Here is a 115,343-nt window from a genome sequence, read left to right on the forward strand (position 1 = left end):
CTGGCTTCCATGAGCGCTTTTTCTAAGGCAATTTTTTGAGTCACATCTTTTGAAGTGACTAAAACTCTTTGCTGGTCACTCATCAATACCAAAGACATATTCACAATGATATGTTGCTGATCTTTGACTACACAGGTTTTGGTAAAGTCTTTAAAGTAGCCTTTACTGACAACCGCCTCTAAAACCATTTCACTTTTTTCAATATCTTCTGGCAAGGTTAAGGCTAAACAGCTGGTTCTGAGTAATTCTTGGCGCGTCATTCCCGTCATTTCTAGGTAAGCAGGATTGGCTTCTAAAAACGCTGTGGTATGAACATCTAAAATCGCAATACCATCTTTTGAAGCATTATAAATGGCTTCAAAGTTTTCTTTTTCTATTCTGAGTTCTTGGGTTTTTAAAGTGATATTTTCTTGTAAAGTGCGCTTTTCAAGCTCCCAGGCCTGGTAAAAAATAATGTTATTGACGGCATAAGACAGCTTAGAAATTAGATGGCGCAAGGCGGTATGATTGGTAAAATTTTGGTTTTCGGTTGTTTCAGAATTACCTACCACGATCAAACCATAGGGAACCTCTATATCACCGGCAAACAATTCCAGCGAGGCTTCTTTAAGTGATAAGGTTTTGAGAAATTTTTCGACCAAAATTTCTGGCGTTTGTTCGGTGTGATCTAAATGACTTTTTTCGATTCTCAGGGTTTCAATGATTTCGCCAGATAACAGCAAATTAATCATCGGGAGTATTTTCTTTTCTGAGTCGTTATAACCGGAATGACTATGCACTTTAAATAAACCCGTGGCATCATCATGTAAAAAAATGACGCACTTTTGAAAACCCAAAACCTCAAGAACAAACTTTTCTGTGAGTTTGAATAAATCCATCAAGGGCGTTTTTTCATTCACTTTACGCCATTCTTGATGTAACTGTTCGTAAAAACCTAACTCAATATTCATCTGACATCCAGATTATTCATGATTACAAGAAAACTTCTACTTCTAAATAGTCATCTCCACAAGAAATGCCTTTGGTCATTTTGGTTTTGTACTTGGCTTTAGAACGACGCATTTGTCTAAAACCTTCTTCGGTATCTATGCGTTTGCCATCGACAATATCGGTATTGTAAATAAGCTGCATTAAGCCGGTAAATCCACCACTATTTGCCCAATGTACCGGGTAATTATTTTGACCATACATACGCAAATAACTCATATCTTCAAAATCATTATAGTTTCTAAAGACTGCACGGTCTTGCGACAGTTCTACCGCTGTGTGATAACCCCAACCCATGGTATTGACTAAGGCAGCGAGTCCTTTAATCCAATCTTCTTTGGTTTTTAAATAGGGTTTAACCGCTTGGTTCCATTCATTAGAATTCATTATCCCGCCGTAGGTAAAAAACCCACAAGCATGGCCCGCTTCTAACAATAATTCGGTGGCAAGTGTTTCACCATATTCACCTGCCACTTCACTCATAGATTTAACAAACTCAAACTGTAAACGATTAACCCAATCACTTTGACAACGAATCAAATAAACCCCAAAAGCCGGAATAAACCCTTCTTCATTGCCCACAAAATGCGCATGCGCACCTAAAAATGCGGAAGTCACCACCTCTTCAAATTCCCAGTCTAAAGAAACTTTAGGTACTTCTTTAAATTGGGTAGGCTGTTTGGGTGGATAAATGGCAAAATTAACCAGGCCTGGCTTAATCACATGGGTATTAAATGCATCACCACAGGCCATGCAAGTGGTTTGGATGGCTTGAACTTCAGCGAGGGGTTTGTCATAAATTACGGCATAGGCTGAGGCTAAAAATCCGCTGGTATAGTAATCAACCGGATTTTTAGACAGACCAAATTTTTGAACCCATGTTTTTGAAAAGAAGGATTTGTAAGTGGTTAATTCAATACCCGCTTCAGTCATGGACGATAAATCAATTAACCCATAACCAAACGATTTATAAATATCTTGCGCCATTTTTTTAGCATCATCTTCAGCCAACCCCTGACATAAATTGCTGAGTTGATAATACACAGAATCTGCCGCTGAACCCACCAAAAATAAACGACTGTCTATATAATCAGCATCCAAAATTGAGCGTTGTAAATAATTGATATAGTGATGGCAATGAAAAATCATGGCTTCACCGGCTATTTCAATTGCATTATGTTGCTCATCAAATTTATATTGTTGAATATCAAACATAACGACTCCCAATTACTTTTCTGGATAAGGCAGTGAAACTAAGTTTTCGGCTGTTTCTTTAGCCAATAGATATAGTTTTTCGGGGACGACTATTTCGTCAGAATTTTCGATCATTTCGGGTGTAATTTTTTGATTAACCGCTAAAAATTCTGGCAATAATTTAACCAAAATACGATCTACAATCTTAGATTCGCCATTTTGAATTGCCCAATTCAGTAAGGGTTTAATGTCTTTCATAAAAATTCCTTGGTTCATGACGCGGCCAAAAACTGACTGAATACTTCCTGTAATACTTCAATTTTAATGGGTTTTGTAATGTATTCATCCATCCCTGAATTGATAAAAAATTCCCGATCACCTTCCATGGCATTTGCGGTTAAAGCAATGATGGGAATCGGTTTTAAATGTGCTGCTTGTTCTTTTTTACGAATTTCAACGCAAGCTTCGGTACCTGACATATTAGGCATGTTTTGATCCATTAAAATTAAATCAAAATGACCTTTTTCAAAAGATTTTACCCCTTCAAGTCCGTCGCTGGCAATTTCATAAGTTAAGCCAAATCTTTTCAATAGTGCAGACACCACTTTTTGGTTAACCAAATTGTCTTCAACCACCAAAATATGGCCGTTAAACTGTTGTAAAGCCTTACTGTGATGGACTTTTTTAGGCAGTATTGCGTTGTTAATCGGCGCAATAATACTAAAGGTAAACTCACTGCCCTTGCCAACTTCTGAAGTCACTGAAATTTTGCCACCCATTAACTCAACCAGTCGGCTACTGATGGATAAACCCAATCCTGTGCCACCGTATTCACGGGTGACAGAACCATCGGCTTGAATAAAGGGTCTAAAAATGTCATCCAATTTATCTTGAGCGATACCAATGCCGTGATCTTTAACGCTGATTTTAAGGAGTTGTTCAATTTTATCGTAATGCGCAGTGAGTTCTATTTGAGTCGCGTTGGGTGAAAACTTAATCGCATTGGCCAAAATATTATTGAGTATTTGATGAAATCTTAAGGGGTCAAACCTTAAATATTCTGGTAAATCTTCTAAGCCACAAGTGATTATTTTTTGGTCTTTTTGACTCATTTTTTCTTCGTTTAACGCAATACACTGCTCAATTTCAAAACGCACTCGGTTATTGGCATCTTGAATAACAAACTGATTACTTTCAATTTTGCTGAAATCTAAAATGTCATTGATGATGTTCATCAAATCTTCACTGGAATTCTTAACAATATTTAAATATCTGAGTTTTTGAGGGTCTTTTTCGAGTTCTTTTAAGATATCAATAAACCCCAAAATGCCATTCATTGGGGTTCTGATTTCGTGAGACATATTGGCCAAAAACTGGCCTTTTAAGCGATTGGCGTTATTGGCTTTGTCTGTTTGAACTTTGAGATTTTCAATTAATTCGCTGTTTTTTAAGTTCAACTCAAAATTTTGTAACAGATGTTCATTAAAAACACGGCCGTTTTTAACCACAAAAGCGCCAAAAATAAAAATAACCAAAGCAAACAGGGATTTTTCTAATTCTCCATATTGCAAAAAGGCAAGCATTAAGGGCAAAAGGGTAATCACCACAAAGGTATAAAAATAATGTTTTATAGGGGTGAGTGAAGTGATGCTACCGGCAACCATGCCCGCTAAGGTAATGGTGATATAGGCATTTACAAATTCATTGCCATAACCAAACATCAACATGGGCAAAGAGGCCCAACCCAATGCGGTTAAAACCACCATACTATAAAGCTGATGATCAAAGTGTTGCGAAAACTCGTGATTGGCTATTTTACTTTGAATCGACTTACCTAAGAAAAAGCGAAAACTAGACACCAAAAACATATAACCAGCCCAAATATACAAAGCCATAGGTTGGTTAAATATAGAAATAACACCGGCTAAGAATAAAGCAATCATCAGATTACCTAAACTGCTTACGGTATTATTTTTAAGTATTAAATCCAATTGCACAGATCTAATATTCAGTTGGTTAGTATTCATGCTTGAGTCACTGAAAAGTTATTCAAAATTAAAATCATCCAGTTTGGGTTGCGGTGCTTTCCCATCGTAAATGAGGTTGGTGCGATATTGCAAATAAGACTCTCTCATAAAAATATAAGGGTCGGGTTGTTGTTTCATTTCTGCCGTTAAATTTACGACTTTGGTGTAACTGATAAATTTATCACCCACAAAAAACGCAGCACGACCTGTTTGGTCAGTTTTAATAACATAGGGGTAGGTAGGGTCGTAACCACTGTCAATCAATCCACCAACCAGCTCTCTTGTTGTATAAGGCCCTATAAATGGAATCATCACAAAGGACGCTTCATTCCAAACACCCCAACGATATAAAGTTTGACCCAAATCTTCTTTCTGATGCACTAATCTGGCTGGGGTCGCAATATCTAATAATCCGCCTAATCCAAAAACCGTATTGATTGAAAAACGCATTAAACTGGTAAAACCCGCCTCACCTTTGCCTTGCAAAAAACTGTTGAGCATATTGATGGGTTCTTTCAAATTTGAAAAAAAGTTATCAAGCCCCGTTTTAGCAGGATCTGGCACATAATTGATATAAGCTTTGGCAACCGGTTCGCCAATTAAATCATTAAACCCCACATTAAAATCATAGATCGTTCGATTATAGCTTTCGAAAGGATCCTGAGAATTCATGGGTTTAGATTCTGCCGCAAAGTTTGGCAAACTGACCAAACTGCTAAATATCATTAAATTAATTTGTAAAAATTTCATTTTAGGTTCTTTTTATCTAAAAGTTAAATTGTCGTCTGAATTAAGGTTCAAGTACAGCACAATGAAAATTTATTTTTTGAATTGATTGTTTTAACGATTCAATTAATTCTTTTCTAGGGAAGGTTTTGCGCCAAGCCATAATGACTGTGCGATTAGGGACTGGGTCGGTTAAGGGTTTAAAAGTGAGCAGATCATTTTGTTGATTTTGCACAGATGAACAGGGAAGTACGGTTATGCCAGCACCTGATGCTACCATATAACGAATGGTTTCTAGTGAGCTGCCTTCTAAAGTCTTTTGCCAATTATCGCTGTGATAATTCATGTGAATTAAATTAGGGTAAGCCTCGGTTACCTGATCTCTAAAACAATGACCAGAGCCTAAGAGCAAAAAAGTTTCATTGGTGATTTTTTCTAAAGACACTCGGTCATGTTTGGCTAAGGGATGTTGATTGGGTAAAGCTGCCACAAAGTCTTCGGTATAAAGTTCTAAGGTTTCGATATTGGGCTCATGAAAGGGTAAGGAAATAAACATGACATCTATCTCACCCTGTTGTAATTTTTGCGCTAAAACATGGGTATAGTTCTCTTCAACTATTAAATGGGTTTTGGGAGAAATCTCATGAAATATGGGAATCAGTTTTGGCAGTAAATAAGGGCCTACGGTATAAATGGCGCCTATTTTGAGTTCTGTTTGGCTTTTATTTTCATTACTGGCTAAGAGTTTAATTTGTTTGCTGGTATTTAAAATTTCATTGGCTAAGAAAACAATTTTTTCACCGATTGGGGTCACCAACACTTCGTTTTTTTTTCTTTCAAACAGGGTGACTTCTAATTCATCTTCAATTTTTTTAATCGCAACGCTTAAAGTGGGTTGGCTGATAAAACAAACTTCAGCAGCTTTTTTAAATTGTTTTTCTTTAGCTAAGGCACAAATATATTTCAATTCATTGAGCGTCATTTTTTAAACAAGCCTTTTTTTGAAGGAGAAAAGTTATCCCTATAGTATTATTTATTTTATATAGATTCTTTTGTTTTTATTGTTATTACTGAAGCTTTTTTGCGTTGATAAGTCATTTTTTAGTTTATTTATTAAACAGTTAGCTTGTTATTAAAAGCAGAATAACCCCACAAATAACCCCTTGTTTTGCATGTGGGTAGTTTGTGCATAAAATTGGCTTGCCGAAAATACTCACATTTTATGCACATTTCTTCACAGGTTTTCATTAGACTTATACGCGATTAAAAAAGAAGTTAGAGGTCTTATGTCTATCGCAGCTGTCATTAAAAATCGTCGCACCACCTATCAATTTACTAACGAAAAAGTGCCGCAAGAAATCCTTAATCAATGCCTTGAAGCAGCCATTTGGGCACCCAACCACAAAATGCGACAACCTTGGTTGTTTTGGCAATTAGGTGAGGTCAGTCAAGCTTGGCTGGCGCAAATTTATGCCGAACATCGCGCCTCTAAAAAGGTTAGCCAACAAGACCCAGAATGGACTTGTTTATATGACAAAGCTGTTCAAAAATTTCAACGCATTCCCCAAGTGATATTGGTGGGGCAAAAATTGGTTGAGCATCCTGTGGATGTGATGGAAGACTATGCGGCTTGTGCCTGTGCCATTCAAAATTTTCAATTGATGGCAACTGAATGTCAACTGGGCGTGCAATGGAGCACTGGCCCAGTGATTGGTGATGATCGTGTTTATCAGTATTTAAACCTCGATAAAACGCAAACCAAGCTGATTGCAGCGCTTTATATGGGTTTTCCAGACTGTGAGGTGACTTCGGTAAGAAAGTCTGTTGAAGCCTCTTTAATTCAGCTAGATTAAGCAATCAAATATGATGGATTTTGCGGGCGTATTCCAAGAACTGTTGTGGCTCTAAGGGTTTAGAAAATAAAAATCCTTGGCACATTTGGCAATCGTGCGCCAATAAAAAGGTTTTTTGTTCTTGGGTTTCAACCCCTTCTGCTATAACGCTCATCGACAAGTTATGGGTTAAATTGATAATGGTTTTGGCAATGGCGGCGGGTTTTTCATTGTCTGGTAAACCATCCACAAAACTTTTATCAATTTTAAGCTGGTCAATCGGTAGGTTTTTTAAATAACTCAGTGATGAAAAACCGGTGCCAAAATCATCCAACGAAATTTTAAAACCAATCATTTTGAGTTGATTTAAGATTTTGGTGGTTTCTTCTAGATCATTTAAAAAGATACCTTCGGTAATTTCGAATTTAATTTGGTAAGGCACAATTTCATATTTTTTAATGGCCTCTTTCAAAAACGCCACCAGGTTTTTTTCAAAAAAGTGAATTGGACTGAGGTTAATTGAAATCACCAGATGGTTGATGTGATTTTTTTGAATAAACTCAAACACACTGGCAATCAACCAATTCGAAATCGGAATAATGGTTTGGTTGTCTTCTGCAATGGGTATAAATACCGCAGGACTGACCAGTTCGCCTTTTTTATACCAGCGCAATAAAACCTCACCACCGGTGGTTTTACCCGTTTCCATATGCACTTGAGGTTGGATTACCCAATGCAACTCATCTTTAATCAGGGCATTTTTTAAGGCATCATCTAACAAACTTTTGTATTTAATTTCGACTTCCATATTTTCTTCAAAAAATTGAATTTGGTTTTTACCCAATTCTTTAGATTTGAATAAAGCGATGTCCGCCTGTTTTAAAAGCTCATTAGCGCTGTAATTTTCACCATCAAATACCGTCACCCCAATTGAAAAATAGCTGTTGTAAATTAAGTTTTTCAATACATAGGGTTCGTTTAAATTTAATAATAAATTAGCGGTCATATTGGATAACAGCGAAAAGTTATTTTGATTACTTAAATTATTAAAAATAATTAAAAATTCATCACCCCCAAATCTAAAACTCACATCAGTTGGTTTTAAAAAATGCTGAATGCGTTTGGCAATTTCAACCAACAACAAATCCCCTTGATCGTGACCATAGGTATCGTTTAAATGTTTAAAGCGGCTGATATCTATAAAAACCAGTCCAGCGCTTTGGTAGTTTTTGGCGTTATTGGCCTGTGTTTTATGAATTTCTTTTTCAAAGTTAGAACGGTTATATAAGCCTGTTAGCGCATCTTTGTGGGCAATATCTTCAATTTGCGCAAATTGCTGCTGGATTTTGGATTCCATTTGATTGAAGTTGTTCATCAAATCCCCAATCTCATCATTTTTAATATTATTGAAAATGGCATTGGTTTGTTGTGGATTGGATTTTTTAGTGGCTTGAATAATGTGATTAATGCGTAAGGTTAAACTGTTACCCAATAACCAGGCAATCAATGAACCAATCAAAATGGCCAAAAATGCATAAATAAATCCTTCGCGGGTAATTACTTGTAAGTTTTGATGTAAATCTTGGTTGTTGATAGCCACCCTAGCCCAAGCCAGATTATTGTTTTTAATACTGATTTGAGAAGCCACATCAATAATTTGTTCGTTATTTAATACAATGGTTTGGGGTTGGGTAGACCCTAAAAAATCAATGCTGGTTTGGTCAGATAAATAAAGCCCTACTTTTGTTTTATCGGTATGCGCCAAGATTTTACCTTGAATATTTACAATCATGGCATAGGCTAAATTGGGATGATTTTTTTGGGTTTGTAAAATCCCCTCTAACCCAGCTAGGTTGCTGGATAAGGTCCATTCTAAACTATTGTAGGCCAGGGTTTTAGATAGGGTAAGCGCGTGTTCAGTGGCTTGTTTTAATAAGAACTTGCGTTCCTTTGACACCATATCAAATATAAAAACACTCATCAGCAAAGCGTTTACCAAGGCAATGCTTAATATAAGTTTGTATTTAATAGAGTTGGGCCAAAGCCACTGAAAAATAGTCAAAAGGTTAATCTCTGCTGGTTTTATCTAAAAGCGAATTATCGCCCAGGGTTTTTCTAAACTTTTCTATAAAATCTGCCACAGGTGCATAGGTTTCATTATTGGCTTGGTAAATTTTTTGCAGATTCATTCTTTCTAAAAGAGCCTCACCTTCTGGTGTTTGGTCTAGGTTGGCTAATAAGTGTTGTACCCTTAAAGCCAATTCGGCTGGCACTGTAACCGTGTGGTACATAAAACTATTATTAGGCAAAGTATCGGTTTCTGCAAAAATTTCTAATTGATTGGCTATCTCTGGCTGCTGTTTTTCAAGTTCTAACCAAGGCACTGGCCAGGTGGCTGAAGCAATGGTTTGTCCGGTATAAACATTTAAAATACTAGACTCCTGTGAGCCTACATAGAGTGTTTTGGTGTCATTTTGAATATCTAATCCATGAGTGACTAGGTAGTATTGCGGCATCATGGTTGCAGCCAAAGCCGTGGGTGCAGGGTAGGCAATCGATTTGCCTTTTAGCTGATTAATATCGGTAATATTTTGGTCTTTTCTGACCAAAATAATGCCTTTAAATAAATCATTTGACCCCATTTGATTAATCACTTTGTAGCGTTTTTTAATGGCATTTAAAGTTTGATAGGGATTTGGCAGTAAAAAATCTAAGGATTCCTTGGCAATTTTTTGGTCATAACTGGGGTAATCTTTAGAGGCTTGAATACGGAATTGGGCGTTACTAATGTGTTGTGTTAAATAATCGGCTAAAGGATTAAACACTTCATAAAGTTTGCTGGGATTATGAAGCGGATGAACGCCAATAATATAAGTTTTGGTGATTTGATTGATGGGGGTTTGGCTGTATTGTGGCTGATAAGGTGGCAATTCATCGCCACAGCCCACTAAACCGAGCAGCAGGATAAATGGGAACAGCCATTTTAAGTAAAGCACCCTACTGACCATCCATGTCTCCAAAGTTTAAAAATTTAAGGTTTCTTCTTCGCTGATAAAATTAGCGTTAAACCCTAAAGATTGTCTCACCGAGCGTTTAAATAACAGTTTGTTTTGTACGGGTAAAGGTAAATCAGTAAATCGAATGAGGTTTTTCGCCATCATTAAATCCAACATATCTTCGATCACCCGCACCATATCCAAATCGAGTTTTTCTAAAATCTTTTTAACCAAGGCATCATTTTGAGCATTGTCTAAAAACATTTTTAATTCAGGATCAAACAAATTCACTTCTTCTAACCCATCAGCGGGACTGAAATAAATATTGGCAATCGACCCTTCAGCAGAACGCTTGATATAAATCATACTGAATTTCTCTTATTTTTATATGCAATTCTACATAAAAAATAACCAGGCCTGGTTAAAAAAACCGCTAAAAATTGATTTTTAGGCGGTTTTTAAAGGATTTTTAAATAGGTTTAAAAAATTAAAGCTTAAATGCTTTAACCACCTGTTCCAAATTTTGAGCCGATTCTGATACCGCATTGATTTGTTGTACGGTGCGCTGAATCATTTGCGTGTTGTGTTGACTGATATTTTCAGCCTGAGAGACCGCTTGGGTAATGTTTTGCGCCGATTGACTTTGTTCAATACTGGCTTGGTTAATGGAATTGACCGATTGCTGGAGCGTTTCGACTTTTTGTTTAACCTGTTCTAAAGAGTGATTGACATGGTTAACCAACTCTACCCCATTATTGACCTTTTCATTAGAGTTAGAAATAAGCGTTGATATTTCTTTCGCCGCATCTGCCGACTTACCAGCCAGATTTCTCACCTCGCCGGCAACCACGGCAAACCCTCTGCCCTGTTCGCCCGCTCTAGCCGCTTCTACCGCAGCGTTAAGCGCCAAAAGATTGGTTTGGAAAGCAATGCTGTCAATCAGATTAATAATATCGACAATTTTGCCTGATGATTCTTTTATGTCATCCATTGCTGACACCATGCGTTGCATCACCGCCATCCCTTCATTTAAAGCGGTGACCTGCTCATCGGTAATTTGGGTGGCTTTGCTGGTGTTTTGGGTGTTAGAGCGAATTTTGTCGGTGGTGTCTTCCACGGCTTGTAAAGTGCTGTGCAGGGTTTGAGATTGTTGATTGGAGCTTTGTTCTACCGATTCAGAATCTTCACGCACCTGAACAATTTGTTGCTGAATATGGGTTGAAGCCTGAGAGACTTCGCTGATTAATCTGGCTAAATTATCCAAGGAACCATTTAAAGAGGTTTTAACTTGGTTGAGTTCACCCTCATAGTGACCTTTAATTTTTACCGACAAGTTTCCTTGCGCCAAGTTGTCAGACACTGTGCCCATTTCTTTCATATAAGCTTGTAGTCTATCTAAAGTGGCATGCACACTGTCTTTAAGTTTGCTTAGGTCACCTTCAAAACCTTCAATGGGTAAGCGTTCGCCAAAATTCCCTTTGGCCACTTGCGCCATTAAAGAGCTCACAGCCATAACCGCTACATTGAGTTTTTGGCTGGTTTCTTCGGTCACTTTTTGTTGTTTAGCCACTTGCGCTTGGGCGGCTTCTGCTTCAATGACTTTGCTGTCGGCAATGGCTTTTTGTTGGTCCAGTTCATTGAGTTTGATTTCTAAATCGACACTGGCTGCATGCGCTTTGCGCGAGGCTTGGCGAATTTGCAGCATCAAAATGGCCACCAACACCAACATGGCAATCACCAAAACAATCAGCGTGTTAGACAGAGTTTCGATGAAACGGTTAACTTTAAAATATTCACCACTGTAAAACTCACGCGAGTCTTTGATGGCTTTTTCAATATTGGAAGAGCTGATGTTGTCTAAAATTTTATGGACTTTGGGTTGATACTCCATAATCAGACTGATGTGGGTTTTAAGAATGGTGTAATCAGATTCTGAAATGTTTTGCTTATAGCGTTTAATGCTGTTGAGTGTTACAAAAATATCTTGGGTTTTGACCGCTTCGTTACCCGACATATATTGAAACATTTGCGCCTCTAAATAGGCTAACAATTGTTTCATCAGCATGTTTTGTTCGGAAACTTTATGAATTCGAATCAACTCGGGTAAATAAGCTCTTGAGTTGCTCAGTAAAGAGTTGGCACGCATAAACTCCAAAACATAAGTATCGAGTTGGTTAGCGTCTTTAATGACTTCATTATTTTTTTCTAATAAAACTTGTTTTGCACGCGCATCCAAAAACTCGGGAACATAAACTAAAGCATTAGAATAACGCTTAAGTTTTACTAAGTTGGCTTGTAAGAAATCATAGTGCCCTACGCCACCGCGCCCAGATTTGAAAGCATTTTCAGAGGTTCTTAAAAAGTAGTTTTCCAACTTAGAATAACCATTCATATAGGCTTCATGGTGGGTTTCATTGATGTTGGGTTTTATGGCAATAATGCTGATGACCCCAATAATAATGGCGACAATTAAAGTCATTAACAGAGTGTTTGCAGTGTTTTTCATAGGAAGACCTTAAGCGCGTTATTCTTTAGGAGGCAGCATGGCTTGAGTTTCAAGCTTGCCTGTCAGAGAGGTTAAGAAATCTGCAATTAATGCACGATCTTTATCCGGAATTTTACGACCCAATTGATTAAGTCCCATAATTTTGATGGCGTCATCCAAAGTTTTAGCACCGGCATTGTGAAAGTAAGGTCCAGTAACTTCAATATTGCGCAGCGAGGGCACTTTAAATACATTTTTATCGGTTTCTTTTTTCGTTAAGTTAAACAGACCTTTGTCGACTTGTCTTTCGTTCTTTTCAGAGAAGTAAGCTTCTAGAGCGCCAAATTTTTGCATCATATTGCCGCCAAAATTCACGCCCTGGTGGCAAGCCACACAGCCATAACTTTGAAACAATTGATAACCTTTGGCTTGATTAGCGCTCAGGGCATTGTCATTCCCTTTTAAATAAGCGTCAATCGGTGCGGGTGTAATCAGGCTTCGTTCAAATTCGGCAATGGCATCTGTGATGGTATAAACCGAAATGCCTTGTTCTGGATAGAGATTGCCAAATAGGTTTTGATAGGTTTTAACCGCTTGAATATTCTTAACCACCTGTGGCCATTCTGCGCCCATTTCGCCAGGGTTGGCAACAGGGCCTTCGGCTTGGTTTCTGAGGTTGGCAGCACGACCATCCCAAAATTGTTTAAAGTTAAAACCAGAATTCAAAACGGTTGGGGTATTAATTGGGCCCAGTTGACCATTTATACCTAAGGCGACCGGCATATTATCGTCACCGCCTATGGCCAGTCCGTGACAGCTTGCACAGGTTAGTTTGCCATTACCCGATAAACGGGTATCGTGATACAGCATATTGCCCAGAGCAACTTTTTCGGAATTTAAGTTAAGGTCTTTTAAATCAGGAAGGGGTTGGTTGTATTTGGTTCTGGCGGTATTGACCGCATAGGTCATTAAATAGGGTTCTTCGGCAGTTTTTTGGTAATCAACAAATGCGGATTCTGTTTTTTGACAACTGATGAGTCCTTGCATGGCTAAAAGAACCACACCAACTCTGAATAGCGGGTATTTCATGCTGAATTTCCTTGTTTTATACACGACTATTCATTATAGCTAAGCTATTCATGATTTAGTAATCCTCTTCATTAATCTTCTTTATCAAACAACTCAATAAAGTTTAAGGTTGATAGATTATAAAAAGGCAGAAAAAAAGGAAAACAGCCAACAACTAGGGCATTGGCTGGATAAAACGATTCATTAAAATAAGGGAATAATGATATTGATTGCGTTAATCTTCAATTTCAGACAGTACATTGCCAAGCAATTTAGTGAGCTGATCATTCTCTGAATAATCCACTGGGCAATCAATCACGGTGACGGTATTGGCCTTAAGTGCTTTTTGCAATTCAGGTAACAGTTGCTTAGCTTCGGTGATGCGCACACCGATGGCACCAAACGATTGTGCGTAGGTTACAAAGTCGGGATTTTTAAAATCTATAAAAGCGGAGCGACCAAAACGGCGTTTTTGTTTCCATTCAATCAGCCCATATTGGCTGTCATTCCAAATCAAAATCACTATCGGTGTTTGGCAACGCAAGGCGGTTTCAATTTCTTGTGAGTTCATCATAAACCCTGCGTCACCGGTGACTGCGACCACGCCTTTGTCAGGGTAAGCCAGTTTGGCAGCCACCGCACCTGGCACAGCGATGCCCATGCCGGCAAAACCGTTGGAAATAATGCAGGTATTGGGTTCATCACATCTAAAAAGGCGCGCCATCCACATTTTATGCGCCCCAACATCGCTGATGGCAATGTCGGCTTTTTTCATGGCAGTGCGCAAATCCCAAATAATTTTTTGCGGTAACATCGGCCATGCATCACTGTTAGCGCAACGATTCATTTCTGCAATCATGGCATCCCGCAACGGGAACTCTGTAAAAGAGGGCGCAATGGGCTCTTCAATCATCTCGCCTAAGGCAACCAAATTGCGTCCAATATTGCCGATCAATTCCACCGCGGGAATATAGCTGTTGTCCACCTCGGATTTTTTGGTGTCTATGTGAATAATGGTGTGCGAGCGACTCGGGTTCCATAAATGTGGGTGATATTCCACCATATCAAAGCCCACGCAAATCACCACATCAGCTTGTTTAAAACCGCCATTTTCATAGTCGCCCTTTTGCAAACCTGCGGTGCCCATGGCCATCGAGTTTTTAAAGAAAGGGATAATGCCCTTGGCCATAAAAGTATTCACCACCGGAATCGCATGGCGTTGGGTAAAGGCCAAAATATCTTCACGGGCATGAGCGCGCACGGCGCCATTACCCGCCAATATCAATGGATATTTGGCATTTTTAATCAGGTCGGCGGCTTGTTTAAGGAGGTCAGCGTCTGCCATGGTGAGTCGATTAGCACTGGTGGGTAACGGCAGTTCATCCGAATCCATTTCCGCAATATTTTCGGGGAAGTCGATAAAGGTAGCACCGGGTTTTTCGGCTTCGGCGAGTTTAAAGGCTTTACGCACCACTTCAGGAATGGTTTCGGGTTCGAGAATTTGGGTGGCGTATTTGGTGATGGGTTTGAACATACTCACCAAATCGACCACCTGATGCGACTCTTTGTGCAAGCGCGTGGTGGCCGCTTGTCCGGCAATGGCCACCAAAGGGGCATTGTCCATATTGGCATCAGCCACACCGGTGACCAAATTGGTGGCACCTGGGCCTAGGGTTGACATACACACGCCCGCTTTACCAGTTAAACGCCCGTAAACATCCGCCATAAAGGCCGCGCCCTGTTCGTGACGGGTGGTGATGAATTGAATGTTAGAGTCTAAGAGGGCATCCATAATGTCGAGATTTTCCTCACCAGGAATCCCAAAAATATATTCGACCCCTTCATTTTCTAAACATTTCACAAACAATTTGGCAGCTTTCATAGCAGACTCTCAATCAGCCCCAAAAGGCTTTAAATTTAAACAAAAAATGACCAGGCCTGGTCATTTTTGGGAGGTTTTTGAACAAAATTTAGGTTTATTGTTCGGTTAAATGATTCACTAAAGTCCACAATTTATCACGACTACCTGCCGTGCCAACATCGGTGCGATATTTACCATTCACAACCACCGCTGGCACCCCATCTATTCCAGAACGGGCAGTAATGTCTTGGGCACGGCGCAGATATTGTTCCACTTTAAAGCTGTCAAAAGTATCTTTAAAATCTTGTTCTTTAACGCCAAATTGGGTAAAAAACTTGGCAATGCTGTCAACATCAAACAGTTTTTTGTGGTCACGATGTAAGGCATCAAAATAAGCACGATGGGATTTTTCTAACACGCCTAAAACTTTGGCAGTGTAAAACACCTTGGCCATAAAAATCCAGTTAGGGCTGTTAAACACCGCAGGCACCTGTTCAAAATTGACATCGGCAGGTTTGGTTTTTACCCAAGCTTCTAGGCTGTCTTCTAGATGATAGCAGTGCGGACAATGGTAGCCAAAAATCTCAATCACCGACTTTTTGGCGGGGGCAATATCAATGGGCATATCGGTTTTACGATATTCTGTGCCTTCTTGATAACCCAAATTATCCGCTGCTTGAGCAAAGCCCGCAAAGAAAACCGATAAAAATACAATCGAGAGTAACTTTTTCATGATCAAAGTGTTCCGTAAGAATGTAAACCGGATAAGAACATATTTACCCCTAAGAACGCAAAGGTGGTAATGAGTAGACCCACAAATGCCCACCAAGCCATAGGCGTGCCACGCCAGCCTTTAGACATTCTAATGTGTAACCAAGCCGCATAGTTTAACCAAACAATCAACGCCCAAGTTTCTTTAGGGTCCCAAGACCAGTAACCGCCCCAAGCTTCGGCTGCCCACATAGCGCCTAACACGGTCGCAATGGTGAAGAAGGCAAAACCCAGCGCAATGGATTTGTACATCAAGTCATCCATTTTTTCCAAAGTAGGCATTTTGGTTAGGAAAGCGCTATTGGGGTTGGTGCGTTTTACCTTGTCGGTAATTAAGTAAGCAACCCCCACCATGGCAGCGATTGAGAAGGTGCCATAACCCACAAAGTTAGCAGGCACATGTATTTTCATCCAATAGCTTTTCAATGCAGGCACTAAAGGTTGAATCACATGAGCGCCCTTATCAAAGGTGTACCAAAGAATAAAAGCCACGGCCGCACTGATTACCAGTAACACAAATCCACCCATGGCACGGGTGTTCATTTTTTGTTCGTAGTACAAGTATAGTAGGGCGGTGATGACCACAAACAACACAAACACTTCATACAAGCTGCTCACCGGAATATGGCCATAATCAAAGTTGATTAAATAAGACTCTCTCCAACGCACCAGCATGCCAACTAAGCCAAATACAGAAGCCGCCCAGGTGAGGGTGGTAGCGACTTTCCCTGTGTATTCAGAACCTTGATATAGGGCCAAGAAATAGGTCGCTGTGGCCAATACAAAAAGGGCATTCATCCACATAATTGCCGATTGGCTAGACACTAAAAACTTTAAGAAAAAAGCGGTTTCATTGGCAGTAATTTGATTGTTATGACTACTGTAAGTCCAAAGGGCTAACAAAGTCAGGCCGGCTACCCAATACATCAGCGGTTGAATACTGGTCCACATTCTACCTAAAGCGATTAAGCCAATGCCTGTACCAATCAAAATACCCACTTCATAAATATCCATATACTGACGATAGTCAATCCAAGCCACAAATGTGGCGATGGCTACCAGAAGAATCCACAGCCCATCCTTGATTGAGATGGGTAGTGGCTTTTTGCTCACTCCCTGAGCGTCTAGCGTTGGATTAGTTGAACTCATGATGCACTCCCTGAGTGGTTAGTTTTGGGTGAAAATTGGGTTTGATATAACTCGACCAAGTTTTGAAATTCCACAGCGGTTTCAGGTAAATCTTTGGTGTCTTTGGCGGCCAGCGTTACTTCTTTGGTGATGCTTGAAAAGGCTATCCAAACCCGCTTTTGACGCACATAGAACAAGAAGAACACCCCAATAATAAGTAGGGTGCTACCAAAATACACCACATCTTTCCCTGGTGACTTAGTGATTTGTAAACCCGTGGACTGAATTTGCTTAAAGGATTTCATTTCAACATACATCGGTGGGCCATAATTAGGCAAACCACTGATGGCGGTAATGGCATCTTCAAACCATTTTTGGTCAAACTCATTCACCTCAACAGTCTCTTCGGTTTTGTTATATTCTTTGGCCAAAATATCCACATACAAAGTCTGCAACGCCATACTGGCTTGCGCAAAATAAAACTCAGATACTTTTTGCTGTTCTTCTTTAGGGACGGTTTTTTCAATAAAATCATTGATACCGTTAAAGCCTCTTTGGCGGAACAGGGTGGTGAGCTGTTGCATTAAACGCAGTTGTAGCTCATAAGTTTTATCATCAACGCCAGCTTCTTGTGGCAGGGCTTGTTTAAAAACAGACACCATTTCATTGCTGTTGTTCATTAAAGCCAAAAACTTAAAGAAACGCGCTTTGGTTTTTTTGACATCCGCCGGAATAAATAAATAACGGAAAGGTTCAGCTGGGGTATTACGCATACCCGTCATAAAAAACCATCGGCCATCTTGTAGGTTGGGCGACATATAGTTTTCATATTCCCAGGCCTTACCTTTTTCATCGCGCACTTTAAAAATGATGGTCGGCCCATTGTTATGCACTTTTTTACCGGTTTCAGCCTGTTCTTCTTCAGTGGTGGGGACGATGTTAAACATTTTAAAATCGTTTAATTCCAACTTAAATTTGCCCACTGGCGTATTTAAAGGCTCAATACGATCGACCGCTGTGTCTAGGGTTAAAGGGTTTTCGGTGGGTGACATGAGCGGATGCACTTGCAAATTAAGCAAAGAACCACCGTCGCCAAACGAAGACTGGTAAATGGCATAGTTTTTATAATACAGAGGGTGGTTGACCGCTATGGTGGTTTCAATGGGTGCTTCTAAGTCGGGTGCTTTTAAAATAATGTCCGATTCGAAAGACTTAGGCATACCCGTGTCGTAATGTTCAATACGGAAGTCTTTTACGGTGATTTCGAAAGGCAGTTTTTGCACTAAAAATCCGCGTTCATAAGGCAAAAATAACACATCGGACTTACGACCCTCAGGGATATTAACCGAACCACGGAAAGAGAAGTTTTCTGGGCCTAACCAAGATTGTTGGGGAATTTTATCTAAGCCGACCACACGGGTTTCTGGCGCTAAATCACCGGTTAATTCACGATATTTCAACAGTAGATTACTGTCTAGCAAACCGCCTAAACAAATAATAATAATAGAAATATGGGTAAAAAAGTAACCTAAGCGATTCCAACGACCCTTCATCCCCGCAACGGTAATGCCGTCTTCTCGGGTGTGAATTTTGGTTTTATAACCTTGTGACTCTAAAAGCGATTTTACACCCTGCGCATCAAAAGATTCGCCAGGCAAACTGGTGTGATGAGGCTGATGTTTGTAGGCGTTGATGGATAGGGTTTCGCCAAACTTTTTAATGTCTTGCCAAAAAGTAGGGGTGTTGCGGGTTACACAAGTGGCGGTAGACACCAACAAAAACAACAAAACCAACACAAACCAAGCTGCGCCATAAACATGAAATAACCCCAAGCTATCAAAAACTTGAGTCCAAAAGGGGCCAAATTTGATGATGTAGTCTTGAAAATTCTCATTTTGTTTAAGAATGGTGCCAATAATGGATGCAATCGCCAACATCATTAACAGCGTCACCGCCAAGTTCATAGAGCCTAAAAACTGCACAAAAGGGCTGTTGCTTTTGGGCGCCTTAGCAGGCGTTTCGGGCATTTGAGAAGTGGGCGTGTTTTGGTTGGTTGCCATAGCTTTAGTTTCTACTGTGTTGATATTTAAGCGCATCCATTGCGCAGAAAATTTAGGGCCGAAAAAAGATTGTAAAGTATAACCTCAAAGCAAAGATTGATAAAGGATGAAACCCAATACCTGAGTCAATTAATAGGTTATTAGTGTAACAAAGTTTTAGACAGGGTGTGTGTGGTATAATTTGCGCCATTATTTTTACAGTCACAACAATACGTTAGCTCAAGTTAACAATGGATTCCGTCATGCAACACCCGCTATTTCAACAAGCCACCTATTTAAAATCTGCCCCAAACCTGGGTTCTTGCCCAGAAGATGTGGGTTACGAAGTGGCCTTTGCTGGGCGTTCTAATGCCGGAAAATCCAGCGCTTTAAATGTGATTACCTCACAAAAATCCCTAGCCAGAACCAGTAAAACGCCTGGTCGCACCCAGTTGATTAACTTTTTTACCTGCGATGAAGAGCGCAGCTTGGTGGATTTACCGGGTTATGGTTTTGCCAAAGTGAACATTAATGTTAAAAAAGCTTGGGAAGCGGGCTTGGCAGAATACATTGAAAAACGCACCGCGTTGAAAGGATTAATCTTATTGATGGATTGTCGACTGCCGCCGACTGACATAGATATAGTGATGTTAGATTGGACTAAAGCGCTCGATTTACCGGTGCATGTGTTACTGACCAAAGCCGATAAACTCAGTAAAAATCAAGCACAAGCCAGCCTATTTAAATTGCAAGCGATGCTTAAAGAACAATATCCACATGCCACTGCCCAGCTGTTTTCATCGTTAAAACGCCAAGGATTAGACCAGGCCTGGGCAAAATTAGAGGGCTGGATGAATTATGAACGCCCTGTTAAAGTCAAAGCAGACTAAATAGTACCCCAAGGTTTTTAATTTAACAGGGTAAGGATTGCGACGGAAAGGGGCGAAGGCTTTAGCCTTCTTCTTTAAAAGTTGCGCGCTTATCAGCAGGCTAAAGCCTGCGCCCCAGGTTTTGCGACTTAAACGGGCGAAGGCTTCAGCCTTCTTCTTTAAAAGTTGCACAAATTTCAGCAGACTAAAGTCTGCGCCCCAGGTTTTGCGACTTAAAGGGGCGAAGGCTTCAGCCTTCTTCTTTAAAACTTGCACAAATCTTGGCAGGCTAAAGCCTGCGCCCCAAGTATTGCGACTTAAAGGGGCGAAGGCTTCAGCCTTCCTCTTTAAAACTTGCACAAATCTTGGCAGGCTAAAGCCTGCGCCCCAGGTTTTACGACTCAAAGGGGCAAAGGCTTTAGCCTTCTTTTTTCAAAGTTGCACAAATTTCAGCAGGCTAAAGCCTGCGCCCCAGGTTTTACGACTCAAAGAGGCAAAGGCTTCAGCCTTCTTTTTTCAAACTAGCACAATTCTTGGCAGGCTAAAGCCTGCGCCCCAGGTTTTGCGACTTAAAGGGGCGAAGGCTTCAGCCTTCTTTTTTCAAACTTGCACAAATTTCAGCAGACTAAAGTCTGCGCTCAGGTTTTAACTTAAAGGGGCGAAGGCTTTAGCCTTCAATCTTTAAGCTTTAAATAACACCACTCGATTACGGCCTGATGTTTTGGCTTGATATAAAGCAACATCGGCTTGCTCTAGCCAGTCTTCTAAACTTTGTGCGGCTTGAAGTTGTGCCACCCCAAAACTGGCGGTGCGATGGCCAACGGTTTCAAAGGTGTGATGTTCGATGCGTTTGCGAATTTTTTCCGCCAGTTGAAAAGCGCCTTCGGCATCGGTTTCTGGGCAAACAATTAAAAACTCTTCTCCGCCCCAGCGCGCTAAAAAGTCTGACTTGCTGATATTTTGGTCTAACAACTGCGCAAATTCTTTTAAAACGCTGTCGCCGGTTAAATGACCATAGTCATCATTCACGCGTTTAAAATGATCTATGTCGCCAAAAATCAAACTGATTTCTGGGTTTTCAGAGTTGGATTGTTGACGATTTTTAAAGATTTTTTCCAGTAGTTGATTGAGCTTTTTGCGGTTATACAAGCCCGTTAATTCATCGGTTTCTGCACTTTTTATCAAACTATTTCTGTCGTCAATGTTTTCAAAAAACACCAAATAAGCCAACAACTCTTTATTGGCGCTGAAATCGGGCACAAAATTCAATTCAAAATCATGCAGTCTGCCTTGGGTAAATAAAGACACTTCGTGTTTAAATTCTTGATGTTCAATACTTTGCCAAAACAATGCAATCTGCTCACGAGAAAACCCATTGGCTAACAATAAAATTTCGATTGGGTTGTTTGAAAAATCAGGGTCAGTGTTGTCGCACAGCAGATTAAAAGTTGAACTGGCATGCAGCAGGGTTTTGCTTTGGGCATCAATTTTGATGTAAGCGGCATACTCATCAATAATTTCTAATAGGTGGGCATTTTTCTCCAACTCAAATTGCAGTTGCTTTTGCAGTTGATAAGTTTTGAGGTGATTGGAAACTCGTAAATTCAGCTCTTCATTTTGAAATGGTTTATTAATAAAGTCCACAGCGCCCATCGAAAGTGCTTTAAAAATGGTTGCTTGAGAATGGTCTGAGGTCAAGAAAATCAGGGGTATTTTTGACCAGGCCTGGTTGTTTTTAAGCACTTTTGCCACTTCAAAACCATCCATTTCTGGCATATAAATATCCAGCAGAATTAAATCGATGGTTTGTTTTTCTAACAGTTTGAGGGCGGCGTTTCCGCCATTGGCCACACGAATATTGTATTGATACTGCAAAGCCTCGGCCACCAAACTCAAGTTAATGGGGTCATCATCCACAATCAATATTGTTAACTGCTTGGTAAACATCAGTGGTCGTCCATTAAACTTTGTAGGGCTTCAATGACTGTATCATATTCAAAAGTTTCAATCATGTGTTGAATATTATCAGCCGCTTCTTCGCCATATTGATTTTTTAGTACCGCAATTAACCCATCAATGGTTTCGGCATCTAAATATTCGCCATTATTTAAATGGTCAATAAACCCTTTAATGGTGGAACGCTCATGTGGGCTAAGTGCATGATGATTGCTTTGCGCAGGCTCTGCCTCTGCCTGTTGTTTGGTTGGTAAATAAGCTTTAACCGCCTCAACCATGGACTGTAACTGTTTTAACAACTCAGGCAGGTGTTGTTCTTTAAAACCTGGATCGGTTGTTTCATAAACTTGTTTGGTCAGCTCATGCAACTCATCCATACATAAATTGCCGGTAACCCCTTTGAGTAAATGCAGTTGTTTTTGAGAGTCTTCTGAACCAATGGGCAGTTTTTTAAGTTCTTCAGGCAAATGCTGATGTTGTTCAATAAACAGTTTTAAGAATTTTTCGACCAAAGTCATGGTTTGTACTTTGCTCAACAGAGCCTCTAGGTTTAACCCAGCGATTTTAGGGGTATTATCGTCCAAAGCTTGCTTAGATGCTGAATCGGGCGTAGCACTGGCTAGCGGTTGAATAGCGGGTTTTTGAAGGGTTGAAACTTGGCAATAACGCTTAAGTACCTCAATCAACTCATTTAAATCAATGGGTTTGGCCAAATGGCCATTCATGCCCACTTGAGTGGTGAGTTCTTTGTCTTGCACCATCACTGCAGCACTGAGGGCAATGATGGGTAGGTCTTGGTTAAAACGGCGGATTTGGCGAGTGGCTTCAATCCCATCCATCACCGGCATTTGTAAATCCATTAACACCAAATCATAAGTGTTGTCTGTAACCATTTGCACGGCTTCTGCGCCGTTTTCTGCTAAATCGGCAATTAATCCCAGATTTTTTAAATGGTGTTGCGCCACCAATTGATTGATTTCATTGTCTTCCACCAACAAAACCTTGCCAAGCAGTTGTAGGCCAGTGTTTGAGGTTGTTGGATGGTCTGATAGGGTTGGGTCTTGATGACTGGGCATCATGGCATTATAAAAATCGCTGGGACAAAACGGACGACTTAAAAACGAATGCGCTTTTAAGGTGTTAAATGTTGGCAGTTGTGAACCTTGGGTTAACACCACCAATTTAGGCATAGGGTTGAGTTGACTAAATACCCGCTCAAAATTGGCGATGCCGTAGTTATTGAGTAACTTGCCATCTAAAATCCAAAAATCGGCAGGCGCTTCTTGTAAAGCACTGTCGATATTATTGGGCACCAATACTTTGGCTTTCCAAGACTCTAATAACTTAATCAAGATGGCTTTTTCAGTGGCATTGTTATCAATTAAGGCAATTAATTGCTCAGTGGTAAAGGCTTTTTGATGACTGGCTAAGGTGTCTTGCCCTTGGTAAGGTAAGCTGAAATAGAAGTTAAAAACACTGCCTTGATGCAGCGCACTGTGAACCTGAATTTCGCCGCCCATCTGCTCAATTAGTTTTTTAGAAATCATCAGACCTAAGCCTGTTCCGCCATATTTGCGGGTGCTAGAACTGTCTGCTTGCGAGAAGGGTGCAAATAATTTTTGCATTTGCCCTGTGGACATGCCGATGCCAGAGTCGGCAACGCTAAAACTCAGCGTAGCGTGGGTAGCGGTCTGTTGGGTTTGTTTGACGCGTAAGGTCACATTACCCTGTTCGGTAAACTTGATGGCATTGCCCACTAAGTTATTCAATACTTGGCTAATTCTTAAGGGGTCGCCTATGAGGGTGCGCGGAATATTGGGCTCTATTTCAAAAATAAGTTGAATATTTTTTTGTTCGGCTTTAAAGCCAAACAGGTCTTTCACATTTTTAAACAGCTCTTCAGGGTTAAAGGGAAGGGCTTCAAAGTCAATTTTGCCTGCTTCGACTTTAGAGTAATCCAAAATGTCGTTAATGACATTAAGCAGGGCGTGAGAAGAGCGTTTGGCTTTGTTTAGGTATTCAGCTTGTTGGCTGTCTAGATCGGTTTGTAGGGCTAAATCGGTTAAGCCAATAATGCCGTTTAAGGGCGTGCGAATTTCGTGCGACATATTGGCCAAAAACTCACTTTTTGAGCGGTTAGCTTGGTCGGCGATTTCTTTGGCTTTAATCAGGTCGGCTTCATATTGTTTTTGGGCCGTAATGTCGATCCCTATGGTGGCGACATAATTCATTGAGCCATCTAGATTTTTAACCAGAGTGTTAGACCATTCAAAAACGCGCTCTTCGCCTTCTTTAGATACCCAGCTATTTTGATAACGGCGCACAATATTACCGAGTTTGGCATTTTCTATAACCCCAACCACCTTGTCTTGAATGGATTCGGGTAAAAATCTTGCCCAAAAATAGGGTTCACTGGCAACTTCGGTTTCCGAATAGCCCACAAAGTCTTGAGCAAATTTATTCATCTTAATCATAGTGCCGGTGTGGTCTATGACCGCAATAATGGAGTGAGCATTATCAATAATGTTAGAGAAGAAATTTCTTTGTTCCGTAATCGCTTCTTCTAATAAATGCTGTTCGGTGACATCGGTATGGGTGCCAATTAAGCGTTTGGGTTGCCCGTCATCAGTGCGTTCCACAATAATACCGCGGTCTAAAATCCATTTATAGCTGCCGTCTTTACAAAGAACACGATGAATATTGCTGTAACTTTCAGCGTCACCTTGTAAATAGGAGGTTAGGTCGACATAAACCTGGGCTAAATCATCTGGGTGAACGCGTTTTTCCCATTCTTCTAAAGAGCCTTGAATTTCGTGCTCTTCAAAGCCCAACATACGCTTCCATTGCGGCGAAAAGTAAACTTCATTGGTGATGGCATCCCAATCCCACAGACCATCGCCACTGCCTTCTACGGCAAATTTAAACAAAAGTTCACTTTGTTGGAGTGCCTGCTGTTGTTGTTTTTGCTCAGTGATATCACTGTAAACAATGGCAACCCCTAAATCGGGTTGGTTTAGATAAGCAGCACTCACAGAGAGCCAATGCACGCCATCGGGTCTGTCTATGCCTTGAATTTCGTTAAAGTAGCTGGCTTTATTTTTAAGCGCCTTAACACTGGTGAAGGTTTCAACAGGCATCACATGATGGTTTTCATCTAAAATATGCCATTCTTTGCCCGCATAATTGCGCGCCAGATGTTCGGCTTTGGTAATGCCCAAAATGCTTTCACTGGCGGGGTTACAGTCAATAATATTGCCCTGCGGATCGGTGATAGAAACCCCCACGGGCATGAGTTTAAAAACGGTTTCTAATAGGCTTTGCTGTTTAATGAGGCTTTTGCGCAGTCCATCCACATCGGTTAAATCGGTGTGTGAACCTACCATGCGACAGGGTTTGCCATGGTTATCAAAAAAGGCTTTACCACGGGTTAAAATCGGTTTGTAAATGCCATCGGCACAACGCAATCTCACTTCAAAACTATAAATTTCTTTGGCATGAGATTTAAGATGTTTGTTTAAACCGGTTTCTAAATTGGCTTTATCATCGGGATGCACTATGTCAAAAAACGCTGGGATTTCATCTGGAAAATCAGCGGGTTGGTAGCCCAACATGGTTTTCCAGTGATCCGAAAAATAGACTTCGTTGGTGATTAAATCCCAATCCCACAAACCATCATTAATGGCCTCAAAGGCCAGCTCATAGCGCAGTTGGTATTCTTTAGCCGTTTGTTGGTGCTTGAATTCGGTGGTGACATCAATTAAATAGCCTAAAAAATGCGTGACTTGATGCTTGTCATCCCGAATCAGCTGGGTGGTATCTCTGACCCAACGATATTCGCCGGCGGCATTGCGTAAACGATAGGGTTGGTGTTCAAAGCCTGTGCATTTAGGGTTAGCAAGGGCTTTAGCAACTTCGGCACCCACTCTGGGCAAGTCATCAAGGTGAATTTGTTCAATATAAGGTATGTTTTGAAGGGTAAAGGCTTCAGGGTCGTAACCCAAGATGCGTTTGATGTTTTTAGAAACCTGCACAACGGGCCAGTTAGGTTTGTTTTCCCAAACAAATAACACCATTGGACCTTGTTCAAATAATTCAACATTTAAAAATTTATTCACGCCTTAAAGCCTTGTAATGAGTAAAAACGACAGACAATTATTTCCCATTCTAATGGGTTTAAGTCAGGTTTACACACAAAAAAACTTTATCAAGATTAATTTGGCTTATAAAAGCGTTTGTTAATGGTGTTAATACTTTCTTAAGAGAGCCAAAAATTCAAACCCAAAGCGCGCCAACTTGCTTTCGCCAACGCCGCTGATTTGTAAAAACTGCCCATCGGTTTGTGGTTTTTTCTTGACCATATCCACCAAGCTGGCATCGCCAAACACCTGATAGGCGGGAATATCTTCGCTGTCGGCAATTTCTTTTCGTAGTGTTCGCAAGGCTTCAAACAGCGCTTGTTCTTCGGCTAATAAAGTGTCTTTGGCCGCAAGGCGTTGCCCCACTTTGCCCGACTTAGAGTTACTCGAGAGGCTGCTGGTTTTGAGTTCTTTTTTGGCAAATGCCAATTGCAACTCTATTTTGCCTTTCAGTAAATCGCCCGAAAGGGCGGTGAACTTAAGCTTTTGGTAATCTTGAATGTCTTGTTGCAAAAAGCCTAAATGAATCAGTTGGCGCACAATGCTTTGCCATTCGTGTGCCGAATATTCTTTGCCTATGCCATAGGTGCTGAGGGTTTGATGATTGAGTTGACGAATACGGTCAGTATCTGCGCCACGCAACACTTCAATCACATGTTTTAAGCCAAACCCTTGGTTGAGTCGATACACACAAGACAATACTTTTTGTGCGGCTATTTTGCCATCAAATAACTGCGGCGGATTGAGACACACATCGCAATTGCCACAGGCCTTATGGCTGGGTTCGCCAAAGTAATTGAGCAAAACATTACGCCGACAAGTGAGCGCCTCGGCAAAATTAATCATGCTAGAAAGCTTAAAGTTCTCCAGCATTTTTTGCTGTTCGTTGCTGATTTGTTCAATAAAATATTTGGCGGTCGACACGTCTTGCATGCCAAACAACAACAAAGCCTCTGACGGCAGCCCATCGCGGCCGGCACGACCTGTTTCTTGATAATAGCCTTCAATGTTTTTGGGCAAATCATAATGCACCACAAAACGCACATTGGGTTTGTCTATGCCCATGCCAAAAGCGACGGTGGCGACCACGATATCAATTTCGTCACGAATAAATTGCTGATGTACAATTTGGCGGATTTCGGCGGGCAAACCGGCGTGATACGCCTTGGCTTTAAACCCTTTGGCTTTCAGTTGCTCAGCCACTTCTTCAACGCGTTTGCGACTGAGCGCATAAATCACACCGCTTTGGTTGGGATGTTTCACGAGAAACTTTTCTAACTGCTGGGCGGGCTGGTTTTTTTCTAATACCGTGTATTGAATATTAGGTCGATCAAAACTGCTGATATGCACTTTGGGCTCGTTCAAATGCAGTTTATCTAAAATGTCTTGGCGTGTGGCAAAGTCTGCGGTGGCGGTGAGCGCAATAAAAGGCACCTGTGCAAACCACTGGCGCAAACTGCCCATTTGATGGTATTCAGGGCGAAAATCATGCCCCCATTGCGAAATACAATGCGCCTCATCAATCGCAAATAAACTGATTGGCAAGGTTTGCAGTTGTTGTAAAAAAGATTGATTAAGCAGGCGTTCTGGCGACACATAAAGCATATCCAATTCGCCATTATGCAGCCTTATCAACACCTGTTCGGCGGCTTGAAAATCTAAGCTAGAGTTATAGTAATCGGCATTAACCCCATTGGCCTTTAAAGCCGACACCTGGTCTTGCATCAACGCAATCAAAGGCGAAACCACTATGGCCGTGCCAGGGCGCACCAGTGCCGGAATTTGATAACACAAAGACTTACCGCCACCCGTAGGCATCAACACAAAACAATCTTGGCCGTTTAGCACATCATTAATAATGTCAGCCTGCTGCCCGCGAAAACTGTCATAACCATAAACGGTTTTCAGTAGGTGAGATGCCGTGACAAAATGAGGGTGTTGAGTGGTGTCTAAAGACATAAGGATTCAATCAATTCGCAAAGCGCATACCTTAGGGCAAAGCCCCACGGAATTCAAGCGAAGTTTAAAAAGCAGGCTAAAGCCTGCGCCCCAAAAAGTACAATGAAAAAAGGGGCGAAGGCTTTAGCCTTCCATAATCAACTGGGGCGCTTTGCAGCAGTCAAGGCAGGGTATAAAGTTATGCTGTAAAGTTAGTAAATTTTTTATGAGTAATCTTGAATCCAGTCTTCATGCTGATGTCTTACCCGAACAATCACTATGTCGCCATGCTTGTCGACTGTGTAAATAATGATGTGGGAACTGAAGGGGTGAATTCTACAAGGAGGACTTAATTCTATGCGTTCTCTGCTGATTTCAGGAAATTGAGCAATCAGCTCGAACATCTGAAATAATCTTTGATGGTAGTTTATTGCCAATTCAATACCAAAGTTTAGCATTCCGTGAAACAATAAAGACTCGATATCTTGTGCGGCTTCGTGAGTGAGTTTGTAACTCATAAGTTTTCTTGGTTTTTAAAACGATTAAGCGCCTTTTCTTGAAGTGTTTGCATCGTTTCGTGACTGATTCCACTGGCCAAACCTTCATCAACTAAAGCCTGCAGTTTAGCAATTTTTACTTGTTTGGGCGCTTCATCCATCATTAATACAACCCGGACAGCTTGAGATTTAAATTCAGCGAAATCTGCTGGAATCTTGATGAGCCCATCCTGAATAACTGTTTCAAACTCAACAGCATACATAGCGAATACTCCTTTTTATTAAACGATTTCATTATAGGTTATAAAACCCTAAAGTTACAAAAATGGTCAGCGTTCTTCAGCAGGCTAAAGCCTGCGCCCCAAAAAGTGCACTGAAAAAAGGGGCGAAGGCTTTAGCCTTCCATAATCAACCTGAGTGCTTTGCACCAGTCAAGGCATGGTAAAAAATGGCAAAAACTCATAGGCCAATATCAAGCCCAGTGTTTTGCAAAACTATGCAGGCTAAAACCTGCGCCCCAAAAGTGAAATGAAAAAAAAGGGGCGAAGGCTTTAGCCTTCCATAATCAACCTGAGCGCTTTGCACTGCTTAAGGCTTGGTAAAAAATAGCAAAAACTCATTGGCCAATAACAAGCTCAGTGTTTTGCAAAACTATGCAGGCTAAAGCCTGCGCCCCAAAAGGTGCAATGAAAAAAGGGGCGAAGGCTTTAGCCTTCCATAATCAACCTGAGCACTTTGCAGCAGTCAAGGCAGGGGAATAAATGGCAAAACTCATTGGTCAATTTCAAGACCAGTGTTTAGCAAAACTATGCCGGCTAAAGCCTGCGCCCCAAAAAGTGCAATAAAAAAAGGGGCGAAGGCTTTAGCCTTCCATAATCAACCTGAGCGCTTTGCAGCAGTCAAGTCAGGGTAAAAAATCTTAAAAACACTTTGGCTTTTTAATAGAGTTTTAATCTGGGTTTGAGGCGTTTTTCTATAATATTGGCCAATATTAAGCCCAGTGTTTTCCAAAAACCGTGCAAGGTAAACTGATGTTGGCGATACAAGCTGGCATAAGCCCAATGCGCTAATTTGCCTTCGACCATTAAATTCTTTTTGAAAAGAGAGTCGATTAAACTGCCCAGCGTTTGGAAACGACTGAGCGACACCAACGAACCATGGTCGTTATACACAAAGGGCGTTACGGGTTGATTGTTGATTTTGGCCGCCAAATTCATCGCCAACACTTCTGCCATTTGATGCGCCGCTTGGGCGGTGGGTGGCACAGGTCTGGGGTTTTCTAGGGTGCCATCGGGGTTGTTTAACAAAAAGGCACAGTCACCTATCGCAAAAATGGCATCTTCCCCTTTAACAGTTAAGGTCGGGGTGATTTCAATTTGATGGATTCGATTGGTGGGTAAGCCCAAAGTGCTTAAAAACGGCGGTGCTTGCACGCCGGCTGCCCACACCAAAAAGTCGGCATTTAGGGTAGAGGCCTGGTCATTTTTAACCATGGAAAGCTGGTTTTCGGCGACTTTTTTAACGGTGACTTGGGTTTGAATATCGACCCCCAAGTCAGTTAAAGTCTGCTGTGCTTTCTCAGACAGGCTTTCGGGTAGCACGGGTAGAATTCGGGGAGCCGCTTCAATTAAGGTCACTTTTAAACTGCTGTGATGAACTTTTTTAACCCCAAATTGTTCTAAGCGATCGACCGCATTATACAGCTCGGCAGACAACTCCACGCCCGTTGCACCCGCACCGACTATGGCAATATGCACCGCATCGGTTTCATTACCGGTTTCTGAAAATTGCAAAAACTTATTGAGAAAAGAGAGGTGAAAGTCTTCTGCTTCATGGGCATTGTCTAGGGTAAAACAATGGTCGCGCACGCCCTCAATGCCAAAGTCATTAGAACGCGCACCCACCGCAATCACCAAATAATCGTAATCCAGTTGGCGCTCGCCTAACACCTGCTTGCCGTGGTGATCTAGCAAAGGGGCAAGAGTGATTTTTTTAGCATCTTTGTCTAACCCAATCAATGAACCCATGCGAAAGTAATAGTGGTTGTCAGCCGAGTGCGCCCGATAACTCAGCGCCTCCATGCCGGTGTCTAAAGAACCCGCCACCACTTCATGCAACAGCGGTTTCCAAAGATGCACACGATATTGGTCAATGAGGGTAATTTCTGCGAGTTGGCGTTTGCCTAAAGAATTGCCTAAACGGGTCGCCAGTTCCAGTCCACCCGCGCCGCCGCCAACGATGAGAATTTTGGGTTTTAAAACAGAAACTTCCGACATAACCACCTCCAGCACAACAATTTGAGCGAGGTTTCATTGTACTGATTTTTTATGACAAGGAATCGGTGTTTTCTAAGGAGTTTAAAAATTGTTCTGCGTCGATGAGTTCTTGTTGTAAAACTGGGTAAAGATTGTGAATATGCGTTTGGGCGGTGGTGCTGGCGCCGTTGGTAATCATGCGCTCAATGGTTTCGATGTGTTTGCCTTTGGAGTTGATGCCCAGTGCATAACACATCCCTTTTAGGGTATGCAGGCGTTGGCTGATGGTTTCGCCTTTGGTAGGGTTTTTGACCATCATGTTTAGTTTGATGGAAAACTGTTGTCTAATTTTTTTGACTTCTGATAGCCCTACTAAATTAACAAGTTCGGAAACTCTGGTTTGATCGGTCAGGTTCATGTTTTAAACTCTTTTGTAAAACAACACATGCAAAAATGAAATTCAGCGCTAAGTTTGCTGATTTTTTAGCTAAAAATCAAGCAAGCGATTTTTATGGCGAGCTGCATAGATGGTTTCACATGAAACCATTTTGAATCATCGAGTCTAAAAATTAGGGGTTTGTTTGGAGCAGTTGCGCCAAATCTTCTTCTGAGGGTGCAAACCAGTAACCGCCTCTAATGGCTTTTGAATAGTTCATCAGCTGGTCGATTTGCCCGTCAGCTAGGCCATACATGCTGTCTAGCTGGGTGGTGAAGCGTTTAAGGTCGCAGGCAAATGCCAAAAACATTAAACCATTTTGGTGCAGATTGCCAAAGGGTGTCGAGCGACGATAGATTTTCATGCCAACGCCATCCACTTTTAAATCGGTGCGGCTTACATGGGAATTGCTGGGCATGGCATCGCCTTCGAGTTCTTCATTGGTGTCTTTGGTACGCCCCACAATTTTTTCTTGGCATGAAACAGGTACTTGGTTCCAAGCGCTTAAATTATGTAGCCATTGTTGGCACAAGACCAAGCTGCCGCCCGCACCCGGTTGCCCCATGGGGATAATGGCGGCTGCGGTTTTAAGCTCAGTGGTTTTGGGGTTGGCGGTGCCGTCTTCAAAACCGATTAAATCCATCGAATTAAAATAATCAAATCCGCGTTCATCAAACACCAACTCAGCCACTGGGCGCAATGCATTTTCGATGGCCATGGCGCTTTGGAAAACTTGCGCCAGCGAGTCGCCTTGTAGCCAAATAAATAGATCGGTTTGGGTGCCAAGGGCCGTGTGACCCTCAAGCCCGTTGATGGTGGTAAAGTCAACTAAGCTTTCTGGCAGACTCAAATTAGGCAAGTTTTGGGTTAAATTTAACCAGGCCTGGCGTCCAAAACTGACCATTCTTTCTGACGGCTTAAGGCCTGCTAAAGCGGTTTTGAGGTGTTGGCTAAAGCCCTCAAATTGGGTAATTTGAAACTCTAGGTAATGATAGTGTTTGGCTGTTTCATTAAAAATAGCGGGTTGTGGGGTGTGCATAATTTATCTTCCTATGAAAACCAATTTTCTAATCGAATGCCGGGTATTCTTTGAAAGTCTTGGGTATTGCGAGTGACTAAAGTTAAACCATTGGCAATTGCAATAGCGGCAATTTGCCCATCTACAAAGGGCAGGGTCATTCCTTGGGTCTGCAAATGAGCGCGAATTTCAGCATGGATACGCGCAGATTTTTCATCGTAATTTAATACGGGCAATAGACTGACAACGCCTTTTAAATACTCAGCGATCGCATTTTTGCGTTGTCCTTCCGGCATTTTTAGGTAGCCGTATTGCATTTCATGGATGACCAATGAAGGAACGCCCATCATACGCTCATTGAGATTAAGCTTTTGAATGACATTTAGACAAGGTTTTGGCTTGGTGGGTTCTGAGATAAGGTTGGAGTCGAGCAGATATTGTAGATTTGTAAAGTTGCTTACCATGAAAAGTCTCGCCCAGATGAGGTGTCGCGAGTCGTTTCAAAAGGGTTGTCTTGAGATAATGAAGTTTGGTTTTGTGCTAACCAATGATTCAACTTTTCGCCAAAACTTTGTTGGGGAATAAATTGATCAACCGGCAAAATAATGGCACAGAGTTCACCTTGTTTGGTGACGCCAACGGCTTCGCGATCTGTTTCTAAAGTTTGAATGACTTGACTAAAATGGTGACTGATTTCATTAATAGATTGTTGAATCATGGTTATCTCCTACTTGAGTCCAGCTTGTTATTATCGTTATTGTAACGCAACTAACCTTTATTAAGGGATTGAAAATGCTTTAAATTCTAACCAGGCCTGGTTAAATTTAGGCCTGATTTTGATGGTTTTTGTTGTTTTCAAGTTGTTGTTCTAGCGCGTGAGTTCGGGCCAAAGGCGAACCGCTGTGGCGTGTTAATAGGCTGTAAATGGTTGGGATAATCCACAGCGTGAGCAGGGTTGAAAAGGCCACGCCCCAAAACAATACAATGCCCAAAATATAGCGGGTTTCAGCGCCAGCGCCGCTGGATAAAATGAGCGGAATGGTACCCACCACAGTGGTGACGCTGGTCATGAGGATGGGTCGTAAACGCAATTGCGTGGCGGCAATCAGCGCGCGTTTGTGCGACAGGCCGCGGTCGCGCAATTGGTTGGCAAACTCCACAATCAAGATACCGTTCTTGGTTGCCAAACCGATGAGTAACACCAAGGCAATTTGACTGTAAATATTGAGTGTCATGCCATAACTGTAAAGCGCAAAGAGTCCGCCGGCTAAGGCTAAAGGCACAGTCATTAAAATCACAAACGGATGCAAGAAACTTTCAAATTGTGCGGAGAGCACCAAAAAGATAACCGCTATCCCAAACAAGAACACAAAATAAAACGCATTGCTTGAGGTAAGGAAATCTTTGGAATCGCCCTTGTAGGCAATCACGGCTTCTTCTGGCAAGGTTTTACGCGAGAGTTGGTTGAGGTAAGTCAGTGCATCGCCCAACGAATAGCCTTCGTCTAATTTGGCGGTCAGTGTCATGGAACGCACCCGATTGTAACGATTAAGGCTAGAGGCAACGCCTTCCGTGGTTAAGGTCGCAAAGGCGGCTAGGGGAATCATTTGCTGGCTGGTTGCTGAGCGAATATAAAGGGCTTCTAAATCTTTGGGCGATTGAAACAGCTCATGTTCGGCTTTGAGATAAATGTCGTATTCTTCGCCCTCATAAGGGAAGGTGGTGACTTTTTTACCGCCTAATAATACTTGCAGGGTTTCACTAAGGGCTTGGTAAGAAATGCCCAGTGAGGCGGCTTTGTTATAGTCAATGCTGAGGCGCACTTGAGGTTTGTTGGGTTCATAATCCCAGTCAATGGAGTTAAGGCCTGGGTTGTTGTCACGAATTGCCTTGTCCATTAAGGCTTTCCAGTCCTCGAGTTGCGCATAACTATTGCCACCGATCACAAATTGCACCGGCGGTTGCACACGCCCGCCAATGGGGGAGCGCATCACAGGCACGGCTTTAACACCGCTTAGGTCGCCGAGTTTTTTACGGACTTCTTTCATAATATCGGCCGCAGGGCGACGCACCGACCAGTCGTTTAACACGACAATGACAAAACCGCTGTTAAAGATTTCGCTGTTGCTAAAGGAGCGTGGCGCACGAATCAATAGGCGCTTGGCCTCACCGTTTTCGGTGAGATACATCAGCCGATTTTCGATTTCGGTCATGTAGCTGGTCATGTATTCAAAGGTAGCGCCTTCGGGGCCTTTGACCTGCACATAGAAAACCCCACGGTCTTCAGAGGGCACATATTCTTGGGCAATTTGTTGTCCGTAATAAAAACCAGCGCCCATAATGGTCACAAAAAAAGCCAAGCCAATCAGCGGATAACGCAGGCTTTTAACCAGCCATTTTTTAAACAGGGAAGGTTTAAAACGGCGCTTGTTTGCAGTGGGGATCAGTTTGGGCTTTTTGGCTTTTAAAATAAACGATGCCAAGGCAGGCGACAGGGTTAAGGCTACCCAACTCGAGAAAATAACCGCCACAGAGAGCGTGATGGCAAACTCTGAAAACAAGCGGCCGATTTGGCCTTCTAAAAAGCCAATGGGTAAGAAAACCGCGACCAATACCAAGGTGGTGGCGACCACGGCAAAACCAACTTGGCGCGTGCCCAAAAAGGCGGCGGCAAGCGGGGTGTAGCCTTTTTCGATGTGGCGTTGGGTGTTTTCCAACACGACGATGGCATCATCCACCACCAAACCAATTGCCAAGACTAAGGCTAACAAAGTGAGCAGATTGATGGAGAAACCGAGCATCCACAAGATCCAAAAGGTGGCAATGAGCGACACGGGTAAGGTGACGATGGGTACCAAAGCGGCACGCCAACTTTTTAAGAAAAGTAACATCACCAAAGCCACCAGGCCAAGGGCGATGAACAGGGTTTTAAACACTTCGTTAATGGCTTGGTCTACAAACACCGAGGCATCAAAACTTTCGGCCAAGTGCAGCCCTTCGGGGAGGGTTTTATTGATTTCGATGCGGCGTTCACGCGCCAGTTTGGCAACCGTAAGCGTATTGGCGGTGGATTGTTTGATAATCCCGATACCGACCATCGGCTGACCATTGCCTTTAAAAAGTCGGCGATTTTCAATCGATCCAAGGGTGACTTTGGCAATGTCTTTCAGCAGGATTTGACCCAAAGGTTGGGCTTGTTTAATGACTAAGTTTTGGAAGTCTTCAACGGTTTTTAAGGGTTTGTCTGACTGCACACTGAATTGTACATGTTGGCCTTGAATTGAGCCGATAGGCAATTCAATATTAGCGGCACGCAGTTGGGTTTCGATGTCTTGGGTGCTGAGGTTATAGGTGGCCATTTTGGCGGGGTCGAGCCAAATGCGTAATGCCAGTGATTGGCCGCCACCGATGCGCACATTGGCAACGCCATCGAGTACCGAAAACCGGTCGAGCAAATAGCGTTCGGCATAGTCGGTTAGCTGTGGCACGCTCATCCGATCACTGTTGAGGTTAAGCCACAAAATAACGCTTTCATCGCCATCCACTTTTTGCACTTCTGGTGGATCGGCTTGTTCGGGCAGGTTGTCCATAATGCGAGCAATACGATCGCGAATATCGTTAGCGGCATTGTCTATGTCGTTGTTAATGCCAAACTCCACCTTAATGCTGGAGCGTCCATCGCTGGAGGTGGATTCAATGGATTGAATGCCCGCCACCCCCGAAATACGGTTTTCGATGATTTTGGTAATGCGACTTTCGACCACGCTGGCGGAGGCACCGAGATAGTTGGTGGTGATATTGACAATCGGTGGGTCCACATTGGGATATTCACGCAGGCTCATGCGGTCAAACGCCATTAACCCAAAGGCGAGCAATAACAAAGAAACCACCGTGGCCAGCACGGGGCGTTTAACAGCGGTATCAGATAGCCACATTTATAAAGCCTCAGGAGCGGGTTGTGCGGTTTTAGAAGGGGCGGCATCAGATTTTTTAGCCTTGGGTTTGAGCAAGTCTTCTTGCGATTGACCTGTTTCGATGGCTTTGATAGTGACCGGTTTATTAGGTTTTAAACTTAATACGCCTTGGCTAACCACCAAGCTGTCGGCTTTTAAACCTTCGACCACTTCACTGCTAGAAACCCCCATTTCACCGAGTTTAATCAGTGTTTTTTTGGTTTTATAGGTGTTGTTTTGGTCCGCCAATAGTTGATAAACAAAGGTTTGGTCGCCCAACATGATTAAGGCGGTATTGGGCACGCGCAGTTGGGTTTGTGGGCTAAGTTGCAAACGGGCTTGCACCGACATATTGGTTTTAAGCTGTTGTTGCGGGTTGGCAATCAGCGCTCTGACTTTGATCAAACGCAGATCGGCTTCGAGGCGTGGTGAGATGGCAATGATTTTGCCGCTAAAGGTTTGCTTGGGAAACGCCGGTGCGGTTAGGGTGATGGGCAGTCCGATGTTTAATTGGGATAAATAGCGGGTCGCCACAAATAAATCCAGATACATTTCGCTGGTGTCGTCTAGGCTCACAATTTTATTGCCGGGGGTGACCAGCGCCCCCACCGAAAATTGGCTAAAACCCAATTGCCCATCAAACGGGGCGATAATGCGGCGGTCGGCCAAGCGCGCTTCAATCACTTTAATTTGTGCCTGAGCGGTTTGCCACTGACGATATTTTTCGTCAATCATTGATTGCGTCACCGACCCTTTATTTTCGATGTCTTTAACGCGTTGATATTGGCGTTGCGCTTCGGCAGCCAGTGCCTTGGCTTCTTCCAATTGGGCATTTTCTTCTTGGGCATCCAGTTCAATCAAAAGCTGACCTTTTTTAACACTTTGGCCTTCACTGAAAGACATACTTTGGATTCTTTCGGTCACGGTGGCGGCTAGGTCAACCGATTGTTTGGCTTGTAATCGACCGAGTGCATTGAGCGTGGCTGTTTGGGTAATGGGCGTGACTTGATAGGCAATCACTGCAACAGGCGGTTTTTCAGCCCATACAAAAGTAGGAAAGCTCAGAAGGCTGAGTAAGCTCACCCCAACAAAAACAGACAACTTTGGCGTTTTGACAGATAAAAATCCCAGTTTGGGCAGCATGATGATTCAACCTTTACAGTAGGGCAGTGTGTTTAAAAGTATTGCTCGATTGTATGTTTTTAAAGCAGTCTTTGCAAAGAGATTCACCCGCTACAAAATTAAGCAAAGCTTAACCTTGCTAAAACCACATAATTTTTGATTAGGTTTCGTGGGGTTGCTTTATAATCGATTCATTGTTTTTTGTCTGGGAATTTTTTTATGGCGCTTTTTCATTCTCTGCGCAGTCGTTTGTTACTGCTTTTGTTGAGTGCGGTTTTTGTGGTTACCCTCATCATCACTTGGATTTCGGTGAAACAAGGTCAAACGATGATTGAAGCCAATCGTGCCGAATTATTGCATCAATTAGCCAGTGGTATGGCGTTTCAGCTGAATAAAGACATGCAGAGTCGCGGTAATGAAATTCAAATGCTGACCGCCTTGTCCGATATTCAAAACCCGCAAGTTTCTATGACTCAAAAACGCGCCATCTTTGAAAAAATGCGTAAGGCTTATCCTTATTATGCTTGGATCGGCATGACCGATGACCAGGGTAATATTTTGGCCGGCACAGACAACTTATTGGTGGGCAAAAGTGTCGCTAAACGCAGTTGGTTTTTAGAAGGTTCAAAAGGCCTGCATTTAGGCAGTGTGCATGACGCTTTTTTACTGGCCAAAATCATGCCTAAGCCAAAATGGGATGATTTACCCTTGCGTTTGGTGGATGTATCAGCGCCGATAAAAGATGAAAACGGCAAACTGTTAGGCGTGATTTGTGGGCATTTAGGTTGGGACTGGGCGTTTGAAATGCGCCATAAGTTATTGTCATCCTCCAACTTACAGCATGTCAATTTGATGGTTGCCAAGGCTGATGGCTCTTTGTTGATGGGTACAGAAAAACTGCCTTCTGGGGCATTTAACCTCAGTGGTTTAGCCGCATTTGATCAGGCCTTATTAAGCGAACACCAAGGCTTTGCCATAGAAAATTGGCCAGACAATCACACCTATATGACCTCGGTGGTTTATGAGCAGTCACCGGAAAATGCCATGTTGCAATGGGTTGTGGTGGCTCAAGAAAAAATGCAAGATGTCACTGCCGTGGTGAATGATTTAAAAGTGAAAATCATCCTGCTGTTACTGGTGATGATGTTGGTATTGTGGGCTGTGGTTTGGCGCGTGGTGTCTGGCTCAACACGCCATTTAGAAAAGCTGACCGCGGCTGCCGATGGTATTCAAAAAGGCGATATGGATATTCGCATTCCCACCGTTAAACAACAAGATGAAGTTGGCATTTTGGCCAACTCCTTATCAACACTGGTTCATACTTTGCAAGACGAAATTCGCGAAAAAACCCAAGTGGCGCAAGCCTTACAGTTGATGGCTCGAGTGCATGATGACAGTCCGCAAGGCATCATGATTACCGATGCTAATCAACACATTTTAAGTATTAACCAAGCCTTTATTGATGTTACCGGTTATACCGAAGCCGATGTGCTGGGTAAAACACCGATCATCTTGCGTTCTGGTCGCCAAGATAAAGTTTTTTATGAAAAATTATGGCACACCCTCAATCGCGAAGGTCGTTGGCAAGGTGAAATTTGGAATCGCTCAAAATCTGGTGAAGTGTTTCCTGAGTGGTTGCTAATCAGCACCTTAAAGAACGAGCAAAATGAAGTCACCCATTACATTGCCATTTTTTCAGACATTACCGATAAAAAACAGGCCGAACAACAGCTGGTGTTTTTAGCCAATCACGATGTTTTAACGCAATTACCCAACCGCCGTTTATTGCAAGACACCATCAATCGTTTTATTCAATTTCACCCCAAAGATGAAGTTTCTCAGATCACCCCTCAAGTCGGGGTCATCTTTTTGGATTTGGACTTTTTTAAATCCATTAATGACTCTCTAGGACATTTGGTGGGTGACCAACTCTTAAAAGTGATTGCAGATACCCTAAATGCACAATTTAAATCTCCCAATCTGGTGGCGCGCTTTGGGGGTGATGAGTTTGTGATTTTTATGGCAGGCATACTGGATGATCAGCAATTGATTTACGCGGCTGAAAGTGTGGTGAGTTGTTTTGAGAAGCCCTTTAAAGTGGGCGATTATTCGCTGCAAATTGGTTTAACCATGGGCATGAGTGTTTACCCACGAGATGGCAGCACGGCAGAAAGTTTGATTTCTGCCGCCGACACAGCCATGTACGACATTAAACGCAATCACCGCAGAAGTTATCAATTTTACAGTTTGATGATGCGCGAAGCGGCCTATGAAAAACTGAGCATGGAAAATGATTTAAAACTCGCCCTAGCCAATCATGAGTTTTACTTGGTGTATCAACCTCAGGTATCTATGCAAGGTTATCAACTGAGCGGTTTAGAGGCTTTAATTCGTTGGCAACATCCAAGCCGAGGCTTGGTTTCACCTAAGCATTTTATTCCCGTCTTAGAAGAGATGGGCTTGATTGAAGAAGTGGGGCTTTGGGTGGTTCGTGAGGCCTTAAAGCAATACCAAATTTGGTTAGCGGCTTACCCCATTCAACATGTGTCCATTTCGATTAACTTATCTGCCGTACAATTACGCAATCCTAAACTCACTGACATGTTGCAAAAAGAAGTTAAAGCGTCAAATGTCTTGTGTAAGCAGGTGATTTTTGAAGTAACCGAATCGGTGATGGTCGATGAGGATGTGCGTATTCGTAAAGAGTTAAATACGCTACAAGAAAATGGCTGTCATTTTGCCTTAGATGATTATGGGACTGGTTATTCTAATTTGGCTTATATTGACCAATTTAACTTGTCTGAATTGAAAATCGATCAGGCCTTTATTCAAAAAATGCAAAACCATGCGACCGACCGTTTGATTATTCATCACACCATAGAAATGGCCAAAGCCTTAGGCATGAAAGTGGTTGCTGAAGGGGTAGAAATGGCCTCACAAATGGCGTTGCTCAGCGCTTATCCTGAGATTTTCATTCAGGGTTATTACTTTGACCGTCCATTGAGTGCAGAACAAATGACTCAGCGCCTAGAAACTCGTGCTGATTTGGTGTGGGAACCAGCGCTAAAAACGCTGAATTAAGTTGAATTAAACAGAAGGCTAAAGCCTTCGCCCCAGATAGGACAGAATTTAGTATGGGGCGCCGGCTTTAGCCTGCTGGACAATCTAGAGATTGGGTTTTTTATGAGTTTTCAGTTAAAGCTTCAACCTGTGCCATATTGTTTTTTAATTGGATCACTTTGACCAAATCACCGGCTTTAAAGGTTTGGTTGGGGGCTTTTTGAATTGCCCAGCTGGTGCCTTTGTAATTGACCCTAAGTTGCCCTTGATGTTCAATAAGCTCACCCGTTTCACCGGTTTGCAAGGTTTCTAGAGTTAAGCTCTCACGATTGAGGGTTTTTAAAAAGAAGCCTCTTAATGCAAAAGTCAGCGCTAAACCAATCAACATAGCACTGAGCAATTGCACCTCACCGGAGGTGTGCCAGCCGAAACTGGCTAAACCCACCAAAATAAACCCTAACCCAAAAAACAACAGCACAAACAGCGTTAAAAACAATTCAGCACCCATCAGCACCAAGCCTATGCCAATCATCCACCAGGCGGGGATTTCGTTTAATAAAGGTTCCATGTGGGTTTATCCTTTAGGGCTTTGATTATTCAATAAGCTGGTCAGCAGCGACAAAGACCCCACTAATTCAGTCGCTTCCATGGGCACCACCACCTTGTTGGCAGAGTCGCTTGCGGCTAGGCCAGCAAAGGCTTTAATGCGGTCTTTGGCCAATAAAAATTCCGCAGCATTGGCATTGTTTGCCATGGCTTCGTTAATCAACTCCATGGCTTTTTGTTCACCGCTGGCATGTTGTTCTTTTTCGTAACGCACCGCATCCGCCATACGCTCAACGGCTTCGGCCTGTTTAAAGGCTTTTTGGCGCTCTCCTTCGGCTTGCATAATGGTGGCGTTCTTTTCCCCTTCGGCTTCGGTTTCGGTGGCGCGACGGCGACGCTCGGCTTCCATTTGTAACTCCATTGCCGTTTGCACGGCTTGAGGCACAGAAATATCCGCCACTTCTACACGCGTCACTTTTGCCCCCCAAGTGGCACTGGCTTGGTCAAGTGCACTGAGCAGTGCGGCATTTAAATCACCACGCGAGCTGAGGGTTTCATCGAGTTCTAAGCGGCCGATTTCAGAACGCAGAGTGGTCTGTGCTAATTGCGATACTGCGTGTTTTAAATCTAGAATTTCATAGGTGGCTTGTGCGCCATTGTTGATTCGGATAAACACCACCGCATCAATGTTAATGCTGACATTGTCTTTGGTAATGACGATTTGACGCGGAATATCGACAATTTGTTCTTGGGTGGTGTAGGTGGCGCGTATGGTATCGATAAACGGAATGATAAAACTCAAACCACCTTCTAGGGTGCGGTGGTATTTACCAAGGCGTTCAATGACCCATTGGTCTGATTGTGGCACAACCTTGACGGCCATGAGTAGGTAGATAAATGCCAGCACAGAACTGGCGATGACAAATGCAAAAAAGTCCATGGTTTTCTCCCGTTAGAAAATGGCTCACGAGTCATTTTAGACAATTGTGCCGTTCAAGTTGTAGTTATTGCATGAAACTCGCTATATTAAGCAGGCGGTCAATCAATTGAGGATTTTATAATGAAAAAGGTATGGATTTTAGGATTGGGTTTATTGGGAGCCACCAGTTCGGTATTGGCTAATAATAAAGTTGAAATAGAATCCTATTCGCATCAACAGCGCATAGAGATTTTACAAAAGGCAGATGCGTGTATTAAAGCTGCCAAAACTAAAGAAGAATACAGGGCTTGTGAGGTCGCAGAAAAACAGTCTAGAGAAATCTTAAAAAGCGATGTTTTTGAGCAACGCAAACAGGGTATGCTGCAAAATTTGGACACTCGCCGCAACTGCATTGCCAAAGCACAAACTAATGAAGACTTGAAAGCTTGTCGAGTTGAAAAAAAGTAATCGGTTTTTTGAAATACTTAAATAACAAGCTTTAATGGCTAAGCGCTTGATTGGCAAGGTTGCTCATTTAAGCGCGAATTTTAAAAACCGCTTTGCGTACCGGTCTTGCGGGTACGCCAATACAGGGCATATGCGCGTCGGTGGGGAAGAAGATGGCAAACATGCCTTCTGTGACGGTAATCATAAAACCATTGGGTTCATCACGCGAAAACAATTGAAAATCTTTTTCGGGGTTGTAGGCTTTGCTGGGGATTTGCCCATTAAGCGGTAAAATGCCCATGTCTTCTTGGCCTTTTAAAACCACTTGTAAGTCTATGTAGGTTTTGTGGGATTCGTATTCGGTGGTTTCTACCGCAACGGTTTCGTATTCGTCAATAATCACAAATAGGTTTTCCCCATCTATGACATGTTTCCCCACTTCATAACCTGACAAGTCTTTGTGTTCTAAATAGCTAATGGCTTTGGCAATGCCTGGGTGAATGGCTAAATAGCGGTCGGCGTGCTCAAGGCGGTCCAAAATCATGAGATTCTCCAAAAGGGCTGGCAAAAAAGGTTTTAAAGAACTCCATTATAAAATGCTCGCCGCAATTTTGCGCAGACTATTTTGAATGATTATCCTAATCGTTGAACACAATCGTGATAATCCATAGGCACTTCAATAAGATGCACGCCAGGGATGTGAAAACATTTTTCAATCAATCCTTGCAGTTCTTCGGTGCGAGTGAGCAAATGACCAATCGCGCCATAGCTTTCAGCATAGGCTTTAAAGTCTGGATTGTTGAGTTCAAGCCCAAAAGGCGCAAAGCCCATGGATTGTTGTTTCCATTCAATCATGCCGTAAGCATTGTCGTTGAGCACCAAAATAATTAAATCCAGTTTTAAGCGCACAGCGGTCGCCAATTCTTGTGAATTCATCATAAATCCACCATCTCCACAAATGGCCATGACTTTACGCTGCGGATAGACCAGTTTGGTGGCGATGGCAGAGGGCAAGCCTGCGCCCATGGTTGCCAGCGCATTGTCTAACAAAAGGGTGTTGTGGTGATAAGCCAAATAATTGCGGGCAAACCAAATTTTGTATAGACCATTATCTAGGGTGAGAATGCCATCTTCAGGCATGACTTGGCGGATGTCGTGCACCAAGCGTTGGGGAATGAGCGGAAATTGTAGGTTGTTAGCGTTTTCGGCGAGATGCGATTTTAAAGAGGCCAGATAGCTATGAAACGCATTGGGGTTTCCCGTGAAACAATTTTTTAAGGCTTCACTGATTTGATAAATACTGTTGGCAATGTCGCCCACGACATCGACTTGCGGAAAATAAACTGGGTCAATCGCTGCCGAAAGATAGTTAATGTGGATGACTTTAAAACCATCGGCCTGCATAAAAAAGGGCGGTTTTTCGATAACATCATGCCCGATATTGATAATCAAATCGGCTTGTTTAATGGCTTGATGAACCCAATCATTATCCGACAAGGCCGCTGTTCCTAAGTAAAGGGGGTGGCGTTCGTCTACCACGCCTTTGCCCATTTGCGTGCTTAAAAAGGGGATGCCGGTTTGGTCAATCAATTGGCGTAACATTTTGCCGGTGCTTTTACGATTAGCGCCAGCGCCGACTAAAATAATGGGGCGTAGGGCTTTTTGAATGAGCTCAACCGCATTGGCAATGGCTTTGGTTTCGGCCAAAGGGCGCCGAGTTTGGGTTGGGGGAATGAGGGGTGCATCGGTGGTGTCACGCGCGATGTCTTCTGGTAATTCTAAATGTACGGCACCAGGTCGTTCGGTTTCGGCCAAGCGAAAGGCTTCACGAATGCGGGCGGGGATATTATGGGCGCTGCTGATTTGTTGGGTGTATTTGGTGATGGGTCGCATCATGTCCACCACATTGATGATTTGAAACTGCCCTTGTTTTGAAGTTTTAATGGGCTTTTGTCCCGTGATCATCACCATGGGCATGCCGCCTAATTGCGCATAGGCTGCGGCAGTGACTAGGTTGGTGGCGCCAGGTCCTAGTGTGGCTAAACAAACGCCTGCCTTGCCGGTTAAGCGACCATAGGTGGCAGCCATAAACCCGGCTGCTTGCTCGTGACGCGTGACCACTAATTTGATTGAAGAGGCTTGTAATGCATTCAGTAAATCGAGGTTTTCTTCGCCCGGAATACCAAAAATATACTCAACACCTTCGGCTTCTAGGCACTTTACAAATCGCTCTGCGGCTTTCATTTTGACCCCCTAAGGAAGTTCGTTTTTAAGTCGATTTTAGCGTAAATTTAACCAGGCCTGGTCATTTTTGGGCAATTTTTGAATGAAATAAGAATATAAAAATATCATAATAATCTGATGCTTATGAAATTTTTGCGCAAAGGCGTACAATCAAAACTATGCCAAATAATAGGCTTTCTCATTTAGGAGGTCTGCCATGAAAACTTATTATGATTTGAAAGGATTATTAAACTATTTTGTCTATCGCTGGGTCTTAAGACCCTTGATATTCTTATGGCCACCTGAAGTTGCTCATAACAAACTCAAAGCCTTTGGTTTATGGATGGGTTCTGGCGGTTTTGGTCGTTGGGTGTTACGCAAGCTGTTTTATTTTGAAGACCTCAGTTTAAACACGCTTGTGGATGGTATTCATTATCGCAACCCTTTGGGGTTGTCAGCGGGGTTTGATAAAGATGGTGAACTCACCGATGTTTATCCCGAACTGGGGTTTGGGTTTGCGGAGTTGGGCTCTTTTACCGGCGAGATTTGTCCGGGGAATCCTGGCGTGGGGCGTCGCTTGTTTCGGATGCCGAAATCCAAATCCATTTTGGTTTGGTATGGGTTGAACAATCAAGGTTCAGAAAAAATTTCCAGCCGTTTGGCGGGCAAAAATTTTGCCATTCCGATTGGCATCAATGCCGCAAAATCTAATTTAAACCCTGAGTTTGATTTACAGGAATCCATGGCGGATTATCTAAAAACCTTAAAAGCCTTCGAAAATATCGGCGATTACTTCACCATTAATATTTCATGCCCCAATACGCAAGACGGCGAACCTTTTGTAAACCCAGAAAACTTAGATGCTTTGTTGGCTGCCATTAGCGCCATTCGTCCGGCGGATAAACCCATTTATGTAAAGTTGGCGGCGGATTTAACGCTGGATGAAATCAATATTATTGTGGATGCCTGTGTGAAACATGGCATGAATGGCGTGGTGTTAACCAATTTAGCCAAGCCGGAATTTAATCAAGAATATGTGAAAGACGAACTGATTTTTCATAAAGGTGCCATGAGCGGTTTGCCCTTACAACGCATCTGCACCCAAGTAATTCGCCATGTCTATCGGCGCACGCGGGGCAAGCTCACCATTATTGGGGTGGGTGGCATTTTCACCGCAGAAGATGCTTACGAAAAAATTACTTCGGGGGCAAACTTGCTAGAAATGATTACCGGCATGATTTACGAAGGTCCACAGGTGATGGGTGAAATTAATCGTGGGTTGGTGGAATTGCTGAAAAAGGATGGCTTTGAATCCATAAGCGATGCGGTTGGCAGTCGCAATCCTTTGCCACCGCTAGACACTTGATCACTTAAACCAACCTGGTCTAACTGGCTAAACTGGGAAACAAACCTTTGAGGCCATTAGCAATAAATTCAATCGAAATGGCCGCTAAGAGTAAGCCCATAATGCGAGTGATGATGCTAATTCCCATCATGCTTAAGTGTCTTGATAGCCAAGGGGTGAGTTGGAATAGCGCCCAAATAATCATCCCCAAGATTAAAATGATGAATCCCAAAAAGGCATAATGCATCACCGTGTCATGCCGATGGGCTTCAATAATCACGGCACTGATGGCGCCTGGCCCAGCCAATAGGGGCATTGCCAAAGGCACGACTGCAATGGATCCATTATGGTCTTTAAACTCGCTGGGTTTGCCTTTTCTGGCGGCATCGTCTTTACTTTGCATCATGTTAATGGCCATGAGCAACAGCAAAATCCCGCCGCCCACGCGGAAGGAATTAATCGAAATACCAAAAAACTCCAGCAAGATTTCGCCAAAAAGTAGCGCCACAAACAGGATGCTCACCACGGCGATGATAATCATCTGAATAATTTTGCGTCTTTCTTCTAACGCATAATTCACCGTCATGGCTAAAAAAATCGGGATAACCCCGATGGGGTCGACGATGGCCAATAATCCAATCAAAAAGCGCGTGTATTCTGTAAACTCTAACATCAGCAAAACTCCTAAGATTGTCATGCAGGTAACCGACTTTTCAATCAGCTAACCGCCTAAATGCTGCCGCTGGGGCGCAGGCTTTAGTCTGCTGACGGTTTTTTAGATAACTAAAAAGATTAGTTTAGCGATTAATTTTGACCAGGCCTGGTTATTTTTTAGAGTTTTAAGTGAATAAAATCAAGGCGGCATGGCGATCATCTTTAAGCGTTGGTTTATAAAAGAAGGCTAAAGCCTTCGCCCCAGTGTTTGTAATAACTTGTGGGGCGCAGGCTTTAGTCTGCTGACGGTTTTTTAGTTATCTAAAAAGATTAGTTTAGCGATTAATTTTGACCAGGCCTGGTTATTTTTTAGCGTTTTAAATGCTTAAAATCAAGGCGGCATGGCGATCATCTTTAAGCGTTGGTTTACAAAAGAAGGCTAAAGCCTGCGCCCCAGTGTTGGTAATAACTTGTGGGGCGCAGGCTTCAGCCTGCTTTTAAATCACTTAAAGCATAAATTTACCCTTGATTGGGCAAGGTGCATCATTTGCTAGAGACAGCCACTGTTAAGAAAAACTTGCCCAAAGTAATAACGCTAAAACCACGAGCAAAATGGCAACTGCATTTTTCTTGAGCGCGGTTATCCACTGAAACAAAGGTGCTTTTTGCAATTGTTGCTGCTGATAGCGATTAATTAAAGCCTGCAATTGTGTGGAGTCGGCAGCGGACACTTGTAAATTCAGGGGTTCGGTTTGGGTGGGGGTTTCGAGGGCGATTGCCAGCGCAAACAACATATCGATGGCTTTAAAAGTGAGCTGGGTTAACAACTGTGCCAGTTCATCCACAATCGGCTTTAGGTCTGGGTCCAAAACCTGTGCCGATTTTAGTTGTGCAATTTGGTGGATGGCATTTAGCAAAAAGCCTTCTAGGTTATCTAAATTAACGGCGCTGGGGCTTTTCACAATTTTCAATAACAACTGCCCATAAGTGGGCGACCAATTATCCAGCAAAGCAACCCAGGGTTTTATGGCTTCTAGTTGTGTCAAAATTTGCTCAGAGCTTTCTTGCGGTTTTAAATTGAGTAAAGTGGCTTGAATTTGCGGCAATCTGTCCAATAACCAAGTGCGCAGAATTGTCTGTTGTTGGCTATTAATATCTTCAAAAGTTGAAAACGGGGTTGAATCACTCATAAATGCCGCCTTGTTTACTGGGTGGGTTGTATTAAATTTGTTAATTGATGGGGTCTAATGTGCCAGATTTAGTCAGCAGGAGCAAGGTAAATGCTGATGGTCGCATAATGGGGTTTTAAATAATTTAACCGAACCTTAAGGTCTGCATTTTGGCGCAACCAACTCAATAACTCACCTTTATTGTCTTGTGGCACATAACCCAGCTTTAAATCCTCTGGGGTTAAAACGGCGATGGCATTGGCATCATAAGGATTATCGGTTTCAATTTGCAGTTTTAAAGCCTGATATTGCGTTAAATTTGACCAGGCCTGGTTAAAATCATGGTGCATTAAGCCTGCAATGGGCGTTTTGTGCAGCAAATATCCCCAAGGCGGATTGAGGTTGGCAAGTTGTTGTTTTAAATACGCCCAATCTTGCGGTTCAATCGATTTATTTTTAAACCCCAAGGCTTCATACAAAAACCACTGCGAACTTTTAGGCACAGGTTTAAGCTGCAAAGTGAGCTCTAAAGGCAAGGTGGCATCGCCCGCCTAATGATAAAAATAACTCTGACCTTTCACCACCTCAGAGCCATAACCCCCCACACAATGCTGCATGGCTTTGCCTTCGTTTTTTAAATCCTTGCCGCTGGTGATGGGCTTTAAAACCTCTGAACCTGCCAAAGGTGGTTTGGGGAAATCGGCATTTTGTGCCAACTGATTGACCAACTGCCACAAGCAATCTTCCAACTCGTGCCAGTCTGACACCTGCGCTAAGGCTTTTTGAATTTGTTTTTGTTGAGTCGGTTTGGCCTCTAAAATGATAGGTGGAAAAATGCGATTAATCTCGATTTGCTTAAGCCAGCTTAGGGCTTGCCACACTTTACCCATCCACAAAAATTCGGGGAGTTTGCGCAATTCGCTCAAGGCACCTAGGCGCACAAACTCGGCATCCGCTAAGACTTGATTAAACAGTGGGTTCGCCAACAATTTTAAAAACTGAATCACCTCATTTCGAGAGGTCTGCAAACTATCCAACATCACTTTGCGGGTTTTTAACGCCTGGGTTTTGCTTAAAGTCACACCGCTTAAACGACTTAAAAATTCTGCTCTGGGTTGCCCAGGTAAACTCAATAAAAAGGCCTCTTGCACGGGTAATGGATGGTTTTGTACATCGGCTAGGGTCCATACCAGTTTTAAATAACCACCGTCTTGAGTTTGTGCCAGTTGACCAACCCATTCGTAAAAATCACGATGATGATGCATTAACCGAATCATCATTAACTGTGGCATAGCGGTTTGCCAGCCATTAAGCTGCGCAATGGGTTGGCGATAAACCGTTGAAATCTCATTGACCCAATCCAACCAAATCATCGGCAAAACCGCTTTCAATTCATCACGCAACTCACCCTTGCCCACAAAAAAACTACGGTGATAAAAGGTTTCATGTGAAACCCCATACTGATCCTCAAACACTCGCAAATCGTTTGACCAAGCATCAATCAAATAAGACTTGCCTGTTCCCTCATCATACAAGGGCAAAGGATAGGGAGATTGGGGTCTTATAGTATTAAGCAATTGACTTTACTCTTTAGGGTCACTGGGACGCTTAATTTGCTGTTGATAGGTTTCATAGGCTGGGTTGATGTTTTCTAAACAGCGTTCTCGTTCACTGGGGCTAGCGATTTTATAACACTCATTTTTTTGCCATTCCTGTCCAGATTGATAAGCCATTTGTGGGGTGCAAGCGTGGGTTACGGTTAGCAAAAAGACCAAAAAAATTAACTTCAAGACTGGCTCCAAGATTTAAATGTTGTGCGCTTAAGGGCTAAATGATTATACAAAAATAACCCAAAGCTTTGCGCGGTGGTTAATAAAAGAAGGCTAAAGCCTTAGCCCCTGTGTTTTTAAAAATATTGGGGCGCAGGCTTTAGCCTGCTTAGGTTTTTTGGCAATTAAAAAGTTATTTTAGCGTTTAATTTTGATCAGGCCTGGTTAATTTTAGGTGTTTTGAATGCTTAAAAATGTAAACGGCATGGCGGTAATTTTGAGCGTTGGTTTATGAAAGAAGGCTAAAGCCTTCGCCTCTTTGTTTGTAACAATTCTGGGGCGCAGGCTTTAGCCTGCTTGGCTTTACTTTATTTTAAGCAAAAAAAACCGCTGAAATTCAGCGGTTTTAGGATTGCCTGCTAGGAGAGAGCAATTTGAATATTAGATGGATTTTTTACAGAAGTAAAAATCCACACATTCAAATTCTTTTGATGCCATTCTTGCTTTGGCTTCTTCAACCGTGGCTGCGGGTGGCACGATGACCTTGTCGCCTGGTTGCCATGCTTCTGGGGTTGCGCAAGCGTGCGCGTCTGATGTTTGCATGGCGGTTACTAGGCGAACAAATTCATCCATAGAGCGACCATTGCTCATAGGATAGTACATCATGGCGCGTAGTTTCCCAACAGGGTCGATGATGAAAGTGGCACGTACCGCTGAGGTATCTGCTGCACCTGGGTGAACCATGCCATAGGCTTTGGCCACTTTCATGTCTAGGTCTGCGATGATTGGGAACTCAATATCCACACCAAACTTTTCTTTGATGTTTAAAACCCATGCATTGTGTGAATGGTGCGAGTCGATTGAAAGACCAAGCAGTTCACAATTAAGCGCATCAAATTGCGGTTTACGCGCTTGGAAAGCCATAAACTCTGTTGTACAAACTGGCGTGAAATCCGCTGGGTGCGAAAATAAAATTAGCCATTTGCCTTTGTAGCTTTCAAGTGTTTTACGGCCATGCGTGGTGACAGCATCAAAGGCGGGCGCAGCTTCATTTAAGCGGGGTAGTGATACGATATTTTCCATAGTTTTCTCCATCATCGTTGAAAGTATGAGAGGGTGTGTGGCATCTCATAAGTTTTGTTTGTTCGTGGATAATATTAACTTATGAATTATGTCTTGGCGAATTGTAAGTTTTAATGATTGAGTTAGTTAAAAACTATAGGGTTTTATTTAATAATAAATATTGGCAATGATTAGCTGTGCGCAACTGCGGTTTCTGAAAATTAAACAACGCTGAGAATACCGACTAAAACCGCATAACGCAGCCCTTTGCCGAGGATAACTAGGACAACAAAAAGCCCGAAGTGCATTTTTAAAATGCCGGCGACTAGGGTGAGGGCATCACCGATGATGGGTAACCAAGCAAACAAAATACTCCATTGACCATAACGCTGAAAATGCATTTGCGCTTTATTGAGGGTAGGTGGGCGGATGGGAAACCAGCGTTTATCTTGATAATGAAGCAGATAGCGCCCCAAGCCATAATTGATGATAGAGCCTAAACTATTGCCAAGTGTCGCCCAAAACCACAGAGCCCAAATGTCATATCCTTGGGCGGCCAGGGTGAGTAAAAAGGCTTCAGAGCCCAAGGGTAACAGGGTTGCGGCTAAGAGCGCAATAACCATTAAGCCCAGATAAATGTCCCAATTCAGCAGGAAATTAACGGTCATTTTTGTGGGTAAAGGGCTTGTAGTTGCGGTTTTTGTTGAGCCTTTTCTGCGGTTTGTGGTTGATTAATCAGGTCGCAAATTTTAATGAGTAGTCCATCAGGTAACGCTTGCTGATGAAATAAATGCGCCTTTAAGGGTTTTAGTAATTTCGTCAGTTCTGGGTTGTTTTGTAGGCCTGACTGGTTTTGTAAATACTGATTAACCCAGCGATAAAAGTCTGCAGGTGTTTGGTTGGCATCGCATTGGGAATGATTTGTGGGTGTAGGGCTGATTTGAGCGTCAACATTAATGGGTGCTAACGCCAACTGCGAAAGTTGTTTTTTGAGTTTGCGGGTTTGTTGCCATTGCCAAATCCATGCGCCCAACAGCAGCACAACCAAACCACTTAACGCTAACTGCATGGTGTTTGAAAATGGTGGAGCATTTGCAACATGGGTTTCATGTGGAACCAAAGTATCTGGCAAAGCATTGGGCATATTGCTAGCGGGTGAAGGCGCTGGAAGACTTGGGTTATTGAGTGCTGGCAAAACCTGTAAAGTTTTGGCGGGTAGCTGTGCGGTTTCTAAGGTTTGGGTTTGTGTATTCCACCAGTTAAGCGTAATGGCAGACAGGGTTAGGGTGCCGGCTTGGGTGGGAATAATCGCCATTTTAAAGAGTTTTTCACTTCGGTAACCATCTAAAGCGGCTTGCTCATGGGTTTGTGGTTGGTCAGGGTAAATTTGTAAGCCTGTTTGATTTTCAAAAGCCAGCGCGGGTAATTGCGAGCCCAATTGCCCCAACGCGTTGAGTTTGATGGTGCGGGTTAAGCTGTCGCCCACATGCAATTCATTTTGTTGTGAATTGGCGGTTTGCCAGGTTTCAGAAAGGCTGATGTTTTTGGCGGGTAACCAGTTGGCTTGCGCAGGAAAAGAGCTCGGTTTTTGCAGCACTTGTAAGGTGAGTTTTTCCGAGTTGTCATGAATGGCACGCAGTTGACTGCCCAATTGCAAACGACCGGTAAAGTCTTGGGGAGCAATCACCAGTTCGCCGCTTTGCTGGGGATAGAAGGCATAACTCCACTCAAACACTTCATAGATTTGACCATTGATTTTCTTTTGATATGTCTGTTGGTTTTTGAGTTGTTTAACCAGCGAGTCGCCAAATTGTGGGGGTCGAATACTGCCATCAACCAAACGACCGAGATGAAAAAATCGCAAGTTATAAATGACTTCTTCTTGCACATAGGCAGAGGTCTTGTTCAATTCTGCTTCGATAAAAGTGATTTGATTTTGTGTGCCATAAGCCTTGGCTTGAGTTACGCGTATGGCTAAAGGATTACTGCGCGCGCCTTCCACTTCAAAACTGGGAATGCGCAGTTCACCGGTTTGTTTAGGCGTCATCTGTGCCAGCCATTCGGTGGTGGAACTGTATTGACCATTGATGATTTGCATATTGGAACTGCGTTGCGAACCTAAGACATCAAACTGATCTTTTAGGGCTTCAAAATCAGGGGAGGCGGCATAGCTTTGGAAGTCGGCAATGACGCGCACACTGATAATATCGCCCATTTCAATTTGCCGATTATCGACTTCTGTGACCAGGGTTTTTGCCCAGGCCTGGTTAAAATTGGCGCTGAAAACCCCCAAAAAAAGACTCAAAAATAACAGATGTATCCAACTGCGTTGGCGATGGCTAAAGTGCTTGTGACCAGTGTGAATCATAGGGCTACCATATTTTGTCATTAGGCTGAGCTTTGCTCGGCGCTTGTTGTTGGTATTGATAATCAAATTTTCGTTTTAAAAACAGTTGCGGTTCGTCTGGAATTTGGTTCAGCCAAGTTTGGGTGGCTTGTTGTTTTTCGGTTTTGCCTAATGCGGCAGCACTGCCCATTTGACCTTGTGCTTTCAGCGCTTCTTGATTGAGGTCAGTATCGCTTTGCTCGCCCAATTTTGAAGGTTGTTCGCCGTTTTCATCAGAGTTTTCAAGTTTCTGTTGGGTGTCTGCGGCTTGAACTGATTCTTGGTTCATGTCTTGCCCCGCTTGCTGACCGCCGGCTTGAGCGTTTTCTTGACCTTCTTTGGCCGCATCGGACTCACCTTGCTGTTGGGCTTGTTCACTGCCTTGGCTTTGTTCTGAGTTTTGTTGGGCATTTTTATTGGGCGTTTCACCGGCATTTTGTTTGGCTTGTTGTTCAGCGTTTTTATCCCGCGGATCGGTAGATTGCCCGCCATTTTTTAAATCATTATCGGCATTCGGTTGTGAATTTTGGCTGTTATCTTTTTGCGCATTCTGCTCATTAGAAGGTTTGGGGGTTTGCGCATTTTGCCCAGCTTGTTGATTAGGTTTAGGGGGCTCAGTTGGCTTTTGTTGATTAAGGATTTGCTCAATTAAGTCCAGGTTGTCTTGGGCTTGTTTAAAATTGGGTTGTTGTTTGAGAGCGGCCTCATAAGCGATTTTGGCTTCATCAAGTTTGCCTTGTTTGGCTAAGGCATTGCCAAGGTTGTAAAAGCCTTCAGGGGTTTTTACCCGCGCAAATTGTTCGGCGGCTTTGGCATATTGCCCCAATCGATACAAGCTGGCGCCTTTCCATTCGGCGGATTCAAATCGGGTTTCGGCACGGGCATAGTCTTGCTTTTCAAACAGTAAATAGCCTTGGCGATCGGGGGTGATAAAGGCATCGGTAAAAGACAAGCCGGTATCGCGTTTTTCGCCAATCAGTTCTGGCATAAAAGATTTAGAGGGTTGCGCTTTTTGTTCGGTGGTTTCTGTTAAGACTTCCTCTGCCGCATAAACCGTTGGGGTAGGTTGTAAAAAAACCAAGCTAACAGGCAATGCCACCCAGCTAAGTAACCAACCTCTTCTAAAAGCCAAAGCGGCTAAAACCACCAAGCCCCAAAGTAACCAAACACCTTCTTCAATCCAGGCATCTAAATAAGGATTTTGCGTGGTGTTTTCATCATCACCTGCTTTGGTAGCGGTTTGGCTGGTGACCAGTGTTGGTGGCAAAAGAGTATCTACATCACTGTTGTTTAAACTGAGTAGCTGGAGTGGGCTGTCTAACTCATTGGCGAAATCTTGCAGGCGTTCAAGGGGCAGTTTGGGTAGCACAATACGGCCTTCCTCATCTTTTAGCAGACCAAAATCTGGGATTTTAACAGGGCCACCTAGCGCGGTTCCAACCCCATAAATGGCTAGGGTTAGGTTGTTTGAGTTAAAGAAATCTTTAAGGGTTTCTTCTTGCTTAGGCTCTAAATCATCGGTAATCCAAATAATGTGGCCTTGTTTAACCTGTGCACCTTCAATTAAATGCTTGGCCAATTCCATCGCTTCTAAGGGGTTAGCGCCATAATTGGGCATCATGGTGGGCGATATATTGGGCAAGAGTCCTAGCAGGGTTTGATTGTCTTGTGAAATGGGGGTTAGGGTGTGTGCAGAACCGGCATAAACCACCATGCCGACCGCCATTTCTGGGTGTTGGGTGAGCAGGTCACGCAGTTTGAATTGGGCGCGACTGAGGCGATTGGGTTTAAGGTCGTCTGCCAACATAGACAGTGATAAATCAAAGACCACAACGGTGCCTTGCAAGTTACTTTCGGCGGGCATTTTCACTTGCTTCCAAGTGGGGCCGCTCAGTGCAATGATGGCTAACAACCAAATCAGCCCGAGGCCCACCAAAGGCCAAAGTCTGGGTGAACTTTCGGTGTTTTGCGGTAACAATAGCGTTTGAAATTGCGGGGCAATCACTTGCGACCAAGCGCCTTTTTGTTGTTCTTGGCGAAATAAACGCCATAACAGCAGCACTAAAGGCAGTAGGGCTAAGAGCCAAAGAGGGCGCACAAAATGTAAGTCCATTAAGCTTTTCCTCCACGAGCTGTGCGTCGCCAAGCCAAGATAAAACTGAGCAATAAAGCAAGCCCTAAAGGCCATTGAAAGAGTTCGGTGCGTAAACGATAGTGGTTCACTTCGTGTTCGGTGGCTTCAAGTTGGTTAATGGTTTGATAAACCTGGTCAAGTTGCGCCGTGTCTGCTGCGTGGAAAAATTGGCCATTGGTCAATTTGGCAATTTTTTGCAAACTGGCAATATCCATGTCATTACTGCTAAGGTTTAAAAAAGCGTCTATGCCCGTTAAACGCTGTTGGCCACCGATGCCAATGGTGTAAATTTTTAGCCCCATTTCTTGGGCTTTTTGCGCCGCATCGATGGGGTCAACCGCGCCGGCGGTGTTTGAGCCATCGGTGAGTAAAATCAATACGGTTTTCTTTAAAGCGTTTTCGGCACCCGATTTTGCGTGAATTTGGCGCAGGTGTTTGAGGGTGAGCCCTATGGCATCCCCAATGGCGGTGTTATTACCTGCCATGCCAATTTGCGAGTCGTTAAGCAGGGTTTGCACGGTTTTAAGATCGTAGGTGAGCGGACTTTGCAAAAAGGCTTGGGTACCAAATACAATCAGCCCTAAACGGTCGCCTTGGCGCTCGCCGATAAAGTTTTCGACCACACTTTTTACCGCCATTAAACGGTCAGCAGGATGGCCTTCAACCCGCATATCTTGTTTTTCCATGGAACCCGACAGGTCGACTGCCAACATCATGTCTTTGCCGCTTTCTTCAAAAGGCGTTGGGGTTAAATACCAAATAGGGCGCATGGCGGCCAAGATGAGTAACCCCCACAATAAAATTAAAAACCAAGAGATGCCCGCCGATTGGGTATTGGGCGCCAGCCAACCTTGCGATTGATTGGCACGGTTAAAGCGTTGTAATAGGTGGGGCGCTAATAATGGAATTTGGGTTTGTTCGGCGGGTTTCCAAAGCAGGCGCACTATCCAAGGCAAAGGCAGAAATGCCACCATCCATGGCCAAATAAAGCTGAGATTTTGCCAGACAGACACCCAGGTGTGAAAGTTGAATAGGCTCAAAAAAGTCATTATTTGTGATGTCCCTTCATCCAAGCTTGCGCATAATCAATCACGCCAGCCAGTTGCTGTGCGGAAATGGGTTGGGTTTGATAACTGGCCGCCATCAAGTCGGCAAGATTGTCAGGCTGGTCGATGTAAATCGCCGTGTCTTGCAAAAAATCAATCCAGGCTTGACCGGTTAAAGGCGCAACGCGTTGTCGCCCATAATGGGTAATCGCCACTTGTTTAAGCAAATGATTAAGTGCCATTAATTTAGCGGCAGGTTCAGAGTGTTGTGCCAGCGTAGGTTGCAACAGTGCCAAAGCCTCGCGGCGATAACGATTGTTTTGGTGACGCACCCAATAGTACCAAGTTAACCCCACGAGAACACCTAATACCCCAACAATGACCGCCCAAATAGAGTTGGCTAAAGGCCACCAAGACACTGGGTCTGGGAGTTGAATGTCATGCAATTGTGCCAGCAGGGCTTGCTGGGCTGGTTCAGCTAATTTGGCCAAATTGGCAGGCGCTAGGTTTGGAGATGCTGAATCAAGGTCGGCCATTAACGCAAGACTCCTTGTTTAAATAAACTTTCTGCAGCTAGGTCAGCGGTCGAAACACTTAACAGCGGTACTTTTAAACGCGCCATTTGTTGTTGAAGCGCTTGCCATTCTGTTTGATACAAGCTCGCGTAGCCGTCGCGCAATTGGCGGTCAGCAGCATTTAACTGTTGTTCATTTATGCCATCGCTGAGGCGCACTTGCCCAAGGTTGGGCAAATCCTTTTCTAAGGGGTCAAAGACATGAATCGCATTGATATCACAATGGCGCTTCAAGGTTTGTAACACCCCAAATCCTTCCGCTGGGAAACCCATAAAATCCCCTAAAAGCATCAATTTTTGACCAGGCCTGGTCATTTTTTGAAGCTTTTTGAGGGCTTTTAGCCAATCACCGGCATCGCTCACATTGGGTTTTTTGAGCGCTTGCTGGCATTGCAGCCCCGCATGAAACAATTGCATTAAGGTTTGTTGTTGATGTTTTGGGTCAATCCAAATGCTGTTTTGATGATTAAACACCAAACCGCCCACCTGATCACCTTGATTTAGGGTTGCCCAGCCCAGTGCCGCCAAAATATGCAAAATTTGATCGGTCTTAAAACGATGCTTAGAGCCAAAAAAACAGCAGGGCGTTTGTTCAACCACAAACAACACCGGTTTATCGAGTTCTTCACTGAACACTTTGCTGTGGGTTTCGGTGGTGCGGGCGCTAACTCGCCAGTCTATGTGGCGAACATCGTCACCTGCTTGATATTGTCTGACTTCTTGAAACTCCATACCGCGGCCTTTACGCAGCGCACGATGCCCACCGCTTTTTTGGAGGTTTTGCTGGTGTGCCAGTTTGCGGTGTTTCACATGGAACCGAATCGCCAGTAAATCTTCAAGGTTTGAGTAGGCAGAAATCATAGGTTTTGTTGCAAGTTAAACCACAGGAACCAGCGTTAGGATTTCATCAATCACTTGATCAACGCTCATGCCTTCCGCTTCTGCTTCAAAACTCAGGAGTAAACGGTGGCGTAACACATCATGCACCACCGCCTGAACTTCTTCTGGGGATACAAAATCTTGCCCTTTAAGCCACGCCAAGGCTCTTGCCGCACGCGATAGGGCGGCGGTGGCTCTTGGGCTAACGCCATAGTCAATCCAGCGCGCTAAGCGTTCGCTGTAGTTTTGCGGTTGGCGGGTGGCAATGACCAATTCAACAATATAGGTTTTAACGGCTTCTGCCATATGAATATTAAGAATGGCTTCACGAGCGGTGAATAAATCAGCTTGCGAAACGGCTGGCGGTTTAACAATTTCGTGTGCTCGGGCTTCATTTTCAATGAGTTCTAAAATAAGGCGTTCGCTGTGTTTATCTGGGTAATCGATTTTGAGGTGCATTAAAAAACGGTCAAGTTGCGCTTCGGGGAGCGCATAGGTGCCTTCTTGCTCAATGGGGTTTTGGGTAGCCATGACCATAAACAGTTTTTCTAGAGGCAGGGTTTTGCCGCCCACACTCACTTGATGTTCTGCCATGGCTTCTAGTAAAGCCGATTGCACTTTTGCTGGCGCACGGTTAATTTCGTCTGCCAAAATCAGGTTGTGAAATATAGGCCCAGCTTGAAATTCAAAAGTGCCTGTGGCGGCTCGATAAATATCCGTTCCGGTAATATCGGCAGGCAATAAATCAGGTGTAAATTGAATGCGCTGAAAGTTGCCTTCAACCACTTCGGCTAGGGTTTTGATGGCTTTGGTTTTTGCCAGACCTGGCGGGCCTTCTACCAACAGATGTCCATCACACAATAAGGCCATCAACATGCGTTGTGTTAGGTGCGATTGGCCAATAATTTGTTGGTCTAGGTAGTTTTGGAGTTGTTCAAATTTTGTAGAAAGTGACATGGCAATACTTACTTTAGTAATGAGATGTTTCAATTATAAAGCAAATACTCAAACGAGACAGCCATCAACCTTGAGGATAGTTTGAAAGCGCCCAATAAAAAACGCGCAGGAAGCGCGCGTTTTTAAGGTTTTTGAAAAAAGGGCTTTTTACTTAACCGTTGGCAGCCGCTTTTTCTAGGGCATTGATGGCGGCGATGACTTGTTCTGATAAGCCTTCGATTTTTTCAATCTCTTGGTCTGCAATATCTTCTTCGACGCCATCCACCATCAAAATAACCCGCTTAATTTCAGCGTGTAATGTTTGGTGGATTTGAATCAATGCGCCAAACTCAGCTAGGTGCTGGTGTTTTAAGCCTTCCGAATCGAGCCATTTACCGAGTTCACAGCTATGAGAATCCGTTGCGATTTCAACATTTTCAGGTTTCGTACCCACATGAATTAACTGGCTCATATGAGAGCGCCAGCCACGATGCGCACGGCGTGCTTTGGCGAAGGTGAAGTCGCCAGTTTTAATGGTGGTGTCTAACGACAGCGCATGGGTATCAATGGTGAATGACCCAGTTAAATCGACCATGCGAGTGACTTGTTCATTCATGCGTTGCGTGTCACCGGCGATTTGGTCAACCAACGCAGCATTTTGTTGGGTAATTTGATCCATTTGCGAAACCGCTTGGTTAATTTGCCCTACGCCCAAGGCTTGTTCTTCAGCCGCTAAAGCGATTTCTTTGACCACTTCAGACACTTCATTAATACGGTTGTTGATTTTATTTAACATATCAGACGATTCTTCAGCAAGCTTGGTTCCCGCATCTATCTGTTGAGTGGTTTCGTGAATCAAGGTGGTGATGTCTTTAGCGGCATCGGCTGATTTTTGCGCCAAGTTACGAACTTCCCCCGCAACGACCGCAAATCCGCGACCATGTTCACCCGCACGCGCGGCTTCTACCGCAGCATTCAGCGCTAATAGATTGGTTTGGAAAGCAATGCCATCGATGAGCGTGGTGATTTCTGAGATTTTGGCACTGGCTTCATGAATGCCGTGCATGGCGGATTTTGCACGCCCCATAATTTCTGCGCCTGATTCGGCATCTACGCGCGCGTTTTCTGCCAAGGTGTTGGCGTGTTTAGCATTGGCAACAGAGTTTTGAATGGTCGAGGTAATTTCTTCCATAGAGGCGGCAGTTTCTTCAATAGACGCCGCTTGGTTTTGGGTGCGCTCGTTGAGTTCAAAGTTACCTTTGGTGACATGTTTGACATTCTCCAAAGCACCCTGTGAGGTGATTTTGATCTCCGTAAACATACTGGCAACATTACTTAAAGAGTTGTTAATGATGTCTTGTAAACGCGCCAATTGTCCGTGGAAATGCCCCTCTACTTTCGCGGTTAAGTCACCAGAAGACAGTTTGGCTAAACTGTTTGAGAAACCATTAAAACCACCATTTAATGCGTCTAAAGTGGTGTTGATGTTTTGTTTTAAGGTGTTTAAATCACCTTGCAACTGGGTTGTAATGGTGTGCGAGAAGTTAGCCTGTGCCATGAAGGTAACCACCGTATTGATTTGCGAAATAGCAGAATTTAAATCTGTAGCGGTTTGTTGCAATTGCGATAGGGCATCTTTAAATGCGCCTTGGGCATTGATGTCACCCACTCGAACGCCAAACTTGGCTTGGCTCATTTCACTGAGTACGCGCCCCATTTCTAACATGGTGTTTTCTAGGTTGTCAGCGGTTTGGTTAATAGCCAGTTTAAGGGTGGCTAAATCGCCGTTAGCGGCAGTTTGTACACGATGCGACAACTCACCTTTTTCAATGGATTGCATGGTTTCAGAGATGGCATGAATGGTATTTTGCAGTGTTTTTAATAAGTGGTTAAAGTCTTTGGCCATCAAATTGACTTCGTTATGACTGTCATCCGTTTTCACGCGGATTGAAAAGTCGCCATTTTTGATGACCTGAGCAAAGGTGCGTTGTAAGTCTTTAACGGGTTTGATTACCATGTTGTTCAGTGAGAAGAGAATAACGCCCATCATCAGTAATAAAATAATCACCACGGTTAATACTTGAAAAATGATTTCACTTTTGATGCCATCTAGTACTCCGTTTAGGTGGCTATCAGGTTCTGCAATGATGTGCATCCCGACTTCTTTACCGCGCATATCTTTAATGGGTTTGCTGGTGACCAGCATCTGGTTGTGAATAAGCCAGCCTTTTTTGCTGAGCTCCTTTAAATCAAGGCCTTGTGCAAAGCTTACTGAGTCTGCACCAAACCAGTCGTTACTGGCCAATACATAGCTGCCCACTGCCGTATTATCTTTGGCTTTGGTACTGATGCTTAAGGCTTCTTGGTTAAGGAGCATGAGGTAGTGGTCATTTAACTTTTTAAATTCTTTATGAATAGAGCCTACACCCTGAATAAACTCCAAAGAACCCACATAGGTTTGGCCATCAAACAAAGGCGTGATTCCACGAATGGCTAAACCTGTTCTACCCAACTCTAATACTTCGATGGGTTGTTTTTCTTTAATCACCTGTTCAACACCAAAGCGGAAGGCTGATAAGTCGTCACCATTTTTGGTATTCCAGCTTCTTAAAAATGAATGGTTGTCTGGGGTATGAATATGGATTTTGACATTTTTAGAATTGGTGTGGTCTTTAAAGGTTTGCGAAATGCCCGCTAGGATGTCTGAGGCGGCAGCTTTGTCACCATTTTTGACCGCCTGCACCAGTTGACGATTGGTGGCAACCGAAATAGCGCCGGTTAAACCGATATCAAACTTTTTGTTCATCTTGTTTTGCACCAGCGTTAAAAGCTTGGTGGCTTCTTCTGTGGCGGTTTTTTGGTATTGAGTTTGATAGTTCATCACACCATTAGCAATCAAAGTGGCTAAGACAACCAATCCGAGCAACAGGGTGATAAGAATGATTTTGGCTTGTAAACCAAGGCGCTGAAACATGATGGGCTCTCCAATAGGGTTAACAGACATAGTTTAACGATTAATGTTATCTAGAACGATAGAAAAAAATAATGGGTTTGACTTAAGTTTTAATCAGTCTTTTAATCCGTCAAACCCAATTTCAACGATTAGAATGCTTAGACGCCAAGAAAACGCCTAAAAATTTCAGTTAATTTAGGTAGATTGATGGGTTTGGTTAAATATTCATTCATGCCGGCTGCCAAAAAGCGTTCGCGGTCGCCTGTCATGGCATTGGCGGTGACGGCAATAATCACCAGAGGTTGTTTGTAAGGCAGTTCGCCCTTGGCTTCCAAGATACGAATTTGCTTGGTGGCTTCTATGCCATTTAAATTGGGCATATTTTCATCCATTAATACAAGGTCGTAGTGACGCTCTTGAAGGGCGGTAATGGCTTCTAAACCATCATTGGCAATGTCGAATGTGAGCCCTTGTTTTTTCAACAGAGCGCTCATGAGTAATTGATTGGTTTTGTTGTCTTCTACCAATAGCAAATGCCCTTCAATTTGGGTGCTATTTTCAATTTTAGGAGCATCATCGGGTTTCAAATCTTGACAGATTTTGGCAGGAATACTAAACGAAAAACGACTGCCCACATGCAGTTCAGATTCGCATTTGAGCTCTCCGCCCAACATACCAATCAGTTTAGCACTGATGGTTAAGCCCAAGCCTGTGCCGCCATATTTTCGTGTGGTGGAGCTTTCAGCCTGCGAAAAGGCTTCAAAAATGCGTGCCTGAAATTCAGGTGTCATCCCGATACCTTCGTCAGACACTTGGCAAACCAAGCAACCGTTTTGGTAGTCAACGCTGAGCGAAACAGCCTTGTTAGGTTCCGTAAACTTAATCGCGTTAGACAATAGATTGCTGATGACTTGTTTAACTCGCAAAATATCGGTTTCAATGCAATTTGGCAGTGCATCTGAGAGCGTGATATTAAAGTTAAGATTTTTTTCACTGCAACGCGCCTTAAAGAGATCAGCGGTGCTGCTGAATTCTTTGCGCGGATCAAACGGACTGGGGTCGATATCCAGCTTGCCGCTTTCAATTTTACTGAAGTCTAAGATGTCATTGATAATGCCCAACAGAGAATGGCTGGAGCTGTCTATGGTATTGAGGTATTTGGTGTTTTCAGCATCATGAGTTTTGTCTTTCATTAAACTGATAAAGCCCAAAATGGCATTCAGTGGGGTGCGAATTTCGTGGGACATATTGGCCAAAAACTCGCCCTTGGCTTGCGTGGCCGCCAGTGCTTTATTTTTTTCAATTTTCAAATCTTGGTTGATGCGCTCATTTTCAGAAATATCGAACATAGAAATAATGTAACGCTCATACTTGGTCGATTTAACAGCACTGACTTGGAAGATGGTGGTTTTGCCTTGATAGCGAAGTTTGGCTTTATGGGTAGCATTAGGATTTTGTAGGATATATTCAATCCAGTTTTTATCTTCAAAACGATAAACATAGCCTTCTTCTTTGACAAAGAGTTCACAAATACATTGATAGCTTTTTGAAAAACTTTCTAAAGAATCGAATTCTCTAAAGAAAGAGAAGAAACCGCCACTGGCATCTATGATGTTCACGCCGTCATTGACAATGATGATATTGCTTTGTGAGTCTAAAATGTCTTGAGTATAGTCTTGGTTAACTTCGATTTCTTTGAGGTTGTTTTTAATGTTTTGGCTGAGGCGGACAAACACCAAAATACCAAAGAACAAGGCCACTAGCGTAAGCCCCATTTGAATATTGCGGTAGTCGTCTTTTTGTCCTTCAACCTGTTCTTGAATGCTGCGTGAATCGAGTTTATTTTGATAAAAAATACGATTGGCATCTTCTTTTATGCGATGAAACAAGGGTTTTAACAGTTTAACTTCAAGGTTTAACTCAGTGAGTTTTTCGGCCAGGAGCGGGCTTTTTTCCATGCGCAACTGGTCAATGTAATCTTGCATGCCTTTTAAAGAAGCCAGTTTTTGATTGATGATGCCAAATTTTGGCACTATGTCGGCATGAGCAAATGAAAAGCTATTGCGTTTTTCAGGCTTATAAATCAACGATTCAAATTGAGCCTCGGTGTTGGGCAAGTTTAAGTCGATACGATGTTTATAGACCCCGCCTTGGTTCAAAATTTCTAAGGAATGTTCAATTTCTTCTTGTTGTTCTAGAATTTCATTTTTCAAAATACGACGCAAATGGGGGTTGGGAAAGGACGCCATTTCAAAGAAATGGGTTTCCATTTTTTGAATTTCTAAAATAATTTCTTCGCCGATTAGGGTTTCTATGTGCGCATTTTTAACTTTTTGGTCAAGTACAGCGATGAAGTTTGCAATACTTAGGTTAAGTATGGCTTGCGAACCTAGGCCGATAAAAAACACCAATAACAAAAGTGAGAGGTTCTTTGAGGTAGAGTGGTTGTGATGATGATTGCGATTTTTCATAGTTTTGACTGCTTAGACTGAGTTTCGCGAAGCTTGGACAGTTGCGCTTGCAGTTCGCTGGGGGTGAAAAATCCATAGTCAGCGAAAACTTGTAAACCATGTTCGCTGCTGGCAAAAGCCATAAAGGCTTTGGCAAGATCGGGATGTTTTGAAAACGACAGTAAATTCAATTCTAAGCGTTTGGGTTTGGCAAGGGTTTCTGGTAGCAAAATGGCATCCACATAAGGCTTGTGGTCGGGCCACTGGGTGGTGGCATACCAGTTGAGCGCAATATCGGCATCGCCATTTTTAATGGCAGTGTAAATGCGGTGTGAGTCGGTCGTAAAGTAAGTCACATTTTGATAAACCGCATCGGTAATACCGACACTGTCTAAAAGCATTTTGGCATTTTTGCCCACTGAGCCAGATTCGGGCGATGACAAAACCACAGATAGTTGTGGGTTGGTGAGTTGATTTAAGTCATCCGTTAAGTTTTTGGGGTTGCCTTTAAGCACTTCAAAAGACAAACGGTTATAACCCACTAACACATAGTCTGTGAGCAAACCTTCCGCTTTATTTTTAATGCGATAACTATCTGAGCCAGGAAAATAAATGTCGCCCAAGCGTTCAACTTTTAAGGTGTTATAGAGATATCCAGAGGCGCCTTGCTTAATTTCGATGCTGATGTTGTGTTGTTTTTCAAACTCTTTGGTCAGAATCATCAGTGGCTTGACCATGGTAATGCCACTGTAAATGGTCAGTTGTGGCTCTGCTTTAACACTGCTCAGGGGCGACTGCTCACAGCCACTCACTAATACAAAACTTAACAATAACAACAGAGACTTAGACCATTTTCGGGTGAGCTTATCAAAAGGTGAAAACAAGTTAGTCATAAGTGTCTCTTAAAAAAGGCTAGTGGCGTTCAAAAGCAAATCGTAATAATCCTTATATTTTTAATCTTTTGAACCCCATAAGTAAAGCCTTAGTTACGGTTGATGTGCAAAAAATTCTATTTGGGGGTATTGGCAATCATCACGGCACGCAGTGGGGCGGGATAACCTTCGATGGTTTTGCTTGAATCATTTGGGTCTAAAAAGTCAGCAAGGGATTTCCAAGTCATCCATTCTGTGGCGCGTTGCTCCTCGGTAGAGGTTTGGTCTAGGTCAACACAACGCACATTTTGATAGCCGCAACGCGTCATCCAATGCGCCAGTTCTTTAATATTGGGTAAAAACCACACATTATTCATTTGTGCATAACGCTCGTTTGGCACCAGCACCTGAGCATAGTCTTCTGGTACCACTAGGGTTTCAAGAATCAGTTCGCCACGGGGTTTGAGGTGACGCTTTAAATCGAGTAGATGGTCAATGGGTGAGCGACGATGATAAAGTACGCCCATAGAAAATACCGTATCAAATCCGCCACCAGTCAGCGGCACGGGCAGTTGTTCGAGCGTGAGCGGTAAAAAATAAGCAGGAACGCTTTCGCCGATGAAATGTTTGAGTACCAAAAATTGAGTCATAAACAACAGGCTAGGATCAACGCCCACCGCCAACTTAGCGTCTTCGCCCATCATGCGCCATAGGTGATAACCGCTGCCGCAGCCAATATCTAAAACCGTGCGATTTTTTAAGGGTGAAATATGCGGCAAAACGCGATTCCATTTCCAGTCAGAATGCCATTCGGTATCTATATAAACACCTTCAATTTCAAACGGCCCTTTGCGCCAGGGTGAAAACTGTTTTAACAGTTCTGGCAGTTTGGGGGGCGTGCGGTTAGGCGTTGTCTGTGCTAAAACCGCAGAACGATTGAGTTCAAAATGCTCACTGACAGGATATTCTAAAATATCCAGTAACGGCGGTAACCAGCGCTCTAAATTGCCATTGATGTCGGGGCGCAGAGCGTCTTCGAGTAAAGGTGGTAGGGTGTTTTGCCAGTCTATGAGTTTGGTTTGTTGCAGTTTTGGCCAAAAATGTTGGTAATGCTGGTGATAGGGTTTCATGTGAAACAATTCCTAAGTTATATGCTTAATACGCTGATTTTTTAAGCGCCTTTAATGGCTAAAAAAGACACGAAATTATAAGCCTGAAACCATTGTGCCGCACTGCTAAAACCCGCCTGTTTAAAACGCGCTAAATGTTGGGCATGGGTATCGCTGATGAGCACATTTTCTAAAGAAGCACGCTTTTGGCTGATTTCGAGTTCCGAATAGCCATTGGCGCGTTTAAATTGTAAATGCAAATGTTCTATGGCTTGCTGGGCGGCGGCGTCTTCAAAATGAATTTTTTCCGACAAAATCAAAATGCCACCTGGTTTTAGACCTTGATAAATTTTTGTAATCAAGGCTTGGCGAGCTTCGGGTGCGATAAACTGCAAGGTAAAATTCATCACCACCACGCTGGCATTTTCGATGGGCATATCCGACATATCGGCCAAATGGAGTTCAATCGGAATGTCTGAGTGATAGGCGTGAATGTAATCGTAGGCGCGTTTAATCATCGATTCAGAATTGTCGATGGCGATGATTTTGCAATTAGGCTGAGTAATTTTGCGGCGCATGGTTAAGCTGGCAGCACCCAGTGAACAGCCTAAATCGTAGAGCTGGCTATTGGCTTGCGCATAGGTTTCGGTGAGTTCGCCTATGCCGGTTAAGATGGTTTGGTAACCCGGCACCGAGCGTTGAATCATGTCGGGGAAAACCGCTGCCACCGAATCATCAAATTGAAACGCGCCCAAGCTTTCATGCGGAACGCTGAAAATCGTATCTTTCAAACAAACACCTTTTGCCCAAGTTTAACCGAAGTTTTACCAAAGATTAGCCTGCGCCACCAGCGACGCTAAAAATGCCCATATTATACGCAACTTCCCAATCTTAGGTTAAGGTGAAAACAGGGTTTTTAATAGCGACTTTTTTGGTTTTCCACGCTGGAAAGTGACCAGGCCTGGTCGTTTTTGGAGGCTTCTAGGGTATTTTCGATGGTGTCTGGTAATTGCCAAAAAAAGTCTAGGCCGGTGAGCGCTTCGACCTCATCCACCGTGCTCACAAACTGGGTGAGTTTGGCGCTGGTGCGGGCATTTTGCGGCATGATGATGGCCAATACTTGATAAGGGCTATTCTCATCTTGGTTTTCTGTGGCTTCACTTGGTCGAATAAAAATTTTGTAAAAGGCTTTTGGAATGGCGATGCCAGAGTTTTTAAGGGTTTGGATTTGCGAAGGATCGGCGTCAAAAATTGGGCCGGTGACCACCCAAAACTCGGGATATTTTTTGGAGAAAAAATCCGCCGCAACTTCTTCTAACCTTTGCCAGGTTTTGGTGTTTAGGCTGGCTTTTTGCGGTGAAATGTTCGACATTAAAAAGGTTTCGGCTTGCGCCTTTACGCCATAACGGCTGGCAATTAAGTAATTGGGAGCATGATGCCCTCGGGTATAACCCGAGCCAGTATAGTCTTGTGTGGTTACGCCCGCTAAAGTGCGCCAGTCGCGTCGAAACTCAGGGCGTTTACCAAAAGATTTTTGCGCTTGGGTCACTCGGTAGGTAACCCAAAGTGGATTGCGATATTTTTCAGAATAGCCCAGCATAAACCCTTCATTGCGCAGAATGTGGTTGCGCCAGTCGCTTGCGGGTTGTCCTACCTCTTGGGGTATGCCCATAAAACTCATGGCGGGGCGCGCAACGGTCACTTCGTAGCCATACCAAGTACCGCCCAGACCGATGATAACAATCAACCCCATTAGGATATGTTTGGGTTGGCGAAACAATTGGCTGACCAAGCGACGAATAAGGGTGTTGATCAAGCTAGAGGCAAAGCGTTTAATCATGGCAAGTTTCTCGTTTACGGGCTAAAACATGGATATAACGCCCCATGTGACGATAAGTGGGTTGACGACAATAGCGATATTCTAAAGCAAACAGCTCGTCCATATCCGTTTTGGCAAGCGCTTCGGGTGTCATATAGTCGTGAAACACCCGAATCCCCGTTTCTACTTGCACCTCAAAATCCCAGTCTTGTAGCCAAGCCAAAACATCTTCTGGATATTGAGGATTGGGCGGCGTGAGATTTTTGCCTTTGCCTAGGTAGCTGTCATTGAGAATATGTTCTAAACGCCAATCGCCCTTGAGCACATTGGTGTAAACCGTGGCGTTGCGGTTGTAATAAAGCAACGATAAATACCCCTTGGGTTTAACCTTGTCGGCCAAAGCTTGCAAACTTTCCTTGGGTTGTGCCAGCCATTCTAAAACCGCATGACTTAGAATTAAGTCAAAAGCATCCAACTGCGGCGCAAGGTCTTGGGCAGCTCCTTGCAAAAACTGAGCGGGACAGTAGGCTTGTGCAAAATGCTGTTGCGCGCGCTCTAACATTTTGTGCGATAAATCACAGAGCGTGAGTTGATGCCCCGCTTGGGCAAACCACAGTCCCATTTGACCAAAACCACAACCAGCATCCCAAATCTGTAAAGGCGGTTGGGTGTGCAATTCTGCTAAATCTTCTTTTAAGAGTTTTAAGCGCCAATCGCCTTTACGCGTGTCATAAACACGTTTTTCAAATTTATGAATCAGCTTGTCAAAGTTGCGGTCTTGTTGCATGGTCTTGCCTGTGGGAATAAAAAGCTGATTATGATGAGTTTTGCAGAATTGTCAAAATCTGCTTGGCGATTAGTGAGTGGGATTGCAAAATTTTCTTATCGACCAATAAATATTAACAAAAGCTAATAAAACGACAATTTGCTAAGATTATCTTCTTAATTGATTGAAAGGAACGGTTATGGTCAGTCCTGCGGTGTTTGCCGAATTAAAAACCCATTTACAACGTGTTATCGTTGGGCAAGAAGCCTTGCTGGATAGAATGATTATTGCGCTCTTAACGGGAGGGCATGTGTTGCTAGAAGGACCGCCGGGTTTGGCAAAAACCACCGCCGTCAAAACCTTAGCGGAGAGTGTAAAGGCGAGTTTTCAGCGTATTCAATTTACCCCAGATTTAATGCCGGGTGATGTCATGGGTTCGGAGATGTTTGATTCCAAATTGGGTTCATTAAATTTTGTGAAAGGGCCGATTTTTAATGAAATTGTGTTGGCCGATGAAATCAATCGTGCGCCACCCAAAGTGCAATCTGCGCTATTAGAAGCCATGGCCGAAAAACAAGTGACCGCAGGCGGGCAAACCCGTGCTTTGCCAGAGTTGTTTATTGTCATGGCCACGCAAAACCCTTTAGAACAAAGCGGCACTTATCCTTTGCCCGAAGCACAGCTGGATCGTTTTATGGTGCAACTGAATTTGTCTTATCCCACACCCGCCGAAGAATTGGAAATTTTGCGCCGTGATCGTGCGCGCCATTTTGGAGAAGATAAAGCCACTTCGCAGCCTTTGCTCACCCCAGAGATGGTTTTACAAGCCAGACACGCCATTAGCGAACAATATGTGTCGCCAGCAGTTGAGCAATATATGGTGTCTTTGGTGAGTGCCACGCGCCATTTAGAGTCGCTTGACGACAAAATGGCCGGTGTTTTAGATATGGGCGCTTCTCCACGCGCCACCTTGGCGTTGTTGCACGCGGCAAGTGCATTGGCTTGGCTGCAAGGCCGTGCTTTTGTGACGCCTGAAGATGTGCGTCAGTTATTACCAGATGTCTTGCGCCACCGCATTCATGTAAGCTTTGCTGGGCGCGCGCAGCAATGGACGCCGGATAAAGTCATTCAAAAAATACTCAGCCAGGTGGAAGTGCCCTTGGCGAGTAATTTTGCTCAAGCAGCTTCTTAACAGGTTGCGAAAGATGGCGACGATTGAATGGCGGTCTTGGGCGCAACGCGGCTGGCAAGCCCTGTTGCGCCGTAGCGCTTGGCAAAAGGCGTTTCATCATCCTGCCCATGACCCCATTATGAGCAGTGCGCAAATTAAAGCCTTGGGCGCGCAATTGTCCTTAATGCCGAAAGCACGCTGGATAAATCCTTACGCCAGTGAGGCGCGCAAACAAGGCGAGCAGGCCAGTCGTTATTTGGGGTCTGGCTTGGAATATGAAGAAAGCCGTCCTTATCAACTTGGCGACGAAGTGCGTCGCATTCATTGGCGTTTATTGGCAAAAACCGGGCAAGCCTATACCAAGCTATTTCAAGAAGAACGCCAAGCCGGCTGGACGCTGATGGTTGACCAACGAGCAGCGATGCGTTTTGGCACCCAGCGTCAATTAAAAGTGACTCAAGCGTTAAACGCGGCAGGTTATTTTGCGTGGCAAGCGCAACAAGCCGGTTTGTCGATGGATGTGATTCGTTTGGCGCAACAAAGTGAGCATTCGGCCAGTTTTGAGGGGCGAGGCTTGTTTGAATCCATTCTGCATTTTTTGGCGATTCCATGTCCGCCGATTTCACTGTCCGCTTCACAGCCAGAAGTGCGTTTATTGGACGAACTGTTGGATTGCCAGCAACATTTATTGGCGGGCAGTCGGTTGGTGATTATTTCTGACTTGGCGGATTTTGATGAGGCAACGGGTTATGCCTTGGCACAGTTGCAACAAAAAGTAGCGGTGCAGGTGGTGTTGATTTCCGATCCCGCAGAGCATGAATTACCCAGCGTTGCTGGCTTAAAATTGCAAGGCTTGTTGGGTGAACAGCTAACGCTGTCGATCGAACAGCGCGACACTTATCAACGCTGGGCTAAACAATATTTCGATGACAAGATAAAGCATTTACAAACACTTGGCGTCACTTGGCAGCATTTAAGTACCGAACAAGATGTATCTGTGTTACTTAACGACTTTGCGAAAACTCCGACTTCTTTCTTACAAACCGAGTCAGCCTAATGCCCAATACCGAGTTAATAGACATTTTGTTGCCGCAAGATCCTGGTTTTGACTGGGTATTTTGGCTAGAGCGTTTGCTAGAGGGTTTGGCAGGATTGGGCGTGTTGGCGATTTTAATTTGGTGGCTTAAAAATCTTTGGTTGCCGCTGAGGTTAATGCTGCAATATCGAATTTTAGTTTGGCGCCAACAACGCTTGGCTTTACCAAAATTGCTAATGCAGTGCCAAGCTTGGCGAAAAGCGTCATTACCTTTTTGGCAAACTCAAACGGATTATGCGCAAGCCGATTTCAAAGCCTTTGGCTTGGCGTTAGATCAAGCCTGTTATGGAGCGCAAAAGGTTGGCGCAGAGGTTTCCCGTGAAACCTTAATGGATTTATTGGGTGCGGCGGCACAACAAGCATGGGATTTGGCGCGCATTGATAATCGTCTTTATTGGCGCAAACAATGGCAAGCCATCAAGCAAGGTTTTACAGCTCAGTCAGGAGGTCAGCATGACTGAGTGGTTATTGCGCCTTTCCCAGCAAGCTCAAAGCTGGCAAGAATGGGCGGCTATTAGTTTTGCGCAACCCGATGTATTTTGGCTGGGTTTGTTATTGCCATTGTTATGGCTTTCAAAGTGGGTGGGCGTGTGGCAAGTGCGCTCTGATTGGCAAGCAGACCTTGGCGCCACTCAAAATGCTTGGTTTCGCCACACCTTAATTGAACAGGCTTTTGCCTTAAAAAGTGCCCAAAAACAACCAGGCCTGGTTAGTTTTAAACCCAATTTAGCGACTTTTTGGCGCCAAACGCTCTTGCAAATCTTGCGTGTTTTGGTGGTGCTGATGGTATTGGTTGCTGCGGCACAACCGCAAAAAATCACGGTCTTTAAAGAGCCGCAACCGCAAGCCAAAACGGTGCGTGATTTGGTGTTTGTGGTTGAAAGTTCGGCATCATTTTTATTGCCTGATTACCAAGTTCAAGGTCAAGCAACGCCACGCATGACGGTGGTTAAACAGGTGCTCGATCAGTTTATGGCTGGCTTGTCGGGCAATCGTTTTGGATTGGTTTTGTATGCCGAGCAGGCCTATACGCTCATGCCTTTAACCAATGATTTGACTACGGCAAGACTCATGTTGCAACGCTTGCGTCCCTATCTAGCAGGGCGCACCGATGAAGCCATGGGCGAGGCATTGGGCTTGGCACTTCGCCAAGCTGAGCAGGATACGCCCAGCACACAAAAGCGCGTGGTGGTGTTGATTTCGGATGGTTTATCGCGGCCGAGTCGTTTGCCCATTAATCAGGTGATTGAATATGCACAAGCAATGAATTTACCCATTTATACCATCGGGGTCGGCGCAGGTTCTGCCGAAGCTGACCAACGCATTTATCGTGGGTTACTGTATCAACCTTTGGAATCCAATTCTTTAAAGACCTTAGCGGAACAAACGCTTGGGCAATATTTTCAAGTGACCAGCGGACAAGATTTGCAAAAAGTACTGCAAACGATTGATCAATCCGAAGGGGTTGCGGTGGCAGAGTCGCTGGTGCGTAAACAAATTTCGGCACTCTTTGAATTGCCCTTGGCTTTGGGGCTATTGAGCTTATTCATTTACACTCTGTTGCGTTTAATCTGGCAAAAACATCTGAAAGTCCTAGTTCCAAGCACGCCTGAACCGGAGAGTTCTCATGTTGGCTAGTGTATTGGCGTTATTTGATGCGTCGCTCTGGTCTAGTTGGCAATGGCAAACACCAGAGTTGCTATGGCTAATAGCTTTGCCAGTGTTGCTTTGGCTGGTAATTTTCTTAAAGCGCCAACAGCAACAAACTCTCTATGCGCAACGCCATTTATGGGATTGGGTTAAGGTCGATCAATCGCATCACATTTTGGCGCATAAAAAGAATCTGCGCTTTTGGTGGCATTTTTTCGGCGCTTTACTTTCTTGGTGGTTTAAGCCAATGCAACTCTTGGCTTGGGCTTGGATTTTTGCGGTTTTGGCACTTGCTGGCCCGCGAATTTTAGAGAGCACGCCGCAACAACAGCAACGCGCGGGTGTGGATATTATGTTGGTGCTGGATTTGTCGCGCTCTATGTTGGCGCAAGATGTTCAGCCCTCACGGTTTCTATTCAGCAAAGCTTTAATTGAATCTTGGGTGAATCGCTTACAGCCGAATGACCGTTTGGGATTAATGGTGTATGCGGCCAAACCTCATTTAGTGGCGCCCTTAAGTTTTGATCGTAGCTTGTTTGCGCATTATCTTAATTTAATGGAGCCAGGCATTTTGCCAACCGAAGGGTCTGAGCTGGAAAATGCGATCGGTTTTGGAGCAGAGCACTTACGCGTCACCGCCGGTCAGGCATCGGTTTTAGTGGTGTTAACGGATGGGTCAGAAGAAGACTTTAAACCGCAAGAGCGCTCAGAGGATTACCAGCAACTGTTACAAACCGTTGCACAGCGCTCAGCCGAGGGAAAGCAGTCTTTGCCCATTTGGTTATTGGGTGTGGGTGGTCCTCAAGGCATGGCGATTCCTGATGCAACTCATCAAAGTGGGCGTTATCACCATAGCGGAATTTTAGTTACCACGCGTCTGGAAAGCAGTCGTTTGCAACAACTGGCCAAATCCGTGGGCGGACAATATTTACCGGCTGATGGCAGTGCCGAATTTATCGACACTTTATTGGCACAAACCAAAAATTTGGTTAAACAAAGACCTTCAATGGGTTCAGAGCAAAACTGGCGTTCTTTGGCAGCAGGCTTGACTTTTTTGAGTCTTTTGGCGTTGATATGGGCATTTTGGGGAGGACATTGGCGCAAAACGACACATTTAATTGTTTGGCTGTTGGTCGGATATTTGTCAGTGGGCGCACCCCAACCGCTGCAAGCGGCAGAATCGACCATGATTTTAGAGCAACAAGGCTATCAAGCTTTTCAAGCGGGCGATTATGAAAGTGCTTTACAAGCCTATGATGCCTTGCCTAATTACCAAGGTTGGATGGGCGCTGGGGCAGCGGCTTATAAATCGGGTGATTTAGAGGCGGCGGTGATGTATTTTCGGCAAGCCATCATCGCTGGTGAGTCGCCACAGCAAAGAGGGGGTGCTTTATATAATCTAGGCAATGCCTATTACCAAGCAAATTTATTAGCACCCGCTGTTGAAGCCTATCAACAAAGTTTGATTTATGTGCCTGATGATCCAAATACCCTGCATAACTTGGCGTTAGCCCAGCAGCGCCGAGCGCAAGAAAAAGGACAACAAACTTCGGATGAGCAATCGGGTGATGGACAAGGAAAAGGCGCTAAAAGCCGTGATGCCGATGGCGCTTTTTACGGCGGTCAAAAACCTAGCGAAGAACAGGGTGAAGGTGTGGCGGGTGATGCACCAGAGGGAAACAAAGATGGCAAAGAAATGTTGCTGCCCTCTGAAGAAGATCGTACCCAATTTGGCTTACAAAATTTTGCAGACACCTCCATTGAACTGCAAAGCACAGCTGAAGACGCTGGGCAAATGGGCAATGCCATTTTGGCACAGCAACGCCAGCAACAAGTGATTGAAGCATTTGATTTAAAAATGCAGTCTTTAGAAGATGCACAAAAAGCCTTATTACAACGTTTGTTTGAAAGAGAAGAAGGCTTTCAAGCGCCACAATCACAAGCGCATTCAGTGCCAGGAATTAAGCCATGGTAAGTTCGACTAAATTAAAAGTGATTATGGGTGCATTCTTAGGGGTTTGCTTGGTTTTGATGTCAACTCTAGCAGAGGCAGTTGTGAAGGTTTATCCCCGAACTGTGCAGCTAGGTGAGCCGGTGACCTTGGTGCTGACGGGTGAGAAGATTGAGCAGGATTTTGAGCAGATTGATAAATCGCCCATTCGCCAGCATTTTGAAATTTATGAAGTTGAGGGCAATGCCGACCGAGTGCGTTTAACGCTTTATCCATTAAGGGTCGGCGATTGGACGCTGCCCAAGATGCAGGCTGGGCAAATTGATTTTGCAGGCGTAACGATTCAAGTCAAAGAAAACAGCGCCGTTGAGGTTAAATGGCAACACCCAGATTCGAGTTTACCCATTTTTGCGCAACAACGCTATGTTTGGCAAGGCGTCGTTAAAACTGAGCCAGAATTTGCGGTGACCTTAGAAGCGCATCCGCATCAAAAACCACCGATTGAAACATTTTTTACGGCGCAACCGGTGGCAATCGACAGAGGGTTGTTTGGCGAAGAGCGCCATTTTTTAATGGCTTTTTGGAGTGAACAGGCTGGCAGTTTTGCGCTACGCTCACCCGTGATACGCGTTAAAAATAATAGCCAAAAAACTTGGTTGTTTTTTGATAACACTCAAACGGTGAAAGTGAAGTCCTTGCCTAATTATTTGCCACTGAATATGCCGGTTGGTCAGCTAGCAGTGCAATCAGACCCCTTGCCGTGGTTTTTAGAAGCGAGCGAGCTCAATCTTTGGTCTTTGCGTGTCACAGGTGACAATATCCTAGCGGATAGACTGCCTAATGTGCCTCAAAAACTGCAAAATTCACCTGCCTTAGAATGGCTGTCACCCACCCAAAAACAATACCAGGCCTGGTCAAAATTGGGCTGGAAAACCACTCAAATCTGGGAAATGCCTTTTCGCGCGCAACACTTAGGCTGGGTAACTTTACCGCCATTGCGTTTAACTTATTTTGATGTGACCACGCAACAACTTCAAGATGTTGTTTTGCCCGCCACCTTAAAATGGGTATTGCCCAGCGGGGCGTTTGTGTTTTTTAAAACGCTCATAGGGTTTTTGGGATTAGGGCTGGGTTTATTGCTATGGTTGTGGGTGAAAGCGTGGTTTTTGAAATGGCAAACCTATCGCATGATAGAAGCAGCCACAGATAATCAGCAGGTTTGGTTGGCTATACGGCAATTGATTATCAAGATTCAAAACGATAGTTTTGGACAAATTAAGCCGCAGTTTAATGAACTGGCACTCTCAATTGAAGCGGGGTTTAATCTTTGGTTTAACCAAAATAAGACAAATGTTTCACATGAAACACTTGATGTCATTGAGGCATTCAACCGCCATTTCTATGGCGCTGAAGCTTTACCTTTGCACGAATCCCAAAGACTCGCGCAAAGTTGGTTGTCACAACAGTCAGCGACTCAAATGTTATTAAATGAGCTGCGAACCATGCGGTACTTTTTGAAAGCAACGCCCAAAGCATAAACAATCGACACGACCAGTACGCTAAATCCAACCCAAAATAAGCCTTGCGAAAAAGCGTTTTCGCGCACAAAACTCGGTGCCATTAAAATTAAGCCAATCACCAAGCCCAGTGTCATGGTTTTAATAGAAATTTTTAAAATACTGCGCACGATGAGTTGTTGGTGTTCTTTGCTGTTGATGTCCATAAATGTCCTTTGGGTGAGAAAACTCTCAAATTGATTGTTTAACCCATTGCACAAATTGCGATAGGTTCATTGCACCTGAAATGCGGTTAATTTCTTGGCCATTTTTAAAGATAGCTAAGGTCGGAATTGAACGAATATTGTATTGCATCGCCACCTGTTGCTCGATTTCGGTATTAATTTTGACCAGTCGTGCATAGGGTTCAAGTTGTTTAGCCGCTTCACTGAAAGTCGGCGCAAACATTTTACAGGGCCCACACCAAGGTGCCCAAAAATCGACCACCATGGGCAAGTCTGTTTTGCTCATGGCTCGTGCAAATTGTTCGCCATTCATCTCTAAGGGTTTGCCTTGAAATAACGGCGCCTGACATTTTCCACAAGTCGGGTTTTGGCTGAGTTTGTCATCTGCGACGCGATTGAGTCCGCCACAGCTTGGGCATGCAATGATCATGTTTTTCTCCTATGAATGAAGTTGGGGTGTTGCTTCAATAATGGGGATAAATATGATTTATTCAAGCCAGCTGGGTTTAGGGCTTTCTGAGCGACCGGCTTCAAAACCTTTGTCTACAAAACCATGCAAGGTCGCATCGTGGGCATGAATCAGTTCAATTAGTTTTGGGTTTTCGGTGGTGAGCGTAGCTTCAACGCCTTTGGGGATGGCTTTGTAATCCATGCTGATTTCATCTTTATATTCAAATAATGCCACAAATAATGGATCCCAAGAGCGTATCGCGCGACCCATTCCAAAACGCTTTTCCATGCCGACAACATGCTGTTGTAATACTTTGGCCAGGTGTGGGTTGTCTGAGGTCGTGGTAGCGACGATGCCATTGTCAATTAAACGCGTTTCGCGCTTAAGTTGTTGATGTTCTTGAAGCAATTCGTGAAACAGGGCCTGGTCGGCTTTGTGCTGTTCGTCAGCGCCGCCGCGACCGAGTTTATAGACTTTGCCTTCGAGATTTGCGTGAGCGTCTTGCATGGTGTTCTCCAAAATAGGGATTTGATAGATTTATTGTAGGACTTTTCTCTGGTAAAAAAAAAAGCACGAAAAGGTCAGTTTCGTGCTTTTTTACTATCTGAGGAGCTTTTTATGTTTTATAGCTGAGGAGGCTTTTTAAACAAGGTATTCAATCTAGGGGGATTTCATACCAACTTGATAAATCCGTTTATCAAATTCTTAACAATAGTTTATAAAATCAAAGGATTCCAAGCAATGCTAAAGAGTTGAAAGAAAAAGGATTAATCGTGAAGAGAGTCTTAACTGTTTTAAAGGCGTGAAGTTTTGTAAGGCGGTAATTCGAACTGAAAAACCGTCTATTTTTAACCAATTTTAACCAGGCCTGGTCAAATTTAGACGGTTTTTGATGTGTTTTAATTCAATTAAGAATTAGGCTCCATTTTCTCAGACTGCTGATAGTAGTTTGAGCGCATCTGTAAATTAGATGCGTAAGTTAATTGCGCCTGAGTTGTTTCATTCTTTTCTAAAGATTTATTTTCCATAGACTCAGACGATTTAACCGTTTTGTTTGAGGCTAGATTTAAATAATCTACAGACTGGCTTGGAGAACCAGACGACAAACTAACCGTTGTGCTCCCACCAGAAGATGTTGTGGATGTAGTTTTATCAGTCATTTTGTCTTCTTTCATCGCCAAAGGCTGTTGCTGTGGCATGTAAGACTGAATGGCTGAGGGCATTGCTGGATTAATGGTTGCCATGTTAAACCTCCTAAGGGGTTTGATAACTTAATGATTTACTTATTTATTATCTTAACAAATAACCAGTGGTTGCGTGCAATAAATTATTTTCAAAATAATTCTAAAATTGTTTTCTAAAGCTTTGAGTATTTTTAACTACATCTAGTGGGTTTTAATTGTAAGTCTTCAATATATGGTGGCGAGTATTTAAGTGTGTGTGAAACCTGTGAATAAATCTGTATAGATGTACCTAGGTACACTATTCGCAGGCTTTTAATAGAGGTAAGCTGACTAGTAATATCGAAAAGTGCGCCTAGGAGCCTATATCATGTTGCCAAATTTACCCCATATCGCAATCGGAAAAGTTATTGAAGTCACAGGCTATGTACAAGCCATAGATGTTAATGGTGTGCCAAGAGTTTTAAGCGTTGGAGATACCGTTTATTCTTTTGAAAGGATAGTGACTTCTGACAAGGGTTCGATTTTAATTGATATCGGTTTAGAAGGCGCTGACAACGTAACCCAGCTAGCACTTGGCAAAGATACCAGCATGATTCTGGATGATGATGTCATTCCAGGTTTGTCTTCCTTAGACAGCGCAACCCAAGATTCCGCAGTGGATGTAGCCTCCATACAAGAAGCCGTTTTAAAAGGCCTTTTCGATAGCATGGAAAAAACAGAGGCGGGGGGAGAAAATGCAGAGTCTTCTTTGTCAACTGACCTAGATTTTATACAAACCGGAGCGACTGGTGAAGTTACTGCGGGTTATGACACATCTGCAGAGTTTGAATCGCGTTCTTATACAAGGGATTTCGAAGGCTTTAGATCTGCACAGTTTGCCATTTCACCTAATTCACCTTTTTTTGGTTTTCAGTTTCCCGGTACACCGGTAACCCCTTCACCAGTAACCCCTACACCAGTAACACCTACACCGGTAACACCTACGCCAGTAACACCTACACCGGTAACACCTACACCGGTAACACCTACACCGGTAACACCTACACCGGTAACACCTACACCGGTAACACCTACGCCAGTAACACCTACGCCTCCGACTGTTGAAAACCCCGTCAATTTAGCGCGCTTTACAGATAATTTTGTAAACGGTGTTGAATATACAACCAGTTCAGGATTGACCGGTTTAACAGGAGATTCTGGTGTTGCGGGTGAGTTCAAATTTAGAGATGGCGATACCATTACCTTCAAAGTGGGCGATGTTATTGTCGGTGTATTTAGCGCAGATGTTGTTAAAGGGGATTTACTGTTCTTGCAAGATATTGCGGGTACTGAGCTTTCTGATAACAACTCCATGTATGTTGAAAACATGGCGATTTTCCTACAAGCCATTGATAGTGATCTAAAAGATAGCACGCCTGACGATGGCATTTTGCAAACCAATAGTTTGGTGGATGTCGATTCTAGCTATGGCACTAATATCAATATTACTCAAGAAATGCGTGATGCGTTTACAGGTTATTTAGACCCAACAACGGGTGAGCCATTAAATATTGCGAACTCTGATAAAGAAATGATTTCTTTGGTGTTGGATAGTGTCAATATTGAATTTACACGTGAATCCGAGGGTGAAGTTGAAGTGGGTTCCGGCAACAGTGGTAATGTGTTCGAAAGCATTGCTATGCAACATGTTGCAGATACCATTCAAGATTTGGCAGGTGATAGAACGCCCGCTGAAGCTGATGCCCGATTGGCTGATGAATTAGAAGTGCCAGGTGGTGTTGTTGAATATAACTTTCAAGAAATCCAAAGCATGGATGTTCCTCAAATCACGTTTGATGCCAGAGATTTGCTACAGGGTGCGGTAGGTCAGCAGGTATTTGATGGCAATTTAATCGTTAAAAATGTCACTTTGGCGGCAGGTTTTGAAGATATCGGCGAGTTAGTCAGTTTAGGTGATGACAAATACGCAATTAATCTGCGTGATGATATTACGCCTTATGATTTGGAAGGCTTATCTTTAAATTATCGTGTACAAGACTGGACAGTTTACCGCGATGTCACTTCAACAACCCTAGATACTCATAAAGCCCACTTGTCTGCTGAAATTGAAAATGTGGTCGAAGACGCAGGCTATTCACAGTTTACGGTCAAAAGCACGTTAGCGTTTGATAGTGATCAACAGCTAACCGTTAAGTTTTCTCCGGAAACTGCTGGGTCAAACTTCGCAGAATACTCCGATGATTTTATGGTTCCGCTGGAATATTCAAACGATGGTGGTGTGACTTGGAATACCATGAATATCGTCGATACCTATACACGTGACGATTACGATAAACCGCTTCCTGTATTCAGTTTTACCCTTGCCGCCAACACCACTGATGTTGTGATTCGTATCCCGATTTTTGATGACCCATACAACGAAGACCCTGCTGGCAGTATCGATCCGCTTACGGGTCAAGGCATGGAAGTCATTGATATGTTGGTTGAGGGTGATAATTTCTATGCTGAAAAACTACAACCTGGCATTATTGATAACGATCCAAGTTCTGATAAACCTGTTGTTGAAGTTGATTTTGCAGTAGTCAATGAGGCAGATGGTTTTGCAGTTATAACGTTTAGTCTGGTTGATTCAGATAAAAATCCAATTACATTCAATGAAGATATTGTTGTTGATTATCAAACGGGTGATTTAAGCGCGGTTGCAGGACAAGATTATACCGCTTTGAGTGGTTCTATCACGATTCCAGCAGGTCAAGGATCTGTGCAGTTATCCATTCCAATTATTGATGATAACTTGGTTGAAACCCTAGAGTTTTTAAAACTCAGCTTAACCTCTGTTTCAGACAATGCCGTTCTAGGGGACCCAGAAGCATCAGTTCGTATTTACGACAACGACGGTATCAATATCTCTGGAGAAACAAACCCCGAAGGAAACAATGTTGTATTTACGGTTACCTTAAGTGAGGGGATTGATTCGTCCGCAATACTAAAATTAAGCCCAACCAACTCTGGCGCAACAGCGACAAAAGATGTTGATTTCGACTCAAGCACTTTAAAAGCCTTCTATATTGATGGCAATAACAATGAAGTCGTTCTAACAACCACGGCTGGTCAAGGTTTCTCTGTGCCTGATGGTGTTACGCAATTTTTTGTTACATATGAAAGTATTGATGACAGCATAATTGAACTTGACGAAACTGTGCGTATGCAGGTTTTCGCTGAGCTAGCAGATGGTACTGATCGTTTAGCGATTGGTACGGCAACGATTACTAATAATGATTTCCCAGAATTCAACATGGGCACAGACTTCGTAGTAGATGAAGCCGCAGGCACCATTAGCTTCACCGTCACCAAAACCGGCGACACCACCCAAGCCTCAACAGTCGACTTCACGACAGTCGACGGCACAGCGCTTGCCGGCACTGACTACACCGCCCAAAGTGGCACACTGAGTTTTGCCGCGGGAGAAACCAGCAAAACCATCACAGTTGCCATCACCAATGACGCGGTCTTTGAAGGTGCAGAAAACTTCAAAGTCCAAATCAGCAACCCAAGCAACGCCACCATCGGTGACAACGACCAAGTCGCGACCATCAAAGACGACGGCAGTACAGGCATCACAGATGACGACCGTCCAGAATTCAACATGGGCACAGACTTCGTAGTAGATGAAGCCGCAGGCACCATTAGCTTCACCGTCACCAAAACCGGCGACACCACCCAAGCCTCAACAGTCGACTTCACGACAGTCGACGGCACAGCGCTTGCCGGCACTGACTACACCGCCCAAAGTGGCACACTGAGTTTTGCCGCGGGAGAAACCAGCAAAACCATCACAGTTGCCATCACCAATGACGCGGTCTTTGAAGGTGCAGAAAACTTCAAAGTCCAAATCAGCAACCCAAGCAACGCCACCATCGGTGACAACGACCAAGTCGCGACCATCAAAGACGACGGCAGTACAGGCATCACAGATGACGACCGTCCAGAATTCAACATGGGCACAGACTTCGTAGTAGATGAAGCCGCAGGCACCATTAGCTTCACCGTCACCAAAACCGGCGACACCACCCAAGCCTCAACAGTCGACTTCACGACAGTCGACGGCACAGCGCTTGCCGGCACTGACTACACCGCCCAAAGTGGCACACTGAGTTTTGCCGCGGGAGAAACCAGCAAAACCATCACAGTTGCCATCACCAATGACGCGGTCTTTGAAGGTGCAGAAAACTTCAAAGTCCAAATCAGCAACCCAAGCAACGCCACCATCGGTGACAACGACCAAGTCGCGACCATCAAAGACGACGGCAGTACAGGCATCACAGATGACGACCGTCCAGAATTCAACATGGGCACAGACTTCGTAGTAGATGAAGCCGCAGGCACCATTAGCTTCACCGTCACCAAAACCGGCGACACCACCCAAGCCTCAACAGTCGACTTCACGACAGTCGACGGCACAGCGCTTGCCGGCACTGACTACACCGCCCAAAGTGGCACACTGAGTTTTGCCGCGGGAGAAACCAGCAAAACCATCACAGTTGCCATCACCAATGACGCGGTCTTTGAAGGTGCAGAAAACTTCAAAGTCCAAATCAGCAACCCAAGCAACGCCACCATCGGTGACAACGACCAAGTCGCGACCATCAAAGACGACGGCAGTACAGGCATCACAGATGACGACCGTCCAGAATTCAACATGGGCACAGACTTCGTAGTAGATGAAGCCGCAGGCACCATTAGCTTCACCGTCACCAAAACCGGCGACACCACCCAAGCCTCAACAGTCGACTTCACGACAGTCGACGGCACAGCGCTTGCCGGCACTGACTACACCGCCCAAAGTGGCACACTGAGTTTTGCCGCGGGAGAAACCAGCAAAACCATCACAGTTGCCATCACCAATGACGCGGTCTTTGAAGGTGCAGAAAACTTCAAAGTCCAAATCAGCAACCCAAGCAACGCCACCATCGGTGACAACGACCAAGTCGCGACCATCAAAGACGACGGCAGTACAGGCATCACAGATGACGACCGTCCAGAATTCAACATGGGCACAGACTTCGTAGTAGATGAAGCCGCAGGCACCATTAGCTTCACCGTCACCAAAACCGGCGACACCACCCAAGCCTCAACAGTCGACTTCACGACAGTCGACGGCACAGCGCTTGCCGGCACTGACTACACCGCCCAAAGTGGCACACTGAGTTTTGCCGCGGGAGAAACCAGCAAAACCATCACAGTTGCCATCACCAATGACGCGGTCTTTGAAGGTGCAGAAAACTTCAAAGTCCAAATCAGCAACCCAAGCAACGCCACCATCGGTGACAACGACCAAGTCGCGACCATCAAAGACGACGGCAGTACAGGCATCACAGATGACGACCGTCCAGAATTCAACATGGGCACAGACTTCGTAGTAGATGAAGCCGCAGGCACCATTAGCTTCACCGTCACCAAAACCGGCGACACCACCCAAGCCTCAACAGTCGACTTCACGACAGTCGACGGCACAGCGCTTGCCGGCACTGACTACACCGCCCAAAGTGGCACACTGAGTTTTGCCGCGGGAGAAACCAGCAAAACCATCACAGTTGCCATCACCAATGACGCGGTCTTTGAAGGTGCAGAAAACTTCAAAGTCCAAATCAGCAACCCAAGCAACGCCACCATCGGTGACAACGACCAAGTCGCGACCATCAAAGACGACGGCAGTACAGGCATCACAGATGACGACCGTCCAGAATTCAACATGGGCACAGACTTCGTAGTAGATGAAGCCGCAGGCACCATTAGCTTCACCGTCACCAAAACCGGCGACACCACCCAAGCCTCAACAGTCGACTTCACGACAGTCGACGGCACAGCGCTTGCCGGCACTGACTACACCGCCCAAAGTGGCACACTGAGTTTTGCCGCGGGAGAAACCAGCAAAACCATCACAGTTGCCATCACCAATGACGCGGTCTTTGAAGGTGCAGAAAACTTCAAAGTCCAAATCAGCAACCCAAGCAACGCCACCATCGGTGACAACGACCAAGTCGCGACCATCAAAGACGACGGCAGTACAGGCATCACAGATGACGACCGTCCAGAATTCAACATGGGCACAGACTTCGTAGTAGATGAAGCCGCAGGCACCATTAGCTTCACCGTCACCAAAACCGGCGACACCACCCAAGCCTCAACAGTCGACTTCACGACAGTCGACGGCACAGCGCTTGCCGGCACTGACTACACCGCCCAAAGTGGCACACTGAGTTTTGCCGCGGGAGAAACCAGCAAAACCATCACAGTTGCCATCACCAATGACGCGGTCTTTGAAGGTGCAGAAAACTTCAAAGTCCAAATCAGCAACCCAAGCAACGCCACCATCGGTGACAACGACCAAGTCGCGACCATCAAAGACGACGGCAGTACAGGCATCACAGATGACGACCGTCCAGAATTCAACATGGGCACAGACTTCGTAGTAGATGAAGCCGCAGGCACCATTAGCTTCACCGTCACCAAAACCGGCGACACCACCCAAGCCTCAACAGTCGACTTCACGACAGTCGACGGCACAGCGCTTGCCGGCACTGACTACACCGCCCAAAGTGGCACACTGAGTTTTGCCGCGGGAGAAACCAGCAAAACCATCACAGTTGCCATCACCAATGACGCGGTCTTTGAAGGTGCAGAAAACTTCAAAGTCCAAATCAGCAACCCAAGCAACGCCACCATCGGTGACAACGACCAAGTCGCGACCATCAAAGACGACGGCAGTACAGGCATCACAGATGACGACCGTCCAGAATTCAACATGGGCACAGACTTCGTAGTAGATGAAGCCGCAGGCACCATTAGCTTCACCGTCACCAAAACCGGCGACACCACCCAAGCCTCAACAGTCGACTTCACGACAGTCGACGGCACAGCGCTTGCCGGCACTGACTACACCGCCCAAAGTGGCACACTGAGTTTTGCCGCGGGAGAAACCAGCAAAACCATCACAGTTGCCATCACCAATGACGCGGTCTTTGAAGGTGCAGAAAACTTCAAAGTCCAAATCAGCAACCCAAGCAACGCCACCATCGGTGACAACGACCAAGTCGCGACCATCAAAGACGACGGCAGTACAGGCATCACAGATGACGACCGTCCAGAATTCAACATGGGCACAGACTTCGTAGTAGATGAAGCCGCAGGCACCATTAGCTTCACCGTCACCAAAACCGGCGACACCACCCAAGCCTCAACAGTCGACTTCACGACAGTCGACGGCACAGCGCTTGCCGGCACTGACTACACCGCCCAAAGTGGCACACTGAGTTTTGCCGCGGGAGAAACCAGCAAAACCATCACAGTTGCCATCACCAATGACGCGGTCTTTGAAGGTGCAGAAAACTTCAAAGTCCAAATCAGCAACCCAAGCAACGCCACCATCGGTGACAACGACCAAGTCGCGACCATCAAAGACGACGGCAGTACAGGCATCACAGATGACGACCGTCCAGAATTCAACATGGGCACAGACTTCGTAGTAGATGAAGCCGCAGGCACCATTAGCTTCACCGTCACCAAAACCGGCGACACCACCCAAGCCTCAACAGTCGACTTCACGACAGTCGACGGCACAGCGCTTGCCGGCACTGACTACACCGCCCAAAGTGGCACACTGAGTTTTGCCGCGGGAGAAACCAGCAAAACCATCACAGTTGCCATCACCAATGACGCGGTCTTTGAAGGTGCAGAAAACTTCAAAGTCCAAATCAGCAACCCAAGCAACGCCACCATCGGTGACAACGACCAAGTCGCGACCATCAAAGACGACGGCAGTACAGGCATCACAGATGACGACCGTCCAGAATTCAACATGGGCACAGACTTCGTAGTAGATGAAGCCGCAGGCACCATTAGCTTCACCGTCACCAAAACCGGCGACACCACCCAAGCCTCAACAGTCGACTTCACGACAGTCGACGGCACAGCGCTTGCCGGCACTGACTACACCGCCCAAAGTGGCACACTGAGTTTTGCCGCGGGAGAAACCAGCAAAACCATCACAGTTGCCATCACCAATGACGCGGTCTTTGAAGGTGCAGAAAACTTCAAAGTCCAAATCAGCAACCCAAGCAACGCCACCATCGGTGACAACGACCAAGTCGCGACCATCAAAGACGACGGCAGTACAGGCATCACAGATGACGACCGTCCAGAATTCAACATGGGCACAGACTTCGTAGTAGATGAAGCCGCAGGCACCATTAGCTTCACCGTCACCAAAACCGGCGACACCACCCAAGCCTCAACAGTCGACTTCACGACAGTCGACGGCACAGCGCTTGCCGGCACTGACTACACCGCCCAAAGTGGCACACTGAGTTTTGCCGCGGGAGAAACCAGCAAAACCATCACAGTTGCCATCACCAATGACGCGGTCTTTGAAGGTGCAGAAAACTTCAAAGTCCAAATCAGCAACCCAAGCAACGCCACCATCGGTGACAACGACCAAGTCGCGACCATCAAAGACGACGGCAGTACAGGCATCACAGATGACGACCGTCCAGAATTCAACATGGGCACAGACTTCGTAGTAGATGAAGCCGCAGGCACCATTAGCTTCACCGTCACCAAAACCGGCGACACCACCCAAGCCTCAACAGTCGACTTCACGACAGTCGACGGCACAGCGCTTGCCGGCACTGACTACACCGCCCAAAGTGGCACACTGAGTTTTGCCGCGGGAGAAACCAGCAAAACCATCACAGTTGCCATCACCAATGACGCGGTCTTTGAAGGTGCAGAAAACTTCAAAGTCCAAATCAGCAACCCAAGCAACGCCACCATCGGTGACAACGACCAAGTCGCGACCATCAAAGACGACGGCAGTACAGGCATCACAGATGACGACCGTCCAGAATTCAACATGGGCACAGACTTCGTAGTAGATGAAGCCGCAGGCACCATTAGCTTCACCGTCACCAAAACCGGCGACACCACCCAAGCCTCAACAGTCGACTTCACGACAGTCGACGGCACAGCGCTTGCCGGCACTGACTACACCGCCCAAAGTGGCACACTGAGTTTTGCCGCGGGAGAAACCAGCAAAACCATCACAGTTGCCATCACCAATGACGCGGTCTTTGAAGGTGCAGAAAACTTCAAAGTCCAAATCAGCAACCCAAGCAACGCCACCATCGGTGACAACGACCAAGTCGCGACCATCAAAGACGACGGCAGTACAGGCATCACAGATGACGACCGTCCAGAATTCAACATGGGCACAGACTTCGTAGTAGATGAAGCCGCAGGCACCATTAGCTTCACCGTCACCAAAACCGGCGACACCACCCAAGCCTCAACAGTCGACTTCACGACAGTCGACGGCACAGCGCTTGCCGGCACTGACTACACCGCCCAAAGTGGCACACTGAGTTTTGCCGCGGGAGAAACCAGCAAAACCATCACAGTTGCCATCACCAATGACGCGGTCTTTGAAGGTGCAGAAAACTTCAAAGTCCAAATCAGCAACCCAAGCAACGCCACCATCGGTGACAACGACCAAGTCGCGACCATCAAAGACGACGGCAGTACAGGCATCACAGATGACGACCGTCCAGAATTCAACATGGGCACAGACTTCGTAGTAGATGAAGCCGCAGGCACCATTAGCTTCACCGTCACCAAAACCGGCGACACCACCCAAGCCTCAACAGTCGACTTCACGACAGTCGACGGCACAGCGCTTGCCGGCACTGACTACACCGCCCAAAGTGGCACACTGAGTTTTGCCGCGGGAGAAACCAGCAAAACCATCACAGTTGCCATCACCAATGACGCGGTCTTTGAAGGTGCAGAAAACTTCAAAGTCCAAATCAGCAACCCAAGCAACGCCACCATCGGTGACAACGACCAAGTCGCGACCATCAAAGACGACGGCAGTACAGGCATCACAGATGACGACCGTCCAGAATTCAACATGGGCACAGACTTCGTAGTAGATGAAGCCGCAGGCACCATTAGCTTCACCGTCACCAAAACCGGCGACACCACCCAAGCCTCAACAGTCGACTTCACGACAGTCGACGGCACAGCGCTTGCCGGCACTGACTACACCGCCCAAAGTGGCACACTGAGTTTTGCCGCGGGAGAAACCAGCAAAACCATCACAGTTGCCATCACCAATGACGCGGTCTTTGAAGGTGCAGAAAACTTCAAAGTCCAAATCAGCAACCCAAGCAACGCCACCATCGGTGACAACGACCAAGTCGCGACCATCAAAGACGACGGCAGTACAGGCATCACAGATGACGACCGTCCAGAATTCAACATGGGCACAGACTTCGTAGTAGATGAAGCCGCAGGCACCATTAGCTTCACCGTCACCAAAACCGGCGACACCACCCAAGCCTCAACAGTCGACTTCACGACAGTCGACGGCACAGCGCTTGCCGGCACTGACTACACCGCCCAAAGTGGCACACTGAGTTTTGCCGCGGGAGAAACCAGCAAAACCATCACAGTTGCCATCACCAATGACGCGGTCTTTGAAGGTGCAGAAAACTTCAAAGTCCAAATCAGCAACCCAAGCAACGCCACCATCGGTGACAACGACCAAGTCGCGACCATCAAAGACGACGGCAGTACAGGCATCACAGATGACGACCGTCCAGAATTCAACATGGGCACAGACTTCGTAGTAGATGAAGCCGCAGGCACCATTAGCTTCACCGTCACCAAAACCGGCGACACCACCCAAGCCTCAACAGTCGACTTCACGACAGTCGACGGCACAGCGCTTGCCGGCACTGACTACACCGCCCAAAGTGGCACACTGAGTTTTGCCGCGGGAGAAACCAGCAAAACCATCACAGTTGCCATCACCAATGACGCGGTCTTTGAAGGTGCAGAAAACTTCAAAGTCCAAATCAGCAACCCAAGCAACGCCACCATCGGTGACAACGACCAAGTCGCGACCATCAAAGACGACGGCAGTACAGGCATCACAGATGACGACCGTCCAGAATTCAACATGGGCACAGACTTCGTAGTAGATGAAGCCGCAGGCACCATTAGCTTCACCGTCACCAAAACCGGCGACACCACCCAAGCCTCAACAGTCGACTTCACGACAGTCGACGGCACAGCGCTTGCCGGCACTGACTACACCGCCCAAAGTGGCACACTGAGTTTTGCCGCGGGAGAAACCAGCAAAACCATCACAGTTGCCATCACCAATGACGCGGTCTTTGAAGGTGCAGAAAACTTCAAAGTCCAAATCAGCAACCCAAGCAACGCCACCATCGGTGACAACGACCAAGTCGCGACCATCAAAGACGACGGCAGTACAGGCATCACAGATGACGACCGTCCAGAATTCAACATGGGCACAGACTTCGTAGTAGATGAAGCCGCAGGCACCATTAGCTTCACCGTCACCAAAACCGGCGACACCACCCAAGCCTCAACAGTCGACTTCACGACAGTCGACGGCACAGCGCTTGCCGGCACTGACTACACCGCCCAAAGTGGCACACTGAGTTTTGCCGCGGGAGAAACCAGCAAAACCATCACAGTTGCCATCACCAATGACGCGGTCTTTGAAGGTGCAGAAAACTTCAAAGTCCAAATCAGCAACCCAAGCAACGCCACCATCGGTGACAACGACCAAGTCGCGACCATCAAAGACGACGGCAGTACAGGCATCACAGATGACGACCGTCCAGAATTCAACATGGGCACAGACTTCGTAGTAGATGAAGCCGCAGGCACCATTAGCTTCACCGTCACCAAAACCGGCGACACCACCCAAGCCTCAACAGTCGACTTCACGACAGTCGACGGCACAGCGCTTGCCGGCACTGACTACACCGCCCAAAGTGGCACACTGAGTTTTGCCGCGGGAGAAACCAGCAAAACCATCACAGTTGCCATCACCAATGACGCGGTCTTTGAAGGTGCAGAAAACTTCAAAGTCCAAATCAGCAACCCAAGCAACGCCACCATCGGTGACAACGACCAAGTCGCGACCATCAAAGACGACGGCAGTACAGGCATCACAGATGACGACCGTCCAGAATTCAACATGGGCACAGACTTCGTAGTAGATGAAGCCGCAGGCACCATTAGCTTCACCGTCACCAAAACCGGCGACACCACCCAAGCCTCAACAGTCGACTTCACGACAGTCGACGGCACAGCGCTTGCCGGCACTGACTACACCGCCCAAAGTGGCACACTGAGTTTTGCCGCGGGAGAAACCAGCAAAACCATCACAGTTGCCATCACCAATGACGCGGTCTTTGAAGGTGCAGAAAACTTCAAAGTCCAAATCAGCAACCCAAGCAACGCCACCATCGGTGACAACGACCAAGTCGCGACCATCAAAGACGACGGCAGTACAGGCATCACAGATGACGACCGTCCAGAATTCAACATGGGCACAGACTTCGTAGTAGATGAAGCCGCAGGCACCATTAGCTTCACCGTCACCAAAACCGGCGACACCACCCAAGCCTCAACAGTCGACTTCACGACAGTCGACGGCACAGCGCTTGCCGGCACTGACTACACCGCCCAAAGTGGCACACTGAGTTTTGCCGCGGGAGAAACCAGCAAAACCATCACAGTTGCCATCACCAATGACGCGGTCTTTGAAGGTGCAGAAAACTTCAAAGTCCAAATCAGCAACCCAAGCAACGCCACCATCGGTGACAACGACCAAGTCGCGACCATCAAAGACGACGGCAGTACAGGCATCACAGATGACGACCGTCCAGAATTCAACATGGGCACAGACTTCGTAGTAGATGAAGCCGCAGGCACCATTAGCTTCACCGTCACCAAAACCGGCGACACCACCCAAGCCTCAACAGTCGACTTCACGACAGTCGACGGCACAGCGCTTGCCGGCACTGACTACACCGCCCAAAGTGGCACACTGAGTTTTGCCGCGGGAGAAACCAGCAAAACCATCACAGTTGCCATCACCAATGACGCGGTCTTTGAAGGTGCAGAAAACTTCAAAGTCCAAATCAGCAACCCAAGCAACGCCACCATCGGTGACAACGACCAAGTCGCGACCATCAAAGACGACGGCAGTACAGGCATCACAGATGACGACCGTCCAGAATTCAACATGGGCACAGACTTCGTAGTAGATGAAGCCGCAGGCACCATTAGCTTCACCGTCACCAAAACCGGCGACACCACCCAAGCCTCAACAGTCGACTTCACGACAGTCGACGGCACAGCGCTTGCCGGCACTGACTACACCGCCCAAAGTGGCACACTGAGTTTTGCCGCGGGAGAAACCAGCAAAACCATCACAGTTGCCATCACCAATGACGCGGTCTTTGAAGGTGCAGAAAACTTCAAAGTCCAAATCAGCAACCCAAGCAACGCCACCATCGGTGACAACGACCAAGTCGCGACCATCAAAGACGACGGCAGTACAGGCATCACAGATGACGACCGTCCAGAATTCAACATGGGCACAGACTTCGTAGTAGATGAAGCCGCAGGCACCATTAGCTTCACCGTCACCAAAACCGGCGACACCACCCAAGCCTCAACAGTCGACTTCACGACAGTCGACGGCACAGCGCTTGCCGGCACTGACTACACCGCCCAAAGTGGCACACTGAGTTTTGCCGCGGGAGAAACCAGCAAAACCATCACAGTTGCCATCACCAATGACGCGGTCTTTGAAGGTGCAGAAAACTTCAAAGTCCAAATCAGCAACCCAAGCAACGCCACCATCGGTGACAACGACCAAGTCGCGACCATCAAAGACGACGGCAGTACAGGCATCACAGATGACGACCGTCCAGAATTCAACATGGGCACAGACTTCGTAGTAGATGAAGCCGCAGGCACCATTAGCTTCACCGTCACCAAAACCGGCGACACCACCCAAGCCTCAACAGTCGACTTCACGACAGTCGACGGCACAGCGCTTGCCGGCACTGACTACACCGCCCAAAGTGGCACACTGAGTTTTGCCGCGGGAGAAACCAGCAAAACCATCACAGTTGCCATCACCAATGACGCGGTCTTTGAAGGTGCAGAAAACTTCAAAGTCCAAATCAGCAACCCAAGCAACGCCACCATCGGTGACAACGACCAAGTCGCGACCATCAAAGACGACGGCAGTACAGGCATCACAGATGACGACCGTCCAGAATTCAACATGGGCACAGACTTCGTAGTAGATGAAGCCGCAGGCACCATTAGCTTCACCGTCACCAAAACCGGCGACACCACCCAAGCCTCAACAGTCGACTTCACGACAGTCGACGGCACAGCGCTTGCCGGCACTGACTACACCGCCCAAAGTGGCACACTGAGTTTTGCCGCGGGAGAAACCAGCAAAACCATCACAGTTGCCATCACCAATGACGCGGTCTTTGAAGGTGCAGAAAACTTCAAAGTCCAAATCAGCAACCCAAGCAACGCCACCATCGGTGACAACGACCAAGTCGCGACCATCAAAGACGACGGCAGTACAGGCATCACAGATGACGACCGTCCAGAATTCAACATGGGCACAGACTTCGTAGTAGATGAAGCCGCAGGCACCATTAGCTTCACCGTCACCAAAACCGGCGACACCACCCAAGCCTCAACAGTCGACTTCACGACAGTCGACGGCACAGCGCTTGCCGGCACTGACTACACCGCCCAAAGTGGCACACTGAGTTTTGCCGCGGGAGAAACCAGCAAAACCATCACAGTTGCCATCACCAATGACGCGGTCTTTGAAGGTGCAGAAAACTTCAAAGTCCAAATCAGCAACCCAAGCAACGCCACCATCGGTGACAACGACCAAGTCGCGACCATCAAAGACGACGGCAGTACAGGCATCACAGATGACGACCGTCCAGAATTCAACATGGGCACAGACTTCGTAGTAGATGAAGCCGCAGGCACCATTAGCTTCACCGTCACCAAAACCGGCGACACCACCCAAGCCTCAACAGTCGACTTCACGACAGTCGACGGCACAGCGCTTGCCGGCACTGACTACACCGCCCAAAGTGGCACACTGAGTTTTGCCGCGGGAGAAACCAGCAAAACCATCACAGTTGCCATCACCAATGACGCGGTCTTTGAAGGTGCAGAAAACTTCAAAGTCCAAATCAGCAACCCAAGCAACGCCACCATCGGTGACAACGACCAAGTCGCGACCATCAAAGACGACGGCAGTACAGGCATCACAGATGACGACCGTCCAGAATTCAACATGGGCACAGACTTCGTAGTAGATGAAGCCGCAGGCACCATTAGCTTCACCGTCACCAAAACCGGCGACACCACCCAAGCCTCAACAGTCGACTTCACGACAGTCGACGGCACAGCGCTTGCCGGCACTGACTACACCGCCCAAAGTGGCACACTGAGTTTTGCCGCGGGAGAAACCAGCAAAACCATCACAGTTGCCATCACCAATGACGCGGTCTTTGAAGGTGCAGAAAACTTCAAAGTCCAAATCAGCAACCCAAGCAACGCCACCATCGGTGACAACGACCAAGTCGCGACCATCAAAGACGACGGCAGTACAGGCATCACAGATGACGACCGTCCAGAATTCAACATGGGCACAGACTTCGTAGTAGATGAAGCCGCAGGCACCATTAGCTTCACCGTCACCAAAACCGGCGACACCACCCAAGCCTCAACAGTCGACTTCACGACAGTCGACGGCACAGCGCTTGCCGGCACTGACTACACCGCCCAAAGTGGCACACTGAGTTTTGCCGCGGGAGAAACCAGCAAAACCATCACAGTTGCCATCACCAATGACGCGGTCTTTGAAGGTGCAGAAAACTTCAAAGTCCAAATCAGCAACCCAAGCAACGCCACCATCGGTGACAACGACCAAGTCGCGACCATCAAAGACGACGGCAGTACAGGCATCACAGATGACGACCGTCCAGAATTCAACATGGGCACAGACTTCGTAGTAGATGAAGCCGCAGGCACCATTAGCTTCACCGTCACCAAAACCGGCGACACCACCCAAGCCTCAACAGTCGACTTCACGACAGTCGACGGCACAGCGCTTGCCGGCACTGACTACACCGCCCAAAGTGGCACACTGAGTTTTGCCGCGGGAGAAACCAGCAAAACCATCACAGTTGCCATCACCAATGACGCGGTCTTTGAAGGTGCAGAAAACTTCAAAGTCCAAATCAGCAACCCAAGCAACGCCACCATCGGTGACAACGACCAAGTCGCGACCATCAAAGACGACGGCAGTACAGGCATCACAGATGACGACCGTCCAGAATTCAACATGGGCACAGACTTCGTAGTAGATGAAGCCGCAGGCACCATTAGCTTCACCGTCACCAAAACCGGCGACACCACCCAAGCCTCAACAGTCGACTTCACGACAGTCGACGGCACAGCGCTTGCCGGCACTGACTACACCGCCCAAAGTGGCACACTGAGTTTTGCCGCGGGAGAAACCAGCAAAACCATCACAGTTGCCATCACCAATGACGCGGTCTTTGAAGGTGCAGAAAACTTCAAAGTCCAAATCAGCAACCCAAGCAACGCCACCATCGGTGACAACGACCAAGTCGCGACCATCAAAGACGACGGCAGTACAGGCATCACAGATGACGACCGTCCAGAATTCAACATGGGCACAGACTTCGTAGTAGATGAAGCCGCAGGCACCATTAGCTTCACCGTCACCAAAACCGGCGACACCACCCAAGCCTCAACAGTCGACTTCACGACAGTCGACGGCACAGCGCTTGCCGGCACTGACTACACCGCCCAAAGTGGCACACTGAGTTTTGCCGCGGGAGAAACCAGCAAAACCATCACAGTTGCCATCACCAATGACGCGGTCTTTGAAGGTGCAGAAAACTTCAAAGTCCAAATCAGCAACCCAAGCAACGCCACCATCGGTGACAACGACCAAGTCGCGACCATCAAAGACGACGGCAGTACAGGCATCACAGATGACGACCGTCCAGAATTCAACATGGGCACAGACTTCGTAGTAGATGAAGCCGCAGGCACCATTAGCTTCACCGTCACCAAAACCGGCGACACCACCCAAGCCTCAACAGTCGACTTCACGACAGTCGACGGCACAGCGCTTGCCGGCACTGACTACACCGCCCAAAGTGGCACACTGAGTTTTGCCGCGGGAGAAACCAGCAAAACCATCACAGTTGCCATCACCAATGACGCGGTCTTTGAAGGTGCAGAAAACTTCAAAGTCCAAATCAGCAACCCAAGCAACGCCACCATCGGTGACAACGACCAAGTCGCGACCATCAAAGACGACGGCAGTACAGGCATCACAGATGACGACCGTCCAGAATTCAACATGGGCACAGACTTCGTAGTAGATGAAGCCGCAGGCACCATTAGCTTCACCGTCACCAAAACCGGCGACACCACCCAAGCCTCAACAGTCGACTTCACGACAGTCGACGGCACAGCGCTTGCCGGCACTGACTACACCGCCCAAAGTGGCACACTGAGTTTTGCCGCGGGAGAAACCAGCAAAACCATCACAGTTGCCATCACCAATGACGCGGTCTTTGAAGGTGCAGAAAACTTCAAAGTCCAAATCAGCAACCCAAGCAACGCCACCATCGGTGACAACGACCAAGTCGCGACCATCAAAGACGACGGCAGTACAGGCATCACAGATGACGACCGTCCAGAATTCAACATGGGCACAGACTTCGTAGTAGATGAAGCCGCAGGCACCATTAGCTTCACCGTCACCAAAACCGGCGACACCACCCAAGCCTCAACAGTCGACTTCACGACAGTCGACGGCACAGCGCTTGCCGGCACTGACTACACCGCCCAAAGTGGCACACTGAGTTTTGCCGCGGGAGAAACCAGCAAAACCATCACAGTTGCCATCACCAATGACGCGGTCTTTGAAGGTGCAGAAAACTTCAAAGTCCAAATCAGCAACCCAAGCAACGCCACCATCGGTGACAACGACCAAGTCGCGACCATCAAAGACGACGGCAGTACAGGCATCACAGATGACGACCGTCCAGAATTCAACATGGGCACAGACTTCGTAGTAGATGAAGCCGCAGGCACCATTAGCTTCACCGTCACCAAAACCGGCGACACCACCCAAGCCTCAACAGTCGACTTCACGACAGTCGACGGCACAGCGCTTGCCGGCACTGACTACACCGCCCAAAGTGGCACACTGAGTTTTGCCGCGGGAGAAACCAGCAAAACCATCACAGTTGCCATCACCAATGACGCGGTCTTTGAAGGTGCAGAAAACTTCAAAGTCCAAATCAGCAACCCAAGCAACGCCACCATCGGTGACAACGACCAAGTCGCGACCATCAAAGACGACGGCAGTACAGGCATCACAGATGACGACCGTCCAGAATTCAACATGGGCACAGACTTCGTAGTAGATGAAGCCGCAGGCACCATTAGCTTCACCGTCACCAAAACCGGCGACACCACCCAAGCCTCAACAGTCGACTTCACGACAGTCGACGGCACAGCGCTTGCCGGCACTGACTACACCGCCCAAAGTGGCACACTGAGTTTTGCCGCGGGAGAAACCAGCAAAACCATCACAGTTGCCATCACCAATGACGCGGTCTTTGAAGGTGCAGAAAACTTCAAAGTCCAAATCAGCAACCCAAGCAACGCCACCATCGGTGACAACGACCAAGTCGCGACCATCAAAGACGACGGCAGTACAGGCATCACAGATGACGACCGTCCAGAATTCAACATGGGCACAGACTTCGTAGTAGATGAAGCCGCAGGCACCATTAGCTTCACCGTCACCAAAACCGGCGACACCACCCAAGCCTCAACAGTCGACTTCACGACAGTCGACGGCACAGCGCTTGCCGGCACTGACTACACCGCCCAAAGTGGCACACTGAGTTTTGCCGCGGGAGAAACCAGCAAAACCATCACAGTTGCCATCACCAATGACGCGGTCTTTGAAGGTGCAGAAAACTTCAAAGTCCAAATCAGCAACCCAAGCAACGCCACCATCGGTGACAACGACCAAGTCGCGACCATCAAAGACGACGGCAGTACAGGCATCACAGATGACGACCGTCCAGAATTCAACATGGGCACAGACTTCGTAGTAGATGAAGCCGCAGGCACCATTAGCTTCACCGTCACCAAAACCGGCGACACCACCCAAGCCTCAACAGTCGACTTCACGACAGTCGACGGCACAGCGCTTGCCGGCACTGACTACACCGCCCAAAGTGGCACACTGAGTTTTGCCGCGGGAGAAACCAGCAAAACCATCACAGTTGCCATCACCAATGACGCGGTCTTTGAAGGTGCAGAAAACTTCAAAGTCCAAATCAGCAACCCAAGCAACGCCACCATCGGTGACAACGACCAAGTCGCGACCATCAAAGACGACGGCAGTACAGGCATCACAGATGACGACCGTCCAGAATTCAACATGGGCACAGACTTCGTAGTAGATGAAGCCGCAGGCACCATTAGCTTCACCGTCACCAAAACCGGCGACACCACCCAAGCCTCAACAGTCGACTTCACGACAGTCGACGGCACAGCGCTTGCCGGCACTGACTACACCGCCCAAAGTGGCACACTGAGTTTTGCCGCGGGAGAAACCAGCAAAACCATCACAGTTGCCATCACCAATGACGCGGTCTTTGAAGGTGCAGAAAACTTCAAAGTCCAAATCAGCAACCCAAGCAACGCCACCATCGGTGACAACGACCAAGTCGCGACCATCAAAGACGACGGCAGTATCTCCGACGACGACACAGTCAGCGTCACCACGGTGGGAGCAGCGACAGAAACCGAAGGCAGCGACTTAACGCACACAGTCACCATGAGTGGCGTAGCGGACAGCGCAAAAACCTACAGCTTCAATGTTACCGATATCACCGCGACGGCCGGCAGTGACTACACAGCCACCCCAAGCTTCAGCAATGGCGTAACTTACGATGCACTCAGCGGTCAGATTACAGTCCCAGCAAATGTTAGTAGCTTCACAGTGACCTTCCCAGGGCTTGCGGATGCGCTTGATGAAAGTGATGAAACCTACAGCCTCACGATCGGAGGAGTCAGCGGCACAGGAACGATTACGGATGACGACAATGCACCTGTTGCGAATGATGATCCTTCAACGGCACCTTATTATGTTGAAGTTGGTAATGTTTCAAGCTCTATTTATGACTATACATGGACAAATACAGGGACGGCAAATTGGAATAACACCGACAGTAATGATTCAACAGTTAAAGTTACGGCGTTTGACAGCCAAGGCAATGCGGTTTCAGTGTCAACAACTAGTAATGTTGTTTTAGGAACAGGTTCGTCAAGCACTGTTGTTAGCAATGGTAATGAAAGTTTTGAGTTAGGAGTAGCGGGTTCTCCTAGAGGAGATGATGATTGGCCAGCAGAGCAAATTGAATATCATGCTGGAACGCAAACTTCCGAAGCTCTAGTTTTCCAATTTAGCGGTTATATGAATGAGGCCACTGTTAAAGTCAGTCACTTAATTGGAAACGAAGGTGGTGGTGAAAAAGGACAATGGATTGCTATGTTAGATGGCACGGTTGTTGCCACAGAGATATTTGCTTCTGACACAGTTGTTATAAACACGGGTAATTTTGTGTTTAACGAATTGCGTTTTGAGGCGCTTCCATACACGCTTCAAACCGGAACAGGCGATAGTGATGCTTCTGATTATTTTATCCAGTCTATTCAAGGCAGTGGTCCTGCAAATGCAAACAGTGATTATTCGACGACAGAAGATGCAACTTTAGTTATTGACACTGAATCATTTGGAGTTCTAAAAAATGATTCTGATGCAGATAACGATGCTGTTAATGTTATTAAAGTAAACGGTCAAGTGGTGAATGACGGTGCAACGGTAACTTTAGCAAGTGGTGCTTTGCTAACGATTCATTCAAATGGGACATTTGATTACAACCCAAATGGACAGTTCAATAGCTTAGCTGCAGGCCAAGTGGATCAAGATAGTTTTACTTATCAAATACAAGATATTCATGGTAATACCCTTAATACAGCAAATGGAGAAGGCCCTAATAGTGATCTGGACAGTGTAGCGACGGCAACGATTACCATTATAGGTAAAGGCGAACCTTATCAACCCGCAACACCTAATATTGCACCCGTAGCGGTAGATGACAGCATCAACGCCACCGAAGACAGCGTGTATACCTCAACGATAGACTTAGATGCAAATGACACAGACCTAGATGGCGACAACCTAAGTGTCGTGGCAGGCACCTTCACCACCACTCAAGGCGGCACCTTAGTGCTAGCAGCCGATGGCAGCTACACTTACACACCCGCGCTCAACTTCAATGGGGTAGACACAGTTGACTACACAGTCACAGATGGATCTCTAACAGATGTAGGCACCTTAACCATCAATGTAGGCGCCGTGAACGACGCACCCGTAGCGGTGGATGACAGCATCAACGCCACCGAAGATAGCGTGTATACCTCAACGATAGACTTAGATGCAAATGACACAGACCTAGATGGCGACAACCTAAGTGTCGTGGCAGGCACCTTCACCACCACTCAAGGCGGCACCTTAGTGCTAGCAGCCGATGGCAGCTACACTTACACACCCGCGAGCAACTTCAATGGGGTAGACACAGTTGACTACACAGTCACAGATGGATCTCTAACAGATGTAGGCACCTTGAGCATCACTGTAGGCGCGGTGAACGACGCACCCGTAGCGGTAGATGACAGCATCAACGCCACCGAAGACAGCGTGTATACCTCAACGATAGACTTAGATGCAAATGACACAGACCTAGATGGCGACAACCTAAGTGTCGTGGCAGGCACCTTCACCACCACTCAAGGCGGCACCTTAGTGCTAGCAGCCGATGGCAGCTACACTTACACACCCGCGCTCAACTTCAATGGGGTAGACACAGTTGACTACACAGTCACAGATGGATCTCTAACAGATGTAGGCACCTTAACCATCAATGTAGGCGCCGTGAACGACGCACCCGTAGCGGTGGATGACAGCATCAACGCCACCGAAGATAGCGTGTATACCTCAACGATAGACTTAGATGCAAATGACACAGACCTAGATGGCGACAACCTAAGTGTCGTGGCAGGCACCTTCACCACCACTCAAGGCGGCACCTTAGTGCTAGCAGCCGATGGCAGCTACACTTACACACCCGCGAGCAACTTCAATGGGGTAGACACAGTTGACTACACAGTCACAGATGGATCTCTAACAGATGTAGGCACCTTGAGCATCACTGTAGGCGCGGTGAACGACGCACCCGTAGCGGTAGATGACAGCATCAACGCCACCGAAGACAGCGTGTATACCTCAACGATAGACTTAGATGCAAATGACACAGACCTAGATGGCGACAACCTAAGTGTCGTGGCAGGCACCTTCACCACCACTCAAGGCGGCACCTTAGTGCTAGCAGCCGATGGCAGCTACACTTACACACCCGCGAGCAACTTCAATGGGGTAGACACAGTTGACTACACAGTCACAGATGGATCTCTAACAGATGTAGGCACCTTGAGCATCACTGTAGGCGCGGTGAACGACGCACCCGTAGCGGTAGATGACAGCATCAACGCCACCGAAGACAGCGTGTATACCTCAACGATAGACTTAGATGCAAATGACACAGACCTAGATGGCGACAACCTAAGTGTCGTGGCAGGCACCTTCACCACCACTCAAGGCGGCACCTTAGTGCTAGCAGCCGATGGCAGCTACACTTACACACCCGCGAGCAACTTCAATGGGGTAGACACAGTTGACTACACAGTCACAGATGGATCTCTAACAGATGTAGGCACCTTGAGCATCACTGTAGGCGCGGTGAACGACGCACCCGTAGCGGTAGATGACAGCATCAACGCCACCGAAGACAGCGTGTATACCTCAACGATAGACTTAGATGCAAATGACACAGACCTAGATGGCGACAACCTAAGTGTCGTGGCAGGCACCTTCACCACAACTCAAGGCGGCACCTTAGTGCTAGCAGCCGATGGCAGCTACACTTACACACCCGCGCTCAACTTCAATGGGGTAGACACAGTTGACTACACAGTCACAGATGGATCTCTAACAGATGTAGGCACCTTAACCATCAATGTAGGCGCCGTGAACGACGCACCCGTAGCGGTGGATGACAGCATCAACGCCACCGAAGATAGCGTGTATACCTCAACGATAGACTTAGATGCAAATGACACAGACCTAGATGGCGACAACCTAAGTGTCGTGGCAGGCACCTTCACCACAACTCAAGGCGGCACCTTAGTGCTAGCAGCCGATGGCAGCTACACTTACACACCCGCGCTCAACTTCAATGGGGTAGACACAGTTGACTACACAGTCACAGATGGATCTCTAACAGATGTAGGCACCTTAACCATCAATGTAGGCGCCGTGAACGACGCACCCGTAGCGGTGGATGACAGCATCAACGCCACCGAAGATAGCGTGTATACCTCAACGATAGACTTAGATGCAAATGACACAGACCTAGATGGCGACAACCTAAGTGTCGTGGCAGGCACCTTCACCACAACTCAAGGCGGCACCTTAGTGCTAGCAGCCGATGGCAGCTACACTTACACACCCGCGCTCAACTTCAATGGGGTAGACACAGTTGACTACACAGTCACAGATGGATCTCTAACAGATGTAGGCACCTTAACCATCAATGTAGGCGCCGTGAACGACGCACCAGAATCCGCTGCTGGTTTGGTTGTTACTTGCGAAGATATTTCTTATACCTTTAGATTGGCTGATTTTGGTTTTAGCGATGTTGATGGAGATTCTTTAGCATCGATTCGCATCGAAAATCTACCAATTGATGGTGAATTATCGCTTAATGGTGAGCCTGTCATTGCAAATCAGTCAGTGTCTCAAACTGAAATCGCGAATGGCCTTTTGGTCTTTACACCGGATGCTAATGAATCAGGTATAGATGCTTATCAAGTAGTGGGTACAGGAGATCAACATCAAGATTATGCAACCTTTCAATTTAGTGTTTCTGATGGAGCTGAATGGAGTTCAGCAACTTTAATGACGATTGATGTAAGCCCTGTTGTTGATAGTCCATTAATATCTGTTGTGGGCTCTAAATCAACTGAGATTACGATTGATGTAAGTAATGTCACTACTTCACAATCAGGCTTTAGCGTGACTGCCTATAATGCCGATGGCTCGCAAGGAACAGTTAGTTTAGTAACAGGAACTACACATGATGGCTTTGGCGTATCAGGTGTTGCAAGTGGCGCTGATGTTGAGTTGGGTGTAAACACTGCAGGTAATAGCGAAATGTTAGTGGTTCATTTTGATTATCCTGTTAGTTCAGCTGCAGTCGCATTTGCCTGGCAACATCCTGGAGAAGAGGCTCAATACGATTTTTATTTAAATGGTGTTCAAGTTGGGTCGGGCTCAAATTATGGCATTACAGATACTGTAGATCCAATACTAAACCTAACCGCCAATGGTTCTTCATTTGATGAAATTAGATTTAAAGCGCCAGATTACGAAGATGATTATTTAATTAATCAAATTTCATTTACGCAGGTCATTGAGAATAACAACTCTTTACAGGTTGATGCAGGTAGCACCGTTGATTTGTCTTTAACCGCAAACTTACAGGATAACGATGGATCGGAAACCATCAGCAGTCTTGTTATTGGTAATATTCCTAATGGTGTGACGATTACTGATGGAAGTCACAGCTTTACGGCAAGCGAAGGTTCTAATTCAGTGGATGTATTAAACTGGACAATCGATTCGATTGAATTAACTGTTCCGGCTAGTTATGAAGGAACTATTAATCTTGATATTCAAGCAATGGCGCAAGAGTCTTTGGCTGGTCTAGCTGAAGGTGAAAATTGTCCATTAACAACAGTAGCCCATACATCTTTTGTTTTAGATGTTAATGCCAATCTTAATGCTGCGATAATTACCATTGGTGATGTTCAAGTAGATGAAGATGCACTTGTTGCTACTTATCAGATTTCTGTTGATCATGCTCCAAAAAATCAACCTTTAGTGGTTACCTTGAATCAGTTAGATGCTTCGGGTGATCCAATTGTTATTGAGATTCCAGTGGGTGAAACCAGCGCTTCTAAACAAGTGAGTATTGCGTTAACTGTAAATTCTGATGAAGACCTTAATGATATTGGCATTACTTCTGCAGCAGGAGGTAACTATTTATCGATTGATAGCTCTGACACAGCTAAATTTGTTGTTAATGCTGTTGCTGACATACCGACAGTTTCTATTGATATTGGCGAAGCTCAGTATATTAATGGTACAACTCAAACAACCTTAGCTGAGAAAACAATTTCTTTGACTGTTAATGTAACGCTAGGAGATGAGTATGGTGATGACAATATTTCAGGTACTAATGGCTATGAATATATAGAAACTTCTGAACAGGTTCTAGACTTTGGTGCAGAGTATGCCGGACAAACAGTTGTGCTTGATTTATCAGGAAATATTAAAGGGGATTGGAATCAAGGCGAAAATGTATTGGACGACTACTGGAAAGTGTCGGCTAATGATCAAGAATTGGCAACCTACAAATATGGTTCAGCAAATAATAATGATGTTTCGCAAAACTTCAATTATCAGCATACAGTAACGCTTGATAACTCTGGAAAAGTAGTTTTAAACATTGAAGCCGCCACAACTTCTAAATCTGAAACGGTCACTATTAATGGCATTACAGGACTGGTCAATGAAGTTACCGTGACTAACTCTTCTGAAGAAGATGAGCGTTTAGAATATCCAGTAGTTATTTCTGCTGCGTTAAATGATTCTGATGGTAGTGAAACACTCACAGTTACCATAAAAAATGTTCCGCAAGGTGCTACTTTTGATATAGGTAGTGACTTAGGAAACGGTGTTTGGTCAATTCCTGTGAGTGGTTCAAGTTTAAATGAGTCTTTAAGCTTAAAAGTACCAATAAGTGTTGCGGAGAATTTATCGGCCTTAAACCTAGAAATTTCTGCTACATCAACTGAAAGCAGAGATAACGCTGATGGAACAAACTTTGTTACTGTAACCGCTAATGATTCAGCGACCACTCCTGTTCTTGACCTAAAACCAGAAGGTGAAGATGAATCACAAACATTAACTTTTGAAAATATTACTTCGAATCTTACATTTATTGTTGATGTATCAAGCAGCATGAGTAACGAGGATTTATCGTTAACCGAAAATGCCATTGAAAAAATCATCAGTCAATATGACGGATTAGGATCAGTCAATATAAATATTGTGCAGTTCTGGGGTAATGGAGCAAGCCAAACAAGCTGGATTAATAATGTCAGTAATTATGATGCTGGTGGTAGTTTGTATACCGATAAATCTGGTACAGATCCTGAACAAGGGTTGCGTCTAGTCGTGGATGCTTACTCTGGGAATGTACCTGAAGCAGACCAGGATATCGTCTTCTATTTTGGAGACGGAGATCCTTATGATGCTTATAAAACTGACTTTAAGTCTTATCAAACAACATGGCAGAATTTTGCTAATAATACGGTTGATATGGTTAAAGCCTATGGTATTAATGTTAACAGTTTAGACATATTAAATCAGATTGTTTCTTCTAACGAAGAGCCTGTTTACGTCAGTGATGTAAGTGATTTAGATGATGCGGTTGAAAATATCGCTGAAACAGTTTTAACAGGGAACCTGCTAGATAACATTAGCGGTGGAGATCCTCAAATTCATATTCAGTCTATTACGGTTGATGACACTAGTTATGATGCTTCTAGCTTCCCAGAAAATGGCTTAGCAATAGGTGGTCAAGGAACCTTGTTGGTTAATTTTGTGACGGGTGAATATAACTATATTGCCAATAGCAATGAATTTTTAAGCGATGTTAGTAAAGTCTTTTCTGTTAGTGCTAAAGATGCTGATGGAGACACTACCAGTTTTGAAGTAACCATCAATGTAGATGTTGATAATACAGCAACCGTGCCTAACCTAACGGTAAAAACAGGAACTCCAGAGTTAGTCTCTACTTTTACAGAACAGGATACTTTCCACGATACAAATGATTTTGAGTTAAAAGCTAATAAGCTTGCAGAAAAAACCTATGACTTAAAAGGGGATGCGACAAGTTTTACAATCAGAATAGAAGATTACAAAGCGAGTCAAGACGGTGGTAGTGTTGAATTGTATAAAGATGGAAACTTAGTTGAAACGGTTTCTCTAGATTCTTTAACGAACAATAACAATGATAACCATGCAAGAAGTTATAGCTATACAGGTGACCAATCATTTGATCAAGTGAAAATATCAATTGATGACAGCTCTGGAACTAGTTTCAAGATAAAAGATTTTAAAGCAACAATCTTAACAGGTGAAACTGAATCAAATTATGAATATGTTATCGACATAGACGCATCAGTAAATGATAGCAGTGAAACGATTTCTTCTATAAGCATTGATGGGCTGCCCAATAATACATCTTTAACTAATTCAGCTGGAGATGAAATTAGTATCTCAGGTGGTACTGCAACATTAACGGTTGAACAGTTGGTCGGTTTGAAGTTAATCAGCGCCACAGAATTAGTAAATGACCCCAATGATTCTATCCATATTACGGTGACAGCAACTTCTACTGAAACAAATAGTGGTGATACGGCGGTTCGAACCGCTACTTTGATTGACGGTGTTATCGAAGGTCTTATCTATGTTTCAAGTTCAGGAGATATGGGTAAAACTGATGCTTTGGGCCGGTTTACTTATCATGAGGGTGATAGCGTTAGTTTCTTCATTGGTGATGTACTTATTGGTACTGAGACCTCAGAAAATCTAGATGGTGGATTGCTATTTTTACAGGACTTAGCAAATGTTCAGCTTGGTGATTTAAATAATGAATATGTAGAAAATATGGCTGTGTTTTTACAGTCGTTAGATAATGATCAAGACGGTTCAAATGGTATTTTGATAACGGATGAAGTCCATCAGCAATTTATGGGGAATGATCTCAATCTTATGACAGCTTCAGAGCAAGAGGTTCGTGATGTTATTGCTCAAGCAGGTATTGACAGCTTGTCTGAAGAAACGGCCATGCAACATGTTAAAGAAATGCTGGAACAATATGGCCATGTGACCCAATTTGATGAACATATCGATGATTCTATTAAAGTAGCAACTTTTGCAACAGAAGCTCCTGAAGGGCTTCGATATGAAACCTCATCAGGTCTGTCTGGTGAAATCATTGATGGTTTGATTTCGTATGACGAAAACGACACCATCAATTTATATCTTGGCGATCAGCTTGTACTAAGCTTTGGAGCAGGGCAAATTCCTGCGACAAACCTCATTACTCTGAGCGATTTTGGGGTTGATTTGACTGACTTTATGTCAAACTCTGAAGAATCCATAGAGGTATTAAGCGATGAAGTGATTTCGGACGAAAACCTTGTTGATATAGCGGATTTAGATCAAACCGAAGAATCTACCGTTGAGCAATCAACTCAGGATGAAAGCATTGTAGAGGTTAACGATGCTGATAGTTTAGAAGAAGTTGAACTAGCCTTAGATACTACACTAGTTGAAACACAAGTTTTAGATGAGGATGAATCGACAACTGCAAATGAAGAAGCTAATGCCGAGTTTGAAAATGAAGAAGAAAGTTTAGACGAGTTCTTATACGACCAATCAGACGCAGTTATTATTCCTGAATCAGATGTGAACTATCAGACTGACATGACTGAAGTTGAAATTGATGAGTTTGATTTGAGTGATGTGATTAATGATGGTGAAGTGGTTTCTTCGGATTCTTTAGATGTTTACCTAGAGGCTCAAGCAGACTCTGAAGAAACTCTCGCTGAACCGGTTGTTGAAACACCTACTGAAGAGGTTTCGGCAGACAACTCAGTGTTTGATCTTAACCCTGTAAGAGATACCACGGTTGATTTAGATGACAATAAATACGACTATACGGACCAGTAAATAAAGGCAAGTTTTAAAGGCATTTCCTTCACTAGAGGGAAGTGCCTTTTTACTTTTTAATACAGGCTTTAACGCGTGCACATGACCAACAAAAATGGTGACACTGGGGGGAATCCTAAAAACCCCATCTTCATCCAGCATGACCTTACGGATATTGAGCCGCTAGGGCAAGGGGAGTTTGCCTCTGTCTTTAAAGCAACTCAGGTTAAGCTTGACGCTGAGAAAGTCCAGACCATTCGTGTCGTTGATCGAACACATCACCACTTTGCATTAAAACGCGAAAAAGACTTATTGCTGTATCTCAATCAGTTTTCTGAGGATTTTCCGAGATTTAATGAAATCCGTAAACAAGGTTTTAGTTATCTGCAGTTTTTTGATTTTGTGGGCAAGAAATCTTTGCAACAGCAGGTTGATAAAAAGGGTGGCTTGTCGGACTCAAAGGCTCGGTTGCTGTTGTCGAATATGTTGTCAACCTTAAAGCGGGTTCATGAAGTTGGGTTTATTCATGGAGATGTTTGTCCGGATAATATTATCTGGGGCAAGGGTCGCTATTATTTGGTGGATTGGAGCAAAGCCATTCCAGGCATTGCGTCTTATGAAACGGAATTAATGGTGGGTGATAAACGCTATAGTGCACCGGAGCGCTTAAATGGCGAGTATACCGATGCCAGTGATGTTTATGCTTTGGGATGCACTTTGTATTTTGCCTTAACTGCTAAGCACATTTATCGTTTGAATGAAGCCCATTCCATGACGGATCAGTTGTATGCCCATGCTTTTAACGCACCGCGCAAATTACAAAAGCTACCCAAAGATTGGCAATTTTTAATTCGTTGGATGACACAAAAAGACCCTCAAAAACGACTAGGCCTGGTTGATTTAGAGCAGTGGTTGGTGGATAAAACCCTTCCAAAAGAGATGCGCCAACCTTCATCAAATGAGCAAGAGGCTAAAAGTGACTTTCCTCAGGACAGTTTAGAGGCTTTGGCGAATTCTCATTATTTGTATGCCTTGTTCAAACAAGCAACCTTGTATGAAGCGCAAGGGGCTTTGGAAACCGCGTTTAATTTATATGAAAACTGCGCCTTTCATGGTTATACCCGAGCTGAAAACAATTTGGGTTTAATGTACGAAAAAGGCTCTCCAGTTAGGCAGTCTTATGAACAAGCCATGAATAATTTTCATCAAGCGTTTCAAAAGGGCAACCCTTATGCGGCGTTTAATTTGGCCAGAATGTTTGAAGAAGGTTTAGGTACCGAAAAAAATCCTGAACAAGCTCACAAACTGTATCGCTTTGCGGCTTTAAGGGGGCATTTTCCTGCTCAGAATAAGCTGGGTATGTGTTATTGGAAAGGCAGTTGCGTTAATAAAGATATCGCCCAAGCGCGTTATTGGTTTGGACTGGCGGCGCATTATGGTTATGAGCCTGCCGCTTCCAATATCAAAGCTTTGATGGCCGATTCTATCAAACAAGCCTAAACTAATTTAACTCAACTTAGACTATTTTAGGTTTTCTTTTTATCCATCAATAAGTTGGCCATGTGACTTAGCCATTCACTGAACGCACGCATTTCAGGTTTAGAAATTTCAATAATATCTGCCAAACTGTACTCTCCCAACGGATAGTCTGCATTGGTACAAGCACATTTGATTAAATACAAAATCTGCGCCTGGCTCATGTCCTTACTGGGTAAAAAATAAGTGGTTTTGGCCAAAAGCGTGGCTTTTAAAATGTTCATCCAGTGATGAACAGGGGCATGATGTTCTTGCAACAGCAGTTGCTCAGCTTGGGGTGGCGTGACTTGTTCTTGCAGCGCCAAAAGTTGTGCTAAGGAATAACGCGTTAATAAATCTTCAGCCACATCTCTCGCATTGGGCGGCAAATCTAATAAAGCTTTTTTTTCGTAGGATTTTTCGATTAGATGCATAGAATCTTCTTTAGCTATTCATAATGGTCTGATTGAATCCACAAACAACCCAATAAGTTTTTTTCATTTTACCCAAATGGTTTACTGTAAGATAATCTTTTTCTAATTTTTAGCCAAAGCGAATTATGACCATGACTCAAGCAAAGCAACCGCATCCATTGGCGCAATATTTAGATGCCGTTCCCAACTTTCCCAAAGAAGGTATTTTATTTCAAGATATCTCGCCGCTCTTAAAACACCATTTTAAAGAAACTATTGATGCCATGTCAGAACTCTTTAGCGAACAAGAGTGGGCAGATGTTGATTATTTAATCGGCATAGAATCTCGCGGTTTTATCTTTGCCTCCGCCTTAGCTTATAAGCATAATAAAGGCTGTGTTAAGGTTCGCAAACCAGGCAAATTGCCCAATGTTTATGCCTCAATTTCCTATGGATTGGAGTATGGGTCTGACCGCTTAGAAATGCAAAAGGGTGATGGTAAAAAAGTGATTTTGTTTGATGACCTCATTGCCACTGGTGGTTCTATGGGCGCGGCTGCGCAACTGTGTGAGGAAGTGGGTTATGAGATTATGGGCATGGCCTGCTTAATTGATTTGGCCGCATTGAATAGTTTCTCTCATCAAGGCCAAGTGGTTCGTTCTGTGATGCAGTTTGCAGATTAATTTAATCCGGTTTTACCCTTTAATAAGGTGAGTTTTATGCGAACGCCGCGTCTAACCAAAAGTATATTTCTAGATCAGTTTTTATTTATGCAGGCTGTGGGCGTCTTAATCGGCGTCTCTTTTCCATACTTTTTGGTGTGGTATGGCTTTCCTGAAGCGCAAGTGATGCATTGGGATTTCTTTATCGTGACGCAAATTGCCGGTCAAATGGTTGGCTTAGTGAGCTTTTTACTTATCTCTACGGTGATTCGTCCGCATTTAAAACTGCTATCTCATAAGATGCAAGAAATCGCCAATGGTTTAGACAATAAAAGTTTTTTAGATCAAAACGCGCGCTGTGAAGAAGGGTTTTGTCGCATTGAAGTCATGTCTAATGATGAAATTGGAGTCAGTGCACATGCCTATAATCAATTGTTGCAGGCCTTAATTCAAGCGCATGAAGTGGAGCGGGTTTACAACCGTTTTTCAAAAGTGATGTCTGAAAACTTAGAAACCGATTCTTTAGCCGACAGAACGCTCGATTTACTCATCGAATCCACCCATATAGAAGCCGGCGCAATTTTGGTCGTGCAAGGCGGTGAGTTGGATTTAATCGCTTCGCAAGGCATTTTGAATGCCCATAATTTAACCATGCATGATGTGGTCGTGCGCACGCTTAAAAAAGGCAAGTCGACTCATTTAATCTTGCCCAATAATATTGACTTGGATGGCGTGCTCACCGAATTTAAACCTTCAGAAGTGTTTATTGAGCCTATCGAGTTTAAAGGCGTCAATTTGGGTGTTTTGGTCGCTGCAACGGGGGCACATCCTTCTGATGAGCGCACAGAACAACTGATACAGCTGTTTAGCCGAAGTTTAGGCTTGGCATTGAATAACGCCATGATTCACTCAAAATTCCAAAAGCTCGCCGCAGTAGATGGCTTAACCAATGTCTACAATCGCCGATTTGGAATGGAGCGTTTAAAAGAAGATTTCTCTCGTTCTGTTAGAGATCGTTCAAATCTCAGTTTGGCCATGGTGGATATTGATCACTTCAAAAAAGTGAACGATACCTATGGGCATTTGGTGGGCGATAAGGTTATTGTCTTGATTGCAGCCATTATTAAAAAGGCATTACGCGATGGCGATATCGTGGTGCGTTACGGTGGCGAAGAGTTTTTGCTGGTCTTACATGGTGCATCTTGTGGCGATGCAGAGGTGGTATGTGAGCGCATTCGCCATCAAGTAAACGACACCATTTTTAAAGATGGCGATCAGCAAATTGATTTAACCGTGAGCATTGGCTTGGTGTCTTATCCAGAGCAAATGTCCGGTAATGAAGTTGAGTTGCTCGATAAAGCTGACCAAGCCTTATATCATGGCAAGCAAACCGGCCGTAATAAAGTGGTGCGCTATGGCTCTTTGAAAGCCGGCATAAAATAGCCCAAACTTTTCAAATGCTCTAAATAATAAAGCCGCTAAAAGCGGCTTTGTTGTTTAAGCGAAGAGAATTTACAAATCGGCTTTGGCGCGTTCGATAGCGGCTTTAACTTGATTAGGCGCAGTGCCTCCCAAGTGATTACGAGCTGCCACAGAACCTTCCAAAGTCAGTACTTCATACACATCTTCGGTAATGTCAGCGCAAAAACCTTGCAAAGTTTCTAACGACATCTCAGACAAATCTTGCTTGGTTTTAACACCATGTGCCACCGCCAATCCCACCACTTCGTGAGAGTCGCGGAAAGCCATGCCTTTGTTGCGTACCAAATAATCAGCCAAGTCCGTTGCGGTCGAAAAACCTCGTTTGGCCGCTTCATAGGTGTTTTCGCGTTTAACAATAATGGCTGGCACCATATCGGCAAAAGCACGCAAACTGCCTTTAACGGTGTCCACGGTATCAAATAAAGGTTCTTTGTCTTCTTGGTTGTCTTTGTTATAGGCTAAAGGCTGTGACTTCATCAGCGTCAGCAAACTCATCAAATGGCCATAGACACGCCCAGATTTTCCGCGCACCAGTTCGGGCACATCCGGGTTTTTCTTTTGCGGCATGATGGAAGAGCCGGTGCAAAAACGATCGGGTAGATCAATAAACTGAAATTGTGCCGAAGACCATAAGACTAACTCTTCTGAAAAACGCGATAAATGCATCATTAAGGTGGCGGCAAAAGCTGTGAATTCAATCGCAAAATCACGATCCGAAACACCATCTAAAGAGTTTTCTGAAATACGCTCAAACCCTAACAAACGCGCCGTGGTTTCACGGTTAATGGGATAAGTTGTTCCCGCCAAAGCCGCTGACCCCAATACCAAAGTATTAACGCGTTTGCGGCAGTCTTGCAAGCGCTCCACATCGCGCTTCAACATCTCAAACCAAGCCATCATGTGGTGGCCAAAAGTCACAGGCTGTGCGGTTTGCAAATGGGTAAAGCCTGGCATAATGGTGTCAAATTCACGCTCGGCAAGGCTTAAAATGCCCTGCTGCAAACGCTTAAGCTCTGGCAAAATCATGTCAATCTCGTCGCGTAGATACAAGCGAATGTCGGTCGCCACCTGGTCATTACGCGAGCGACCCGTGTGCAATTTTTTACCGGTAATGCCAATCAAGCCAGTCAACAATGATTCGATATTCATGTGAATGTCTTCTTGCTTAATGGACCATTGCACTTCGCCAGCTTCAATTTTAGCCAAAATTTTAACCAGGCCTGCTTCTATATCGGACAATTCTTGGGCACTCAGAATACCGGCTTCGGTCAGCATTTTGGCGTGTGCCACAGACCCTTCAATGTCTTGGCGATACATACGGTGGTCAAATTGAATTGAGGCGGTAAACTCTTCAACAAAAGCATCGGTAGATTCACTAAAACGCGCGCTAGAAAGTTTTTCTTGGTTGTGCTGATTGCTCATAATATTCTCTTTAAAGACAGTGCTTTTGCAGGGGCAAAAGTCAAGATTTGGTCAGGATTGGGCATATTATAAAGACTTTTATGGCTGAAATTCAGCAACAATCCTGGTGAGGGTTTACAAAGTTACTTCAACTGTTCTGGCATGGCGGGTAAGCGAATGGGATTATTTAAAGCTTGATAACCCAGGTTTAGACGCTGATGAATTAAAGCGGCATACATATCTAAGTTTGAAATACCCACGATGCGAGGCGCGATTTCTTTGCCTTGGCTATCAAAAAACACCAAGGTGGGCGTTAGGTCGGCGTGAATATTGTCTGACCAAGTTCGCATATTCAGCGGTTTGCCATCAAAGCCAGGCATGGTCAATTCGTGGTCAATCACTATGTGGCGCATAACAACATACTTGCCTTGATACAGGCCTCCTAATTCCATTGGGTCAAGGACTTCGTGGCGTAAGGTATGGCAAAAGTCACACCAGGTTGCGCCAAACATCAACATAATCGGCAAGTTTTTCTGTTTGGCTTCTTGCGCGACTGCTTGCAGATTGGTTAATTCAGGCAAGGCGTTTTCAGGTTTTCCGCTTTGGGCCTGCACAGAACCCAATCCAAACATCAAAATCAAACCGATTAAGCGTGAAAAAGTTTTGCTCAACTGAAGCATTTTTATTCCTTTTAGTCAGGGAGTCATTGTTTACAAAACATTTTAATCCAAATGCCACATGACTTTCAGTAAAATGGTCTGATTCAACTATGGTCTCAAAAAAAGAAGAATTATGAAAAAAAAGCTCAGAATCGCAACTCGTAAAAGTCCTTTAGCCATGTGGCAAGCGGAATTTGTGAAAGCCCAGTTAGAAAAAGCCCACCCAGGTCTAACGGTTGAGCTTTTACCGATGAGCACCCAAGGCGACAAAATACTCGATGTACCTTTGGCTAAAATTGGTGGCAAAGGTTTGTTTACCAAAGAACTCGAAGAGCGCATGATGGATGGTGATGCAGATATTGCCGTGCATTCAATGAAAGATGTTCCGATGGAATTACCCGATGGTTTTGCGTTGGGCGCCATTTTAGAGCGTCACGCACCGACAGATGCCTTTGTGTCCAACCGATTTAAGCGTTTTGAAGACTTGCCACAAGGTGCTATTTTAGGCACTTCCAGTTTGCGACGCAAAGCACAGCTGCTAGCGCAACGCCCAGATTTGGATGTGCGTGACTTGCGCGGCAATGTCGGCACGCGTTTAGGTAAGTTAGATGCGGGTGAATATGATGCCATCGTTTTAGCGACTTCTGGGCTGCAGCGTTTAGAGTTGGGTGAGCGTATTCGTCATGAAATTGCCCCAGAAGTCTGTTTGCCCGCCGTCACTCAGGGCACTCTGGGCATTGAATACTTTGAAAGAGATCAAGATGTTTGGGATTTGATTCAAGTGTTGAACCATCCAGAAACCATGATTCGAACGCGTGCAGAACGCGCTATGAACCATCGTTTAGAAGGCGGATGTCAGGTGCCGATTGGGGTGTTTGCGGAGTTGATTGGTGAAGATGACATTCGCTTAAGAGGCCTAGTTGGCACCTTAGATGGCAAAACCTTGCTAACAAATGAACAAATGGGTTCTGTGGATGACCCAGAAGCCTTGGGTATTGCGGTCGCAGAAAATTTACTGTCGCAGGGTGCAGCAGAAATTTTGGCAGAGGTTTACGGAACCCATTCAAAGGGCTAAGTTGGCCGACAACGACTAAACGAGGACTGTGCATGGCCAGTTTTACTTTGTTGAATACCCGTCCGGCTCGTCAAGCAGATGGCTTAAACGCCTTAGTGGCTTCGCAAGGGGGATTGGCTTTAAGCTGTCCCAGTTTGCATATCGCCGCACTGGCGTTGCCGCAGTTTGAAACTTCTCGCGTGTTATCGGCTGAACAGGCAGCAAGCCAACCTAGCCTATCTTTAGAGAGTTTATTTAGGGTTGATCACTGGGTGTTTATCAGTGTCAATGCGGTGCAGCATTTTGCTGAAGCCTTAGCGCCAGAATGGTCAGCGTTGCAACAGCAATTAAGCATGCCTTCAGCCCCACGGGTTCATGCCATTGGTGAAGCCACTGCCAAAGCGCTAATAAATGCTGGTTTGCCAACTCAACAACCCTTGCATGCGCAGTTTGACTCGGAAAGTTTACTGGCCAGTGAAGCTTTTCAATCACTTTGCGATGCTAAAGTGCTCATTTTGAAAGGCTTGGGCGGCAGAGAAACCTTGGCCAATGAACTGAAAATTCGGGGTGCGCAAGTGTGCGCCTGGTCGTTATATGAACGCCAAATAGCCCCTTGGTGTGCAGAGGTTTGGCAAAGGTTTCAAACGCAGCCAGAGCCCATGCTGTTATTCAGCAGCCAAGGCAGTTTTGATGCCTTTCAATCTCAAATCAAGTTGCATGAAGCATCTGAAGCCTGGCAATGGGCTTTGCAACAAGAAAGCGTCGTTTTCAGTGAGCGCATTAAAAATCATTGCCGCGAAGCGGGTTGGATAGGCGCCATTGAAGTGGTGCCGATTCAAAGCGATTTAGGAATTTTACATGCCATTGATTACTTGCGCGAAAGACGCAATGTTTAAAGTGATCAAGGTGTTTGGAGCAAAAGGCGACAGTCAACATGAAAAGTGAAACCATTACACCGAAAGCCAATAGACGCATTTTGGATGCGCAGTTAGTGGACGAAGAGCCACGCGCGGATTCGAGACCTTTTGATACCTTTCATCAGGAGTCCGCAGCGTCCAAATCAACAAAAAACCCTGAGAAAAATTCGGTTTTAAGTGCCTTGCTACCCCAAAAGTTTTCTGACTATTTGCAGTTGATTTTGGGTTTTTCAGTTTTGTTGCTGATTTTAGTGTTGTGGCTCAAGCAAAAAGACCAAGATTGGCAGATAGAGCAAATCAATCAACTGCAATCACAAGTGGCACAGTTATCTCATGTGCAAGAAACCTTGCAAAGCAAACAATCCGATTTACAACAGTCTTTAGAGGCGCAACAACAGGCTGCCTTGGCTTTAGAAAATAAACCTTTGGTTTCGCAGGCCGATTTAGAAAATTTAAAATCTCAGCTTAAAACGCTTGAAAGCCAAGTCACTGATTTTTCTTTATCCGCGCAAAGCCAGGCCAAAACAGTTTTGGATGAAGCTCAAAAAACCTTACAAGACTGGTTAGCCAATCAAAGTTTAGCCAAACCGAATGATGAGAGTCTGCCAGAAGCCG

Annotated in this window: 77 protein-coding genes (2 of these 77 cut by a window edge); 18 read left to right on the plus strand and 59 right to left on the minus strand. The window is 45.0% G+C overall.

Annotated elements, in window-relative coordinates; genetic code table 11:
* From THMIRH_RS00225 to THMIRH_RS00250, 6 genes are all read right to left on the minus strand, one after another.
* On the minus strand, nt 1–950 hold the beginning of the coding sequence (locus tag THMIRH_RS00225; protein ID WP_173289594.1) for an ATP-binding protein. 1,228 nt of this gene lie to the left of the window's left edge; the window shows 950 of its 2,178 coding nt (coding positions 1–950); its start codon is at nt 948–950; the stop codon falls past the left edge of the window.
* A gap of 22 nt (nt 951–972) precedes the next feature.
* Nucleotides 973–2,202, minus strand: coding sequence for a hypothetical protein (locus THMIRH_RS00230; RefSeq protein WP_173289596.1), 1,230 nt, complete (start codon nt 2,200–2,202; stop codon nt 973–975).
* 12 nt (nt 2,203–2,214) lie between these two features.
* On the minus strand, nt 2,215–2,439 hold the full coding sequence (locus THMIRH_RS00235; RefSeq protein ID WP_173289598.1) for a hypothetical protein: 225 nt from the start codon (nt 2,437–2,439) through the stop codon (nt 2,215–2,217).
* Between the two features lie 14 nt (nt 2,440–2,453).
* Nucleotides 2,454–4,124: an ATP-binding protein gene (locus THMIRH_RS00240; RefSeq protein WP_173289600.1), complete on the minus strand. Its 1,671-nt coding sequence runs from the start codon at nt 4,122–4,124 to the stop codon at nt 2,454–2,456.
* Between the two features lie 102 nt (nt 4,125–4,226).
* The gene (locus tag THMIRH_RS00245; RefSeq protein ID WP_173289602.1) at nt 4,227–4,958 is read right to left on the minus strand and encodes an MlaA family lipoprotein; all 732 of its coding nucleotides are present in this window, start codon (nt 4,956–4,958) and stop codon (nt 4,227–4,229) included.
* A 40-nt stretch (nt 4,959–4,998) separates the two neighbouring features.
* Entirely contained in the window at nt 4,999–5,916 is a 918-nt protein-coding gene (locus THMIRH_RS00250; RefSeq protein ID WP_173289604.1) for a hydrogen peroxide-inducible genes activator, read from the minus strand.
* Between the two features lie 304 nt (nt 5,917–6,220).
* Here THMIRH_RS00250 and THMIRH_RS00255 point away from each other — a divergent pair, with 304 nt between their 5' ends.
* Nucleotides 6,221–6,787 (plus strand): nitroreductase family protein, encoded by a 567-nt coding sequence (locus THMIRH_RS00255; RefSeq protein ID WP_173289606.1) that lies wholly within the window; start codon nt 6,221–6,223, stop codon nt 6,785–6,787.
* A 4-nt stretch (nt 6,788–6,791) separates the two neighbouring features.
* On the opposite strand, the gene THMIRH_RS00260 is transcribed toward THMIRH_RS00255, so the two are convergent.
* The 9 genes from THMIRH_RS00260 to THMIRH_RS00300 all read right to left on the minus strand — a co-directional run bounded on the left by THMIRH_RS00260 (nt 6,792) and on the right by THMIRH_RS00300 (nt 19,135).
* Nucleotides 6,792–8,747, minus strand: a complete 1,956-nt coding sequence (locus tag THMIRH_RS00260) for an EAL domain-containing protein (protein ID WP_173289608.1) — start codon at nt 8,745–8,747, stop codon at nt 6,792–6,794.
* 85 nt (nt 8,748–8,832) lie between these two features.
* Nucleotides 8,833–9,774, minus strand: a complete 942-nt coding sequence (locus THMIRH_RS00265; RefSeq protein WP_173289610.1) for a phosphate/phosphite/phosphonate ABC transporter substrate-binding protein — start codon at nt 9,772–9,774, stop codon at nt 8,833–8,835.
* A gap of 15 nt (nt 9,775–9,789) precedes the next feature.
* Nucleotides 9,790–10,128 (minus strand): hypothetical protein, encoded by a 339-nt coding sequence (locus THMIRH_RS00270; protein ID WP_173289612.1) that lies wholly within the window; start codon nt 10,126–10,128, stop codon nt 9,790–9,792.
* Between the two features lie 121 nt (nt 10,129–10,249).
* Nucleotides 10,250–12,268 (minus strand): methyl-accepting chemotaxis protein, encoded by a 2,019-nt coding sequence (locus THMIRH_RS00275; protein WP_173289614.1) that lies wholly within the window; start codon nt 12,266–12,268, stop codon nt 10,250–10,252.
* A gap of 18 nt (nt 12,269–12,286) precedes the next feature.
* Nucleotides 12,287–13,336, minus strand: a complete 1,050-nt coding sequence (locus THMIRH_RS00280; RefSeq protein ID WP_173289616.1) for a cytochrome-c peroxidase — start codon at nt 13,334–13,336, stop codon at nt 12,287–12,289.
* Between the two features lie 214 nt (nt 13,337–13,550).
* A complete protein-coding gene (locus THMIRH_RS00285) occupies nt 13,551–15,197 on the minus strand; it encodes an acetolactate synthase large subunit (protein ID WP_173289618.1) in 1,647 nt (548 codons plus the stop codon).
* Nucleotides 15,198–15,291: 94 nt separating this feature from the next.
* Entirely contained in the window at nt 15,292–15,909 is a 618-nt protein-coding gene (locus THMIRH_RS00290) for a thiol:disulfide interchange protein DsbA/DsbL (RefSeq protein WP_173289620.1), read from the minus strand.
* A 2-nt stretch (nt 15,910–15,911) separates the two neighbouring features.
* Nucleotides 15,912–17,096, minus strand: coding sequence for a c-type cytochrome biogenesis protein CcsB (ccsB, locus tag THMIRH_RS00295; protein ID WP_173289622.1), 1,185 nt, complete (start codon nt 17,094–17,096; stop codon nt 15,912–15,914).
* Nucleotides 17,093–19,135: a cytochrome c biogenesis protein ResB gene (locus THMIRH_RS00300; RefSeq protein ID WP_243831457.1), complete on the minus strand. Its 2,043-nt coding sequence runs from the start codon at nt 19,133–19,135 to the stop codon at nt 17,093–17,095. The genes ccsB and THMIRH_RS00300 overlap by 4 nt, the downstream gene beginning before the upstream one ends.
* A gap of 242 nt (nt 19,136–19,377) precedes the next feature.
* Here THMIRH_RS00300 and yihA point away from each other — a divergent pair, with 242 nt between their 5' ends.
* Nucleotides 19,378–20,004 carry a ribosome biogenesis GTP-binding protein YihA/YsxC gene (gene yihA / locus THMIRH_RS00305; RefSeq protein ID WP_173289624.1) on the plus strand — a complete coding sequence of 209 codons (627 nt, stop codon included), beginning with the start codon at nt 19,378–19,380 and terminating at the stop codon, nt 20,002–20,004.
* On the opposite strand, the gene THMIRH_RS00310 is transcribed toward yihA, so the two are convergent.
* The 13 genes from THMIRH_RS00310 to THMIRH_RS00370 all read right to left on the minus strand — a co-directional run bounded on the left by THMIRH_RS00310 (nt 19,954) and on the right by THMIRH_RS00370 (nt 37,315).
* Nucleotides 19,954–20,388 (minus strand): hypothetical protein, encoded by a 435-nt coding sequence (locus tag THMIRH_RS00310; protein WP_173289626.1) that lies wholly within the window; start codon nt 20,386–20,388, stop codon nt 19,954–19,956. The genes yihA and THMIRH_RS00310 overlap by 51 nt on opposite strands.
* Before the next feature lie 276 nt (nt 20,389–20,664).
* Complete coding sequence (locus THMIRH_RS00315) at nt 20,665–21,930, minus strand: diguanylate cyclase (protein WP_173289628.1); 1,266 nt, start codon at nt 21,928–21,930, stop codon at nt 20,665–20,667.
* Entirely contained in the window at nt 21,930–26,054 is a 4,125-nt protein-coding gene (locus THMIRH_RS00320) for a PAS domain-containing hybrid sensor histidine kinase/response regulator (protein WP_173289630.1), read from the minus strand. Before THMIRH_RS00320 ends, THMIRH_RS00315 begins: the two co-directional genes overlap by 1 nt.
* A 129-nt stretch (nt 26,055–26,183) precedes the next feature.
* Nucleotides 26,184–28,034 carry a DNA helicase RecQ gene (recQ, locus tag THMIRH_RS00325; protein ID WP_173289632.1) on the minus strand — a complete coding sequence of 617 codons (1,851 nt, stop codon included), beginning with the start codon at nt 28,032–28,034 and terminating at the stop codon, nt 26,184–26,186.
* 203 nt (nt 28,035–28,237) lie between these two features.
* Nucleotides 28,238–28,531, minus strand: a complete 294-nt coding sequence (locus tag THMIRH_RS00330) for a type II toxin-antitoxin system RelE/ParE family toxin (RefSeq protein WP_173289634.1) — start codon at nt 28,529–28,531, stop codon at nt 28,238–28,240.
* Entirely contained in the window at nt 28,528–28,773 is a 246-nt protein-coding gene (locus THMIRH_RS00335) for a hypothetical protein (RefSeq protein ID WP_173289636.1), read from the minus strand. The genes THMIRH_RS00330 and THMIRH_RS00335 overlap by 4 nt, the downstream gene beginning before the upstream one ends.
* Nucleotides 28,774–29,448: 675 nt before the next feature.
* A complete protein-coding gene (locus tag THMIRH_RS00340; protein ID WP_173289638.1) occupies nt 29,449–30,786 on the minus strand; it encodes an NAD(P)/FAD-dependent oxidoreductase in 1,338 nt (445 codons plus the stop codon).
* Between the two features lie 49 nt (nt 30,787–30,835).
* Nucleotides 30,836–31,183, minus strand: coding sequence for a hypothetical protein (locus THMIRH_RS00345; RefSeq protein ID WP_173289640.1), 348 nt, complete (start codon nt 31,181–31,183; stop codon nt 30,836–30,838).
* A gap of 151 nt (nt 31,184–31,334) precedes the next feature.
* A complete protein-coding gene (locus tag THMIRH_RS00350; protein ID WP_173289642.1) occupies nt 31,335–32,240 on the minus strand; it encodes a Dyp-type peroxidase in 906 nt (301 codons plus the stop codon).
* An 11-nt stretch (nt 32,241–32,251) separates the two neighbouring features.
* Complete coding sequence (locus THMIRH_RS00355) at nt 32,252–32,683, minus strand: type II toxin-antitoxin system VapC family toxin (protein WP_173289644.1); 432 nt, start codon at nt 32,681–32,683, stop codon at nt 32,252–32,254.
* Entirely contained in the window at nt 32,677–32,937 is a 261-nt protein-coding gene (locus THMIRH_RS00360; protein ID WP_173289646.1) for a type II toxin-antitoxin system Phd/YefM family antitoxin, read from the minus strand. Before THMIRH_RS00360 ends, THMIRH_RS00355 begins: the two co-directional genes overlap by 7 nt.
* A gap of 106 nt (nt 32,938–33,043) precedes the next feature.
* Nucleotides 33,044–36,154 carry an efflux RND transporter permease subunit gene (locus THMIRH_RS00365; RefSeq protein ID WP_173289648.1) on the minus strand — a complete coding sequence of 1,037 codons (3,111 nt, stop codon included), beginning with the start codon at nt 36,152–36,154 and terminating at the stop codon, nt 33,044–33,046.
* A complete protein-coding gene (locus THMIRH_RS00370; RefSeq protein WP_173289650.1) occupies nt 36,155–37,315 on the minus strand; it encodes an efflux RND transporter periplasmic adaptor subunit in 1,161 nt (386 codons plus the stop codon).
* Between the two features lie 198 nt (nt 37,316–37,513).
* Here THMIRH_RS00370 and THMIRH_RS00375 point away from each other — a divergent pair, with 198 nt between their 5' ends.
* Nucleotides 37,514–40,375, plus strand: coding sequence for a bifunctional diguanylate cyclase/phosphodiesterase (locus THMIRH_RS00375; protein ID WP_173289652.1), 2,862 nt, complete (start codon nt 37,514–37,516; stop codon nt 40,373–40,375).
* 100 nt (nt 40,376–40,475) lie between these two features.
* Here THMIRH_RS00375 and THMIRH_RS00380 read toward each other — a convergent pair whose 3' ends face one another.
* Both THMIRH_RS00380 and THMIRH_RS00385 read right to left on the minus strand, forming a co-directional pair.
* Nucleotides 40,476–40,922, minus strand: coding sequence for an NfeD family protein (locus THMIRH_RS00380; protein WP_173289654.1), 447 nt, complete (start codon nt 40,920–40,922; stop codon nt 40,476–40,478).
* A 6-nt stretch (nt 40,923–40,928) separates the two neighbouring features.
* Complete coding sequence (locus THMIRH_RS00385) at nt 40,929–41,840, minus strand: SPFH domain-containing protein (RefSeq protein WP_173289656.1); 912 nt, start codon at nt 41,838–41,840, stop codon at nt 40,929–40,931.
* Between the two features lie 120 nt (nt 41,841–41,960).
* Between THMIRH_RS00385 and THMIRH_RS00390 the strand changes: the two genes are divergently transcribed.
* Nucleotides 41,961–42,287, plus strand: a complete 327-nt coding sequence (locus THMIRH_RS00390) for a hypothetical protein (RefSeq protein WP_173289658.1) — start codon at nt 41,961–41,963, stop codon at nt 42,285–42,287.
* Nucleotides 42,288–42,354: 67 nt separating this feature from the next.
* On the opposite strand, the gene THMIRH_RS00395 is transcribed toward THMIRH_RS00390, so the two are convergent.
* The gene (locus THMIRH_RS00395) at nt 42,355–42,810 is read right to left on the minus strand and encodes a NanQ anomerase/TabA/YiaL family protein (protein WP_173289660.1); all 456 of its coding nucleotides are present in this window, start codon (nt 42,808–42,810) and stop codon (nt 42,355–42,357) included.
* A gap of 89 nt (nt 42,811–42,899) precedes the next feature.
* Nucleotides 42,900–44,510, minus strand: coding sequence for an acetolactate synthase large subunit (locus tag THMIRH_RS00400; protein WP_173289662.1), 1,611 nt, complete (start codon nt 44,508–44,510; stop codon nt 42,900–42,902).
* Between the two features lie 196 nt (nt 44,511–44,706).
* Between THMIRH_RS00400 and THMIRH_RS00405 the strand changes: the two genes are divergently transcribed.
* Nucleotides 44,707–45,855: a quinone-dependent dihydroorotate dehydrogenase gene (locus THMIRH_RS00405; protein WP_173289664.1), complete on the plus strand. Its 1,149-nt coding sequence runs from the start codon at nt 44,707–44,709 to the stop codon at nt 45,853–45,855.
* A gap of 19 nt (nt 45,856–45,874) precedes the next feature.
* On the opposite strand, the gene THMIRH_RS00410 is transcribed toward THMIRH_RS00405, so the two are convergent.
* From THMIRH_RS00410 to THMIRH_RS00505, 20 genes are all read right to left on the minus strand, one after another.
* A complete protein-coding gene (locus tag THMIRH_RS00410; protein WP_173289666.1) occupies nt 45,875–46,507 on the minus strand; it encodes a YchE family NAAT transporter in 633 nt (210 codons plus the stop codon).
* A gap of 547 nt (nt 46,508–47,054) precedes the next feature.
* Nucleotides 47,055–47,678 (minus strand): hypothetical protein, encoded by a 624-nt coding sequence (locus THMIRH_RS00415; RefSeq protein ID WP_173289668.1) that lies wholly within the window; start codon nt 47,676–47,678, stop codon nt 47,055–47,057.
* Nucleotides 47,679–47,746: 68 nt separating this feature from the next.
* Entirely contained in the window at nt 47,747–48,193 is a 447-nt protein-coding gene (locus THMIRH_RS00420) for an HIRAN domain-containing protein (protein ID WP_173289671.1), read from the minus strand.
* A 15-nt stretch (nt 48,194–48,208) separates the two neighbouring features.
* Nucleotides 48,209–49,234, minus strand: coding sequence for a PcfJ domain-containing protein (locus tag THMIRH_RS00425; protein ID WP_173289673.1), 1,026 nt, complete (start codon nt 49,232–49,234; stop codon nt 48,209–48,211).
* Nucleotides 49,235–49,240: 6 nt separating this feature from the next.
* Nucleotides 49,241–49,447: a hypothetical protein gene (locus tag THMIRH_RS00430; RefSeq protein WP_173289675.1), complete on the minus strand. Its 207-nt coding sequence runs from the start codon at nt 49,445–49,447 to the stop codon at nt 49,241–49,243.
* 420 nt (nt 49,448–49,867) lie between these two features.
* Complete coding sequence (locus tag THMIRH_RS00435) at nt 49,868–50,509, minus strand: peroxiredoxin (RefSeq protein WP_173289677.1); 642 nt, start codon at nt 50,507–50,509, stop codon at nt 49,868–49,870.
* Nucleotides 50,510–50,709: 200 nt separating this feature from the next.
* Nucleotides 50,710–51,156, minus strand: a complete 447-nt coding sequence (locus THMIRH_RS00440; protein WP_173289679.1) for a YqaA family protein — start codon at nt 51,154–51,156, stop codon at nt 50,710–50,712.
* The gene (locus THMIRH_RS00445) at nt 51,153–52,856 is read right to left on the minus strand and encodes a BatD family protein (RefSeq protein ID WP_173289681.1); all 1,704 of its coding nucleotides are present in this window, start codon (nt 52,854–52,856) and stop codon (nt 51,153–51,155) included. The genes THMIRH_RS00440 and THMIRH_RS00445 overlap by 4 nt, the downstream gene beginning before the upstream one ends.
* A gap of 4 nt (nt 52,857–52,860) precedes the next feature.
* Complete coding sequence (locus tag THMIRH_RS00450) at nt 52,861–54,987, minus strand: VWA domain-containing protein (protein WP_173289683.1); 2,127 nt, start codon at nt 54,985–54,987, stop codon at nt 52,861–52,863.
* Nucleotides 54,987–56,057 (minus strand): VWA domain-containing protein, encoded by a 1,071-nt coding sequence (locus THMIRH_RS00455; RefSeq protein ID WP_173289685.1) that lies wholly within the window; start codon nt 56,055–56,057, stop codon nt 54,987–54,989. Before THMIRH_RS00455 ends, THMIRH_RS00450 begins: the two co-directional genes overlap by 1 nt.
* Nucleotides 56,057–56,590 carry a DUF4381 domain-containing protein gene (locus tag THMIRH_RS00460; protein ID WP_173289687.1) on the minus strand — a complete coding sequence of 178 codons (534 nt, stop codon included), beginning with the start codon at nt 56,588–56,590 and terminating at the stop codon, nt 56,057–56,059. Before THMIRH_RS00460 ends, THMIRH_RS00455 begins: the two co-directional genes overlap by 1 nt.
* Complete coding sequence (locus tag THMIRH_RS00465) at nt 56,590–57,489, minus strand: DUF58 domain-containing protein (RefSeq protein ID WP_173289689.1); 900 nt, start codon at nt 57,487–57,489, stop codon at nt 56,590–56,592. The genes THMIRH_RS00460 and THMIRH_RS00465 overlap by 1 nt, the downstream gene beginning before the upstream one ends.
* 15 nt (nt 57,490–57,504) lie before the next feature.
* A complete protein-coding gene (locus tag THMIRH_RS00470) occupies nt 57,505–58,464 on the minus strand; it encodes an AAA family ATPase (RefSeq protein WP_173289691.1) in 960 nt (319 codons plus the stop codon).
* Between the two features lie 151 nt (nt 58,465–58,615).
* Nucleotides 58,616–61,417: a methyl-accepting chemotaxis protein gene (locus THMIRH_RS00475; RefSeq protein WP_173289693.1), complete on the minus strand. Its 2,802-nt coding sequence runs from the start codon at nt 61,415–61,417 to the stop codon at nt 58,616–58,618.
* Between the two features lie 137 nt (nt 61,418–61,554).
* Nucleotides 61,555–63,867 carry an ATP-binding protein gene (locus tag THMIRH_RS00480; protein WP_173289695.1) on the minus strand — a complete coding sequence of 771 codons (2,313 nt, stop codon included), beginning with the start codon at nt 63,865–63,867 and terminating at the stop codon, nt 61,555–61,557.
* On the minus strand, nt 63,864–64,739 hold the full coding sequence (locus tag THMIRH_RS00485; protein ID WP_173289697.1) for a substrate-binding domain-containing protein: 876 nt from the start codon (nt 64,737–64,739) through the stop codon (nt 63,864–63,866). Before THMIRH_RS00485 ends, THMIRH_RS00480 begins: the two co-directional genes overlap by 4 nt.
* A gap of 116 nt (nt 64,740–64,855) precedes the next feature.
* Entirely contained in the window at nt 64,856–65,848 is a 993-nt protein-coding gene (cmoB, locus tag THMIRH_RS00490; RefSeq protein WP_173289699.1) for a tRNA 5-methoxyuridine(34)/uridine 5-oxyacetic acid(34) synthase CmoB, read from the minus strand.
* Between the two features lie 41 nt (nt 65,849–65,889).
* Nucleotides 65,890–66,618, minus strand: a complete 729-nt coding sequence (gene cmoA / locus THMIRH_RS00495) for a carboxy-S-adenosyl-L-methionine synthase CmoA (RefSeq protein ID WP_173289701.1) — start codon at nt 66,616–66,618, stop codon at nt 65,890–65,892.
* Between the two features lie 125 nt (nt 66,619–66,743).
* Nucleotides 66,744–67,667, minus strand: coding sequence for a DNA/RNA non-specific endonuclease (locus THMIRH_RS00500; protein WP_173289703.1), 924 nt, complete (start codon nt 67,665–67,667; stop codon nt 66,744–66,746).
* Nucleotides 67,660–68,433, minus strand: a complete 774-nt coding sequence (locus tag THMIRH_RS00505; protein ID WP_173289706.1) for a methyltransferase domain-containing protein — start codon at nt 68,431–68,433, stop codon at nt 67,660–67,662. Before THMIRH_RS00505 ends, THMIRH_RS00500 begins: the two co-directional genes overlap by 8 nt.
* Nucleotides 68,434–68,611: 178 nt before the next feature.
* Between THMIRH_RS00505 and THMIRH_RS00510 the strand changes: the two genes are divergently transcribed.
* The 6 genes from THMIRH_RS00510 to THMIRH_RS00535 are packed head-to-tail and all read left to right on the plus strand — an operon-like array spanning nt 68,612 to nt 75,818.
* Nucleotides 68,612–69,604 (plus strand): AAA family ATPase, encoded by a 993-nt coding sequence (locus tag THMIRH_RS00510; RefSeq protein WP_173289708.1) that lies wholly within the window; start codon nt 68,612–68,614, stop codon nt 69,602–69,604.
* Between the two features lie 13 nt (nt 69,605–69,617).
* Nucleotides 69,618–70,640, plus strand: coding sequence for a DUF58 domain-containing protein (locus THMIRH_RS00515; protein ID WP_173289710.1), 1,023 nt, complete (start codon nt 69,618–69,620; stop codon nt 70,638–70,640).
* On the plus strand, nt 70,640–71,140 hold the full coding sequence (locus THMIRH_RS00520) for a hypothetical protein (protein WP_173289712.1): 501 nt from the start codon (nt 70,640–70,642) through the stop codon (nt 71,138–71,140). Before THMIRH_RS00515 ends, THMIRH_RS00520 begins: the two co-directional genes overlap by 1 nt.
* On the plus strand, nt 71,133–72,317 hold the full coding sequence (locus THMIRH_RS00525; protein ID WP_173289714.1) for a vWA domain-containing protein: 1,185 nt from the start codon (nt 71,133–71,135) through the stop codon (nt 72,315–72,317). The genes THMIRH_RS00520 and THMIRH_RS00525 overlap by 8 nt, the downstream gene beginning before the upstream one ends.
* Nucleotides 72,307–74,304, plus strand: coding sequence for a VWA domain-containing protein (locus THMIRH_RS00530; protein ID WP_173289716.1), 1,998 nt, complete (start codon nt 72,307–72,309; stop codon nt 74,302–74,304). Before THMIRH_RS00525 ends, THMIRH_RS00530 begins: the two co-directional genes overlap by 11 nt.
* Nucleotides 74,298–75,818, plus strand: a complete 1,521-nt coding sequence (locus tag THMIRH_RS00535) for a hypothetical protein (RefSeq protein ID WP_173289718.1) — start codon at nt 74,298–74,300, stop codon at nt 75,816–75,818. Before THMIRH_RS00530 ends, THMIRH_RS00535 begins: the two co-directional genes overlap by 7 nt.
* Here the strand turns inward: THMIRH_RS00535 and THMIRH_RS00540 are convergent.
* The 4 genes from THMIRH_RS00540 to THMIRH_RS00555 form a co-directional block, all read right to left on the minus strand.
* Nucleotides 75,755–76,003: a hypothetical protein gene (locus THMIRH_RS00540; protein ID WP_173289720.1), complete on the minus strand. Its 249-nt coding sequence runs from the start codon at nt 76,001–76,003 to the stop codon at nt 75,755–75,757. The two genes, THMIRH_RS00535 and THMIRH_RS00540, sit on opposite strands and share 64 nt — an antisense overlap.
* A gap of 25 nt (nt 76,004–76,028) precedes the next feature.
* The gene (gene trxC / locus THMIRH_RS00545) at nt 76,029–76,451 is read right to left on the minus strand and encodes a thioredoxin TrxC (RefSeq protein WP_173289722.1); all 423 of its coding nucleotides are present in this window, start codon (nt 76,449–76,451) and stop codon (nt 76,029–76,031) included.
* Nucleotides 76,452–76,508: 57 nt separating this feature from the next.
* The gene (locus THMIRH_RS00550) at nt 76,509–76,979 is read right to left on the minus strand and encodes a hypothetical protein (protein ID WP_173289724.1); all 471 of its coding nucleotides are present in this window, start codon (nt 76,977–76,979) and stop codon (nt 76,509–76,511) included.
* Nucleotides 76,980–77,380: 401 nt separating this feature from the next.
* Nucleotides 77,381–77,716, minus strand: a complete 336-nt coding sequence (locus tag THMIRH_RS00555) for a hypothetical protein (protein ID WP_173289727.1) — start codon at nt 77,714–77,716, stop codon at nt 77,381–77,383.
* Between the two features lie 307 nt (nt 77,717–78,023).
* Between THMIRH_RS00555 and THMIRH_RS00560 the strand changes: the two genes are divergently transcribed.
* Together THMIRH_RS00560 and THMIRH_RS00565 are read left to right on the plus strand one after the other, a co-directional pair.
* On the plus strand, nt 78,024–106,646 hold the full coding sequence (locus THMIRH_RS00560; protein WP_173289729.1) for a Calx-beta domain-containing protein: 28,623 nt from the start codon (nt 78,024–78,026) through the stop codon (nt 106,644–106,646).
* Between the two features lie 81 nt (nt 106,647–106,727).
* Nucleotides 106,728–108,125, plus strand: a complete 1,398-nt coding sequence (locus THMIRH_RS00565; protein ID WP_173289731.1) for a Sel1-like repeat-containing protein kinase family protein — start codon at nt 106,728–106,730, stop codon at nt 108,123–108,125.
* 26 nt (nt 108,126–108,151) lie between these two features.
* Here the strand turns inward: THMIRH_RS00565 and THMIRH_RS00570 are convergent, their stop codons facing one another.
* Nucleotides 108,152–108,574 carry a hypothetical protein gene (locus THMIRH_RS00570; protein ID WP_173289733.1) on the minus strand — a complete coding sequence of 141 codons (423 nt, stop codon included), beginning with the start codon at nt 108,572–108,574 and terminating at the stop codon, nt 108,152–108,154.
* A gap of 131 nt (nt 108,575–108,705) precedes the next feature.
* On the opposite strand from THMIRH_RS00570, the gene THMIRH_RS00575 reads away from it, so the two are divergent.
* Nucleotides 108,706–109,236 (plus strand): adenine phosphoribosyltransferase, encoded by a 531-nt coding sequence (locus tag THMIRH_RS00575; protein ID WP_173289735.1) that lies wholly within the window; start codon nt 108,706–108,708, stop codon nt 109,234–109,236.
* A gap of 36 nt (nt 109,237–109,272) precedes the next feature.
* On the plus strand, nt 109,273–110,658 hold the full coding sequence (locus THMIRH_RS00580) for a GGDEF domain-containing protein (protein ID WP_173289737.1): 1,386 nt from the start codon (nt 109,273–109,275) through the stop codon (nt 110,656–110,658).
* Nucleotides 110,659–110,727: 69 nt separating this feature from the next.
* Here the strand turns inward: THMIRH_RS00580 and argH are convergent, their stop codons facing one another.
* Together argH and THMIRH_RS00590 are read right to left on the minus strand one after the other, a co-directional pair.
* Nucleotides 110,728–112,119 carry an argininosuccinate lyase gene (gene argH, locus THMIRH_RS00585; protein ID WP_173289739.1) on the minus strand — a complete coding sequence of 464 codons (1,392 nt, stop codon included), beginning with the start codon at nt 112,117–112,119 and terminating at the stop codon, nt 110,728–110,730.
* A gap of 122 nt (nt 112,120–112,241) precedes the next feature.
* A complete protein-coding gene (locus tag THMIRH_RS00590; RefSeq protein ID WP_173289741.1) occupies nt 112,242–112,778 on the minus strand; it encodes a thioredoxin family protein in 537 nt (178 codons plus the stop codon).
* A 112-nt stretch (nt 112,779–112,890) separates the two neighbouring features.
* On the opposite strand from THMIRH_RS00590, the gene hemC reads away from it, so the two are divergent.
* The 3 genes in view from hemC to THMIRH_RS00605 are tightly spaced (at most 38 nt apart) and all read left to right on the plus strand, a layout consistent with a single transcriptional unit that may run on beyond the window.
* Nucleotides 112,891–113,832, plus strand: a complete 942-nt coding sequence (gene hemC / locus THMIRH_RS00595) for a hydroxymethylbilane synthase (RefSeq protein ID WP_173289743.1) — start codon at nt 112,891–112,893, stop codon at nt 113,830–113,832.
* A gap of 32 nt (nt 113,833–113,864) precedes the next feature.
* Complete coding sequence (locus tag THMIRH_RS00600; RefSeq protein WP_173289745.1) at nt 113,865–114,707, plus strand: uroporphyrinogen-III synthase; 843 nt, start codon at nt 113,865–113,867, stop codon at nt 114,705–114,707.
* A 38-nt stretch (nt 114,708–114,745) separates the two neighbouring features.
* Nucleotides 114,746–115,343 carry the start of a hypothetical protein gene (locus tag THMIRH_RS00605; RefSeq protein ID WP_173289747.1) on the plus strand. Its footprint extends 770 nt past the window's final position, so the window shows 598 of its 1,368 coding nt (coding positions 1–598); the start codon lies at nt 114,746–114,748; the stop codon falls past the right edge of the window.

The sequence above is a fragment of the Thiosulfativibrio zosterae genome (genome assembly GCF_011398155.1).
Lineage (GTDB): Bacteria > Pseudomonadota > Gammaproteobacteria > Thiomicrospirales > Thiomicrospiraceae > Thiosulfativibrio > Thiosulfativibrio zosterae.

Coding starts and splice junctions, on each gene's coding strand:
- THMIRH_RS00230 (WP_173289596.1), bottom strand. CDS start 2,202: ATGTTTGATATTCAACAATATAAATTTGATGAGCAACATAATGCAATT.
- THMIRH_RS00235 (WP_173289598.1), bottom strand. CDS start 2,439: ATGAAAGACATTAAACCCTTACTGAATTGGGCAATTCAAAATGGCGAA.
- THMIRH_RS00240 (WP_173289600.1), bottom strand. CDS start 4,124: ATGATTGCTTTATTCTTAGCCGGTGTTATTTCTATATTTAACCAACCT.
- THMIRH_RS00245 (WP_173289602.1), bottom strand. CDS start 4,958: ATGAAATTTTTACAAATTAATTTAATGATATTTAGCAGTTTGGTCAGT.
- THMIRH_RS00250 (WP_173289604.1), bottom strand. CDS start 5,916: ATGACGCTCAATGAATTGAAATATATTTGTGCCTTAGCTAAAGAAAAA.
- THMIRH_RS00255 (WP_173289606.1), top strand. CDS start 6,221: ATGTCTATCGCAGCTGTCATTAAAAATCGTCGCACCACCTATCAATTT.
- THMIRH_RS00260 (WP_173289608.1), bottom strand. CDS start 8,747: ATGAGTGTTTTTATATTTGATATGGTGTCAAAGGAACGCAAGTTCTTA.
- THMIRH_RS00265 (WP_173289610.1), bottom strand. CDS start 9,774: ATGGTCAGTAGGGTGCTTTACTTAAAATGGCTGTTCCCATTTATCCTG.
- THMIRH_RS00270 (WP_173289612.1), bottom strand. CDS start 10,128: ATGATTTATATCAAGCGTTCTGCTGAAGGGTCGATTGCCAATATTTAT.
- THMIRH_RS00275 (WP_173289614.1), bottom strand. CDS start 12,268: ATGAAAAACACTGCAAACACTCTGTTAATGACTTTAATTGTCGCCATT.
- THMIRH_RS00280 (WP_173289616.1), bottom strand. CDS start 13,336: ATGAAATACCCGCTATTCAGAGTTGGTGTGGTTCTTTTAGCCATGCAA.
- THMIRH_RS00285 (WP_173289618.1), bottom strand. CDS start 15,197: ATGAAAGCTGCCAAATTGTTTGTGAAATGTTTAGAAAATGAAGGGGTC.
- THMIRH_RS00290 (WP_173289620.1), bottom strand. CDS start 15,909: ATGAAAAAGTTACTCTCGATTGTATTTTTATCGGTTTTCTTTGCGGGC.
- ccsB (WP_173289622.1), bottom strand. CDS start 17,096: ATGAGTTCAACTAATCCAACGCTAGACGCTCAGGGAGTGAGCAAAAAG.
- THMIRH_RS00300 (WP_243831457.1), bottom strand. CDS start 19,135: ATGGCAACCAACCAAAACACGCCCACTTCTCAAATGCCCGAAACGCCT.
- yihA (WP_173289624.1), top strand. CDS start 19,378: ATGCAACACCCGCTATTTCAACAAGCCACCTATTTAAAATCTGCCCCA.
- THMIRH_RS00315 (WP_173289628.1), bottom strand. CDS start 21,930: ATGTTTACCAAGCAGTTAACAATATTGATTGTGGATGATGACCCCATT.
- recQ (WP_173289632.1), bottom strand. CDS start 28,034: ATGTCTTTAGACACCACTCAACACCCTCATTTTGTCACGGCATCTCAC.
- THMIRH_RS00330 (WP_173289634.1), bottom strand. CDS start 28,531: ATGAGTTACAAACTCACTCACGAAGCCGCACAAGATATCGAGTCTTTA.
- THMIRH_RS00335 (WP_173289636.1), bottom strand. CDS start 28,773: ATGTATGCTGTTGAGTTTGAAACAGTTATTCAGGATGGGCTCATCAAG.
- THMIRH_RS00340 (WP_173289638.1), bottom strand. CDS start 30,786: ATGTCGGAAGTTTCTGTTTTAAAACCCAAAATTCTCATCGTTGGCGGC.
- THMIRH_RS00345 (WP_173289640.1), bottom strand. CDS start 31,183: ATGAACCTGACCGATCAAACCAGAGTTTCCGAACTTGTTAATTTAGTA.
- THMIRH_RS00350 (WP_173289642.1), bottom strand. CDS start 32,240: ATGCACACCCCACAACCCGCTATTTTTAATGAAACAGCCAAACACTAT.
- THMIRH_RS00355 (WP_173289644.1), bottom strand. CDS start 32,683: ATGGTAAGCAACTTTACAAATCTACAATATCTGCTCGACTCCAACCTT.
- THMIRH_RS00360 (WP_173289646.1), bottom strand. CDS start 32,937: ATGATTCAACAATCTATTAATGAAATCAGTCACCATTTTAGTCAAGTC.
- THMIRH_RS00365 (WP_173289648.1), bottom strand. CDS start 36,154: ATGTGGCTATCTGATACCGCTGTTAAACGCCCCGTGCTGGCCACGGTG.
- THMIRH_RS00370 (WP_173289650.1), bottom strand. CDS start 37,315: ATGCTGCCCAAACTGGGATTTTTATCTGTCAAAACGCCAAAGTTGTCT.
- THMIRH_RS00375 (WP_173289652.1), top strand. CDS start 37,514: ATGGCGCTTTTTCATTCTCTGCGCAGTCGTTTGTTACTGCTTTTGTTG.
- THMIRH_RS00380 (WP_173289654.1), bottom strand. CDS start 40,922: ATGGAACCTTTATTAAACGAAATCCCCGCCTGGTGGATGATTGGCATA.
- THMIRH_RS00385 (WP_173289656.1), bottom strand. CDS start 41,840: ATGGACTTTTTTGCATTTGTCATCGCCAGTTCTGTGCTGGCATTTATC.
- THMIRH_RS00390 (WP_173289658.1), top strand. CDS start 41,961: ATGAAAAAGGTATGGATTTTAGGATTGGGTTTATTGGGAGCCACCAGT.
- THMIRH_RS00395 (WP_173289660.1), bottom strand. CDS start 42,810: ATGATTTTGGACCGCCTTGAGCACGCCGACCGCTATTTAGCCATTCAC.
- THMIRH_RS00400 (WP_173289662.1), bottom strand. CDS start 44,510: ATGAAAGCCGCAGAGCGATTTGTAAAGTGCCTAGAAGCCGAAGGTGTT.
- THMIRH_RS00405 (WP_173289664.1), top strand. CDS start 44,707: ATGAAAACTTATTATGATTTGAAAGGATTATTAAACTATTTTGTCTAT.
- THMIRH_RS00410 (WP_173289666.1), bottom strand. CDS start 46,507: ATGTTAGAGTTTACAGAATACACGCGCTTTTTGATTGGATTATTGGCC.
- THMIRH_RS00415 (WP_173289668.1), bottom strand. CDS start 47,678: ATGAGTGATTCAACCCCGTTTTCAACTTTTGAAGATATTAATAGCCAA.
- THMIRH_RS00435 (WP_173289677.1), bottom strand. CDS start 50,509: ATGGAAAATATCGTATCACTACCCCGCTTAAATGAAGCTGCGCCCGCC.
- THMIRH_RS00440 (WP_173289679.1), bottom strand. CDS start 51,156: ATGACCGTTAATTTCCTGCTGAATTGGGACATTTATCTGGGCTTAATG.
- THMIRH_RS00445 (WP_173289681.1), bottom strand. CDS start 52,856: ATGATTCACACTGGTCACAAGCACTTTAGCCATCGCCAACGCAGTTGG.
- THMIRH_RS00450 (WP_173289683.1), bottom strand. CDS start 54,987: ATGGACTTACATTTTGTGCGCCCTCTTTGGCTCTTAGCCCTACTGCCT.
- THMIRH_RS00455 (WP_173289685.1), bottom strand. CDS start 56,057: ATGACTTTTTTGAGCCTATTCAACTTTCACACCTGGGTGTCTGTCTGG.
- THMIRH_RS00460 (WP_173289687.1), bottom strand. CDS start 56,590: ATGGCCGACCTTGATTCAGCATCTCCAAACCTAGCGCCTGCCAATTTG.
- THMIRH_RS00465 (WP_173289689.1), bottom strand. CDS start 57,489: ATGATTTCTGCCTACTCAAACCTTGAAGATTTACTGGCGATTCGGTTC.
- THMIRH_RS00470 (WP_173289691.1), bottom strand. CDS start 58,464: ATGTCACTTTCTACAAAATTTGAACAACTCCAAAACTACCTAGACCAA.
- THMIRH_RS00475 (WP_173289693.1), bottom strand. CDS start 61,417: ATGTTTCAGCGCCTTGGTTTACAAGCCAAAATCATTCTTATCACCCTG.
- THMIRH_RS00480 (WP_173289695.1), bottom strand. CDS start 63,867: ATGAAAAATCGCAATCATCATCACAACCACTCTACCTCAAAGAACCTC.
- THMIRH_RS00485 (WP_173289697.1), bottom strand. CDS start 64,739: ATGACTAACTTGTTTTCACCTTTTGATAAGCTCACCCGAAAATGGTCT.
- cmoB (WP_173289699.1), bottom strand. CDS start 65,848: ATGAAACCCTATCACCAGCATTACCAACATTTTTGGCCAAAACTGCAA.
- THMIRH_RS00500 (WP_173289703.1), bottom strand. CDS start 67,667: ATGATTAAACGCTTTGCCTCTAGCTTGATCAACACCCTTATTCGTCGC.
- THMIRH_RS00505 (WP_173289706.1), bottom strand. CDS start 68,433: ATGCAACAAGACCGCAACTTTGACAAGCTGATTCATAAATTTGAAAAA.
- THMIRH_RS00510 (WP_173289708.1), top strand. CDS start 68,612: ATGGTCAGTCCTGCGGTGTTTGCCGAATTAAAAACCCATTTACAACGT.
- THMIRH_RS00515 (WP_173289710.1), top strand. CDS start 69,618: ATGGCGACGATTGAATGGCGGTCTTGGGCGCAACGCGGCTGGCAAGCC.
- THMIRH_RS00520 (WP_173289712.1), top strand. CDS start 70,640: ATGCCCAATACCGAGTTAATAGACATTTTGTTGCCGCAAGATCCTGGT.
- THMIRH_RS00525 (WP_173289714.1), top strand. CDS start 71,133: ATGACTGAGTGGTTATTGCGCCTTTCCCAGCAAGCTCAAAGCTGGCAA.
- THMIRH_RS00530 (WP_173289716.1), top strand. CDS start 72,307: ATGTTGGCTAGTGTATTGGCGTTATTTGATGCGTCGCTCTGGTCTAGT.
- THMIRH_RS00535 (WP_173289718.1), top strand. CDS start 74,298: ATGGTAAGTTCGACTAAATTAAAAGTGATTATGGGTGCATTCTTAGGG.
- THMIRH_RS00540 (WP_173289720.1), bottom strand. CDS start 76,003: ATGGACATCAACAGCAAAGAACACCAACAACTCATCGTGCGCAGTATT.
- trxC (WP_173289722.1), bottom strand. CDS start 76,451: ATGATCATTGCATGCCCAAGCTGTGGCGGACTCAATCGCGTCGCAGAT.
- THMIRH_RS00550 (WP_173289724.1), bottom strand. CDS start 76,979: ATGCAAGACGCTCACGCAAATCTCGAAGGCAAAGTCTATAAACTCGGT.
- THMIRH_RS00555 (WP_173289727.1), bottom strand. CDS start 77,716: ATGGCAACCATTAATCCAGCAATGCCCTCAGCCATTCAGTCTTACATG.
- THMIRH_RS00560 (WP_173289729.1), top strand. CDS start 78,024: ATGTTGCCAAATTTACCCCATATCGCAATCGGAAAAGTTATTGAAGTC.
- THMIRH_RS00565 (WP_173289731.1), top strand. CDS start 106,728: ATGACCAACAAAAATGGTGACACTGGGGGGAATCCTAAAAACCCCATC.
- THMIRH_RS00570 (WP_173289733.1), bottom strand. CDS start 108,574: ATGCATCTAATCGAAAAATCCTACGAAAAAAAAGCTTTATTAGATTTG.
- THMIRH_RS00575 (WP_173289735.1), top strand. CDS start 108,706: ATGACTCAAGCAAAGCAACCGCATCCATTGGCGCAATATTTAGATGCC.
- THMIRH_RS00580 (WP_173289737.1), top strand. CDS start 109,273: ATGCGAACGCCGCGTCTAACCAAAAGTATATTTCTAGATCAGTTTTTA.
- argH (WP_173289739.1), bottom strand. CDS start 112,119: ATGAGCAATCAGCACAACCAAGAAAAACTTTCTAGCGCGCGTTTTAGT.
- THMIRH_RS00590 (WP_173289741.1), bottom strand. CDS start 112,778: ATGCTTCAGTTGAGCAAAACTTTTTCACGCTTAATCGGTTTGATTTTG.
- hemC (WP_173289743.1), top strand. CDS start 112,891: ATGAAAAAAAAGCTCAGAATCGCAACTCGTAAAAGTCCTTTAGCCATG.
- THMIRH_RS00600 (WP_173289745.1), top strand. CDS start 113,865: ATGGCCAGTTTTACTTTGTTGAATACCCGTCCGGCTCGTCAAGCAGAT.